We start from the raw sequence: 110667 nt of genomic DNA on the forward strand, positions 1-110667 counted from the left end.
AGCCTTGACCGTGTTTCAGGTGGTGCTGTGCGCCGTAGGTCGCCAAGTAGGGGTCGTTGTTGGAGTCCCAGACGGTGGCAAACAGCTTGACCCACGTGTTCGGGCCGACTCGGCTACGTAGCGGTCCGAGACTCGGAGAAGTAGACGCCGATATAGCCACCGAGTGCACCGAGACCGACGGTGTAAAGACCAACGAGTAACAGCAGGACGAACCCCATGATGCCGAACCCGACGAGCGGGCCGACGATGCTGTTCCCCTGGGTGACGACAACCGGCGTCAGGAACGTGACCAGGAACATCACGACTGCGACGACCGGGATTGCTGCGAAGAGTCCCGCGAGTGCGCCGACCTTCACGCCGTCATGCTTGTGGAGATAGCCAGCTGCTGCACCACCCAAAACGGGCGAGAGTGGGATGAACGAAAGGACGAACATCAACACCGCACCGATGAGCGCGTGGAGAAGGATGCCGTCGCGTTGCTGTGATGAGGACTGTACCACTGTTGTTTCTACCATAGGATAATATACGTCTGCTGAGGAGATACACCTATCTCCGCCGGTTCGTTCGGTCTCGTCGGAGTGCTTCCGTCCGCATCTCGTCGTGCGTGTGCCACGTCCGCGGGCGAATCGCGATGAAGATGAGGCCGAGGAAGAACAGGCCGACGAACATGGACACCATCGTGCCGGGAAGTTGGCCGATGGCGGCGCTCTCGGGCCACGGCTGGTCGCCGAACACGACGACGCGGGCGGTCCACGCGCCGAGGATGACGCCGAACAACGGCAGGTAGACGCGCCGGAGGCGGTGAGCGAGCGCCTCCTCCATGGTGATTTTGAGTGTCGGCGTTCGGTAGTCCTGGCTCAGGTCCTGTCGCCAGTTGGGATTCACGGGGTCGGTCGTCGGGTCGAGTCCCGGGGCGAAGACGTTTCGTTGGAGACAGCGAACCCGGGAGCGCCAGATGTCGTAGCCGCGATAGCGTCTGGCCTCGATGGTGAGGAAGATACTGAGCGCTGCGATACCAGCGAGAATCACGTAGTGGGGGTTCTCCTGGCTCGAAAACGACCACGTCAACACGGCGGCCATGACGATGACCGACCAGTTGGTCGTGCGGTCTAAGCGCTCGCGCCAGAGTTTCATCCGGTGGACTTCGCCACGGTAGAGATGTGCGAGTGCGGAACTCGGCCCCATCTGCTCGTCCAGGAGTCCCTTCCCGATGTCAGTAAACAGGGTGTCTTCCGACTCCGTCTGCGGCGATTCGTCCGCCATAGTTGTTCATAGATTGGGCAATACTGTGGATATCTCTTTCGGATATTGATGGGTTTCGTGGGCACCGGTAGAGCATCTCACGCGCACAAATGTGACAGTTTTGCCGGTATCTACGTGCCACCATCCGGTGGCCGGGTGACCGCCGAAAACAGAGATAACTCGTTTCGAGCGGAGGACCACCAGTTTCCGCACGTGTGGGCCGAGAAATTTGGCAGTTCAGTCGAATCGGTCGCGAGGGAGGCGTCGTAGGTACCTGCAGCGGACGCAGGATGCGTGAGTATTACCCGGATAGACGAGGTAACACGGGCAACTCATGGCTACCCCCTTCCGCTCGCTGTGGCATCGCTATCGAACCGTCCCGCTCATCTATCGCATCTTCGCGGCGTTCCTGCTTGGGTCGCTCGCCGGGCTTGTCTTCGGCGAGGAGATGGCCGTCGTCCGTCCGCTTGGCGACCTGTTCATCCGGCTACTCAACATGCTGGTGCTCCCCATCATCGTGTTCACCCTGCTGACCGGGATTCGCCAGCTTTCGCCCGCTCGCCTCGGCAAACTCGGCGGCGCGACGGTGTTCCTCTACGCGGTGACGACGACCATCGCGGGCATTATCGGCCTCGCCGTGGCGAACCTGCTCCAGCCGGGACTCGGCGCAGACCTCGCGGCCGGGCAGGCACCCGAATCCCAGTCGCCACCCGCGCTCATGGACGTCATCCTCAACATCGTTCCGGCGAACCCGGTCGCGGCCATGGCGGAGGGCAACCTGCTCGCGACGGTGTTCGTCGTCATCGTCTTCGGAACGGCGCTCACCTTCGTCCGCGCCCAGCAAGATGACCTCGCAGAGAAGGTAGATTCGGTGTTCGAGGCGTTCGAAGTCGCGACCGAAGCGATGTTCGTCGTGGTTCGCGGCGTGCTCGAATACGGCGTCATCGGCGTGTTCGCGCTGATGGCCGCCGGCATCGGGGCCGAAGGAATCGGTGTGTTCTCGGACCTCGGAATGCTCGTCGTCGCCGTCGCCATCGCGGTGGCAATCCACATCGTCTTTACCTATCTCGTCGTGCTGATGGGGCTGGTCGCCCGCGTCTCGCCGCTCTCGTTCCTCAGCGGTGCGAAAGACGCCATGCTGACGGCGTTCGCCACCCGGTCATCGAGCGGGACGCTCCCCATCACGATGTCGAACGCAGAGGAGAACCTCAAAATCGAGGAGTCGGTCTACTCGTTCGCGCTCCCTGTCGGCGCGACGGCCAACATGGACGGGGCGGCCATCCGACAGGCGATTACCGTCATGTTCGTCGCCAACGTCGCCGGCCAGCCACTCGCCTTCGGCGAGCAGGCGATGGTGCTGCTCGTCGCCGTCCTCATCAGCATCGGGACAGCGGGCGTGCCGGGCGCGGGCATCATCATGCTCACGGTCATCCTGAGCCAGGTCGGCCTCCCGCTCGAACTCGTCGGCCTCGTCGCGGGCGTCGACCCGATTCTTGGGCGCATCGCGACGATGAACAACGTCACTGGCGACCTCGCCGTCTCCACCGTCGTCGCGAAGTGGAACGACGCCATCGACTTCGACAGCGGCGTCTGGAGTCGGGCGTCTGCGGCATCCGGGCAGTTCGTGCCTGGCGGCGACTGACGGGCCTGCTTCGCTCGTTCCGAAAGGTATGGTAGGCTATCACATATTTTTTTGAGTCATCAAGTTGAATCCATACCTGCGATGAGTACCCAGAAAGTCACCCGCAAACAGGCCGGAACGGTCGGTGAGAACCCGGTCCGCCTGGATACGGACAAAGCAGAACAGATCGTCGACGCGCTCAACACTGACCTCGCCGACGCGTACGTGTTGTACCACCAGTTGCACAAGCACCACTGGAACGTCGAAGGCGCAGAACACCTGCCGATTCACCGGTTCTTGCAGGAAGCCTACGAGGCGGTCGAAATGGCCGCAGACGAACTCGCAGAGCGACTCCAGGCCATTGGCGGGGTTCCCCACGCGAGCATGAAGGCCCTCTCGGAGGCGGCCACTGTCGAACCCGAAGACGAGGACGTTTACGACATTCGCACGTCGCTTACCCACGACCTCGAGATGTACGGCGACATTATCGAGAGCTACCGCGAACACATCGAATTATCGGAGGGACTCGGCGACTACGCGACGGGCCAGATTCTGCGCGGGCACATCGTCGAACTCGAAGAACACGCCCACGTCATCGACCACTACCTCGAAGACGACACGCTCGTCCTCGAATCGGCGACGAAATAGGCTGCTTATTCGACGCTCGGGGCGGACTCGTCGGTGCGCCCCGGAATTTCCAGTTCGATTTCGAGTTCGGGGCCGTCCATCCCGTCGAAATCGATTTCTAGTTCGATTGGCTCACCGAAGGCAAAGGGGAGTTCCCACTCGTCGGTCGAAATCGTGAGTTCGTCGCCGTCGCGCAACTGCTCGCCGAGTTTGATGAGGAATTCACCCACCTCGCTCGCGTCGAGGCGGAAAGTGTGTTCGAAATTGCGGCCAGCACGAATCGTGGTGCGTTTGCTGTCGGGTGTAGGTTCGTCGTTTGCCATGGGGTTACTCCAGTACCGGTACCGTCACGTCGCTCGAAATCCACCCGTCCGTGTTGCCCGACTCGAGGAAGACATTTCGCCCGGGACAGGTCTCACAGACGACGATATCGGGAGCTCGCTCGACGGTAGAGGGGTGTTCGACGCGCAGTTCGGGGCTCACAGCCATCAGCGAGGTTTAGGCAGACCTAAAATAAAAAGGGAGCGGTTCGTCTCGGCACGCTCACGGAGGGCGAGGATCTTTTGAGATTGCCCGTGAGAAGGTGAGAGTCACGCTGAGTCGAACGCATTTGGCCTTCGACAGGAGTTTGCACTCAGCCGTCAATTTGATACGCGAGCGACGTGTCGAGGAACCGTTCGAGGTCGGTGAGTTCGGCTCGCAGGAGTCGTTCCTCGGGAGTCGAAAGCGCAGAAAACGGCGAAACCTCGACTGTTGGCTGCACCCGAGACCGGTCGAGTTTCCACGTCGCGATGGCCCGACCGTCGGAAATCACGGTCGGTCGAATGAGACCACCGCCCGGCCAGATGTAGTGTTCGTCCTCGGCGCTGACAGCGTGTGCGCGGTTTTCATAGCCGAGCAGGTAGGTGTCGTAGGCCGGAAGCAGGCGGAGCGTGGGTTCAGCTTCGGGCAGCGATTCGGAAGCTACGTCACCGAGTATCGACAGTTCTCGTCCATCGACGTCGACTGCTGTCGTCTCCGTCTCGATTGCCTCCCAGCCCTGTCGCACGTCGGCCATCGGCAGTCCGGACCACGCAGCAAAGTCGGCGAGGGTTGCGGGTTGGTACGCCGCGAGATATCGCTGGGCCAGCATCGCCAGACAGGTCGTCCGGTCAGGCGGGGATTCGAGCGGGACCCACTCGTTGAGTAAGTGGTACGCCTCCTGGCCCGCCTCCGGAGCGACTTTACAGAGGACACCGAAGAGCACGGCGCGGCGAAGTAAGTGAAACGTCGCCTGCCCCTTCGGGTCGAATTCGAATCCCGCTCGCTGGAGCGTCTCCGTGAGTTCGAGACGGGTGAGTGGGCCGCGAGCGACGAGCGCATCTCGCAGCACGCCTGTCGCGGATTCTGCATCCGCATCGACGAATCCGAGGTCGGCCAGTCGCGTCCGTCCGCGAGCGACGAAGACCGGGCCGAAAACCGCGAGTAACCACGGCACATCCTCGGTGGCGACCAGGTGGAGTGTCCCACGCATACACCACGTTCGGACGAGCGTGCGGTCGTCGAACAGCGCGTGCTGGATGTCGACAGCGGTCACGTCCTGCGTCCGAACCCGAACGCCGAGGGCAGCGGCGGCGGCGTCCTGTGCCTGCAACCCGCAGACGGTGGCGACGGCATCGGTTGCGTCAGTCAGGACGGGAGCTGAGAGGCGCTGGGCACGAAGTCGAAGGCGCCTGCAATCGGTAGTAGCGAGGGTGGCGGTCATGGAAATCGAAGCGGATAGCGCCCTAGACGCCAGAGTGGAGGGTAAGCACTTCGCCGGAGTTACTGACGGAGTTAGCAGAAGGGCAGGCGGGGACTTAGGGCCAGAGGCCGCGCGAGGCGTGCGATTCCGCGATGCGAGAGAGCGCGACGATGTAGGCGGCATCGCGCCAGGTCACACCGCGGGCATCGACTTCCGAACGGACGTCGGCCCACGCCGTCTGCATCTCCGATTCGAGTTCTTCGTTCACCTGTTCGAGCGACCAGGCACGGCGATTGATGTCCTGGAGCCACTCGAAGTAGGAGACAGTGACGCCGCCTGCGTTCGCGAGGATGTCGGGAATCACGGGAATCTCGCGTTCGTCGAGAATCGCGTCGCCGCCAGAGGTCGTCGGGCCGTTTGCACCCTCGACGACGATGTCGGCCCGAATGGCGTCGGCGTTCTCCTCGGTGATGACGTTGCCAACGGCGGCCGGGATGAGCACGTCCACGTCGAGTTCGAGCAGGTCCTCGTTCGAGAGCACGTCGGCCGCGTCTCGCGTGACGGCTTCCGGCTCCTCGTCGTGGGAGGGGATTTCAGCGACAGCGAGGCCGTCGGGGTCGTAGATTGCTCCGTTTACGTCGCTCACCGCGACCACGTTCGCACCCCACGAATCGAGCAAGCGCGCCGCGTTCGCGCCAACAGACCCGAAGCCCTGAATCGCGACGGTCGTATCGTGGAGCGGGCGGTCGTAGTAGTCGCACGCGAGGCGCGTGATGATGGCGACGGAGCGACCGGGAGCCTCCTCACGACCGTACGAGCCACCGACGATTGGAGGTTTTCCGGTGACGACGCCCGGCGTCGTCTCGCCGACTTGCATGGAGTAGGCGTCCATGATCCACGCCATCGTCTCGGCGTCGGTTCCCATGTCCGGGGCAGGGATGTCACGATTGGGGCCAATCGCATTCCGCATCTCCTGGGTGAACCGCCGGGTCAGGCGCTCTCGTTCGGCGGCGCTCAGGTCCTTCGGATTGACCACGATGCCGCCTTTCGCGCCACCGAATGGGATATCCATGACGGCACACTTCCAGGTCATCCACATCGACAGGCCGACACACTCGTCGCGGGTGACGCTCGGGTGGTACCGAAGGCCGCCCTTGTACGGCCCTCTGACGCTGTCGTGTTGGGCTCTGTAGCCCGTGAACACCTCGACGGTTCCGTCGTCTCGCTTTATCGGGACGGTGACCTCGTGGATTTTTGCGGGGTACTTCAGTCGCTCGACGATGTTCTCGTCGATGTCGAGCAGGCTCGCCGCGCGGGCGAGTTGTCGGCGGGCGGTCTGGAGGGCCGATTCGAACTCGGCCGGTTCACCCTCGGCCTGCGCTGTGGCTGTGTGCGTCGCCATCACTCGAGTGGGGTGTTTCGGCTGCGCATCTCGTTGCCGCAGTCAGAACACGGACCGGGATTCGATTCTGCACGCTCGATGGTCCCACACGCGAAGCACTCGTAGGCGGATTTCTCCGACGGGTCGTAGGTAATATCTCTCATTCGGCGAGCGAACCTACGGAGCGCGCAAAAATGACCGAAGTAGTTGAATAGAGAACCGTGTCGAATCGGAAAGGTTTGTTATTGAACCACCGTACTCGCTCAGGTCGATGGCGCGGTGGGCACGCCAATGTCCTCGAACAGTGTCGTGAAGAGTTTCCGCTGGACGACGCGGGCGTGCTTGTAGAACGCGGGCGGGGAGATGCCGAGCGTTGCTGCAATCTCCTCGCCAGTCCGCTCGCGCGGCGATTCGAAGAATCCGCTGTAGTAGGCCGTCTGTATCACTTCGAGTTGCCGGTCGGTGAGTTGGCCGAGGAACTTCGCGTATAGGTTCTGGGTGTCCTCTCGGGCGACGGTCTTCTTCGAGCGCAACTCGATAGTCGCGAACGAGTCGGCGACGAGGCTCGTGATGTGTCGAACGTCCACGCTGTCGGGAACGTCGATGACCACGTTGGCCGCTTCCGGACTGCTCGACGCGCTCCGGAGCACCGCCCCGTGGTCGGCCAGTTCGAGCGCGAGAAACGGCTGTGAGAGGCGCAGGCGAAGGACACCCTCCGACCCGCTCGCGCTGATTCGCTGGACGTCATCGATAGCGACCAGTCGGTTTGCCGCCGCCTCAACCGCCTCCACGTCGGCCCCCTCGACCGTGACAAACACGTAGGCTCCCGCGTCCGTCTGCTGGACGCCGCCCTGGAACGTAATCGTACAGCCCACGTCCCGCGCCAGCCGCGAGAGCACGAACGAGGGGTCGGCCACATCGAATTCGAGGCGTGTGACCGACGTGGTGAGCAGGGCGTTCTTTCGCTCGATGGCACTCGTCGCGGAGGCGATGGTCTCGCCGAGTTCCGCGAGCACGGCCTGTGACGTTTCGTCGAAGGCGTTCTGCGAGGTGGCGTAGACGGTGAGGACGCCGTAGGTGAACTCGTCGTACGCGAGTGGGACGCTAATCACAGAGAGGTACTCCCGGGAGAGCGCCTCCTTTCGCCAGGGTTCGGCTCTGAGCCTGTCGGCGACGTTTCTGACCATCGTGACCTCCCGCGTGGCGGCGGTTCTGCCGGCCGGTTCAACGGACGCGTCCGTGACCGAGAACGGCACGCTGTCGAGGTAACCCTGCTCTGCACCCGCCCAGGCCCGCGGTTCGAGGGTGTCGGTAATCGAATCGGCGACCCCAATCCAGGCGAACGAGAAGCGGTCGGCGGCGGTGAGCAGGTCGCACACTGCGTGGTCGATTTCTGCGCGCGTCTCAGCCTGTACGAGCGCCTGGTCGATTTCGCGGATGATTTCGTTGATGCGGTTGAGTGCGGTGAGTTGGCTGTTCCGTCGCTGGAGTTCGCGGTCCTGTTCGCGCAACCGACTCTCGCGGGAAACTCGGTCGAGGGCGGCTTCGGCCGTGGCGGCGAGCAGGTCTGCGAGTTCTCGCGTCACGGCATCGAACCGGCCGACAGTGGGCGACCCACAGAAGAACACGCCGTGGTCGCCAAGCGGAATGTAGGCTGCGCTGCGAAGTTCGGTGGCCGGATTTTCGAGCGCGTCGGCGTCGTGAACGTCGTCGAAAAACAGGGACTCGGCTTCGAGGAAGCTGTAACTCACCAGGCCAGACCCGTCCGCGCCGACGCTCGTGAGTGTGCCGTGGAGTCGTTCGAGCGAGTCTGCGAAGGCGATTGGCGTGAGTTCGGTTTCGACTGCGTCGAACAGGTAGACGGCGCTCGCGTCCATGTCGAGAACGCCCGCCGTGTCCTCAACGACGTGGTGGGCGATTTCGTGGTGCGTTTCGGCGTACAGGAAGTCACGCGCCAGTTCCTGCAAGGTCGCGAGCGCCTCCTCTCGCTGTTTTCGCTTCGTGATGTCGCGACAACTGTAGAGAATCGTCCCGTCCTGAATCGACACCTCGCGGACGTTGACCAACAGCGTGTGTTCCCGGCCACGCTTGTCGGAGGCTGTGCACTCGATGTTCTTCAACACGCCCTCTGCCGCGAGTTCCTCGCGGTCGAACAGGTCCGCGCCGAGCAAGTCGTCGATGGTTCCCAACTCGCGAATCTCGTCGTCCGTGTAGCCGAAGATGAAATGGACGTTCGGACAGACGTAGGTGTACTCACCGTTCTCGTCGGTCATGAGGACGGTGTCGGTCATGTTGTTGAGCGTGACGCGGTGGAGTTCCTCGGAGCGACGCAAGTCGCGTTCGAGGCCGACGCGCTCACTGATATCGACACCCTCGACCACGATGGAAGCCAGGTCGCCCCGCGCGGAGAACACCGGTCGCGCCGAGAGGTCCACGACCGACTCGTCGGTGGCGGTGGTGCGCGTAATCACAGCGTTCGAGAAGGTTCCCTCGCGCGCCGTTTCGACGATTTGCTCGACGTCCGCCCGCGTCGTGGCATCGTCTGCCCACCACGCGAGCGACCAGAACGGCTGGCCGACCAGTTCGGAGACCGGTTGGTCGGTCGTAGCACGGGCGGTTTCGTTCGCCCGGACGACCGCTCCCTCCGTATCGAGCACCCAGGTTGCCGTCCGGTCGTCGTGGAAAATCGCGTCGAACTGTCGCGCCCGGTCGCGCTGGGTCACGGTTCGGCGTGCCTCACGGATGCGCCCTTCGATGCGCGCCACGAGGTCGTCGAAGCGTTCGGAAACGTCGCCGTCGAGCGGGACGTACTCCGTGACGCCGGCCGCAATCGCCTCGCTCGCGAGCGACTCTGAGCCGTCTGCGGTACAGAGAAACACGGGGAGTGTCGCGGTGCGCTCGCGAATTTCGCGGAGGAGGGCCAACCCAGACTCGGCTTCGAGGGCGTGTTCACAGAGGAGACAATCGACCGTGCTGTCTTCGAGAGCGTCGAGGGCACCCGTCGCGTCGGGAACGTTCGAAACTGTGGCGTCGCTGTGGCGCTCCAGCCACGAGGCGAAACTGGACACCCACTCGATTTCACCGACGAGCAAGAGGTGCGGAGAACGGAGCCGATTAGGGGAAGCCGCCATGACGCGGTGATTGCGCGCCCGGATGGAAGAACGTACCGCCCCCTCGGCTGGTTCGAAGCGCGCCCGTCAGGTGTCGCGTGGCCCAATCGTCACGTCGTTGTAGGTGTGTTTCGAGAAGCCCGCAGCCCCCGTCTTCGGGAGCGAGAGCCAGGGATAGTAAAAGCCCTCGCCGAGTGGCTGGTACTTCGGCAGCACCGTGACGTCCTGCCAGTTTGCCTCTTCCATTTGCCGGTAGGCGGCCGCGCGAATCTCCTGGTCCTCCGCGGACCGTGTCGAGTGTTCGGTAATCTGCTCCCACGCCTCGCTCGCCTGTGCTGCGGCCTCTGTCCCGCCCCAGTTCGTGAACACCGGGTTGTCGGTGCCGGGGACGAGGATGCTGAGGAAACTCTCTGCGGCCGGATAGTCCATCGCCCACGCCCACGAGAACATCTCGAGCGTTCCGTTCTGCCCGCGCGAGTACATCGTCCCGAACTCCGCCTGTTCGATGTCGATGTTGACGTGGACGCTTTTCAGTTGATTCTGGAGAATTTGTGCGCTCTGTCTCCAGGTGCTGTTCTGGTAGACGGTGAACGTGACGTCGGCGGGGTTCGACTCGCTGTACCCGGCGGCTTCCATCACCTCGCGGGCAGCTTCGAGGTCAGAAGTGTCGAGGCCGTAGGGATACGCCGAGTCGGCGTGTTCGGTGCGGGCCTCACGGTCATCGAAAAGCAACGGCGGCGGCGTGACGTGTGCGGAGAGTGCACCGCGACCCTTGTGGACCTGTTCGAGGTGCGCTTGCTGGTTCATCGCGTAAGCGACGGCTTGCCTGACCGGTTTTGCGACCGATTGCGTGTTGAACCCGATGAAGTACATCCACAGCAGCGGCACGCCGAGGTAGTTCGCGGTGATACCGTTTTCGGGCAGGGGACCGTAGGTCCCGACCAGCCGACCCTGTTCGTCTACGTGGTCTACGTCGAGCAACGACCGGTCGAATCGGGCGTCGGGCACCCAGAAGGCGTCCGCGTCGAGGCCCATCGCGTAGTCGTAGGCCGTATCCGACTCGATGACCGCCCAGTCGATGCCCGCGATGTTCGGACCATCGCCGTGGTAGTCCTCACGAGCGCGAACTCGATAGTGGTCGCCCTGTGACCACGATTCGAGGGTGAACGGTCCGGTTCCGTACGACGACTGCGTGGCGAACGTCTCGTATTCGACAGACCCCTCGTATCCCTCAATGTCGCCGACGAGTCCTTCGGGAACGACGGCGAAGGCGGGGTGGGCGAGCAGTTCGAGGCCGTTGTGGGTCGCCTGCTGAAGTTCGATTGCGACGGTCGAATCGTCCACCGCGGTCACGCCGAGACTTCCAGGCACGTACTCGTCCCCTTCCATCTCGTGGACGACGCCGAGCATCGAGAGGAGGTAGCTTCGCCAACTCGAATTCGTGGACTGGGCAACGCGCTCGAACGAGTAGGCGACGTCGGCGGCAGTGAGTCCGTCGCCGGTCGAAAACTCGACAGTCGGGTCGAGCGAGAACGTGTAGGTCAGTCCGTCGTCGGAGACGGACACATCGTCTGCGAGCAGCAGTTCGGGGTCCGGGTTGCCCTTCGGGAAGTGAAGGAGCCCCTCGTAGAGCTGGGTGAGCACCTTCACTGAGTTTTCGTCTGCGGCTTTCGCCGGGTCGAGCGTACGAATGGGGCCGCCGATGAGGGCGAGCGTTCGCGACCGAGAACCCGGGTCCGTCGTCGTCGCTGCCGTGGTGTCACCGGTGGGTTGTGACTGACACCCGGCGAGCGCGCTGGTGGCGACGAGACCGCCCGAGAGTCGGAGAAGGTGGCGTCTAGAGAATCCGTCGGTCATACCGTGCCCTCCCGACGGACGGGACGTGCGTGCATACGTGTGGGTCGAAGGAATGGAGATATATAAAATTCGGAGGCACGTCATTCGTGTCAGTAATTCGTCAGAGCTGTGGTGTGCGGCCCCAGCCATTATTGTTCATCGATGAGCAGGCCTAAATAATGGTGCAAACCACGACGCGGAGACGACTGCTTCAGTCGAGTGGCCTCCTGTTCGTCGCGGCTACGGCGGGGTGTACCGGCGGGGGTTCCGACGATGGTGGGGGTGACGGGGCACCGGCAGCTTCGTTCACGTTGGGCGGGGAGACGAGTGGCTGGCAGGGTCAGTCGCCCGACGAGATAGCAGAAACGACGAACCCGACGCTCCAACTCACCGCCGGCGAGACGTACGAGCTCACCTGGGAGAACCTCGATGGGATGGAACACGAACTCATCATCGAGGACGGAAGTAGAAGCGAACTAGAGGCGACCGAATCGAACGACGAGAAAGGCGCGACCGAATCGATAACCTTCGAAGCGACGAGTGAGATGGCGTCGTACTACTGTGAGTACCATCCCGAGCAGATGCGAGGAAGCGTCGAAGTCAGCGAGGAGTAGCGTTACGCCGGTGTGGGGAGTGAAGTTCCAGAAGAGTTAGCATCTGTCATGCCGAAGCCGTCGCTATGAGTACGTCATCGAGCGAATCGACCGTCCTCCCCGAGTGGGTCTGGCGGCGTCACGCGAACCCGTGGAGTGGCTGGAGCCGGGCGGCCACGACGCCCGTGCTGGTGTACGCGCTCTATCACCGCAAGTGGCGACTGGTCGCGACCGCGCTCGTCTGGCTGGTCGTCAATCCCGCAGCGTTTCCCGTGCCCGAAACGACCGACGCGTGGATGACCCGCGGAGTGCTGGCAGAGCGCGAGTGGCTCCGCGACGGTAACGGAACCGTCGGCCTGTCGTGGCCGAACCTCCTCAACCTCCTCAATGCTCCCGTGACGGCTTACGTCGGGTGGGCCACGCTCAAGCGCAGGCCTGTCCACGCAGTCGTCGCGACGGCGCTACTCATGGCGCTCAAGTTGCTGTGGATTCGTGAGATTATCGGACTGACGGGCGTCAAACCCGGTGAGAAATTCCCCGAGGAGTGAGCGGTCAGTCGTCCATCGGAGCCGCATCGGGGCGATAGGAGCGACTAATCTCCTTCCACTTGCCGGTCGTAAACCGGTAGTAGGTGATGAACGCGGGCACGAGCGTCTCGCCGAAGAAGGCGAGGTAGATTCCCCAGATGCCGAGTGCCGTCGTCGCACCGAGGTACATGAACGGGATGGCGACGCCGAACATCCCGATGACGAAGGCGTAGAACGGCCAGCGCGTGTCCCCCGTCGAGTCGAGCGCCCCCGAGACAGTGCTCGTGACCCCCTGGAAGATAACCGCGACGGCGGAGACGTAGACCATATCGACGGCGACCGGAATCGTCGGATCGCCCGAACTGCCGACGAACAGTTCGACGATGGGCCGGGCGAAGGTGACGACGACGACTGCGGCGACGACGTAGGTCGCCACCGAGAACCGGACGATTTCCCGCCCGTAGGACTCTGCGTTCTGTTCGTTGTTCTTGCCGAGTTCCTGGCCCACGAGGCTGCTCGCGGCGAGACCGAATCCCCAGCCGGGAGTGTTGATGAGCCCCCAGATACGCCGGGCGATGATGTACGCGGCGGCGACCGGTGGGCCGAACATACCGACGATTGCGAGTGCGGGGAACCGGGCGACGGTCCAGACGGAATTACGCCCCACGACGGGCGTCCCGATGGTCGCGACGTCGCGCATCGTTTCGCGGTCGAGAAACCGACCCGTCGGCGAGACGGTGACTGGGAGCGCGCCGACACCGGGCAGCGACCCCCGCGAGAGGCCGACGACGAACGCGGCCGTCACGATGACGTTCGAGACGACGGTCCCGATGGCCGCGCCGACGACCCCCATCCCGAGGCCGAAGATGAGCACCGCGTTGATGACGATGTTCAACACCGCGCCGGTCGCGCGGAGGACCATCGGCGTCCAGGCGTCGTCCGCGCCGATGAGCGCGCGACTCCCGATGAGGTTGAGCGCGCCGAAGGGGACGCCGAAGGCGACGATTCTGAGGTAGTCAGCACCGTAGGCGACCACCTGCGCGTCCGAGGAGAGCAGCGAGATGAGTTCGACCGGGAACAGAAAGTAGAGCGCAGCGACGGGAATCGTCACGAGAACGACGAGCGCGGCACTGGCGCGGATTGCCTGTCCGAGCTGGTCGAAGCGTTCTGCGCCGAATCGCTGGGAGACGAGGGCGATGGTCCCCGCGGCGAGCCCACCACCGATGCTGAACACCATCCCCCAGAAGGGACCGGCGAAACCGACGCCCGTGATGGCAGTCGACCCGAGCGCGACGCCGACCATCGCCACGTCGGCCGCGTTCTTCGACATCCGCGCGAGGCCGGTGACGATGCGGGGCCACGCGAGGTCAGCGGTGTGGCGCGCTCGCTCCTCGGCGATGAGGCCGAATCGGGAGAGCAGAAGGCCGATGCTGAGAAGGAGGGCGCTCAGCGGGTTCGGAATACGGGGCACTTGGCTACGCTTCGACGTCGAGGCCAAAAGCCGTTCGTTTGCCGGAGAGGATATCTGCTATTTCGCGGGGTTTGGTAGCCCGAGCCGTGCTTATCGCTCGTCGCTGGACTCGCGATTACGGTTGGTCTCGTGACCGAGTTTTTCGAGGACGGACTGCATCATCGAGCGCACCTTGTTCGAACCGTTCGGCAGGCTCGAACCCTCCCCGTCACTCTCGCTCACCGCGTCGTCAGCTGTGTCGCGGGCCATGTGCTCGGTCGAAGGTCGTCGTTGGTCTGTCATAACTGTAGGGGCCTCACAGGAGCGCCACCCCGAGACTCACACCGGTCACCACGACGCCGAGGATGAACGCGTTCTGGGCGTAGGCGAACAGCGTCGAGAGGTTGTCGAGTTCCACCTCGTTCCACCGCACCCACGCCTTATAATCTCCGAGGAGGCGTTCGAGCCATTGACGCTCGCCGAGTTCACGCTCGGTGAGCGAGTTCGCGTGTCGGGCTGCCACTCCGGCTCGCATGTCCGGGTACTGCTGGACGCTCACCCCGAGGACGAACGAGACGAGGAGTAAGCCGGTCCCAAGGACGATGCCCGCGTTCAGCGGGAACTGCTGGGGGAAGATGCCAACGCCGGAGGCGATGACCCCCATGATGACGAGGACGAACCGCGAGAGTTTGGCCGAGGTCTGTTCTACGTCTTCGGCCTGCGAGAGTTGGTCGTTCACCACGCGCCGGAACTCCTCGCGCTCGACGCGAAGGCTCTCGACGTAGCCGTCACCTGTCTGGGACGTGGTGACGCTGGTGCTCACGGTGGGCCTCCCGAGCGCGAGGCGTGGGCCATTGTATGGGATAGGTCAGTGAACTAACGTAATAATTTCGGGAATCGAGAGTATGGGATTAATCGACGCGCATCCGTTCGCGAATCTGCCCGTTACAATCTCCAGAGTACATGAGAGATACTCGATTCGTAGATTCAGCGATGATACTCACGAAGGTGCAATCAGACGGTGCGACTGCAGAAACGTCCATCACTTCCGGTTGCGCGCTCCCATCGAGGTAGGCTTTTATCAGAAATTCCCCTGGCTCTTTCGGCAGGTCGTCAGTGAAGTCAACAGCTGGAGCGACGTTGTTTCGCATCTTCTCGAATTCGTGGACTTCGTCGTAGGCCACTTCGCCGTTGAATTCGACGACAACTCTGATGGTATGGCCGCGCTCTGAATCACGATTTCCGACAGCGGCTTCGCCGATTCGGACTTGGTTGGCTGGGAAATACTGGGTGCAGCCGGCGAGACCTGCGCTTCCGAATGCTACGCCCAATTGGAGGATTTTTCTTCGGTTCATCGTCGTCGCCGTGGGGCTTCTGTAGAAAAGTCAGCCAAACAATATATAGATGGTCGCAAAAAGGTACGGATCGATTGTGCCTACTCGTCAGCGGAGTCCGCGGGTGAGAAGTGCAGAATCGTCTCCGAGGCTGTCTCGCTCAATCGTGTGACGTCGTAGTCACCGGGTGCGACCCAATCAGCACCCAGCGTTATCTCGGTTCCCTCCGACGATTGTTCGACCGTCGCTTCGGTGGTGGGCCATTTGCCGTCGCCGTCACCGTTGGGTGGCTTCTTTCCGACCGTTGCCCCGTAATCGACCAATCCAGCCCCGTCTTTCGGCTGGTCTTTGATGTCGCGGGCGTGTTCCTCGAACACCTGCATAATCTGTTTGGGCTTTACTTTCGGGTTCTTGGTGCGGTACTTCGCGACCATCCCGGCGACTTCCGGAGAGGAAAACGACGTGCCGGAGGCCTTCACCCATGGCCCCGAGAGTTGCTCGCCCATCGTCGTTCCCTTCGCCTGCGCGAGGCGGTTGTCCTTGCCGATGGCGGTCACGTCCGGGTTGTCGAGTTCGGGGTTGTACGAGGAGAACTCGGCCATCTTGCCCGCCTCGGTGCAGGCCCCGACGCTAAAGGCGCGTTCTGCGGTTGCGGGACTCCCGCTCTTGCCGCCGGAGTTCCCAGCGGCGACTACGTCGCGGACGCCCTTCTCGACAAGTTTGTTGTGGACGCGGTCGATCTGCTCGGAGGGCTGGCTCGCGCCCCACGACATGTTCACCACGTCGTACTCGTCGGTGTGGTTGTGCAGCCACTCGTAGGCGCGCATGATGACGTTCGTCTTGGTCTTGCCCTGGTCGCCGAAGATTCGCAGGGAGATGAGTTCCGATTCGGGTGCGAGGCGGGTAATCTGGCCGAGGACGGCGGTTCCGTGACCCACTTCGTCGCCCTTGCCGCTGCCGGTCACGTCTACCTGTTTAATCGAGTCGTCGCTGAACACCGGGTGGCTCGGGTCGACGCCCGAGTCCATCGCGACGACGGTCTGCCCCTTGCCCGACGCGCTGTCGGTGGGGACGTTGTGGAGTTTGCGCACGTCTTCGATGGTGGCTGTCTCCTGTTTCGCTTCGCTCGTGGCTTCCGGTGCGGTGGGAATGCCGATGTCGAGGTTCTCCTCGACGCTCTTGATGCGCTCGTCCCACGTCTTTATGCTCGCGTGGGAGTCGTCGGTCCGGACGTAGGCCGCCGCGCCCACGTCGTCGCCGAAGTTGTAGGTTTCGAGGACGGTGCAACTGCAATCGTACAGGAATTCCGGGCGTCCTGTGGTAAATAGCATCAGGTCTGTCATGGCGGGGAGTGCGCGGACGTCAGGGCGGGCGACGACACCGTGAACGGTTGCCGTGCCTGACAGTCACGTACAAGTAAATTTCACGCTACCCTGTGGTAAAACATGCGGCCAGTGCAACGGGGCAGGCGGGGCTGCGAGGGACGTTGCAGATGCAGGCAGCGCGCCTAACATCCTTCCCACCTATTTTTGAACTGCACGACAATGACTGTAACAAACCTGCGTGACTTCTTCGTACACAACGTAGAGGACATCTACTACGCCGAAAAGCAACTTCTCGACGCGCTCCAGCAGTTCGAAGACCAGACCGAAGACGAGGACATCGCCCAGGAGTTCAGCGACCACCGCGAGGAGACCGAGGAGCACATCGAGCGCCTCGAGAAGGTGTTCGAGAAACTCGACAAAGAGCCAGAAAAAGAGGAGTGTGAGGCCATCGAAGGCCTGCTCGAAGAGCACAAGGGCTTCGCGGACAAGGACCCCGACCAGCGGCTCCTCGACCTGCACAACCTCGTCGCCGCACAGAAAGTCGAGCACTACGAGATTGCCTCCTACGGCAACCTCGCGCTGCTCGCAGACCGACTCGACATGGACGAGGCAGGCGACCTCCTCCACAAGAACCTCGAAGACGAAGAGGAGGCCCTCGACACCCTCTCGTCGTTCGTCGACGACTACGACTACGAAGAAATCGTCGAAGCGTCCGCCGACTAGACGCATACGGGCAGGTCCGGTCTCCAGGTCAGTGACGGCGTGACGACCCTGCATCCGAATCGCCGTCTCGCTTTTCTCGCTGCCGTTCCTACAGCACGCGTGAGTGCAATCGCCGCGACGCTGTTCGACTTAGACGGAACGCTGTGTCAGAGCGATCAGGACGCAATGACCCTCTATCGCGGGTCGTTCGACGTTGCGGGCATCGACCCCTTCGGCGAGCCGGGTGACCTCTGGCGGGCGCTCGACGGCCCACCCGACCCTGGCGACGAACTCGGCTATCTGACCGCCGGGTTCAGCGCGGTGGCCGCCCAGTACGGCCGGTTGGAAGCGGACGCCAGCGCGCTCGCTCGTGGCTTCATCGAAACGCTCGATCTGACGGCCGTCTCGTTCCATCCTGGAGCAGAGGAAGCCCTGGAATTGGCGGGCGACCACGGTCTCGTCGGGCTGGTGACCAACGGCCCTGCCCGACGACAGGCGGTGAAAGTAGACGCCCTCGGCATCGCGAATGCGTTCGACGTTATCATCTACGCGGGCGACTTGCCGCGACGAAAACCCCACGCGGACCCGTTCGACCGGGCGCTCGCGGCGCTCGGCGTCGACCCGGACCGCGTCCTTCACGTCGGTGACTCACTTGAATACGACGTCGCCGGTGCGCAGGCCGCCGGCCTGCTTGCAGCGTGGTATCCCCACAAATCGAACCCGGACCCGCGGGAGTACACACCCGATTTCATCCTCACCCACCTCTCCGAACTCGAAGTTGTCCTCACGGCCCCGGCTGACTAGTGAGGAACTGGGCCTTTATCCCGCGCCATCGAACCTTCGGTGATGGCCTCGGTCCGTGAAATCGTCGCCCGCGAGTTTCCCGAGCGTGCCGTGGCGACGGTCGCTCCCTCAGCACGCGGCAACCGCAAGCGAACCACCTTCGTCACCTTCGAAGATGGGGGCGGGGTCGTCGTCCAACAAGCCGCAAATCGAGCGGCGCTCCGAACGGAGGCGCAACTCGCGAGTAGACTACAGGCAGAGACCGTCCTGCCGATTCCAGCCGTCCTCGCAGACGGAATCCGCGAAGCAGACGCCTACGTCGTGGTCGAACGCGCCCCGGGCGAGGACCTGCACGAACGGTTCGCGAGCCTCGACACCACGCACCAGCAATCCCTCGCTTCGACATTCGGGCGCTACCTCGCGACCCTCCACGAACTGACCGCTTTCGACGCCTTTGGTCAGGTGACGTGGACGGACGGACGTTTCGTCGCTCGCGGGACGGTCGACTGGCGCGCGTGGTTCGACGACTACCTGCACGCGGGTCTCGACGCGCTCACTGCCGATTTCGACGACGTTCGAGCGCAGGTTCGTAAGTTCGCGACGATGGCGACGCTCCCCGAGCGCCCGGAATCACGACTGTATCCGTGGGACGTTCGCCCGGGGAATGCGCTGGTTTCTGACGGACGGCTCACCGCAATTCTCGACTGGGGCGACCCGCTCGCCGCCGACCCGGGCGTGGCCGTCGCGAAGGCAGAACATCTCGTCTGCGACTGGTACGTCGCGGATGGGGGCCACCTTCGTGAGGCATTTCGGTCGGGTTACGAGCGGGTGCGAGCGTACCCAACGGTACGACCTGTCTACCGGGTTGCCGCCGTCGTTCACTCGGCGGTGGACTCGAACGGCATCGTCACGAGACCCGGCTTCCCGGAACGGACGGGGGGCGCGGCGGTGGCGTTCCACCGCGAGCGATTACGCGCCGCGATGGCGAACTGACCCGTCTGTACCTGTGGCTCCCTCCAGAACGGGACCCCTCTGGGAGGGGATCGCGATTGAGGAGGGAGTGGGCGTGAGTGTGTGGGATGGGTGTCTCCAGACCGTCCGCCAAGATACATTGGAGAGACAATACTTCCCCCGACCACAGCGAGCGACAGCTAGACCACCGACGGTTGCGTCCGAGAAACGTCAGACAACTACTGCCAATGTCTATCAATTTTGATGATAAATCACCAGACGTCGTCCGGGTGGTTCGTGATACCATCCATCCGCCCCCCAATTGTTTAGGGACAGCGAGTATCCCTCTGGTGACTGTATGACCACGAGTTGAGATGGTGACGAAGGACCAGCCCCAACGTTCGCTGTTGCAGGCGATACTATATCGCCTCAGTGGCATGTTCGGGGTTGAATTAGATGACGAAGCAGGAGGCAACGCGACGGGTGAATCTGCGTCAGTGCGGGGGCAAACCGGATCTGAGACGGTTGCGACGAACGATTTCGTCGAATATACCTATGAGCACTCGAAGGCGGATTTCGTCGTCGAGACGGGCTTGACGCCAGAAGAATTGGTGTTGGAACTCGTCGAAGAAAACGACGGACGAATGCCCCAAAAGGAGGTGGTCTCGCTCGTTGGCTGGTCGGATGCGACAGTGAGCAGACTTCTGCAGGACATGGAGAAGTCTAAACTGCTCAATAGATTCAGACTGGGACGTGAGAAGATCATCTGCAAACCTGAGCTCTCGCCAGGTGGGTTCGACAGCCGACTCAAAAGCGAGACGCCACAGGGTCCACCGAGAGTCCAAGAGGACGCGAAGGTAGAATCCGACTGAACGCAGTCAGTCCGCCGTTGGACTCCCTTCGAACAGCGCCGCCAGTAGCTTTCGCTGGGCGCGACGCAGGTGTTCGTGGAACGTTGCCGGTGACACGTCGAGCGACTCAGCCACGTCTGTCCCCGCGCTTTCTCGCGGCCAGTCGAAGAAACCGGCGTAGTATGCGGACTTGAGCGCCGTTCGCTGGCGGTCTGTAAGCTGTCCGATGAGACTTTCTGCGAGCTCTTCGGGCATGGCGACTTGCCGATTGACCGTGTTTCGCGAGACGAGGTCGATGTCCGGGTAGTGCTCGCGGACGGCGTCACTAACCTGCCGTACGTCGACGGTCTCGGGGAGTTCGGCCTCGATTTCGACTCGTCCCGGCGCGAACGTGACTGTGTGCAGTCGCCCGCCGTAGGTTGCGAGAATCGACCCGGCGGTCGGTTCTTCGATGAGAATTTCGAGTCGCGTCACCGTTTCGGAGGTGGTAATCGTCCGAACCTCACGCACGCTCGGGTCGTCGGCGATTGCCGCTTCGTAGGCCGCAGCGTTCATTTTACGGACGGTATGGTACTGCAACACCGTCCCGTTGTTGAGCGGAACGGCCCGGTCGATGGTCACCTCGCCGAGGTCGTCGCCAAGTGCGGCGAGCGTCTCGGGGAGCGTGCCAGACCGGAAGGTGACTTCAGTGATGCGGTCTGCCATCAGTGCCGCCTTTCGCTCCATCGCGTTTATCGCGTGGCCGATGACGTCGCCGACCTGCGAGAGAATCTTGCGTTCGTTCTCGCCGAAGGCGTCGGGCCGGGCCGAGTGGAGCGTCAAGACGCCGTACTGGAGGTTCTGATAACCGATAGGAATCGCCGCCACAGAGTGATAGCCCCGCTCGCGAGCGTCGTCGTGCCAGTGTTCGTAGGCCTCGTCTTCGAGGATGTTCCGGCTGAACACGGCAGTTCGCTCCTGGAGGGCCCGACCGGTCGGGCCGAAATCCGTGGCTTGCGCTGTTGGGTCGCCCGACCACTCCTCCAGGTAGCCAGAGACGCCGGCTTCCGCGATTGGTTCGAGCGTCGAGTCGTCTGACTCCGTGGCCAGCCACGCGAACTCGTAGGAATCTGCGGCGGCGAACCGCTCACAGACGAGGCGTTCTACGTCCTCTCGTGCGGTGGATTCGACGATGGCGTGAGTGATTTCCCGGACCACTTCGTTCAGTTCGTTCAGCGTCTCGACCTGCCGCTCCCAGGCCTTTCGCTCCGTGATGTCCCGGACGACGCCCGCGCGACCGTCCACTTCGTCGGAGTAGGGGTACGGTCCGAGGCGCGCCTCTGCGGGAATCGAGGTGCCGTCCTTTTTCGTCAAATCGAACTCAAGCGTCGCCATCTCTCGATAGCCGCTGCGTATCTCGGAGGCGAGTTCGTTCGCCTGCTGGCGAACCGTTTCGTTGTGGGCGAGGTTTGCGTGATTGCCGAGCAGTTCTTCGCGGTCGTACCCGGTCATCTCACAGAGCGCATCGTTCACCATCACGAAATTCTCGTTCGGGTCGAGGGCGTACACGCCGTCCCAGATGGTTTCGACGATGGTTTCGTAGCGCTCTAACTCGCGTTCGCGTTCCGTCCGCGAAATAGCCGCGGCGAGAATGTTCGCCACGTTGCGGACGAAAGAGACGTCCTGCTCGGTGAACTCCCTCGTGGTCTTCGTGTGAGCGCCGAAGACGCCCCACGGGTCGTCTGGTGGGCCGATGACAACGCTGACGCCGCTCACGACATCGTGGTCTACGAGGAGGTCTGGCCCGCTAAAGCGCGTCTCTGCGTCGAGGTTGGTGACGACGACCGGTTCCGCCGAGAGCAGCGTATAGCCGGCCTGTGAGGTCTGCTCGGTTCCGACGGTGGCGGTTCCGACGAGGCCGTCCCGCCAGCCGACACCGGCCCTGAGACGGAGGTGTGACTGCGTTTCGTCAAGGTCGAGTACTTTTGTCAATTCGATGTTGAGCGTCGATGAGACAAGGTCTGTGGCCGTCTCGAACAACCCGTCTAAGTCGCGGTCGGTGAGCGCCTGCTGACCGAAGTCTGCGAGTGCCCGCTGTTGGCGTACCTGCCGTTCGAGGCTGTCGACGCGTTCGGTCCGACTTTCGAGATTTCTGACGACGCCAACCGTTCCTTTGAATGAACCGTCGTCGCTGGGGAGGAGCGCAAAGCGAGTCTCTGCCGCGACCTCCTCGCCGTCTGCCCGCTCGAGCGTGATGTCGACTGCGCCACCCTCGCGCTCCCCGTCACGCATCGCTGCGCGCAGTCGATGACCCTGTTTGATGACCTCGTCGTCGACGACGGTCGAAACGTGCTCGCCGATGAGCTCCTCACGGTCGTAGCCCACCATCGAAGCGTACCCGGCGTTGACCATCTCGAACTCGTCGTCTTCGTTGGTGATGTACACGCCATCGTGGATGGTCTCGACGATGGTCTTGTAGCGTTCCAGGTCTGCTGTCGGCTGTTGGGAATCCGATTCCGGTTCTGGAGGTTCGTCTTCGGGCGTCGGTTTGACGACCACGAGTATCGTCCCCGATGCCGCGTCGTCTCCAAGTCGCTGTAACCAGAGGTCGCAGTGGACAGGGTGCCCATCGGCCTGCAATATCGTGGTGGACAGGCGCGCCGGGTCTGCGTCGCTCCGGTCCAGTTGGCCCCGGACGCTGTCTATCACCGCCGTTTCGGTTGGGAGGAATGAAGTGAACAGTCGGCCGTGAAGGTGGTCTGCTGGCTGGCCGACCAACTCACAGAACCGGTCGTTTGTGGCAACGATGGTTCCGGAGTCATCAAGTTTGATGGTGCCAACATCTGTCGCCTCGACAACTGCGCTGAAGGCGCGTCCCGCCTCTTTGGAGTTGTCGGTCAACGGGGATGTGGGAGGCTCCCCGCCGGAAGCACGGGTCATCTCATCGCCGCCTTACGAGGCGTCCCAAATAAGTCCAATGGCTGAAATCAAACATATCAATAATATTATAATATCGGTAATTGTCCAGAAAATAGGGCGATTTTCAAAATATTCAAACTAAAAAACCAATATTTCTTTCCCAAATTGTTGGATGTGCATCGGAATCTGTTTGCGACCTGTGGGCAAAATATGTCATGTCCTACCACGAATGTGACGTCCCGACAGCCCCCGAATTCCAAACGACGTTTCTAGTACCTGTAGCGGGTGAAATAACACAATTTATTAACTCTGAGGCCTGTTCTAATAACAGAATGCAACGATTTTCACGGCGTGCGCTCCTCCAGTGTGGAGGGGGTGCGCTCGCAGTATCGCTCGCAGGCTGCCTCGGCGATTCCTCTGGTGAGGCGGGACAATCGACGGCGACGGCGTCGTTTTTCGTGCTCTCGGATTTCGCCGAGCAGATCGTCGGTGACGGGCTTACTATCGAAAATCTGGTTCCCGTCGGCCAGCACGGCCACGGCTGGGAACCCGGGCCAAACGTTCAGCGGTCGGTCCTTCAGTCACTCGCCTTCCTCTACGTGGGCCACGGATTCCAGCCGTGGGCCGACAACATCGTGTCGAACCTCGCCGCGGACGCCCCCGAAGTCGTCGTCGTCGAAGCATGGGAGGACATAGACCTGCTTGCTGCAACCGGTCACGACCAGGGGGAAGAAGACGGAGGTCACAAAGAAGACGAAGACCACGACGAGACCGGTGTCGATCCCCACTTCTGGCTCAACCCCCAGCGTGCCGCCCAGGCAGTCGAGACCATCGCCGCCGGCCTCGGTGCCGCGGATGCAGACCGCGCCCAGCAGTATCGCGACGGAGCGGCAGCCTACACGGAGGTACTCTCCGACCTCGACACCGAGTTCGAAAATGCACTCTCCACGCGCACGCGAGAGGCGGTACTGGTCGCCGGTCACGACGCCTTCCAGTACCTCGCCACTCGATACGGCTTCGAGGTGCACGCCCTCTCGTCGCTCTCGCCGGACGACGAGCCGACGCCACAGGACGTGCGACACGCCCAGGAAATCATCGAAGAACACGACATCGAGTACGTCCTCGCGCCGGTGTTCGAATCTGACCGCGCGGCGCGACAACTCGTCGAAGAGACGGATGCCACTGGCCTCCTTCCCATCACGTCGATTCCCTCGATTTCCGAGGAGTGGCGCGATAAGGGATGGAGCTACGAAGACATCATGCGCGAGGTCAATCTCGCGTCGCTCACGGAGGCGCTCGGAGCGTGACGGCAGTCATCGACGTCGACCACGTCACCTTCGGCTACGGTCCCACCCCGGTCGTCGAAGACGTGTCGCTCACCGTCGAAGAAGGCGAGTTCCTCGGCCTCGTCGGACCAAACGGATCGGGAAAGAGTACGCTCTTGCAGCTCATGCTCGGGTTGCTCGAACCCGACGAGGGGCGTGTCGCGCTGTTTGGCGAACCGGCGAGCGAGTTCAGCCACGGCGAACGACTCGGATACGTCCCCCAGCAGGTAACCAACTCGACGGTCGGGATGCCCGTCACCGTCCACGAAGTAGTGACGATGGGGCGCTATCCGCGGGTCCGATTCGGCCGACTGTCTAGCGAAGACCGCGACATCGTCGCCGACGCCATGGAGACAGTGGGCATCACGCACCTCGCCAAACGGCGCATCGCCAACCTCTCCGGGGGCCAGCGCCAGCGGGTGTTCATCGCCCGAGCGCTCGCGGCTGAGGCCGACCTGCTCGCGCTCGACGAACCGGCCGTTGGCGTCGATGCCGAGTCTCGCGAACGGTTCTACGACTTGCTCAACCAGCTCAACGGCGAGGGGATGACCATCATCCTCATCGAACACGACATCGGCGTCGTCACCGAACACGCGACGAAGATTGCCTGTATCAATCGTCGCCTGTTCTTCCACGGTGCGTCTGCCGGATTCACTGAGAGCGACGCGCTCGCCGAAGCCTACGGCGCGAACCAGCGCGTGTTGCACCACGACCACTCCCACGGCCACGATTCGGACGGTGACCGTCCGTGAGCGTCCGGCCGCTGGTCGTCCTCGCCCTCGTGACCGAGTGGTTGAACGCACTCCTCGACGGCGTCGGTGCCGGGATGTGTGCGCTGACCGCCCCGCTCGGCATCGAAATGCTGTGTTTTCCCTTCATGCAGCGGGCGTTCGTCGCAGGCGTCGCAATCGGCGTCGTCGGGCCGCTCATCGGGTCGTTCCTCGTCCACCGACAACTGTCACTCATCGGCGAAACGCTCGCCCACACCGCCTTCTCGGGCGTGGCTATCGGCCTGTTTTTGAGTTCTACGTTCGCGTTCGTCGTCTCGCCGTATCTCACCGCACTCGTCGTCGCCGTCGTCGCTGCGCTCCTCATCCAGGCTATTTCCGAGTACACCAATGCCTACGGCGACGTGTCGATGGCAATCGTTCTCGCCGGCGGGTTCGCCCTCGGGACGGTCATCATCAGCGCGTCGGGCGGCATCGCCGTCTCCGTAAACCAGTACCTGTTCGGTAGTCTCTCGACGATTACCCGCGAAAACACCGGGATACTCGTCCTGCTCAGCCTGTTCGTCACGAGCGTCGTCGCGCTCACCTACCGCCAACTCCTGTTCATCACCTTCGACGAGACGGCCGCGCGGGTGGCGAGTCTGAACGTCGAGGGCTACAATCGCCTCCTCGTCGTGCTCACCGCGCTGGTCGTCGTCGCGGCGATGCAACTCATGGGCGTCATCCTCGTCGCGGCCCTGCTCGTCGTGCCGGTGGCGGCGGCCGCACAGGTTGCGGGAAGTTTCAAACGCTCGCTCTGGTACTCGATTGCCTTCGCAGAACTCTCGGTCGTCGTCGGCCTCACCATCTCGTACGCTTACGGTCTCGCGACGGGTGGAACCATCGTACTCGTCGCAATCGCTGTCTACGCGGGTGCGGTGGTCGTTGGAAAAGTTCGTACCAGAACAGTGGTAGCCGAGCGAACGGTAGATGCGGAGTGACTATTCGACGCTTGCGAACGTGCCGAACTCGTCTACCGGGATGACCGAGTAATCGACGGTCAGGATGTCCTTCGTGGCGCGAATCTTCCCGACGAAGGTCGAGATGTTTTCGAGCGACCCTTCGAGGATGAACAGTTCCATGCAGTAGTGGTCGCCGACGTGGCTGTGGAAGTTAGAAGCGACGAGGTCTTCGTGTTCGTGGCGCAGGTGCATCATCTTCTCTTCGACGCTCGTCGTCTGGAACTTGAACAGGACGGTGACGACGCCCATTAGGTCGCGGTCCTCGAGGCGTTTGTCCTCGAACTCGCCGAGGAGGTTGCGACTCGCTTCGCGAATCACTTCACTGCGACCCGTGTAGCCGTGTTCGGAAGAGAAGGCGTCGATTCGTTCGAGCAGTTCGTCTGGCATGGAGACGCTGACGACGGTCATGTATTAACTCAGGGGCACTTCGATATTAAAGATTGAGTAACGACCCGGGGTGTCCGTCACCGAGACACACCTTTTCACGCCCACGTCTCGACTAGGAACCATGGCACTCTCGGTCAGCACGAACGAGCGCGTGGAGCTGGTGGATATCTCAGACCGCGTCGCCGGTGAACTTCCGTCCGACGCGACTGGTATCTGTACGGTTTTCTGCACCCACACGTCGGCGGGCCTCCTGATACAGGAGAACGAATCGCGGCTGAAACGCGACTTGCTCGGGCTGTTAGAACGCGTGGTTCCGGAAGCCGGCGGGTACGAACACGACGAGATAGACGACAACGCAGACGCCCACCTCCGCGCCACGCTGCTCGACAGTAGCCTCTCGATTCCCGTCAAGAATGGCGCGCTCCAGCTGGGGACGTGGCAGACGATTTTTCTCGTGGAATGTGACGAGCCTCGCACGCGCAAGATTATTGTTACTGTCACTTAGAGCGCGAGGACGAGGTCTTCACCGTCGCGCTCAAACTCGGTGTCGAACGGGGCAGAGCGGTCCCGCATGGTCTCACGGCACCATGTGGCGGCCTCCGGGCGCGCGATGTGGACCGAAAAGTCGTAGATTTCGGTAGGGCTGCAGCGCAGTTGTGAGAGCCCCTCCGGGGTGAGCGTCACCTCGAAGATGAACCCGTGGTCGTTGTGGAGGTGAGAGTCAACCGCGTAGTCGTCCACGAAGTCGCCCGTGTCGTACAGAATGAGCCCGTCCTCGTACACCTCGACGCCGTGAAAGAGGTGTGCGGAATGCCCATAAACGATGTCCACGCCCTCGTCGACGAGCCAGTGGGCGAAGGCGACGAAGTGGTCAGGCGGACTCGTCGTCATGTTCGGCCCCCAGTGGAGGGCGGCGACGAGCAACTGTGGATTCCACTGGCGGGCGCGAGCGAGAACCTCACGAACCCTGATTCGCGTCGGGCCGTGGCGAGGATCTACCTCGATGAGGGCCGTCCCGTACTTGTCGTGGTCTGCGGCGTACTCCGGCGTGTTGTCGGTGAACGACACCATCGCCACGCGAACCCCGTTCAGCGCGAACACGGCGGGGTCGAGCGCGGTATCGAGGTTCCGGCCCGCACCAGCGTGGGCGATTCGCGCCGCGTCGAGGTGGTCTAGCGTGTCGCCGAGGGCGGTCGGGCCGAAGTCCATGACGTGGTTATTTGCGAGACTCACCGCAGACACTCCGGCCGCGGTGAGCGCGGGAATCGCCCACATCGGGTCCGCCCGGAAGTGAAACGGTCGGTAGGTTTTCGTCCAGGGCATTCCGTTCGTCGAGAGACAACACTCCAGATTACAGACGAGGCCGTCAAGGTCCGTGAGGCGGGAACGGCAGTCTCCCCAGACCGTCTCCGGGGGGAGCCAGCGCTGGCGCTCGTCTACGAGTCGCCCGAGCATCACGTCACCTAAAAGCCCCAGCCGACGAGTCGGTGCCATTCACAGAGATACGACGGCGAGCGAGAAAACGTCATCACACCCATACAGGTTTTCTCCGGGCGAAGCGAAAGTTCATTGAGGCGATTTACCGTGGAAGTAGCCTGGACTCGCCGGTCGTACCTCGCAGTGTCACTGGTAACACTGTCTGGTATCACTGGCTGTGCGCAGGTGAGCGACCCGGCGCCGGGTGGGGACGAGACGATGGCAGACTTGCAACTCAGGAGTGAGGCGTTCGACGACGGCGCACTGATTCCGCGAACATACGGCTACAAAAACGAGAACGTGAATCCACCACTCTCGATTTCGGGGGTTCCGGCGGACGCACAGTCACTCGCGCTGGTGATGGACGACCCCGACGCGGTAAAACCCGCGGGCAAGGTGTGGGACCACTGGGTCGTGTGGAACGTCGACCCGGAGACGACCGAGATTCCCGAGAACTGGGACCAGATGGAGGCGACGGTGGGGACGAACAGTTTCGGCGAGTTGGGCTACGGCGGGCCGAGTCCACCCGACGCAGAACACACCTACCGGTTCTTCGTCTACGCCCTCGACACGACGCTCGACCTCGATGCGGGCGCGACGAAGGCCGACCTGCAGGCGGCGATGGAGGGCCACGTTCTCGCAGAGGTACTGCTCACGGGAACCTACGCACCCTGAGTGCCGGTAGTCGGTCGTGAGGAGGGGAACTGATTACGCCTGAGTGCTTACGTCTCGCCATGTACCTCTCCCGTCCCGTCCGCGCCATCATCGACGACCCCCACCGCGGCGAGACCGTCACGCTCATCCTCCGCTTGCCGGATGGGTGGACCGACGCCGACATAGACCGCGTCACGACGGCTGTCGAAACCGCCGGTGGCGACGTGGTAAAACGACTCTCGACCGGGGGCCTCAAAGTCGCCGCCGACCACGAGGACGTGGCCGCGATTACCGCCATCGACGGACTCGACGCCGTGGAGACCGACGACACCCTGCGCATGGCACTCGACGGCGCGGGCGAGGACGTGGAGTACCCCAGCGAGACGCGCTGACCGAGGGGCGAATCCGGGGCGTACACAGTTTTAGGGCGGTGGCGACCAATCTGCCGCCATGGAGTTCAGCGTCGTACAGGGCGACATCGCCGCACAGACCGCAGATTGTCTCGTGAACGCCGCGAACACCGGCTTGCGAATGGGGTCGGGCGTCGCAGGGGCGCTCAAGGCGAAAGGCGGAGACGCACTCGACGAGGCCGCCGTCTCGAAAGGCCCAATCGACCTCGGCGACGTGGCGGTCACCGACGGCTACGGCCTCGACGCAGACTACGTGGTTCACGCCGCCGCGATGCCACCGGGCGGGCAGTCCTCGGCCCGGAGCATTCGGCTCGCGACCCGACGAACCCTGGAAGTGGCCGACGCCCTCGGTTGTGCGTCGCTGGTCCTCCCGGCGATTGGCTGTGGCATCGCCGGATTCGACTTCCGCGAGGGGGTGGAGATTATCTGTGAGGAACTGGCCGTATTTAGGCCCCGTTCGCTTGCTGACGTGCGTCTCATCGCCTACAGCGACGAGGAGGTCGAGACGATGCGAGCGGTCGCCGAGAAATGAGCGTAAACGTTCACGGATTGCAGAACGACTCGATTTTTTACCAGTTCGGACCGAACAGCCATCTATGCCCGAGGAATCCCTGCTCTCGAACACCGGCGTGACGTTCACGGAGGACGACCCGGCTGCCGAGGCTACCATCTCGCCGCAGGTGGCCGCGTTGCTCGTCCCCAATCAGGACCGGGCGGACGCCATCGGCGCGGATCTCCTGCGGATGGCTGACGACCGTTTCAAAATCGTGTTCGGCCCCGCACTCGACGGGTTGCGAGCGGCCGCCTGCGAACTCCCCGAGGGACCGGCCGTCTACGTCGTCGGCGTCGAACTCGACATGCGCAAGGTCGGAACTGAGACGAACCTCCACGAGGACGCTCCCGGAATCATTCACAATGCGCGCTTGCTGTTCGCCTACGTCCCGAATGAGGCGGGGACGGGCGCGACGTTCGCCCACCTGACCGAGGATTTAGACGGCGTGGACGACCTCCTGCTCGCCCTCGGCGACAGCGAACGCATCTCGGGCGCTGAGACGACGCTCGAAGCGTTCCGGCGTGAGCTCGCAGGCCAGCAAGCCCGCCGCATCAGCTTGCTGGCGGAAGATCCGGAGGCGGCGAAGGCGCAGTTCCAGTCTGTGTTCGCCGCTCCGCTGTACGCCTTCGAACAACGCAATTCGTGACCGCTCATTGCTCGGTAAGAATAGTTACCTAGACACACATACTGCCGAAATATTATTTACATATTACTTATGTTTCTGGCGTTGCTACGGACTAGCAGATGGAACACACCGTGGGAAAGGTGGGGTTGTTCGTACTGACTGCTGCGATGGCACTGGCGATGGCAATCGCGCTGAGCCTGCTGTACGTGAGCCTCACGCCCTGAGTCGAAGAACCGAGCGACGGGGTGCGTGTAAGCCCCGAGTAACGATTCGGAAAGACGGGCGTACAACCTGGCAGGTGGCAGATAACTATCGTGGCTTTTTGCGACTGTCCGGTATGAACCACATCTTAGAAGACGTCGGCATCATCCTCCTCGTGTTGTTCGTCGTCATCGGCTACTGGCTCTTCCTGGCGATGGCCTACCAGCAGTTCGTCTGACCCCGACGGTGGCACACCTATTTGCACGACGGCAACGTAGTGTGGACCATGGGTACTCAGGATAGTCCACAGATAGACGTGCTCTACGTCGGGCACGGAGATTCTGCGGACACGGTCACGGCGGCGTTCGGCCGGGCAGGCGTGAACGCGACCGTCGTGTCCAGCGTAGCAGACGTTGCGTCGGCACTTTCCCCCGAAATCGACTGTGTCGTGACGGAGGCGACGTTCGACGCAGGCGACGCAAAATCGGTCGTCCAGACGGTAAACGAATTCGACCTGGACCTCCCGCTCATCGTCTACTCTCACGGCGCGAGCGAGGCGCTGGCGAGCAAAGTCACCGCACTCGGAATCACCTTCTACCGACTCGTCGCGGAGACCGACGCAGACGAGTTGACCGCAGACGTGTTGGCCGCGGTGCGGGCCCACCGGTCGCGGCTCGAAACACCGGTTGACGAACTCAGGCTGAAACAGCGGGCGATGAACGAAGCACCCGTGGGTATCGCCATCTCAGATGCGACACAGCCTGACAACCCGCTCACCTACGTGAACGACTCGTTCGTGGAGATGACGGGCTACACCGAGACGGAAATTATTGGCCGAAACTGCCGATTCTTACAGGGCGAGGACTCGGACCCCGCCGCGGTCACCGCCATGCGCCAGGCAATCGCCGCGGAAGAGGAGGTCGCCGTCGTGGTGAAAAATTACCGAAAGGACGGCGAGATGTTCTGGAATCGCGTGAACATCGCGCCGATTCGCGACGCAGACGGTGAGGTTCGTCACTTCGTGGGCTTCCAGAACGACGTGACCGCCCGCAAGGAGGCGGAACTCGCACTGGCCGAAGAACGCGAGCAATTGGCCTACCTGCTCGACCGGATTCAGGGGCTCATCCAGGACGTGACCCAGACGCTCGTCCGGTCGGTGAATAGAGAGGAGATAGAGGAGACGGTGTGCACGCAGTTGGCAAACGCAGACCCCTACGTCTACGCGTGGGTCGGCGAGGTGGACGTGGCCGCGAACGAAGTCGTCCCGACGCAGTGGTCCGGCGAGGCGCTCGTCTCGGTGGGCGACATCGGCGTGAGCCTCTCGGACCCCGATTCGGCGAACAATCCCGTCGCCCGGGCGGTGAAGACCGGAACCATGCAGACAGCGCGTGTCGGTGTTCGCGGCTTCGGGCGGGGCTACCCGAAGCGCGTCGTCGAGGTCGCGGCCGTCCCACTCGTGTACGAAGACGTGACCTACGGCGTGCTCACGGTGTGTGCCGACCGCGAAGACGTGTTCAACAGCCGCGAGCGCGTCATCCTCGAATCGGTGGGACGCGCCGTCGCGAGCGGCATCAACTCGCTCGAGAGCAAGAAGATAATCACCGCAGACAACATCGTCGAAGTCGAACTGGAGTTCGAATCGACCGCGCTGTTCTTCGTCGATATCGCCTCGAAGACCGGTGCCGAACTCGAATTCAAACAGGCGATGTACCAACCGGACGATTCGCTGGTACTGTTTTTCACTGCGACAGGAGCAGACCCGGAGGTGGTCGAGGCGGCCGCACGCGAATGTGGCGAGATCGCGAACGTACAACTGGTCGCGACGGGCGACGACGAGAGCCTCTTCGAACTCACGCTCGCGAGAGAGTCTATCGTGACCGACCTCGCGAACTACGGCGCGAAGACGCAGGCAATCACCGCACACGACCGGGTCGGGCGCATGAAAATCGAGCTCCCTCAGGAGGCGAACGTCCGCCAGCTCGTCGAACTCGTGAAAAAGGAGTATCCCGGTACCGAACTCGTAAGCTACCGCGAACACGACCGGCGACCGACGACGAAACAGGAGTTCGTCATGGCGCTGCGAGAACGACTTACCGAACGCCAGCTTTCGACGCTCCAGCGAGCGTACGTCGCCGGCTTCTTCGACTGGCCACGGCCCGTGAATGGCGACGACCTGGCGGCGACGATGGGCGTCTCACGTTCGACGTTCCACGAACACCTGCGCGCCGCGGAACGGAAACTCTGTGCGGAGTTGTTCGAGCGGCCAGCGGAACCCCCACTAGTGAGGGAATGAGAATTAGTCACTAACTGGCGTCCATTTATGTAGGTGCGAGGCACGAAGCGATTCGATGCAATCACCTCACTAAAACAATGCCAACCTGCACGAACTGCAACGCACACGTCTCGAAACGATTCGCCCAGGTATTCTCGGACGCACAGGGTCGGATACTCGCCTGTCCGGAGTGCTCCGCGAATGCTGGAATCGCAGAGGCTGCACGGATTCGTGGTCAACAGGTCTGAGGACCCTGGACCACTCTTCGGCGCGCACCGAAGACGAGTATTCCAGTGGTTTCCATACGGGACCTCACTCGTCGCCTGTCAGAAAGCTCGCAACCGGGCAATTTCACCACCCATCAGCAGTCACACGGAATCCCAGACCCATCCGTGTCCTATTTTGACGAATCGCAATACGACGGCCGCGTCGCGTAGTCGATGGGGTCTGTGACGCCGATTTCTTCGAACGCTCTGAGCCGGATGGCACAGGCATCACACACGCCGCACGCGGGCGCTTCCTCGGAGTAACAACTCCACGTGTGCTCGAACGGCACGTCGAGGGAGACGCCGTGAGCGGCGATTTCCGTCTTCGACCAGTCGACGAACGGCGCTTCCAATGAAATTTCCGTCTCCGGTTTCGTCCCCAGGTCGGCCACGGCCTGAAATGCCTCGAAAAACTCGGGGCGACAGTCCGGATAGCCGGAGTAGTCCTCGCTGTGTGCACCGATGAACACGGCGTCACACTCTTTTGCCTCTGCGTAGGAGACGGCCATCGCGAGCAAGTTCGCGTTTCGAAACGGAACGTAGGTGTCCGGAATCTCCTCGCTGTCTAAGTCAGCGGCGGCCACGTCGATGCTGTCGTCGGTGAGCGCGGACGCCCCAATCTGGGCGAGATGGCTGGTTTCGATGTGCAGGAAGTCGTTCGCCTCGAAATCCTCGGCGAGCTGTCGAGCGCACTCGTACTCCTTGCCTTCGGTGCGCTGGCCGTAGGAGGTGTGCAGAAAGTAGAGGTCGTAGCCGCGGTCGCTCGCCTCGGCGGCGGCGGTGGCGCTGTCCATCCCACCAGAGACGAGGACGACCGCTCGTTCGTCGCTCATCGCTCCGCCTCCGCACGGTCTGTGGCGCTCCTGAACTGCGTGCGCTCTTCTGCGGTCGGTTCACCGACGGTGACGGTCGTTCGCGTTTCCGTCTCGGTTTCGACGCCGCGCATCGCCTCGCACATGTGGGTCGCAGCAATCTCGACCATCACGGCCTCAGCGTCAAGTTCGTCTGCGAGTCCTTCGGCGATTTCCCGGGTCAGTCGCTCTTGCATGGAGAGTTTACGAGACTGCCAGCGGACGTAGCGCGTGAGTTTCGAGAGCCCCACCACCTCGTCACCCGGACGGTAAGCGACGTGCGCGATACCGTAGAAGGGCAGCAAGTGGTGTTCGCACATGCTGTAGACCGGGATGCTCGTCTTGATGACGAGCCCCGAGCCTTCGGCGGGGAAGGTTCGCATGGTAGGTTTCTCCGTCTCACGAAAGCCCTCTGTCAACGTGCGAAATGCGTCTGGGACGCGCCGTTCCCACGTCTCGACGAGGCCATCGCGGTCGGGGTCCGTGCCGACGGCTTCCAGCAGCATTCGAACCGCCCGTTTTGCCTTCTCGTGGTCGTACGTCGATTCGTCGTCGTGAATGAGGGTAGCGTCAGTCATTTCAGGTGCCGGGAGCGTCGTTCCAGAGGTCGACGTGGAGTCGGGGGGTGTAGCGAAAACCGTACTCCATCGCCAGGTCAGCCGTTCGTATGCGCGTCTCGTCTAAAGCCTCACGGGTTTGCCCTTCTGGCATGAGCAACACGTCGTGGTCGTGGAGGGGCGTCGCGGCCTTCGCCCGGATACGCGAGACGATGTCCGCCACCTCGGGCATGTCGTCGGGGCCGGTGACGACGAACTTGAGTTGCGTATCGTAGGCATCGACGAACTGCGCGAGGACGTCGACGTCGATGCGAGCACGTTCGTGTCGCGCTTCCCATTCGCCCTGACCCTTCGGGTCGCGTTCGGGCGTTGGGGTGCTGGATGCGAGTTTGGGGCTCACGCTCGCGAGGTCGATAGGGGCGTCACGGAAGATGGTTCCGTTGGTTTCGACGGTGGTGTGATAGCTTGCATCTGCAAGTCGTTCGAGCAGTGCCACCGAATCGTCGTGGATGAGCGGTTCACCACCCGTGAGCACGACGTGTTCGGCTTGCTCGTACTCGGCGACGGCCGCCACGATGTCGTCTACGGTCATCCACGCGTGTTTCGGTTCCCACGAAGTGTGATACGAGTCGCAGAACCAGCATCGCAGGTTACAGCCGCTCGTGCGAACGAACACGGACGGGACGCCAGCGAGGACACCCTCGCCCTGCAGCGAGTAGAACAGTTCGTTGATGGGCAGAGCCTCCCTGTCTGCCGGTCGCTCACTCACTGTTCCTTCGGCGTTGACCGGCATTAGCAGGTCACGCCACAGAGTTCGCTCGTTTCGCGAACCATCACCGAGACGGCTTCGACGTTATCGGGGAGTTCGGCGAGCAACCGCTGTTCTAAGATGATGCCCATGACTTCGGCAGTCGGCGGGTGTTCGAGGACGACGAGCGCGTCGCCGTCACCGGCGGCCTCGAACGCCTCGATAAGCGGGTCGCCCTCCTGGAGCAGGAATCGGTGGTCCCAGTCGTCGATGACGTCAGTGACGTCGCCCTTGTCGACGACCCATCCCTCGTTCGTCAGGTTGCCGCGAATCGTGACCGAAATCTCGTAGTTGTGGCCGTGCGGGCGAGCACACTTGCCGTCGTGGTGCAGCAAGCGGTGCCCACTACTGATGCGAATCGGGCTGTCGTGGCCGATTCGCAGTTCGTGAACGCGCTCTGTGAGCGCAACCTCGTCGCGCATCGAGGTTCTTGAGAGCATACTGTGAGATTATTGAGAGAGTATATAGATGTTTCCACTTTGCGGACTATCAGAAAAATAGTTAGCAAAAGGGACGCTCTCAGTCCGTGTGCGCGTGTTTTTTGGACGAATAATGATGAGACGTACCCGGCGATGCGTTGGGGGTTACAGGGGTCGTCTGGATATTCGAATCAACTGTGACGTGGGCCGAAAATCGGCCGCTCAGGCGGACTCTTCGGCCGGTGGCATGAGATGTTCCTGGCCCCAGTCGTGCATCGCCATGATGAGTGGTTCGAGAGATTTGCCGCGGGCAGTGAGCGAGTACTCGACGCGGAACGGTTTCTCGCTCACGACTGCCCGGTTGACCAGGCCGAACTCCTCTAAGTTTTCGAGGCTATCGGAGAGCACCTTCGAGGAGATGCCGTCTACGGCCGCTTTGAGCGCGTTGAACCCCGAAGGCCCGTGTTTCAGCAGGCGGTGGATGATGACGGGATGCCACTTCTTCCCGAGAATCGTCGCCGTCGAGGTGATGGGACACCAATCCTCGCCCACACACGGGATTTCGAGCGGTTCCGTACCGTCGTCCATGACGGCAGTACAACGCCCGCCGATAAAAGGTTACCCGCGACTACCGGATTACCGGGAGTAACTCACTTGCGGAGCACAACCTGCCCTTCGTCGGTGACATAGTCAATACCCAACCTTCGCCTGCGAGCGGCTTGAGTATGAGTCACGCCACAGCGGCGACAGGGTTTACGGCGCTCGTAGCGAGTATTCAGACGTATGGAAACCGCCGAATCCACGCATACATGCGAGGCCTGTGGCCGGGAATTTGAGACCGAAGCAGACCTCGAAGCCCACATCAACGCCGTCGGACTCGCCGAATAACGCACCCCCTATCAGCTGAGACGACTGGTATCATTTTTGTCAGACAATAGTATGACACATTGTAGCAAGGGTTATGACTCGTGGGTTGGTACCGTGGTATGTAGCGTACCAAAACACATCGCTACCTACCCCAAATGACCCCCACATCAGATCCGAAGCGTCGGGACGAACCCCCTACCGACGACTACCTCGAGTACGCACAACTCGAACTCGCAACGGGCGAGATCGTGATCTACGACCGAACGAACCCGGAAGCATGGATTCAGACAGACGAAGCCGTAATAATCGCGGCTAATGCCTGATTTTTTCGTTACCAGTTACTGACAAACAGGGATCAGAACCCTCCCTGAGTCGTCAGGCCGAAACGAGTTGCGTGACGCCTACCGTTCGAGTGTCTGGCGGAGTTTCCTTCGTTCCGAAGTTTCGTGTAGTCACGAAACTCGGGGATTGAACTGTCGATAGCTGAGAAGGTTGGCGTGAACAGTAGTTATTTACCGATTCTCAACAGCCATACGTAACGAATGAACTTGCGAGCGTGTCAACCGAACCGGACACACGAACGACGCCCAGCTGTAATCATATATGCCGATTCGGTGCGTCATTCGGCGGTCGCGAGGAGGCGGGGGCGGTGATCTTCGTCGAGGTGCAACTGGACACGCCAGTCTTGCAGGCGGCCCTCACGGCCAGGACAGATGTGGTGGTCACCGTCGAAGAAAAACGCGCCCTCCCGTCCGGCGTGGTCCGGTTCCTCTTTTGGGCCTGTACTGAAGATTTCGACACCTTCGAGACGGCTCTCGCCGACGACCCGACGGTCAAGGCACCGTCGGTGTTACACGAAGTCGAGGACAAACGCCTCTACCGCGTCGAACTCACTGAGGAAGGGAAGGCGACGACCGTCCACCAGGCTTACGTAGAACTCGACGCAGTCCTCCTCGAAGGGAAAGGAACCCGAGACGGGTGGTTCCTCCAGATGCGGTTTCCAGACCACGCGACGTTCAAGGAGTTTCGACAACGCTGTGACGACGTGGGCGTCGAAGTCGACCTTTACACCATCTACAACCAGACCGAATCGTCGTCGGGAGACCCAATCTACAACCTCACCGAATGCCAACAAGATGCACTGGTTGCAGCCTACGACATGGGGTATTTCGAAATACCGCGGAACACCTCGCTTGCCGACCTCGCGAGTGAACTCGGCGTCTCCAGTCAGGCCACCTCTGAACGACTCCGGCGCGGAACCGAACGACTCGTTCGCCACTCACTCGCCGAGCAGGCCAGCCACCGTAGCGGATGACAGTTCAAGGCCACCACGATGGATGACGTTTCCCGCTCCTCGCAGTGCGTTCGAAAACAGTTATCAATGGCCCGTTCGTGTCATTCGAGTATGGTTTTAGAGGCCGAGTGCAAACGCGCGTGTGCTCGGAGCGATGCGTGGGGGAGGTCTGTCGAAATCCAATGTGGGCCGTCACGGGACGACAGCACCTTGCCGACCGGAAAGCCAGCCCACCGGAACGGGATAGCGAACCGATGATTCTGGTCGAGTGTAAACTCGAAACACCGATACTCGCAGCGACGCTCGCCGAGAATTCCGCGTTCACGCTCACGTATGAAGACGAGCGATTGCTTCCCGACGGGCGAATCAGATTCCTGTTCTGGGCCAGTGGCGGGGAGTTCGACGACTTCGACGACGGCCTCGACGCAGACCCGACGGTGGAGAACCGGGCCGTCCTCGGCGTGGACGGCTCGAAGCGTCTGTATCGCGTAGAACTGGCCGACCCCGTAGACGAGATGACGGTGTATCAGGCCTACACGGAGGTCGATGCCGTGCCCATCGACGCGACGGGGACGGTAGACGGCTGGAACGTAAAGATGCAGTTCCCCGGTCGAGCGAATTTCAAGCAGTTCAGGCGGCAGTTGCTCGAAAGCGGCGTGAGCGTCGAACTGTTCACCATCTTCACGACGCGCCCGAACGACCAGAACACACCCCGTTCGCTCACCCAGTGTCAGGAGGACGCACTCGTCACCGCACTCGAAGACGGCTACTTCTCGATTCCGCGGGAAACCTCACTCGCCGACCTCGCGAGCGAACTCGGCGTCTCCAGCCAGGCCGCCTCGGAGCGACTTCGGCGCGGAACGGAGCAGTTAGTACGACACACACTCACAGACCAGCCGTAGTGACGATGCCGACCGACGAGATTCACACGCGAACAGCCCTTCTCGAACGAGCGAGTGCGCACGCGGAGACGGTCCCGCTCAACGTGAATCTGGAGACGGTGTCGTGGGAGATTTCAGCACGCGCTCGGCGTCGCGCTGGGCAGTGTCGGTATGACGAGCAAACCGGAGAGGTGACGATTCAATTGACGTGGGCGGCGTTCGAGGCCTACGGCTGGGAGCAGTTTTCTGGTGTCGTCCGCCACGAACTCGTCCACGCCTGGGAGTTCCAACAGTTCGGCGAATCGAGCCACGGCCCGCGATTTCGCGCGAAAGCGGGTGAGGTGGATGCACCGCGAAGGTGTGAACCCTTCACCGACGGGCGGCTCGTACTCACGTGTGTGGACGACCGGTGTGATTGGCGAGCAGAGCGCCACCGCGCCTCCGCGGTGGTGACCAAACCGACGCGCTACCGGTGTGGAGCCTGTCGGAGCAAACTGGTCGTCACCCACGTCCAGACGGCCGAATCCTGGCGGACGAACGACGGCTACGAGGACGCTCGCGCCCGAATCGGGGCCGAGTGGTGATGGACAGATGATTAATCATTATACACCTAATACGGATATGCAGAATTTAACATGAACGACCATTAACTTTATCTGCATCTTCCGTCTCGAACAGGATGCAACATGACACCCGCCCAGTACACAGACGGCGAGAACACCGGCGCACCAATCGTCCCGCTGGTCACAGATACCGACATTGCTGCCGACGGCGGCCCGGACACCACGCTCGAATATCTCCGCGAGATGGTCTGGAGTCACCGAGCAGAAGAGTAATGTGCCCGCCACCAACCACACACGCCCACCCTGTACGGGGGCTGGCCCCGAATAGTTTACATAAATCGACCCGTGAATAGCGTTTATTTTTAATAAATTTCGCCGAATTAGATTCAAGTCAATGGACTAACAGACGTGGGTCTGTAGGCATGACGGACGAGAACGAACCAAGTAGTCGATCCGACCAGTCGGGACTGTCCCGTCGTACCGTCCTGAAAAACACGGCACTCGCCGCTGGCCTCAGCGCGGTCAGCCTCACAGAGGGAACCCACGTCGCGAAAGCCACGGAACGCGACGGCGACCAGTACGTCTCCGGGAACGTCGTCGAGGCGGCAGGTGGCATGGTCTCCTCGCTGCACCCCCGCGCCTCCGAGATTGGCGCGAAGGTCCTGAACGACGGGGGCAACGCCGTCGACGCGGCCGTCGCGACCCACTACGCGCTCAACGTCGCCGCCCCGCCGACCTGCGGAATCGGTGGCGGTGGCTTCATGATAATTTACTCAGCTGACGACGACGAGTTCACGCTCGTCGATAGCCGTGAGGCCGCTCCTGCAGGGGCGGAACCGGACATGTTCCTCGGCGACGACGGAGCGCCGATTCCGTTCGACGACCGCCACACGCACGGGCGTGCCGTCGGCGTCCCCGGCACCGCGATGGGCCTCCAGAAGGCGCTCGACCTCCACGGAACGCGCCCGCTCGCCCAGCTCATCACGCCCGCGATGAACCTCGCGAAAAACGGCGTCGAGGTTGGCGAGGTACTCGCAGAAGAAATCGCGAACAACTGGTGGAAACTCAACGACGCCGCCCGCGAGGTGTTCTCAGACGAATGTGGCGACCCACTCGAAGCGGGCGATCTCCTCGTCCAGCCGGAACTCGCAGAGACGCTTCGCCTCATCAAAACCCAGGGCACGGAAGCAGTGTTCGAGGGTGAAATCGCCGAGGGAATCGCACAGACGGTCCAGGAAAACGGCGGCACGATGACTGTCGAAGATCTGGCCGAATACGAGGTCACGCTCGACGAACCGACCCGCGCGGAGTACAAGGACCTCGAAGTGGTCTCCCAGCCGCCGCCGAGTTCGGGCGGCCTGATGGTCTCCGAGATTCTGAAAATCGCAGAGGAGCGGGCCGTCGGCGAACACGACATCCGGGACGCAGAGAAGTACCACATCCTCGCAGAGGCAATGGGGCTCTCCTACGCCGACCGCGAGGCCCACGTCGGCGACCCCGAGTTCGTGGACGTTCCGCGTGAGGGCTTCCTCGCCGACGGCTACATCGAAGAACGCGCCGCAAACATCTCGATGGACGCGACGCTCGCAGATTACGAGGCCGACGAGTGCGTCGAAGCTGGCAACCCGTGGGCGTATCAGGAGGGTGACGGCGAACCCGCCGCGGAGGAAACCGCGTCGAGTACCGGCGGGCAGACGAGTCACTTCACCGTTGCCGACGCGGAAGGGAACCTCGTCAGTTACACGACCACCATCGAGCAGTTCTTCGGGACGGGTCTGATGGTGCCCGAGTACGGCTTCATGCTCAACAACGAACTCACGGACTTTAACGCGATTCCGGGCGGCCCGAATCAGGTCGAAGCCGGCAAGCGCCCGATGAGCTCGATGAGTCCGACCGTCGTCATGCGCGATGGCGAACCGGACCTGACGGTTGGCTCACCGGGTGGCTCGACCATCATCTGTTCGGTCGTCCAGACGATTCTTCACCACTACGAGTACGGCCTCTCGGTGTACGAGGCCATCAACGAACCCGCGTTCTACACCGACGAATGCCCGCCAATTTATTGGGAACCAGACTTCCCCCAGGAGGCGAAAGCGGACCTCGAATCACTCGGCCACGTCTTCCGCGACGAGTCGATGGTCCTCGGGAACGTGAATTGTATCGAGGTTCTCGAAGACGCCTACCGCGGCATCGCGGACCCGGCCCGCGACAGCGAGGCCGTCGGCGTCACAGCTCGCGGCGAGAGCGACGACTAGGCGCCAACTGCGGCTATTTTGTTTGAACTCGGCAAAATGGATTTTCGGCGGTCAGAACAGCGGGTCGAGCGACTCGTCCGTGTCCATCAGGTCAGCGAGTGCGCCCGGGGCAAGTTCCGCGCGGTCTGCGATGTTGCGCTGGGCTTCGATGGCGACCTGCTGGAGTTCCTTGATGCGCGGCACGTCGTACACCCCAGAGAGCAGGACGACGGCCCCGAGGTGGTCGGTCTTCGCGATGGGATAGTCTCCGCCGCGAACCTCCATGCTTCCGGTCTCGGCTTCGAGCCACCTGCGGGCGCGTTCAATGCCCTTGCGGTCAAGGTGCCGCGGCTTGCCCGCGACGACGACGAGCGCCCGTTCCGCACTCTTTACGTTACACGGGAGGCTGAGCCGACCGAGCGTCGCCCGGCGCACCACCGACAGGACGCGATTGGTCGCGTTGTCGTCTGGCGTCTCCGCGTGGCCGTTGCGGAAGCGCGCGAGCAATCCCGGTGGCTGGTGTTCGACCGCCGCCGAGGCATACCCGATGGTCGAGACACCGCCAGAGGCGAGCGTGTTGATGAGTTCACTCGCGTCCACGACGCTCTCTGCGACTTCACCTTCGGCGGGTTCGCCGGCACTGAGCAGGAGGCCGATGTGGCGCGCGATTTCGCGGTTCATCTCGGTGTACCCACCCTGCAAACTCTCTCCGCCTTTCCGCCAGGCGTCGTTGTCGAAGACGATGAGGTTGTCCACCTCGCGGACGAACGTGAGGAACGACCGCGCGGCGTTCAGCGTGTAGATGCCACCTTCCTCTGGACTCGGCAGCAGGCCGAGGCCGTAGACCGGTTCCGTGTAGAGACGCTTCAGTTCGCGGGCGATGACCGGTGCGCCCCCGCTGCCCGTCCCACCGCCGAGTCCGGCGACGAGAAAGAACGCGTCTACGTGGTTCATCGCGATGTCGTCGATGGCCGCGAGCACCTCGCCGATGTCCTCAGACGCGACGGTCGTCCCGAGTTCGTTGTCCGCGCCGACGCCGTGGCCCTTCACGTGGTACTGCCCGATGAGCACGCGGTTCTCCTCTGGGATGTGTCTGAGTCCCAGCAAGTCTGCCCGCGCTGTGTTCACCGCGATGGCGGCGGCGATGAAGTTCACTCGCGACTGTAATTCGTAGTCGATGAGCGCTTCTACGACCTTTCCCCCTGCCTGTCCGATTCCGATAAGTGCTACTTTCATCCGTAGTCCCCCCAGACTGGACGATAAAACGCGCTGAGAGGAGAAAAAGACGACTGTGAGCCAGGTCGTTTCGGGGCTGAAACCAGCGAAGAATTTCGATTCTGTGTCCCGTTCACCCGTCGCCAACCCATAAACCCATCCCCGAGGGAGACGAACCTGTTCCAGATGCTCACGGTCGATGGCAGTGACGGTGGCGGTCAGATTCTCCGGACAGCATTGAGCCTGAGCACCTGTTTCGGGCGGCCGGTCGAGGTGACGAACATCCGGGGTGCACGACCGAACCCCGGACTTCGAAATCAACACCTGACCGTCGTGGAGACGCTCGCGGAAATTTGCGATGCCACGGTGAGCGACGTGGCCGTCGGCACTGAGGAACTCACCTTCGACCCCGGGCCGCCCGCGGGCAGTCACGTCAGCGTGGACGTGGGCACGGCGGGGAGTCTGACACTCTTGTTCGACGCACTCCTCCCGCTCGCGACGACACTTACAGAACCGCTCACAGTCACCGCAACCGGCGGAACCGACGTGAAGTGGGCACCGACAGCGGCGTGGTACGAGCAGGTGAAACTCCCCCTGCTCGCACGATTCGGCCTCGATGCGCGTCTCACCGTCGACCGCAGCGGCTTTTACCCAGTCGGGGGCGGCGAAGCGACCCTCCGACTTCGTCCGTCGGAGATAACGCCCCTCACGCTGGGGACTCGGGGCAATCTCGAATCGCTCGCGGTCACCTCCATCGAATCGAACCATCTGTCGAACGCCGACGTCGCAGCGCGCCAGGCCACGGAGGCGCGTCGCCTGCTCGACGCCGCCGGCCACGAGGTGGCCCGCGAAACCGTCAACACGGTCGAGAGCGCGTCCCCGGGTTCCACGATACTCGTTCGGGCCGCCTACGAACACTCGCTCGTGGGGTTCGACGCACTCGGTGAGAAGGGGAAACCCGCAGAGAAAGTCGCTGCGGACGCCGTCAACGCTTTTCGAGCCTTCCATCAGTCCGGGGCCACCGTCGATTCGTTCCTCGCGGACCAACTGCTCGTCTGGCTGGCGCTCGGGGGCGGAGAGTTTCTCGCACCCAGACGCACGTCCCACCTCGAAACGAACCGGCGAGTCCTCGACGCCTTCGGCTACGCAATCGAGGTCGAAGAAGCGAACGATGGACTCATTCGGTGTTCCGCGCTGTCGTCGTGACGTAGATGCCGGCGAGGACGACAGCCCCGCCAGCGATGGTGAGCGGCGTCGGAACTTCCGCGAGCAGCACGAGCGCGAGTAGCGTGCTGCCCACGGGTTCGCCGAGTAGCGAGACGCTCACGACGCTCGATTCGACGTGCGCGAGCGCCCAGTTGATGACCGTGTGACCGAAGATGCCGGGACCGATAGCCATCCCGAGAAACAGCAGCCACTCCTCTGTAGGGTACCCGGTGAGCGGTTCGCCCTCCGCGAGCGAGAGCACGAGGAGGACCACCGCACAGACGACGTAGACGACGGTGACGTAGGGGATGAGCGAGATGCGCTGGCGAAGCGACCGCCCGGCGAGGACGTAGGCCGCGGCGGTGATGGCTCCGACGACGGCGAGGGCGTTTCCGAGCAGTGGATTCGCTCCCGTTACCGCGCCCCCGGTGAGGAAGTCGCCGAGCGACATGACGGCCATTCCGGTGAGGGCAACGGTGATGCCCGCGACGGTTCTGCGGGTGACGCGCTCTGAGAGCAGGAAGAACGCGCCGAGCGCGACGAACAGAGGCTGTGACTGAACGAGCGTGACGGAGGCGGCGACGCTCGTCCAGTTCAGGCTCTCGAACCACGTCGCGAAGTGGAGCGCGAGGGCGATACCCGAGAGCGAGGCGAAACCGAGGTCACGCCCCGAGATGGCCCGAAGGTCTGCCCGGTAGCGCGTAACCGCCACGGGTGCGAGCAGGAGGATCGTAAACAGCACCCGGTAGAACGCTTTGATGAGACTCGGCGCGTCGCTCCAGCGGACGAGAATGGCGCTCGTGCTCACCGCGACGATGGCGACGGCGAGCGCGGCCATCGGCGGGACGCGGGCCTCGAATCCTGACAGGTCAGCCACAGCGAAGGTTCGCGCCCGACCCGACTTACGTGTATGGGTCCCGGCGGATTGGTTCGGGAACCGACTCATCTTTGTAGCTTCCCCGTGGGTGCCAATGTATGGAATCCGACCGTCTCGGCGTGGGGCTGATTTTCGTCTCAGCCGTCGGATTCGGCACGCTCGGCATCTTCGGGAAACTCGGAGCGAACGCCGGCCTCTCGAACGCGACGATGCTCGTCTTTCGGTTCGTCATCGCCACCGCCGTCGCGTGGGCGTATCTGCTCACCACTGGGTCGCTGCGCCCGCTTCGTGGCCGAAACTTGCTCGTCGGCCTCGGCCTCGGCGCGCTCGGCTACGCCACGATGAGCGGCCTCTACTTCCTCGGGCTCGAGTTCATGTCCGCGGGCCTCGTCGCCATCATCCTCTACACCTACCCCGCGTTCGTCGTGCTCCTGTCGGTGGCCTTCCTCGACGAGCGCGTAACGTGGAAAACCATCCTCGCCCTCGGGTTGGCCCTCGGCGGCGTCGCGCTCATCACGGGAGCGAACCCGGCCAACGCCGACCCAGTTGGAGTGGGGATTCTCCTGTTCGCCGCGCTCGTCTACGCCTCCTACATCACCGTGAGTCGGGCGACGCTCGCGGACGTCGAGTCCTCGACACTGACCGCCCACGTCATGCCTGCTGCCGGGGTGAGCCTCGCCGTCCTCGGCACGATGCAGGGCACGCTCTCGGTGCCGTCGGGGGTAACAGAATGGAGCATCATCGTCGGCCTCGGCCTCGTCGCTACGGCGCTCCCCATCTTCACCTTCTTCGCCGGTCTCTCGCGGATTCAGGCCAGTCGGGCGAGCATCGTGAGCACCGTCGAACCCGTCTTCACCGTCGCGCTCGGCGCGCTCCTCCTCGACGAAGTGGTCACGCTCACGACCGTCGTCGGCGGGGCGATCGTTCTCTCGGGCGTCATCCTGCTCCAGCGCGGGTGACTATTCAGCGTCCTCGGGCGTGTCGAAATCGTGGAACGGTTTGCCCTGCTCTTTCGAGAGGATGTCGAGTGCGGCGGCCGCCCCACCGCCGACGGAAATCGCGGCCTGAATCTTGTCCTTGCGGGCGGCCCATCCGGCGGCGTAGACGTTCTCGACGGAGGTTTCGTTGTCCGCATCGACGGCCACGGTTTTGTCGTCGTTCATGTCACAGTCGAGGTCCTTCGCCACGTCGCGGGACTGCCCCGTCGCGAGGACGACGTATCTCGCGTCGTACTCTCCGTCCCCGGTCGTGACCTGAAAACCGTCGTCCGTTTGCTCGACGGCGGTCACTTTCTCGTCGCGGCGGTCTGCGCCCTGTTTCGAGACTTGCTCGCGGCCGATGCGCAGGAACTCGTCGCCGTCGATGCTCTTGATGCCGAGGTAGTTGAACAGGTGGGCGTAGTGCAGGGAGGTCTTGTCCGTGTCGAAAACGATGGTGTCGAGACCGTTTTTCGCCGTGAACAGCGCGGCGCTCAGTCCGGCCGGGCCACCGCCGACGATTGCTACGTCTGTCATGGCGTGTCATACGGACGACGCGACCAAAAGGGTGTGGCCGGTGGGCGTCGCTTACTCCAATTCGCGTTTCGTCGCCCGGTGGCGGCCCGCGAACATGGGTTCGAACCCGATGCGCGAGGCGGGCGAGACGGCCTTTCCGAGGTCGCCGCCGGGGAGTTCGTACTCGACCCGGTCGTGGAGGATGGTCTCCTCGCCGTCGCGGGAAAACGAGTGGGTGTGGACCCACCGCGGGAACGGCCCACGCTCCATGATGTCCTCGAACATTGCCTCGCCGTCTGCCTCCTTTCGCTTCGTGATGACGGAGGTCCAGCGTTGTTTCGGACCGATGCCGAACGGCTGGAGCGACATCTCGATGCGCGTGCCGGTGTCGAGAATTTCGGGGTCGGCCTCGCCGTCCGGTCCCGTCACCGATTCGATGGTGAGGTGCATCCAGTCGGGCGTGACCGCCTCCAGTCCCTCGACTCGCGAGTGAAAGTCCCACACCTTCTCGAAGGGCGCGCGAATCCGCGTTTCACGCTCGAATACGGGCATGGCTGACAGTACGCTCGTGAGACGTAAATCTCCGATGGTGAGAGCGACGAAGAAAGCGGAGTCGTCGGGATTACTTCAACCGCTCTTGTAGGAACGACGGGTGCGCGGCGGTAACGCCTTCGATAGAGAGAATGTCGTCGGAGATGACCTTGCCAACCGAGTCACCGTCGGAGGCACGAACCTCGGCCATCAGCATGTGGTCGCCACTCGACGAGTAGAGTTCCTCGACGGCGTCGAGTTCCTTCAGCGCCCGGGTCGCTTCGACGTAGCGTTCTGAGGCCACCTCGATGCCGACGATGGCGATGGTCTGACTCGTGAGTTTCTTCGGGTCCACGTCGGCGGAGTAGCCCACGATGACGCCCTCTGCTTCGAGTTTCGAGATGTACTTGCGGACCGTCGGCTTCGAGACGCCCGCCAACTCGGCGATTTCGGCGTACGACGCCTGCGCGTCCTGCTCCAGAACCGCAAGAATGCGATTGGCCGTAGACTCCGCGCTCATGGCAGGAGGTTTTCCGTCCGCGAAAAAATATCTTCCGTTAAAGAAAACTCCGTGATGGAGTTGGAAAGTTACTTGTGGCGGTCGAGCAGCGAGTCGGCGACGCGCTCCCACTGGTAGTCTTCGTCGAAGTAGCGCTCTGCGAGCGGTTCCTCCGGCATCTCGCCGGTGGCCTGCTTTTCTTGCTGGTAGGATGGGCGCTCGTCGTCGACGTAGAAGCGACCGGTGAGGACCTGGCCCTCGTGGAGGGCGTTCTCGGCTTCGAACATCATGTCCGCGGCTTCGCGGCGGTCGTGGGTGTCGAAGTCGTAGTCGTCAGAGTCCTGGATGTCCACGTACGGGACGTACTGCCGGGCGTCCTTGTTCCACGTCGGACACTGGGTCAGGAAGTCGATGTGGGCGAAGCCGTCGTGCTCGATGGCTTCCTTGATGATTTCCTTCGCCTGGTTCGGGTTGACCGCGGCGGTGCGAGCGATGTAGGACGCACCGGAGGCGAGTGCCAGCGACAGTGGACGGACGGGGTCCTTCGCGCTGCCGGATGGCTGGGTCTTCGACTTGTGACCCTTCGGGCTCGTCGGCGAGGTCTGGCCCTTCGTGAGGCCGAAAATCTCGTTGTTGAACACGATGTAGGTCATGTCGTGGTTCTCGCGGGCGGTGTGCATGAAGTGGTTGCCACCAATCCCGTAGCCGTCACCGTCACCGCCGGCGGCGATGACTTCGAGGCCGGGGTTCGCGAGTTTCGCCGCGCGGGCGATGGGCAGACTGCGGCCGTGGAGGGTGTGGAACCCGTAGCTCTCGAAGTACGAGGAGAGCTTCCCGGAACAGCCGATACCAGTAACCATCAGCACCTCATCTGGGGTGCGCCCGACGTCGGGCATGGCCTGTTTCAGTGCCTTGAGGACACCGAAGTCACCGCACCCTGGACACCAGGTCGCCTGTGGTTCGATGCCGGGCGTGAACTCGTTGCTGTCTATCTCGCGCTCTTCACCGATTGCGCTGAATGCACTCATTGGGTAACACCTGCTTCTGGAAGGAACTTCGTGTGTTCGTTCGAAACGTCGTCCTTACCTTCGACGATAGTCTCTTCGAACGCTTCGACGATGTTACGCGGGATGAACGGGTTGCCGTCGAACCGCAGCAGGCTCGACATCTTCTCGCCGTAGAGGCCGAGTTCCTTGCGGGCGAGGCCGCGGAACTGGCCGGTCGCGTTCATCTCGACGACGATCGCCTTGTCCACGCTCTCTAAGAACGCGGCGAGGTCTTTCTTCGGGAACGGCATCAGGTCGCTCACGCCGAGGCCCTTGACCGAGTGGCCGGCGTCGTTGAGTTCGGAGACGGCGTCCATGACGGCGCCCTGCTGGGAGCCCCACGTGATGATGCCGTACTCTGCGTCTTCCGGACCGAACGTGGTCTGGTGGCTCCCGTCCTGGGAGTCCAGGTCGTCGCGGATGGCTTCGAGCTTCTGTGCCCGACGGGCCATCTGCTTGATGCGGTTGACTGGGTCTTCGCTGATGTGACCCTCCTCGCTGTGTTCGTTACCGGCAGCGAGGAATCGACCGCCCTTCTGACCCGGAATCGTGCGTGGGCTCACGCCGTTTTCCGTGTCGTGGAGGAAGCGTTTGAACTTGCCCGACTCGTGGTGGGCCGCCTCGGCGATTTCCTCTTCGGAGAGGACGGTGCCAAGCGATGGGTTCGGTTCGCGGTCGAAGAACGATTCGTCCACGTTCACCATCTCGCCAGAAATTTTCTGGTCGATGACGATGATGGACGGAATCTGGTAGTCGTAGGCGATGCGGAACGCCTGTCGCGTCTGGTCGTACGCCTCTGCGGCGTTACCGGGCGCGAAGACGATGCGGTTCGAGTCACCCTGACTGGAGTACAGGATGGACTCTAAGTCGGATTGCTCCGGCTTGGTTGGCATCCCGGTGGATGGACCGGCGCGCATCGCCTCGATGAGGACGACGGGCGTCTCGGTCATCTCCGCGAGGCCGAGTGGCTCGCCCATCAGGGCGAAGCCGCCACCGGACGACCCGCTCATTGCCTTGACGCCAGCGTGGCTGGCACCGATGGCGAGAGCCGCGGCGGCGATTTCGTCCTCCACCTGCTCCGAGATGCCGCCGAATTTCGGCAGGTTCTGGGACATGATGGTGAACACTTCGGTCCACGGCGTCATCGGGTAGCCCGAGATGAACCGACAGCCCTCGTCGAGTGCGGCGTACGCGATACACGCACTCGCCGAGATGAGCAGCTGGTCCTCGTCGTGGTCGCCCGTCGGGACGCGAAGGTCGTGGGTAAACTCCTCTTCGGAGACGATGTCGTAGGCCTCCTGGAGGATGGCCAGGTTGGCTTCGAGCACGTCGCCGCGCATTGCGCTGCGCATGAGGTCCTCGATGTACTCGAGTTCGATGTCGAGGAGTGCGGCGGTGACACCGACACCGGCGGTGTTGCGCATGACCTCGCGCCCGTGTTCGCGGGCGAGCGAGCGCAAGTCCATCGGGTAGACGTGCCAGTTATTTTCTTCTACGCGCTCCTCGAAGTTCGGCACTTCCGAGATGTCAACGAGCCCCTCGTCGTAGACGATGATGCCGCCTTCGTTGAGCTCGTTTAAGTTCTCGGTGAGCGGCTTGATTTCCTCGTTGCCGTAGATGGCGTTCTCCTTCGGGTTGCGAGCGAAGGAGTCACCGAGGGCAAGCAGGAAGTTGTATCCGTTACCACGCGAGTTGACGGGATCTGCGCTCGCGCGAACTTCGACGTACGTGTGGCCGCCGCGAATGCGCGACGGGTAGTGGCGATGCGTGAATACGTGCAGGCCTGCACGCATCAGGGCCTTTGCGAAGTTCTGGCTGGTCGAGTCGATCCCGTCACCCGAACCTCCAGCGATTCGCCAGACAAGGTCCTTAGTCATTGAGAAATCACGGCGTCTGTGTGGGCCATACATTCACATAAGCCCTTGTGATTAAAGAATTTGCCATCCAATGGCACAGATTAATTATGAGAGATTGGTATATATTCACACGAAAGATAACGTAGAACGGAACCGCACTATTCTGCCGTTAGCCTTCCCCACGGGTAGGTCTTGTGTACGCTCCCTCGACACAGGTGGCTAGATATCGCCTCGGCGTGTACATCCGTGGAGGGCATGTCGCTCGTAGAAATCATCGCGGGAGTGGAAGCACACGAGAAACTGCTGACGGTGTTCAACCCACAGGCAGACCAGTCGCTCGTTCCGCAGCTCCGCGACGCGCTCAAAGACAGAAACGTTCGGGTCGAACTGGAGACCACGAAAGACGGCGCACCGTACGATTTCGCCGTGTTGAGTCGTGACGGCGAGTTCGAGACAGCGTTTCCGCTCTCGACGCTGGAGGCCATCACGAACCCTACCCCCGGCGACGACGACCTGGGGTGGAACGACGAGGCCTACCGGCCCATCCTCCAGCACTTAGACGAGACGATGTTTACGTCTCGGAGCATCAAAGAGATGGTCCAGGCTTCTCGTGAAATCGAAGATAGGGCCTGGCGTCTCGGGCGGGGGAGACTCCACGCGGGATTCCAGTACCTCTCTACGCTCAGCGGTGAACTTCACGTGTACGAGAAATTGGGCACGAAGGACATCGAGGTCCACGCGTACGCGACTCCCGACACGGACGTGCCCGACCACGAAGGGTTCATCCTTCACCTCGAACGGGCTTCGGAAATCGAAAAGACGTGGTTCGTCATCTTTGACGGAGCGGGCAACGACATCGACAAGTGTGCGCTGCTCGCGGAGGAACGCGCTCCCCGCGAGTTCTACGGGTTCTGGACCTACGACCCGAAAACGGTCGACTGGATACTCGACTACCTCGACGAAACCTACGGCATCGTGGAACTATCATAGATAAAATAAAACTATACTTTAGTTTATAATCGTTCATGCTATCTTATACGTGAGCGATACTACATTATCGTCATGCAAACACTGGCGGCACCCAGCGCAGTCAGGGGGCAGAGATGAGAGGGGCCATCGCAGTAATTTTCGTACTTCTGGTCGCGGCGGTCACACCGGGCGTCGTGGCGGCGCAGGTCAGAGGTTCTCCCGACCTCGAACTATATCTCTCTGACAATCGCGTGACGCCAGGGGAGGAGACCGAGCTCTCCCTTTCGATTCTGAACACGGGCGACATCGACACCGGCGGCAACCCGGCGAACGAAGCGCGGGTGACGACGGCGCGCGGGACGACCCTCGAAGTCCGCGAGGGTGACGCCCCAATCTCGGTGAAGACCGGGAAAATCGCGGTCGGGTCGGTTCCTGAAGGGACGACCGGACCGATTCCGTTCTCCGTCGTCGTAGATGAAGACGCCGAACCGGGGACGTATACCATACCGGTTCGCGTTTCCTACACGCACACGAGTCAGATTTCCGAGCGCGAACCGTTCGTCCAGCAAGAGCGCAGCGTCAGCGAGACGCTCGAAGTCACCCTCGTGGTCGAAGACGAATCACGCTTTGAAATCCTCGGCACGTCGAGCGACGTGGCCGTCGGTGACTCCGGAACTGTCACTATGCAGGTCCGAAACACCGGCAATGCACCCGCGAGCGACGCGACGATTTCCGTCCAATCGCCCAATTCCGACGTGACACTCGGTGCGGGTGCGCAGGCCGCAGAATCGTACGTCGGGTCGTGGGCCGCAGGCGAGACAAAGGAAGTTACCTACCGGGTGAACGTCGCAGAGGAAGCCGAACGCCGGACCTACTCGTTACAGGCGACCATCGGCTACGACAACGAAGAAGGCCAGGCCCGTGAGGCCGGTCCGCTCGCGACTGGGTTCGTTCCGAGTGGGGCACAGGAGTTCGAAATCGGGAACGTAGAGAGTACCCTGCGGGTCGATTCTGAGGGCACCATCAGCGGAAAGGTCGCGAACACGGGTGACGTGGTCGCGGAGAACGCTGTGCTCGTCCTCGAAACGCAGACGCAGAACCTGAACCCCGTCGAAACGGAAGTGGCTCTCGGCACGCTCGAACCCGGTCAGGGGGCCGACTTCGCCTTCGACGTGGAAGTCGGCTCAGAGGCGAGTGCGGGTCCACGCCAGTTCACCTTCCGCCTCGAGTACCGCAACGAAGAGGGAGAAAAGCGCCAGAGCGACCCGCTCGACACCCAGGTAACCGTCGGTGAGAAACAGAAGGAGTTCACCGTCCAACCGGTGAACGCGACAGTCGAAGCAGGCAGTGGGACGACGCTCGAAGTCACCGTGACCAACGACGGCGACGAACCGCTCACCGACATCTCCGCGAAACTGTTCGCAGACAGTCCCCTCTCGACGAGCGATGACGAAGCGTTCATCCAGTCGCTCGGCCCCGGCGAGTCGGCGACCATCAAGTTCGCCGTGAGCGCCGATGGTGCTGCCCTCGAAAAGGACTACCCTGTCTCCATGGACTTCCAGTACGACAACGCACGGGGCGACACGCTCCTCTCTGACACCTACCAGGTGGCGGTGCAGGTGGAAGAGCCCGAAGACGGCGGCCTCCCGGTCATCCCAATCGCCGCGGGCGCAATTCTGGTCGCCCTCATCGGATTGTACATCCTCTATCGCAGACAATAATGGACACGAGTCGCTTCCTCGACTGGGCCGACCACCTCATCGTCGACCGGTCGTTACAGGTCGTGTTTGCCTTCCTCGTCATGACGGCGATATTCGCCGTCGGACTCGGTAACGTAGAGACGGAAGCGGGCACCGAGCAGTTCGCAGAGGAGGTTCCGGCCCAGGAAGCACTCGAATCGATCAACACGGAATTCTCACCGACGTTTTCGACGGGCGGCGGGAGTACGCAACTCATCCAAACGGGCGAGAACGTCGTCTCGAAACAGGGGATGTTGCGGATGCTTCGCGCCCAAGAGCAGATGAGCGAGCGCGAGTCGCTGCGTGTCGCCCAGACGTCGAGCGCCGCGGCCATCGTCGCTCAGACGATAAACCCGAACGCGACGACGCTCGAAGCCCAGATTCGGACGATAGAACGCGCGACGCCCAGTGAGATTCGAACCGCCGTGCGAACCGCGACGGAGCGTCCCGGCTTTACCGGGCTGTTGAGCAACGACTTCAATCCGAGCCAGCCCTCCGCCTCCGCGACCATCGCCGTCGTCCAGCACAACCTGCCTATCGAGTTCAGTCAGGGAGCGGGGACCGGCGGTGCCGACCCGCTCACGAACATCCAACTCCAGATGCAGCGCATCGCAGACCAGCAAGGCGGTGACATCCGCGTGTTCGGCAGCGGCATCATCTCGGACGAGTTCTCCTCGGTCATCTTCGACTCGCTCATCATCGTCATCCCCGCCGCCGTCGTGTTCATCGTCTTCTTCCTCATCTTCGCCTACCGCGACCTCGCGGACCTGCTGCTCGGGGTGGTTTCGCTCGGAATGGCCATCGTCTGGACGTTCGGATTCATGGGTCTCGCCGGCATCTCATTCAACCAGATTCTCATCGCCGTCCCGCCGCTGTTGCTCGCCGTAGGTATCGACTTCGGGATTCACGCGGTGAACCGCTATCGTGAGGAACGCGTGGAGGGCAAGGAGATAGACGAGTCGATGTTGCTCACGACCGACCAGTTGCTGGTGGCGTTCTTCATCGTCACGACGACGACGGTCATCGGTTTCATGTCGAACCTGACGAGCCAGCTGCTCCCCATCCGCGACTTCGGCATCGTGGCGAGCGTGGGTATCATCTTCACGTTCTTCGTGTTCGGCATCTTCCTTCCGGCGGCGAAGGTGTCGCTCGACCGCGCCCGAAAGAAATACCCGATTCCGACGTTCAGCCAGACGCCGCTCGGGCAGGAAGGGTCGCGTCTCGGCCGAGTGCTGTCGGGTGGGGTGTTCATCGCGCGGCGTGCGCCGCGAGCGTTCCTCGTCCTCATGGTGCTGCTCAGCCTGGGGTCTGCCTACTACGCCACCGGCATCGATACCTCGTTCACACAGGAAGAGTTCCTGCCGCCGGAGGAGACGCCAGTCTACCTGTCGAGTCTGCCAGAACCGTTCAAGCCAAGCGACTACACCATCGTCGGGACGCTCAACTTCTTAGAAGACAACTTCGAGGCGAGTCAGGACAGTTCTGTGACCATATACATCGAGGGGGCGATGGAGAGAGACATCGCCCTCGAAATGATACACCGTGGGGCGGTTGACCCGCCCGACGCCTTCATTCGCGATGGCCGACGGGCGGAGGGGACGAGCATCGTCACCATCGTCCAGCAACGCGCCCAGAGTGACCCCGACTTCGCCGCGCTGGTCGCCCGCAACGACCGCGACGGCAACGGCATCCCCGACGACAACGTGGACGAGATTTACGACTACCTGCTCTCCTCCTCGTCACGTGCGGAGACGCTTCGCTACCTGAGTGAGGACCGCCGGAGCGCGCGGGCCGTTTACTCGGTGAAGTCGAGCGCCTCACAGGAAGAAATCGCTGCCGACGGCGAAGCGCTCGCGACCCAGTTCCGCTACACCGCGACGGCGACGGGCGGAACCATCGTGTTCCAGGCAATCTCCGACCTCATCTTGCAGTCGGCCATCGTGAGCCTCGCCGTCGCCCTCGGGGGGACGGTCATCTTCCTGATGTTCATCTTCTGGTTGTTAGAAGGCCGGGCCTCCCTCGGCATCGCGAATGTCGTGCCCATCGTCATCACCGTCGCCATGTTGGCGGGGACGATGCGCTATCTCGGCATCTCGTTTAACGCCTTCACCGCGACCATCCTCGCGATTACCATCGGGCTGGGTATCGACTACTCCGTCCACGTCGTCCACCGCTTCGTTGACGAACTCGAAGAGCAGGGCGCGACCATGCCCGCACTCGAACGGACGGTCCGCGGGACGGGCGGGGCGCTCACCGGCAGCATGTTCACCACCGTCTTCGGGATTGGGGTGCTGTTCCTCTCTGTGTTCCCGGCCATCGGCCAGTTCGGGACGCTCACGGCGCTCTCCGTCGTGTACTCGTTCATCGCGTCGATGGTCATTCTGCCCTCGACGCTCGTCGTCTGGGACCGCTACTTCAACCGGGGGATGCCGACCGAAGCAACAGCTCCGAAAGGCGTGCCGGCAGACGATTAAGTGTCGAGCAACGGGGAGAGACCCCACACCGCGGCGATTGTCGAGGGAACGAACGCGAAAATTGCCGCCGCCATCTCTATTGGCTTGAGAAACTGGTCAGTCATGAACGGCCCACGGAGGAGTAGCCACGAGGCGTAGAGGGCGATACCGAGGGCAACCGACCCGACCAGCAATCGATAATACTGGGTTTTCATCGTCGTTTGCTCGTTTGGAAATTCCGACAGTTACCAGTACTGTCGGGAGAGTTGGTAATGAACTTTGTCCCACCTATCTCCAGCGTTTCTGCAAGTCGTGGAATTGCGAGAGGTCGTGGCCGAACAGGACCGTGGCGTCGTGCTGGCGTTCGAGTTCGCGCACCCGGTAGAGACTCTCCTGCCACGCCTGATTGCTCCAGAGAAGACTCGTCGCCATTGGCCAGGCCTGCTCGTAGTTCTCCCGGAGATACACCTCGTCGCCCGCGACGATGACTGACTCGTCGGCTGTGTGGACGAGCGCCCCGAGCAGGCCGGGCGTGTGGCCGGGCAGATGGTGGAGTTCGACGCCGTCGAACAGGGTGTGGCGGTGGCCTCGGACGATTTTCCAGTTCAGATCGTGGTCGAAGTCGCTCGCGAGGTAGGCCACCGAGCCCTCCTGGGTCTTCGCGCTGAAGTAGGCGAAGGGAATCTCGTCGCGGTGGACGTAGATTGGCGTCTCGCTTCCAGCGAAGTGGTGGAGGCCGCCTGCGTGGTCCAGGTGGAGGTGGCTCATCACGACGGCGTCGATGTCTTCGATACCGTAACCGGCGGCGTCCAAGTCGTCGTCGAGTCGGTGGTTCGCCGGGTCGTCGGGTTTGAACGCCTGATAGAGCGGCGGCGGCCAGTAGCCCGCTGCGGCGTCGTGGTGGGGGCCAGTGTCCCAGAGAATCGTGGCTTCGGGGTGGTCGATGACGAGATTCCAGACCGCGAAGTCGTCGTAGGCGAGTTCGGGGTTCGGTTCGTCCGCTGTTCCCACGACGTAGCCGTCTAAAACGAAGTTGAGGTCCGCACTGATGGTGCCGCGGTCGACGAGGGTGAGCGAGGGTGCTCCCATGGCTCCCCTTAGGGCGCAGACAGGAAAAACTCAGCCCTGACGGTAGATGAGGTTTCGCTGGACGGCGTTCGCCCCCTCGTAGATGACCGGAATCCGCACGTCTCGGTAGACGCGGGCGATGCGACGCTCTGAGAGCACCGAGCGGCCGCCGTGTAGTTGCATGGCGCGTTCTGCGACCTCGACTGCGGTCTCGGTCGATTTCGTCTTGGCCATCGCCGCCCAGAGGCCGGGGCGCTCTCCCTCCGCGACCTTGTCAGCGGCGCGCCAGTTGAGCGAGCGGGCCGCCTCGAACTCCATTCGCATGTTCGCGAGGTCGTGCTGGACGGCCTGGAACTCGCTGATGTCGCGGCCGAACGCGCGACGGTCGTGGACGAAGTCCCACGCCTCCTCGATGGCGGCGGCGGCGAGGCCGAGGCCGTGGCCGCCGACGATGATGCGGCCGTGGTTGAAGAACTCGGCAAGCATGTAGAAGCCAGCGCCCTCGAAGCCCACGAGGTGGTCCTCGGGGATGCGGCAGTCGTCGAGAACGATGTGGCCCTGCTTCGAGGCCCGCATGCCCATCTTCTCGGGGATGTGCTCTGCCTCGTAGCCGGGTGCGTCGGTTGGCACGATAAACAGCGAGTAGTTGCCGTAGCGGTCCTCCCCGTCGCCGGTTTTCGCGTACAGGGTGAGCCAGTCGCCTTCGACGGCGTTGCCGACCCAGTATTTCTCACCGTTCAGCACCCACTCGTCACCGTCTTTTTCGGCGGACGTGGTCATCCCGGCGAGATCGCTTCCGGTGTCGGGTTCGGAGACCGCAAGGCCGGAGATTTGCTCGCCTTCGGCGACGGGACGGATGAACTCCTCTTTCTGTTCTTCGCTGCCGTATTCGTAGACGAGTTCGCAGCCGAAACTCGCCAGTTGGAGGGTGAGTGCGATGCCGGCGTCGGCTTTGAAGAACTCCTCGCCGATGGCGAGCATTTCGTGGAGCGACAGGCCGCGACCGCCGTACTCCTCGGGAATGTCCTGGGCGACCAGGTTCGCCTCTTGGCCAGCCGTGAGGATTTCCCACGGATACTCGCCGCGTTCGAAAGCCTCCGCAGCGTTCGGTTCGATGTACTCTTCTGCGAAGGCGCGAGCTTCCTCCTTCACACCGCGGGCGTGCTCGGGGACAATTCGGGCATCGAGTAAATCCATACGCCCTCTTGGGATGCCATCCTATTATATTCAGTCCCGGCCTTGTTTGGCGTTACATTCATCCAGTCACCGGTCCGAGTTAGCATATGGCACTGGCTACGCCAGTGGCGCAGATTCGAGGAGGCGTAAAATGACTCCCGTGGGGTGGGACAGGAACGACATGCCCGGGATGGGCGAAAAGACCGTCGTGGTGACTGGCGCGAACAGCGGCCTCGGCTTCGAGGCGCCGCGAGCGGTGCGCACGTCGTCCTCGCGTGTCGAAGCCGCGACCGTGGGGAGGAGGCAATCGCCCGAATTCGAGCGGGATAGCCAGAGGCCTCGCTCGAACTGCTGGAACTCGACCTCGCGGACCTCTCTTCGATTCACGGGTTCGCAGAGAAACTCACGACCGCCCACGACAGACTCGACATCCTCGTCAACAACGCGGGCGTGATGCACCCACCTCGGCGCACCACGGCGAACGGGTTCGAACTCCAGTTCGGGGTGAACCACCTCGGACACTTCGCGCTGACTGGCCTCCTGTTGCCCCTGCTCTCGAACGCGCCCGGTACCGCACGCGTGGTGACAGTATCCAGTCGGTACGCTTGGAGTGGGGACATCGACTTTGCCGACCTTCAGAGCGAGGACTCTTACGACCGCTACGCCGCCTACGCACAGAGCAAACTCGCGAACGTCCTGTTCGCCGTCGAACTGCACAGCCGTCTGGAGGCGGCTGGCATCGACGTCGAAAGCGTGGCCGTCCATCCGGGATGGGCGGAGACGAACCTGTTCGACTCGCTGGCCACGCCCGCGTCGGTCGCCGAGTTCGGGTATCAGGCGATGCTCGACGGGAAGGTGGTAGCTGTGCCGCGCGGCCAGCGCCGCGTTCCCCTCGCCGCTCGTTTCCTCCCCCGGTCTACGTTGCTGAAACTCTCTCGTGACCCGATGGAGACAGAATAGTTGACAAATCGACACGACCGGGTGATTCATTTGAATGGAGCAGCAAGCCAGTCATATGGCAAGCCGTAGCATACGAAACGCCATCCTGTTCGGGCTGGCCTTCGGCTATTTCGCCGCATTTGCCCTGAGCGGGGTCGTGTGGTCCGTGGTTCCGAACCCGCTCTCCTTCTACGTCGTTTACGCGGTCGTGTTCGTGTGCAGCGTCGTCGCCGCGCTCTGCGTCCAACGTGACGGGAAGGAATCGAACAAAGACGACGTGTGGGATGCCATTCCCGACTGGCAGTACAGCGGTCGGCACGCCGAGTCGGGTGGCATCTCGCGGAGCGAACAGGAACGAGCGATTCGAGACATCGAGCGACAGGCCAGTGAGCGCGAGCAACGCTGACAGAGTTCTCACGCGCACGAAAGAGAGTACTAGTTTGTTGCCTCAGCGACGTGCCAGGAGGCCCTCGTAGATTGCCGCCGCGGGCGCGGGCGGGTCGAGCGCCGCGAGTTCAGCCTCGAAATCGAGTGCCGTGAGTGCCTCGTGGCCGGGCTTGTTCGCGTAGATGAGCGCGTAGTAGAGGTAGTTCGCCCTGAGCAACCAGACCGCGCGGTCCGCACCTGCCGCGTCAGTGACGTAGAACGTCGTCCAGCCGGCGTCCGGAAACAGATGGTGGGGGCCGGTGAGGCGTGCTTCGACGAGGGCGTCTCGGAGGCGCTTTGGGTACGGAATGTCGGTCATGCCGTTTCGGTGGATGTGACCGATTTCTCGACCAGCGAGCTGGAATTCGACGCCGCCAAAGCGGTGGGATTCAGCGGTGACACCGGGCCACCCGGTGACGGTTTCGAGGATGGACGCGAGCGGCCCATCGAGGTGGGGGCTGGAGGTTGCCATGAGTATAGAGAGGCGCGCTATGGCATTAACGGCGCGTGGGGTTGCAGCCGCGATACGTTTTTCATTAATCGTGGTGAATATACACTGACACGCGTGGGGTACCCACGTCGTGGGGGATTTACCATGGCAGACAAACCGCACCAGAACCTGGCCGTCATCGGCCACGTCGACCACGGAAAAAGCACGCTCGTCGGACGCCTCCTCTACGAGACGGGGAGCGTCCCAGATCACGTCATCGAACAGTACCGCGAGGAAGCCGCATCGAAGGGGAAGACAGGATTCGAATTCGCCTACGTGATGGACAATCTCGCCGAAGAGCGCGAACGCGGTGTCACCATCGACATCGCCCACCAGCGGTTCGACACGGACAAGTACTACTTCACCATCGTGGACACGCCGGGCCACCGCGACTTCGTCAAGAACATGATTACCGGCGCCTCGCAGGCCGATAACGCGATTCTCGTCGTCGCCGCAGACGACGGTGTCGCGCCCCAGACCCGCGAGCACGTGTTCCTCGCCCGCACCCTCGGGATTGAAGAACTCATCATCGCCGTCAACAAGATGGACGTCGTCGATTACTCGGAAGACACCTATCGAGAAGTCGTAGACGAAGTGAAGAAACTGTTACAGCAGGTGCGGTTCCGCTCCGAGGACGCGACGTTCATTCCGACCTCGGCGTTCGAGGGCGACAACGTCTCCTCGCAAAGCGACAACACGCCGTGGTACGACGGCCCGACGATTCTGGAGGCGCTGAACGCGCTCCCAGAACCGCAACCGCCCACCGACGCTCCGCTTCGCGTCCCAATCCAGGACGTGTACACCATTTCCGGCATCGGTACGGTCCCCGTCGGCCGTGTCGAGACGGGGATCCTCAAAGTCGGCGAGAGCGTGACGTTCATGCCCTCCGATGCGACTGGTGAAGTGAAGTCCATCGAGATGCACCACGAGGAAGTTCCCGAGGCCCGCCCCGGCGACAACGTCGGGTTCAACGTCCGAGGAATTGGGAAGGACGACATCCGCCGCGGTGACGTGGCCGGGCCGTCTTCCGACCCACCGAAGGTCGCAGAGACCTTCCAAGCGCAAATCGTCGTCATGCAACACCCGTCGGTGATTACCGCCGGATACACGCCGGTTCTGCACGCCCACACCGCGCAGGTCGCCTGCACAGTCGAATCTATCGACCAGAAAATCGATCCCGCAAGCGGCGAGGTCGCAGAGGAGAACCCGGACTTCATCAAGGCCGGTGACGCCGCCGTCGTGACGATGCGACCGCAGAAACCGCTCGTCGTCGAGCCGTCCTCGGAGATTCCCGAACTCGGCTCGTTCGCGCTGCGCGACATGGGCCAGACCATCGCGGCCGGCAAAGTGCTCAAAGTCAACGAGCGCTGAGTCTTTCGTTTTTGCGGCGAATCACCACGACAGCGAGAGGGTAGCGTGCGGTTCGAGCACCGACTGCCGAAGGGACCCCGGTATTTGCTAGCAAAAGGTATAGGCGTCGAACACCATACCTCTCCCGTGGGAAAGGACGACTTCAGTTCGATACTCAACCTGCCAGACGACTTCGGGCTCGGCGAAGACCTCGCTCGAAGTGAACAGCAACTCCGCATTCGCACGGAGAGCAGACGCTACGGCAAGCCCGTCACCATCATCGAGGGCTTCGATTCGGCGATAAACCTGAAAGAACTCGCCTCGACGCTCAAGAAGAAACTCGGAACGGGCGGCACGGTCGAGGACGGCACCATCGAACTCCAGGGCGACCACCGCGACCGCCTCCCCTCCCTGTTAGAAAACGAGGGCTTCACCGTCCTCAAGTGAACAGGGGGTCGTGAGCGGACGCGCCGGAACGCGTCGATTTTTTCGTGTGACAGTCCCCCATTGGAGGAGCGGACGCGCCTGCGGTGTGGCAACCAATGGGCCTAGCGCGTGTTAATATAACATAAGGTCATTAATATTATGTACTGGCGCTCGTAAGGGGGTAATCAATGGTGTGAAACCCCGGGGCGACCGCCACCTTCTTCGGCAGTTGCCCGTGGGTCCCCCACGCCGGGCAAGATGCGCCTCCCAGCGTAGTACGAGTCATGTCCACGACACTACCCAAAGACCAAGAGGAGACTGACGAAGTGACAGACCAAGAACCAGAAACGGCGCTCGCCACCGCACGACGCCAGCTCAAGCAAGCGGCAGCACACCTCGACATCGACGAGAACATCGTCGAGCGGTTGAACCATCCAGCCCGCGTCCACCGCGTGGCCGTTCCCCTGGAGCGCGACGACGGCAGCCTCGAGGTATTCACTGGCTACCGCTCCCAGCACGACGCCGTTCGCGGCCCGTACAAAGGTGGGCTCCGCTTCCACCCGCACGTCACCGAAGACGAGTGTATCGGCCTGTCGATGTGGATGACCTGGAAGTGCGCCGTGATGGACCTCCCGTTTGGCGGTGCCAAAGGTGGCGTCGTCGTGAACCCGAAGGAACTCTCCGACGACGAAAAGGAGCGCCTGACCCGGCGGTTCACCCAGGAACTGCGCGACTCAATCGGCCCGATGCAGGACATCCCTGCCCCGGACATGGGTACGGACGCCCAGACGATGGCGTGGATCATGGACGCCTACTCCATGCAGGAAGGCGAAACGACGCCCGGCGTCGTCACCGGCAAGCCGCCGGTCATCGGCGGGTCCTACGGTCGTGAGGAGGCTCCCGGTCGCTCCGTCGCCATCATCACGCGCCTCGCGTGTGACTACTACGACATGCCCCTCTCCGACACGACGGTCGCCGTGCAAGGCTTCGGGTCTGTTGGCGCGAACGCGGCGCGCCTCCTCGACTCGTGGGGTGCGAACGTGGTCGCGGTGAGCGACGTCAACGGCGCAATCTACGACCCCGACGGCCTCGACACCCACGACGTGCCGACCCACGAGGAAGAACCGGAAGCGGTCATGAAGTACGACACGCCACAGAAACTCGAGAATCACGAACTGCTCGAACTCAACGTGGACGTGCTCATCCCCGCCGCCATCGGTAACGTCCTCACCGAGGAGAACGCAGACAGGGTGAAAGCCGACCTCGTCATCGAGGGGGCAAACGGCCCAACCACGACCGGTGCCGACCGGATTTTCGAAACGAAGGGTATCCAGGTCATCCCCGACATCCTCGCGAACGCGGGCGGTGTCACCGTCTCCTACTTCGAGTGGCTCCAGGACATCAACCGCCGTCGCTGGTCGTTAGACCGCGTAAATGAGGAGCTAGAGACGGAGATGAACACGGCGTGGGAAAGTGTGCGAGAAGAGTTCGATTCGCGCGACGTGTCGTGGCGCGACGCTGCCTACATCGTTGGACTCAAGCGGATTGCTGAGGCGCATCAGGCACGCGGTGTGTGGCCGTAACGCCGGGTTCCACGACTCGAATCCGATAGAACGCGGTGAATTTTACGAATTCTCGTTCTTCGAGGTCGCCGATGAGCTTCGGCGCCAAATCTGTTCCCCGCGCTTCCCCCTCGAGCAACCGCGGCAAGACACGCTGTTCCGCCTCTGACAGCTGGTCGTAATCGCAGACGGTTGCGTCGACGGGGAGGTTCTCCCGACGTTCGATGACGATTTTCAACGACATAGTACGTATGCTACTCGTTAACAGTCTACATACTCGTATATAATGATTGCGGCTAGAAAATATCTGAAAAGCGGTGGGAATCCCTACTCCGGGGCGGCGTCCTCGGGCGTCGAGCCGTCGAACACGGACGAGTCTGCGTACTCGTCGCGCAGCACCTTCTTGTCGAACTTCCCGGTCGCCGTCTTCGGAACCTCGTCGATGAACATGACGTCGTCTGGGACCCACCACTTCGGATACTCGTCCTCGATGAGCGCGAGCAAGTCGGCTTTCAGCGACTCCTTGTCAACGCCCTTCGCTGGGACGACGAACGCAACCGGGCGTTCCTGCCAGCGCTCGTGGGGAACGCCAATGACGGTGGCCTCTGCAACGTCATCGTTGGCCATCAGCGTGTTTTCCAGTTCGACCGAGGAAATCCACTCGCCACCGCTCTTGATGACGTCCTTCGCGCGGTCGACGATCTTCATGTAGCCGTCTTCGTCGATAGTGACCACGTCGCCCGTCTTCAGATAGCCGTCCTCGAAGTCCTCCTCGTTGGCGTCGGGCCGCTTGAAGTACTCCTGGGTCACGGTCGGGCCACGAACCCAGAGTTCGCCGAAGTCTTCGCCGTTCCACGGCACCTCGTCGCCGTCGTCGCCGACGACTCTGAACTCGATGCCGGGGACCATCAGGCCCTGCGTCTTGCGCTTTGCCATGTACGTCTCGTCGTCTGCGTCTTCGAGTCCGGCTTTCATGTGGGCGACCGAGCCAATCGGCGACATCTCGGTCATCCCCCACGCGTGGAGCACCTCGATGCCTTGGTCTTCGAAGTAGCGAATCATCGCTTCGGGGGCCGCAGAGCCACCGATGATGACCTGGTCGAGCGACGAAATGTCTGCGTCGTTCTCTTTGAGGTAGTCCATCAGGCCGAGCCACACCGTCGGCACGCCGGCGGTGATGGTGACGCCCTCTGCTTCGATGAGTTTCGCGAGGTCTTCCGGGCTTGGCGATGGGCCGGGATAGACGTGTTTCGCGCCCGCGGCCGTCGTCGAGAAGGGAAGCCCCCACGCGTTGACGTGGAACATCGGGACGACGGGCATCAACACGTCCGAGTCGTCCATGCCGAGGCCCTGCGGCGTGAGCGACATCAGCGTGTGCGCCCAGAGCATCTTCTGTGTGTACTCGACGCCCTTTGGCTTGCCCGTCGTCCCCGAGGTGTAACACATGCCCGCTGGCTGGTCTTCTGAGAGAACCGGCCAGTCGTACTCCGTGTCGTGGCCCTCGATGAACGACTCGTAGTCGACGACGTTGTCCAGATTCGTGTCCGGGACTTCCGAGTCCATGACGATGAACTGAGAGACGCCGTCGAACTCACTCGCGCCCGTCGCTGCACCTTCGAGCTTCGGGAGCAGGGAGGCGTCGACGAAAATCAACTGGTCGTCTGCGTTCTCGACGATGTACTGGATGTGTTCGTCGGGGAGCAGTGGGTTGATGGTGTGGAGTTGGGCACCGACGGTCGGAATCCCGAAGTACGTCTCGAAGTGCCGGTGGTGATTCCAACAGAAGGTGGCGACGCGGTCTCCTTGCTCGATGCCCGCCGCTTCCATCGCATGAGCAAGTTGCGCGGTCCGCCCGGCGAACTCAGTGTACGTGTAGCGCTCGATACCGCGATTCGTCCGGGAGACTATTTCCCGGTCGGGATACATCTTTTCTGCGCGCCACAGGAACGGTCGAAGGGTCATGTCTGTTCCGCCTGGCATACGTCATCAACAGTGCCGCCTCCTTATGATTCTTGTTACCACGACACCAGTGCCATCGCGGCGCAAGACATTAATATTCTAACACATAGTCCCACCACTAAGAATATCAAGACCTGCGACATATGTGATTTGTATGGACAGGAGAATGTTTCTCGGAATTACAGCAGGTGTCGGACTCGCGTCCCTCGCAGGGTGTGGGTCCGTCCTCGCGTCGGTCCCCGCCCCGGAAGTATCAAAGGACAAACTCGAAGCGGGCGGGTGGGAACTCATTGACGAACGCGATGGCAATCTGTTCACCGAACGCTACAGCGGGGCGACGGTTTCTGCGGCCGCGCACACGCTCACTTTCGAGGACCGGGCACTCGCAGACACGTTGGCAGAGCGAACGCTCGACACCGTCGACGCCCAGATGGCGGTGTTCTTCGCCGGTCGCGTCGACTTCTCCCCTGACCTGGACGACCTCCCGGCTGCTGTCGGGCGAAAGGAAGTCATGGAGCAGGTGAAACAGAACGCGAAAGCCGACTTCGAAACGCGCCTCGAGGACGCCGGCCTCACCGATATCTCGGAGGGCGAAGCCACGACGTTCACCCCCGACACCGGTGAAACTGGCGAACTCGTCGAGTACACCGCACGCTTCCCGTTCGAGGGGTTCACCTTCGACGTGACGACGGAGAAATCGGTCGCTATCTCGGGCGGCGACATCGCGATTACCGGTTGGCTCGCAATCTGGCACCACGGCGATTCGACGCTCGTCGCGGGTGGCGCGGCTCCAGCCGAAAACTACGCTGAATCTCTGACCGAAGAACTCTCCTCGGGTGTGAGCGTCACCGTGGACATCGACCTCGGACTGGAACCAGACGCCTACCGCGAGGAAATCTTCGCGCTCATGCGCTCGGTCAGATAGTTCGATAGCTCACGGCGATGCCCTCACCGACCGGCATCACCGCCGTCTCGAACGCCGGGTCCGTTCGAACCGTTTCGAGGTAGTCCGCGATTCCCTTCGTCTCTGCGTTCATCTCTGGGTCGCCGCCTTCCGCCCACGCGAGCAGTTTGTCGAAGTCCTGGACGCCCGAGGTCATCGCGTTGTCCGCGACGACCACGCCGCCGGGTGCGACCTTGTCTCGAACCGCCGCGAACGCCTCTGCGTACCGGTCTTTTTCGTTATCGATGAGCACCACGTCGAACGGGCCGTCGTAGTCGTCTACGATGTCGATGGCGTCGCCGTGCTCGAATCGAGCGCGAGTGGCGAAGCCGCGGCGGTCGAAGTACTCCCGGGCCCGGTCGAGTTCGCCCTCGTCGATTTCGGTGAGGACGAGTTCGCCCGTCTCGGGTAGCGCGCGGGCGAACCAGTACGCCGAGTACCCGAATCCCGACCCGAACTCGAAGACGCGTTCTGCGCCCACCATGGTGGCGAGCACCTGAAGCCAGCCGCCGACTTCGGGGCCGACGGTCGGAAAGCCGATTTCCTCGCCGTAGGTGTCCATCTCGACGAGGATGTCGTCGGGTTCGGGGCCGAGCGCGCGGACGAAGCGGGCCGTCTCATCGGGGACGAGTTCCGTCATGGACAGAAGTTCACCCTCCAGCGTGAAAACGCTTCTAGCGGTTCCGTCCGACCGGGAACTTGATGCGCTCTGGGTGTTCGTTGAACGCGACGAGGATGCGCTTGTAGAGTTCGTTTTTCACCCGCTGGCCCTGGCGAGGATGGGTGAGGTAGCGCAGGCGGAGGTCCACCCACGATTCCTGCTGGCGGATGTTGACCGTTGGGCGGTCCCTGACTTCGAGTTCGACCGGCGTTTCCGCGAGTTTCCGTCGGTAGTTCGCGATGTGTTCTGCCATCTCGTCGCCAAGGTAGTCGTCTGCGACCTCGGTGAGCAGCGATTCCGCGAAGTCCATGTCCGTCTCGAAGGCGACCTGCACCGAGAGTTCGTTCCAGACGTGGGGAAACCCTTCCCACGAGTAGTTGTGGACGTGCGAGGACAGCACCACGCTGTTAGGCAGGGTGATGATTCGCCCAGAGGGTTGGTTCGAGGAGACGAGTTCGCCGTTTATCTCCCAGAGCGTTGTGATGAAGAAGTCCACCGCGACCACGTCGCCTTTCGACCCCTCGATTTCCACCCGGTCGCCCACCTGATAGGGTCGTTTGACCATGATGTAGAACCAGCCGATGAAGGAAAACAGCGGTTGCTGGAGGGCGAACGTGATGGCGAACCCGACCACGCCGAGCGAGACGAGCAGACCGACCCACTGCTCGGTGATGATGGCAAACGCGGAGACGAGCGCGAACAGGATGAACGCGAGTCGCACCACGTTGCGAATGTCGTGTTGCCGTCTGCGGTCTGCGAAGCGGGCGACGACGAACCGACTCGTGAACAGGTAGAGGCCGTAGGCGAGAAAGGCGATGGCCAGCGCAGAAAGCGTCTTTGCGACGACGACGGTCACCTGGAAGCCGCTCAGGACGAACTCGTCTGCCGGCAAACTGTTTACGAACGCCGCGAGGAACGAAAAGAGCCCCGTCAACAGGAACGACGCGAGTACGAGCGGACGTTTCACGCTCAGACAGTGTCACCCCGACAGTAAAATCATTGTCCACCCGTGTCACGCACGATTTTCCATGAGACGACGACCCTAGACAACCACTACCATAATTATCAATTCTGCGATAGGTTTATCACTGGCCGCGTATTTGGCATCCAGCACAGACAATGGAAGCACTCGAAACACTCTCCACGGTGTCGCTCCTCGGCGTGGCCCTCGCGGTCATCGGGGAATTCGCGGGAATGCAGTTTGCGACGGTTACAGGGCTTGCGGCGTTCGCGCTCGCCCTCGTCGCTTTGTTCGCAGTCATGACGTTCCACCTCGCTCGTGCGACGGCAAACTGGGGACAGACTGGAGACCACCTGGTCGACCCGCTGTTCAAGTAAATAGTCCAGATTTTTGATTGATACTCGACGTTCACGAGCGACAGCTCACTTCTCCCCGGCGTCGATTTTCATCCCGGCCGCGACGAGCGCATTTTCGAACGAGCCGAACGTCCGATGGTACTGGTAGAGCGCGAACGTTCCGCGTGCGGTCACATCCGCTTCAGCCGGCACGCGCCCGAGGCGGTCAGCGAGCCCAGTGAGGGCGGCGAGGAGTTTCGGCTCCTCGACCTGCCAGTCCGTCGCCCCGACTGTTATCGACCGGTCGAACGCCGACTCGACATGGACGCCGTGTTCGTTGCTGGTGAGGCGAGTCCGCATCGCCGTGACGTGTCGCTCCATCGGGGTGAGGTCTGCCCGGATGAGGTCGAGTTGCGACTGGTGGTCTGCGAGACACCCCGCACACAGCACGATGTCCTCGAACCCAGTTTTCGCGAGCGCCTTCGACCCGGGCGACTGACAGGCCACACAGGTTGCAGCCCGGGTCACGGCCGTCGGTTCTTCTGCGTCTTCGATTCCCATCCGAACGCGGTCGAGCGTCGTCTCTGCTTCACGGTAGGTCCGCAGTGCCTCGCGGTAGTTGCTCCGCGAGAACTGGTGGTCCGCCGCTTCGACGAGCGTCGCCGCGTTCTCGATGCCGTGTCTGAGCCGTCTTCGCATCGCGTCGAGCGCGAGTACGGCGCGTTCGTGGTCCAATTGCCCGACCAGCGTCGCGAGCGCATCTGCGAGGTGCCCATCCTCGACGACCGCCCGAGCGTCGAGAAACCAGTGTTTCGCCCGTTTCAGTTCCTCACCGGCGGCAAGCGGCGCACCCTCGGTCCGACGCTCGTCCGCCCGGGCGACGTGCTTGCGTCCGGCTTCGACGTACGCACCCATCTCCGTGGCGCAGGCCGTTTCGAGCGTTTCGTGGCGTTGAGAAAGGGCGGCGATTCGCGCGTCGAATTCTCCTGCCGCGGTGCCCTCGGCGCGTTCTGCGAGGCGTTTTGCCCGTCGGTAGTGACGGAGCGCCGCCGTGAATTCGTCGCGGGCGGTGGCGAACTCGCCACGTGAGAGTGACGCAGTCGCCGTCGCTGCATGGCGCTCTGCTCGCTGTCGCAGGCGGTCGAGGTCGGTTTCACTCCCCGGGTCCACTCGCTCTCGCCCCATCCGAACGTATTGGAAGTCTTACAGTGTTAATCTTTCCCACACTACAGGAACGACCGCTCGCGGAAGTAGACGACGAGGAGGAGCGTCATGAGGAACATCCCGAACAGGACGGCGGGATAGGCGTAGGGCCACGCGAGTTCGGGCATGTTGAGGTCGCTCCCGGTGATGTTCATCCCGTACAGTCCCGTCACGAGCGTGAGTGGCAGGACGATGGTGGCGACGACGGTGAGCGTCTTCATCACGTCGTTGGTCGATTGTGACAGGACGTTGAGATAGATGTCGCGCGCGCCGCTCGCGAGGTCGCGGTAGGTCTCGATGAGGTCGACCACCTGAACGATGTGGTCGTACACGTCGCGGTAGTACTTCTCCGTCGGTTGTTGAATCTGCTTTGGGTCGCCCCGGGCGAGCAGACCAATGGCCTCCCGAGAGGGCCAGGCGAGCTTTCGAAACGAGAGCAGGTCGCGGCGAACCGCGTTGATGGCTTCGAGCGTGTCGATGTTCGTAGAGGACGTCACCTCGTCTTCGATAGCCTCGATCTGGTCTTCGAGTTGGTCGAGCACGTCGAAGTAGCCGTCCACGATGCCGTCGATGACGCGGTAGGCGGTGAAGTCCGGGCCCTGCTGGAGGAGGCGTTCGTCCTCGCGGAGGACGGCCTCCCACGTGTTGTCGATGGCCTTGATTTTCCCCGTCGAGAGCGTCACCACCCAGTCGTCGCCCATGTAGACGCCGACTGGAATGTCCCGAATCTCCTCGCTGAACGTCGTCTCTCCTTTCCGGAGTCGAGCCGTCTTCACGAGGACGAAGGTGTATTTGCGAAACTCCTCGGTCTTCGGGCGCACGTCGTTGATGAGGTCCTCGACGGTCAGGGGATGTATCTCGAAGGCCGCTGTCACCGACAGCATCTCCTGTTCGTCTGCCTCCGTTGCCCGCACCCACGTCGTGCCGTGTGCGGCTTTCGCTTCCTCGATGTCGTCGTGGTGGGTGATTTCGCTGTCTGCGAAGACGATGGCTTCGACGGTCATGTGTTCACCCCGTCTATCCAGCTAATCGAAAGCAGGGTGATGCCGACCATCACGCCCGTGAGTGAGAGTTCGCGCCCGGGATAGGGGGCGAGGACCCCGATGGCGTACCCAACGAGGCTGAGAGCGGTAATCGCGAACCCAGCCCCCAGTACGGTGTTCATATACTCCGTGACACAGGCCCACAGGAAAAGGGTTACCGCGCAGGACAGCCGCGGTGCCAGCCCGGTTCAGTGCTGGATGCCCGAAATCAACTGGTCGACGCGCTCCTGTTCGCCGTCGATTTGTTGTGGGTAGACGGCGAGGCCGATGACGAAGTCCTCGCCGTCTGCGACGGGTTCGGTGACGTGGATGAATACGTCCACGCTCTCGCCGCCTTGCACCTCGGCTTTGGCGCTGAACTTCGTCACGGTTCGCGACTGGCCGAGCATCTGGACGGAGCGTTCGCCCTCCTCCTGTACGTCGTTCAGGCCGTCGTAGGCCGACTGGAGTTGCATGACGAACTCACGGGCGGTCCACTCGCCGACCGGATTGAACGTCTTGCCAGCGATGTCAACCTGCGGCGTCGAGAGGACGATGAATCGCGCGAGTTCCTGTTCGCCGAGCACCGGGAGACTCACGCTGCGTTTGTACTCCTGGATGTGGTTGGTCACGATGACCTCTCGCTCCTGGCCCGCAACCGAGAACGTTCGCTCGATTTCCTGTTCACCCGACGCGTCCGGAGCCTTCTCGTAGCCTGACTCCTCCAGTGATGCCTCGGAGACGGTCGCCGTCTCGGCAGAAAACTCGAGTGCTTCCGACCCTGTCAAAAATCCAATACAACCACTGAGCGCACCAACTGCCCCCATGGACAGCATGGCAAGTGCTCTACGTCTACGTATCATACGTTGTGGGCGTCTACCCCCTTCTGACATATAAGTCCCGTGGCCGACCAATCAGAAACCCTAGAAGCGGTAGGTCGGACCGTCGTCTGAATCTTCGATGGTCACGCCGAGGGCTTCGAGTTCGTCGCGGAGTTCGTCCGCTCGCTCGTAGTTGCCCGCCTCGCGCTCCTGTTCGCGCACTCGGAGCACGAGGTCCACCACGTCACCGGCGAGCGAAACGTCGCTCTCGGGTTCCCCGCCGAACGTGAAGCCGAGGACGTCGCCGCCCAACTCCTCGAACAGGTCGACCGCCTCGGTGAGTCCCCGATAGTCGTAGGTTTCGGCCTCGTCGGTGTGGCGGTTGACCGCGGAGACGAGTTCGAGCAGCGCGGCGAGTGCCTCGCGGGTGTTGAAGTCGTCGTTCATCGCGTCGGTGAACGATTCGCGGGTCTCCGCGACTGCCGTACGGAGGTCCGCGTCCTCGGCCTTGCCGGAGGCGTCCACACTGTCGCAGGCTTCGACGGCGCGTTCGTAGCCCCGCGAGAGCGTCTCCCAGCGTTTCTTCGCCTCGTCGAAGGTCGCGTCGTTGAACAACTGTTTGCGGTTGTACGCCGCGGACATGAGGAACATGCGAACGACGTCGGCCCCGAACTCCTCGACGAGGTCCTTGGCCGTAGAGAAGTTCCCGAGACTCGTGGACATCTTCTCGCCCTCCGTTTCGAGCAGACGGACGTGGAGCCAGTAGCGGGCGAACGGTTTGCCCGTCGCCGCCTCGCTCTGGGCGACTTCGTTTTCGTGATGCGGGAAGACGAGGTCCTGGCCCCCGACGTGGATGTCGATGGTCTCCCCGAGGTGGGTCATCGACATCGCAGAGCACTCGATGTGCCAGCCGGGTCGCCCCTCGCCCCACGGCGACTCCCAGACGTCGCCGCCCGCTGGCGCGTCGTCAGGATGGGCCTCACCCGCCTTCCAGAGCGCGAAGTCGGCCGGGTTGCGCTTGTCCGAGCGTTCGTCCGGGTCGCCCTGCGATTCTAATTCCTCTATCGACTGATTCGAGAGTTTGCCGTAATCCGGGAACTTCGTCACGTCGAAGTAGACCGAACCGTTCGACTCGTAGGCGTAGCCCTTCTCCGCGAGTTTCTCGATGAGGGCGACGATTTCGGGGATGTGCTCTGAGACGCGGGGATAAATCTCCGCGCGTTTCAGATTGAGCGAGCGCATGTCGGCGAGCGTCTGCTGGATGAAGTGGCGGGCAACCGCCGCCTCGTCGTCACCGAGGTCGTCGTCACCGATTCGCGCGACGATTTTCTCGTTTACGTCAGTGAAGTTCTCGACATGGTGGACGTCGTACCCGAGGTGTGAAAGCCACCGGTGCATCACGTCGACGTGAACCCACGAACGGGCGTGGCCGAGGTGTGCGAAGTCGGAGACGGTCAAGCCACAGTAATAGAGAAGAACGGAATCGGGGTTCTGTGGCGTGAACGCCTCGCGCTCACCAGTGAGCGTGTTCGTCACGTGTAGCGTCATTACGAATTGATACTGAGCAAACCCGTTTGAATCCGTCGGTGGACGGTCAGGCCGTCGGGTCGATTGGCACGAGCGAGACGAAAAACGTCGCCCCGCCAATGTCGTTGTCCTCAATCCACACGTCGCCGCCGAAACTTCGGACGACGGTATCGACGAAGTAGAGTCCGAGCCCCGAACCTTCGCTTTCGAGCCCCTTCACATCGCGCTGGAAGATGGATTCCTTGCGGTCGTCGGGGACGCCCCCGCCGTTGTCCGCGATGGCGACGACGACTTCGTCCGCGTACACTACACATGAAACGTCGATGGCGGGGGCAGCCGAGGAGTTGTGGGTCACCGCGTTGCCGAGCAGGTTGTCGAACACTTGCGAGAGCACGTCGTTCGCCCGGACGACGACGCCTCCGGGGATGCTCGTCGTGAGCGTGAGGCGTTCGTGGGCGTCACCGAGCTTCGCCGTCGAAGCCGAGAGGATTTCTGAGAGGGTGACCGGTTCGACCGCCTTCCCCGCGGAGTTGCTCATCGTCTCGACGATGAGCCGCATCTGCTTGGTCATCGAGACGATGTCGTCACACCACGCGTCAATGGTCTCCAGATACCGTTCGCCGGCGTCGTCGGTGTGTTCGTCCAGCATCTCCGCCCGCGACTGGATGACGAACATGCTATTCAACACGTCGTGGCGAAGGATGTGGTTGAGAAAGTCGAGCCGCCGGTTCTGGAGTTCGAGTTCCTCCTCATGTTCGAGGCGATCGAGGGCGGCCGTCGCGCTACCGGCAAGAATCTCGACGAAGTCAGCGTCGTTGTTGGTAAAGGCATCACACTCGCGTGCGCCGATGCCGAAGACCCCGTGGTCGCCGAGGGGGACCATGATTGCGCTGTGAATCGGCGTCTCGGGGATGACGAGGTCCTGGCTGTGGATGTCGTCGAAGACGTAGGTTCGACCCGCCCGATACACCGGCCAGACCAGCCCCCTGTTCGGACGGATTTCGTCGTAGAGGCTGAGTTCGGCGAGCGAGTCAGTCTGCGCCGTGAGACGCATCACGTCGCGGTCGTCGGCTTTCATCCAGACCGCAGAGAGCGACTCGCCGAGGACGTCCTCCGCGACAGCGACCATCGCCGCTGCGACGTCGTGACTGGAGTGGGTCGTGACCAGTTGGTTGCTCGCTTCTCTGAGCGCAGACAGCGTCTCCTCGCGTTCGACCCGCGTCGACACGTCCCGAGTATTGACGATGAACCCCTCGATGTGCGGGTCGTCGAACCAGTTTCGACCCCGCGATTCGAGCGTCATGTACGAGCCGTCTGCGTGTCTAAATCGGTGTTCGATGGTCGGAATGTACCCGGGGTTCTCCATCGCCCGGAAGAACTCCTGGAGCATCTCGTCTCTGTCGGCGGGGTGGACGTAGTCGAACGCGTTGTCCTCGAGGATGTCGCCGGGTTCGTAGCCGAGAATACGCGTGACCGACGGGCTCTGATAGACGATGGTTCCGTCTGTATCGAGAATGGTGATGATGTCGGAAGAACCCTCGATGAGCGCCTGAAACTGTGTTGCGCTCGTTATCGTATCGCCCATTCTACCTCTCAGTCGTCCGTTATTACTGATGAATATTACCTTTATTAATTTTACATGTTCGGAGTGGATGAAAGTGACGCTTCGACGACACGCAGCGCGGTGGGGGCGTCTCGCCGTTCGACGACGAACACGTGGAACTCGGCCGTCCCCGCACAGGCGAGTGGTTCGATGTCTGCGGCAGCGAGACGGGAGAGGGTGTGCGCGAGTGCTGTCACGTCGAAGTCTCCAGCGGCGCTGATGGCGGTCAAACGTCCGTTGCCAGGGGCGAAGTGTTTGTCTCCAATCGTGACCAACGCCTCCGCGGCAGGTCCCTCACCGAGGCCGCTCTGCATCGAGACGCGTGGCCGTCCGTCCGCCGTATCGAAGTCGGGGAGGTCCGCCGCGAAACGACGTAACGCCGCCGTCACGGCTTCCGTGTCGCCGATGTCGAGAAACCGTGCGGCGGCGGTGTAGTTCACCACGCCTGCGGCGAGCGCAGCGCGAAGAAAGGGATGGTCGCGGACGGCGGTTCGCGTCTCCGCTGCGAGTGACGACATACCGCTCTCTCACCGTCGTGCGAAAAAAGTGGTTCGGTGACACCAGTGCAAACACTCATATGCAGCGGCGTGTGACCACAGCACATGCTTCGGGCAACGCTCTATCTGGACTTGCAGTGTGACTGCGTCCTGAGCAAGATAACGAGTGAGGGTGACGAGGCGTTCACGGTGACGCAGGAGGAGGTGTTAGACGACGAGAACATCACGTTCCTCATCGAGGCGGGCGAGCGAAGCGACCGGTTCGAATCACGACTCCGCGCAGACGAGATGGTGAATTCCGTAGAGCGCGTCGGCACCTCTGGCCTGCTCGTCACCAAACAGTCCTGTGGCGCACTCCCCATCATTCGTAAGAATCACGGAATGCTCCAGGGGTTAGACCGCGTCAACGGGAACGAACGAGTGTTCGACGTCATCGTGTTCCGCAGAGAGGACCTGAAGGCAATCGTCGCCGACCTCCGCGAAATCGGCACCGTGAGGCTCCGGCGGTTGACGCCCGTCGGCGACACCACCGGGTCGCTGTCGCCGAGACAGGAGGAAGTAGTCAGAACCGCGCTCGAACAGGGATACTTCGACTGGCCACGGAAGATCGACGCCGAAACTCTCGCCACACAGCTCGATATCACCCATACGACGCTCTTAGAACACCTGCGCAAAGCGGAGAAGAAACTGCTCGCCGAAGCCCTCCATCGGTCGCCAAGCCAGGTGGCCGTCGGAAATCCCCCAATCGCCCACGGGCGGTCGGATTGACGTCGATTTTCCGGACGGTTCACATAAAACCCCTTCATATGTAGGGTAAAATCGTTACTCACGGACTATGCTAGTCCACGTCATGGCACAAGGGACAGGTAATCCAACTAGACGCAACACGACCCGACGACGATTTCTCCAGGGGACAGGAGCCACCGCATCGGCCCTCGCTCTCGCTGGCTGTCTCGGCGGTGGTGGAGACGGAAACGGCGGCGGTGGCGGAGGCGGTGGTGGCGGCAATACCGTTCGCTACCTCTCAGACCGCGGCGATTCGAAGGAGGTCATGGACGCCATCATCGCCGAGTTCGAGGACGAGACTGACTACACCGTCGAAGTGACCTACACCTCGAAAGGCACCTCGACGGACCAAGAGATGCAGAAGATGGTGGCGGCGGGCAACCCACCGGACATCCTGTTCGACACCTCGACAGACGCCTACCGCCTCCAGCGCGACGGCGTCCTCGCACCGCTCACCGACGCGGTTTCGAACAACGACCTGCCGGACCCGGTAAACGTCGACGGCGAATCCTACTTTGCCGCCGCGATGGTCGAACCGTTGATGGGGTGGTATCGAAACGACATCTACGACGGCAACCCCGAGACCTGGGAGAACTGGCAGGCAGAAGCAAAGCGCGTCTCCGAAGAGGAGGACATGAAGGGGTACATCGTCCAGTCAGGCCAGACGAACAACGCCGACACGCAGATGACCCAGTATCTCTGGCAGAACGACGTCGAGATTTACTCCGGCCCCTCTGACAACATCGAGGTGACGCTGGACAACGGCGACAACCGCGCCGCCGCCATCGAGACGTTCGAGTGGGTCCAACAGATGGCCGAGTACTCCCCGAACGGCAGCGGCTGGGAGTGGGGTGACGCCATCGGCGCACTCCAGCAGGAAAACGCCGCCGCAGGCGTCTCTGTCGGTGGACTGCCCATCCTCATCATGTCGAGCAACCGCCCGGACCTCGTCGAGAAATTCAGTCCGATGCCGTTCCCGGTTCCACAGGGCAAAGCACAGGACAAGTGGTGGGCCTACATGGAAGGGCACCTCGTGCGAAACGACGGGCAGGCGACGGAGGGCGCCCAGGAGTTCGTGAAGTTCTTCAACCAGTCCGAGAAGTTCTTCGACTTCGTGCTCTCTGCGCCGCTGTTCCAGTTCCCCCCGAGTCGCGAACAACTGGACAGCGAGGCCGTCAAGAACAACGAGATGCTGAACCAGTACCCGGAGGTCCTGCAACTCGTCAAGGACAACTGGGACGTGTTCACCTCCGTGCTCGCGACGGGCGACGAGGGCGCACCGAACCTGCTCGCTGCAGACGGCTACGGCAACCAGGTGTTCGGACAGGCCGCAGACCAACTGCTCGTCGGCGGGAAATCTCCCGAAGAGACCGTCGATTGGCTCGCAGAAAAACTCCGTAGTCTCAAGCGATGAGCGTCGGCCTGCGAGAGCGGTTTTCCCCCCGCGAGTTGGACGGAAGTGCGTGGCTCCTGCTCGTCTCGTTCGTCCCACTGGTGGCGTTTTTCGTCGTCGTGTGGGTCGTTCCGATAGCCTACGCCCTCGGGATGAGTCTGTTCGAGAATCCAGTGCGAAATCCGGTGTTCGTCGGCCTCGGCAACTACGTCTCGTTGCTCACCGAACCCTCCTTCTGGGGGTTCCTCTGGAACAGCGTCGTCTACGCCGTGGCGACGACGGGTCTGAGCCTCGTGCTCGGTCTCGGCCTCGCACTCGTCGTGAACCAGAAGATTCGCGGCGGCGGGGCCCTGCGGACGCTGATGATTTTCCCGTACCTGCTGCCCACGCTCGTGGTCATCTTCATGTGGAAGTTCATTCTGGACCCGAACATCGGCATCCTGAATCAGGTGCTCGAAAACGCGGGACTCATCGACGAGCCAATCGCCTTCTTCTCGACGCTGACCTGGGCGATGCCCGCCGTCGTCATCACGAGCGTCTGGAAGTTCGCCTCCTTCGCCTTCTTCATCCTGCTCGCCCGGTTGCAGGCAATCGACCCCGACCTGTACGAACGAGCGCGCGTCGAAGGCGCGACGACGTGGCAGGCGTTCCGCGACATCACGATGCCCCACCTCCGGGGAGCCATCCTCATCATCCTCCTCGTCCGGGGCATCTGGATGTTTAACAAGTTCGACATCATCTACCTGACCACGCGCGGGGGGCCGCTGCAAGAGACGACCACCTTGCCAATCCGCGTGTTCCAGATTGCGTTCAACGAGGTTGACTTCGGTCGGGCCACCGCGCTCGCGGGCATCATGTTCTTCCTGCTCGCGGGGGCCGCCGTCGTCTACTTCCGCACGTTCGCCCCCGAGGCGGAGGTGAGCCACTGATGGCGACCGCCGATTCGAGTTGGTTCGACCACCGGACTCAGCAACGACTCCAGCGCGTGGCACTCTACATCACGGCGTTGCTCATCACGACGTTCGTCATCGTGCCCGTCTACCTGATGGTAGTCATCGCGTTGCAGTCACCTGCGGCTACCTTCGCGGGCGGCCAGGTGAACCTGATTCCAAAGGAGATTACGGCACGGAACTTCCTCGTGCTTCTCGAGACGACAGAGACGGTTCGCTACTTCACGAACAGCCTCATCGTCACGGCGAGTTCGACCCTCCTCTCGACGGCAATCGCCATCGCGGCGGGCTACGGCCTCACGCGATTCGAGTTCCGTGGAAAGTCCATCGCGGCGCGGGCAGTGCTGTTCAGTTACATGTTCAGCCCAATCGTGCTCGCGATTCCGCTGTACGTCATCTTCTTCAGCCTCGGACTGTTGAACAGCTACTTCGCACTCACGCTCGCGCTCACGGCCATCTCCGCGCCGTTCACCATCTGGCTCATGTGGCAGTACTTCCAGACGGTACCGCTCTCGCTCGAAGAGGCGGCGTGGGTTCGCGGCGCGAGTCGCTTCCGGACGGTCTGGGACGTGGTATTGCCGGTCGCCAGACCGGGCTACATCTCGGCGGCCATCTTCGCGTTCGCCGTCGCGTGGAACGATTTCACCATGGCGCGTATCGTCATGAGCAACGACGACATGTACACCATCAACGTGGGCGCGAGTCTGTTCTTAGACCGCGTCACCATCGGCTGGGGTGAGACGATGGCCGTCTCGCTGCTCATCTCTATCCCCCCATTCCTCATCGCGCTGTTCCTCCAGCGATACCTGCTGCAGGGGTTCAGTGTGGGAGGCCTCGAATAACTATGGCACAATCCATTCGACTCGACACGGTTCGCAAAGAGTTCAAAACGCTCGGGCAGACGCACGTCGCCGTCGATGACGTGTCGCTCGAAATTCCCGCCGGGTCGTTTACGACGCTCGTCGGCCCCTCCGGCTGTGGGAAGACAACCACCCTGCGGATGCTCGCCGGGCTCGAAACCCCCACGTCGGGGCGCATCCACTTCGGTGACGACGACGTGACCGACCTGCCACCCCAGAAGCGCAACGTCTCGATGGTGTTCCAGTCCATCGCGCTCTACCCCCACATGAGCGTCCGCGAGAACATCGGCTATGGCCTCAAGATTCACGGCGTCCCAAAGGCAGAACGCGACGAGAAAATCGAGGAGGCCGCCCGCGTGCTCCAAATCGAGGAACAACTCGAAAAGATGCCCGCGGAACTCTCCGGCGGGCAACAACAGCGCGTGGCCCTCGGCGGTGCGTTCGTCCAGGACCCCGAAGTGCTGCTGCTCGACGAACCGATGAGCGACCTGGACGCGAAACTGAAGTCGGAACTCCGCGTCGAGATTCAGCGACTCCACCAGGAACTCGACACCACCATCGTCTACGTCACCCACGACCAGACGGAGGCGATGACGATGTCGGACCGCGTCGTGTTGCTCCGCGAGGGCCACGTCGCACAGTTCGACCCGCCGCGGACCCTGTTCCACCGGCCGCAATCTGCGTACGTCGCCAGTTTCATCGGCACGCCATCGACCAACTTGCTCACGTGCTCGGTGACGAGCGTCGACGGCGTCCCGACCATCGAGGGCCACGGCATTCGGATGCCCGCGGGCGAGGCGCTCTCCGCACACGTGGGTAACTCGGTCACGCTCGGCATCCGTCCGCAGTACCTCCGCCCGAGCGGCGGCGAAATCCGCTTCGAAGTGACCGCCGAAGTCGTCGAACCGCTCGGCACGGAATCGGTGGTACACGCGAAAACCGCCGATGGAACCCGAGTTGACGTGGTCTCGCCGGAGGTAGACGACGCACGACCGGGCGACAGCATCATCGTGGGATTCGACCGCGACGATTGCTACGTGTTCGCCGCCGACGGCGAGACCATCTGCTTTGGCGACGATCTCGAAGCGAATCCGACCCAACTCCCATGACCGACCGACCACTCGCAGACGTGACGGTGCTCGAACTCGGCCACATCATCGCCGGGCCGTTTTGCTCGCTGTTACTCGCCGACCTTGGCGCACGCGTCATCAAGATAGAACACCCCGAGGGCGGTGACATCGTTCGCGACTCCTCGCCGCTCGGCAACAGTTCGTTCAACTACGTAAATCGGGACAAAGAGAGCATCACGCTCGACCTGAAGACCGCCGGTGGCCGCGAAATCTTCCACAGTCTCGTCGGAGAGGCGGACGTCGTCGTCGAGAACTTCAAGCCGGGCACCGCAGAACGCCTCGGCGTCGGTTACGACGCACTCAGTGAGGAGTTCCCGTCACTCGTCTACTGCTCGATAAAGGGCTTCAACGAAGGGCCGTACGAGGACCACCCCGCTCTCGACCCGGTTGCGGAAGCACTCTCCGGGCTGATGAGCGTGACCGGCCATCCCGGCCAACCGCCAGTGCGCTCGGGGACCAGTGTGGCCGACATGGCCGCCTCGTTGTACGGGGCGATTGGCGTCCTCGCCGCCCTGCGCCAGCGCGACCAGACCGGCGAAGGTCAGAAAGTGTCCGCGCCGCTGTTCGAGAGCACCGTCGCCCTCATGGGCTACTGGCTCTCGTTCACGCAGGCCTACGACGACGTGCCAGAGCCGCTCGGGGCGGGGCACCCGAACTGGGCACCCTACGACGTGTTCCGCACGGCGGACGAGAAGTGGGTGTTCGTCGGGCCGTCGGGCGAACGCCAGTGGCGGGCATTCTGTGAGGCACTCGACCTCTCGCTTCACGAAGACGACCGCTTCGAGACGCTCGCCGACCGCCGGGAGAACGTCTCGCTGCTCACCGACCTGCTCGCCGTCGAGCTCAGGCAGTTCGACCGGGTTGAAATCGTCGAGCGACTTCGCGAAGCGAGCGTGCCGGTGGCTCCGGTCAACAACATCCGAGAGGTGTGCAACGACCCACACCTCGCGGCGACGGACGCGCTCACGTCGGTCGCGGTCGCAGAGGGCGCAGGCGACACGGTTGCCGTACCCCGGTCGCCGATTCGCTCCTCCGCGTTCTCCCGTGTCGAGTCGCGCCCACCACCGCACCTCGGTCAGCACACGGCGTCGATTCTCGAGTCACTCGGCTACTCGACGGCTGAAATCGACGCACTGCGCGAAACCGGCGCTATTTGACCCGGCGGGCGAGCGAGAGCGCCTCGTTCAAATCTACTTCTTCCCGGTTTGCCAACGCATCGAGGAGCGTCGCAACCCGTTCGTCGGTGGGTTCGATACCGGCGCGTTCGAACAGTCTGCGGGCCGCTCCTCGCCCCGTGTCCGGGCCGAACAGCAGGCGTCGCTCGCCCCCGAAGCGGGCGGGGTCGAACGGTTCGAACAGCGCAGGGTCGTCGAGCATCGCGGCGGTGTGCAGGCCCGATTCGTGGGCGAACACCTGGTCGCCGAGCAGCGGTTTCCACGCCGAGACGTCCTCACCGAGGGCGGCGAGCACGGCCCGCGAGTGAGTGAGCAGGTCCGACTCGTCGATTTTCGAATCGACCGCTTCCTCGCCGAGGAGGCCCGCGACGACGAACTCTTCGAGCGGGACGTTCCCGGCGCGTTCGCCGATGCCGGCCACAGAGACGTCAACTCGCCCGACGCCCATGTCTGCGGCGGTGAGGGCGTTTGCCGTGGCGACGCCGATATCGTCGTGGAAATGGACGCCGACGCCGGAGAGGTCTGCGTCGAGGGCGGTGAGCGTTTCAGTGACGCCTTTGGGAGTTCGACTGCCGACGGTGTCCGCGATGGTCACGAACGCCGCTTCGACCTGTTCGACGACTTCGTTCAGAAACGCGAGTTCGGTCCGAAAGCCGTCCATCGCGGTGAAGTGGACTTCGAGGCCGGTGTCGTGGGCCGCGTCAAGAGCGTCGTGGACGGTTTCGAGCAGTTCCTCGCGGGAGGTGCCGAGCATGAACTCGCGCTGGGCGTCGCTCGTCGGGGCGAACAGGTCGATGACGTCCACGCCAGCTTCGACGGCGGCGTCAATGTCGCTCTGGATGGCGCGAGCGATTCCTGTCGTCTTCGCGTCGCCGTCGTACTGTTCGCAGACCCGGCGCGTTCGGTCGTCTGCGACGGGAAAGCCGAGCTGGATGTAATCGACGCCGAGGGCGTCTAAGTGGCTCGCGGCTTCGACCTTCTGGTCGACCGAGAAGCGTCGGCCGGGTCGTTGCTCGCCCTCCCGAAGCGTCACGTCGAGCAGTTTCATGGCTGGACAGAGGAAGCGGAGGACCAAACGGCTTCGCCCTGCATGTGTGGGCTTCCGCGGGCGAAGCCGCTAAGGCCGACCTGTCCTAAGAAGTGACAACGATGAAGGCGCTCGTGATAGCCGCACATGGCTCGCACCTGAACGCGGAGTCCAGCACCCCGACGTTCTCACACGCCGACACGATTCGGGCGACCGGCGTGTTCGACGAGGTGCGCGAAGCGTTCTGGAAAGAAGAACCGTCGTTCCGGGAGGTCATCCGCACTCTGGAGAGCGACGAAGTGTACGTCGTCCCGCTGTTCATCAGCGAGGGCTACTTCACCGAACAGGTGATTCCCCGCGAACTCAGACTCGCCGGGTGGGACGTGGCCGACTGGAACTCGGACGGCCTGAGCGCGACCCACGTCACGCTCGAAAGCGAAGATACGGGCAAGACAGTCCACTACTGTGGGCCGGTCGGCACCCACGAATCGATGACCGACGTCATCATCCGCCGGGCGGAGTCGGTGACGGGCGACCCCGACGTGGGGCCGGGCTTTGGCCTCGCCGTCGTTGGTCACGGGACGGAGCGAAACGCGAACTCGGCGAAGGCGATTCACTATCACGCAGACCGCATCCGGGAGTCCGGTCGGTTCGACGAGGTAGCGGCGCTGTTCATGGACGAAGAACCCGAGGTGGACGACGTGACCGACTACTTCGAGGCCGAGGACATCGTGGTGGTTCCGCTGTTCATCGCGGACGGCTTTCACACCCAGGAAGACATTCCCGAGGACATGGGCCTCACCGACGACTACCGCAAGGGATACGACGTGCCTGCCGTCGTCGACGGCCACCGCATCTGGTACTCGGGGGCCGTGGGGACGGAGCGACTCATGGCCGACGTCATCCTCGAACGCGCCGCCGACGCGGGCGTAGACGTTGGAGACACCCTCGAAACGGTCCGTGAAGCGACGCGGGCGGCCGGAGGCGCACGATGACCGAGCTTCAGCGCGTCACCCTGCGCCGGGCGGCCCCCAACGGTGTGGAATGCGACGGCCTCGTGGTGTCCCACGACCGAAGCGGGTACACCTTCGAGACGCCCGCGACCCGCCACGAGCAACTGGACGCGGAGGCGTTCGACGACGTGGCCGCAGACCACCCGTGGCTGGTGTCGAACTGGCACTACTGGCACCAGTTTGCAGAGCCGTCGCGACGCGACTTCCTGCGCTGGGTCGAGGGCGCGGACGACCGGAGCGTCGCAGACCGATACGACGCCCTCCCCGAGGGCCTCTCCCGGGAGTGGGGGCAACTCCACATCACCGCCGAACTGGCCGGTGCGGGTGAGCGGCGGTATCACCTCCGACACGTCGCCGACGCGGGTGCGGAAGTCGATTCGCTCGACACCTACACCGACCCACTGGACGCCCGCGACCTGGCGAAACACGACGACGCAGGGCGGTATCGGCCACTCAAGACCGCGCCCACGCTCGTCGATGGCTGGGCGTTCGTGGACCTGACCGGACGCGAACTGCTCCAGACGGTCGACTTCTTCTATCCGGCGACGGTGGCGAACTGGTATCGCGAGCAGGAAGGCGAACTCGACGTGACCCACTTCCGCGAGACGGCAGAACGCCAGACCGGCATCTACGACGTGATAGACGAACTGCCACAAGAGGCGGTCGAGTGGGTGGCCGAAGCCTGCTGTGTGGACTCCCAGTGTCTGAAGCGCCGCGAGTGGGACGAGGATGTAGAGACGCCCCTCGACGTACCCCGTGGTGACGGCGAATTCCCGTGCCGTGAACCGTGTTCACTCGTCGTCGCGGCGGCGCGAAAGTGGACGAAGTTAGAGCAAGAGGAGGAGCAGACCTACGAGGTGACGATGACCGAGAGCGAACTGGCACAGTTGGCCGACCTCGTGGATGCCGTGGCAGAGGGGCGCACCGACGAAATTCGCGAGGCGGACGTGTACGACGGCGCGAACCGCTATCGGGCGCGCTACCTGCGGGCGAAGCGAATGGACGACGCGGGCCGATTCGAGAACGTCACCGAGCGCTAGCGCAATCGCCGGTACAGCGGCCAGAACGGCAACACGAGCGTCACGGCCACGGCGATGATGAGCGGCATGAAGCTGATGCCGGTGACGGTGGTTCGACTATCGACGACGAGCAATGCGACGAGGCAGGCGAAGAGGTACAGCCACGCGAGTACCGCCTTCGACTCCAAACGGTCCGCAAGCGGAATTCGCCACGCACCAAACATAGCTACTCAGTACCACAGTTGAGGTTATAAATTTCAGTCAGACAGACGTAGGACAGTTAAAAACTCTCGAACACCTGAGTGTTCACGAGCGCAAGAAGGCCACCGCGACGAGAACGCCCGCGAGCAACGTGAGCACGCCGAGTAAGAACACCATACTGTCGGCGATAACCAGTGCGACGAGCGCGAGGACGAGCGCCGCGAACCCGAGCAGCAATACGGCGATGTCGCCGCCTTCGAAGGAGAGATTCTCCATCAGCCCGGGGGCCGGGTCAGGCTGTGGAACCGGCTTGCCGAGCGATTCGTCTACCTCGACCGGTTGTTTCTCGACGGTGGGTTCTGCCACCTTCACGTCCACGAACTTCGTCTCCGCGCCGTAAGCCGAGACGACCTTGAGTTTCCCGCGGACGGGACGTTTGCCCTCCCGCACGGAGATGCGAACCGGGCGGCTCGAATCGGATTTCACGTGGTGGTTTCCGGCCTCCATCTCCGCGACCTCGGAGAGCGCGTCGTCTAAGTGCAGGTGAACGTGGACCGCCTCGCCGTGGTTCACGAGATTGACGGTGAACGTGCCACCGGTCTCGAAGGAGTCCGGTGTCTCGAGTGCGTGGAGTCGGCCACGGTTGACGTGCACGGGAAGCGTATCGGACACGTCACTCAAAATGAAGCGCCAGTAGAAAAAGGTTCAGGCTGCGACGTCCTCCCGCATGTCCGGCGGGAGGAGATTCGGAATGCCGTCCTCGATGGGGAACTGCTCGCCACACTCGGTGCAGACGAGTGTTCCACTGAGAACTTCGTCGTCGTCACGTTCGTCGACCTCGAGTTCGAGGTCGCTCTTGTCCATCGGACAGCAGAGAATGTCCATCAGCGATTCCTTCATCGAAGCTCACCCTCGGTCATAGTGAAAGTGTAGGAAGGTATCGCTAAAAGCGTGACGGGTCGCAGTGGCGCGACCGCGTTATTCGAGCGGGTTCTCTAAGATGACCGTCTGGTCGCGGTCTGGACCCATGCCGACGGCGAAGATGTCGGTGTCGAGTTCCTCGCTGATGTATTCGAGGTAGGTCTGGGCGTTATCTGGAATCGCGTTCCAGCCTTCCTCTGCGACAGCGCTCCAGTCTACGTCCTCCCAGCCGTCGAACTCCTTGTAGTTCGGTTCACACCGCGCCCACTGCTCGGTGGTCGGTGGGACGGTGAAAATCTCCTCGCCATCGAGAGTGTAGGAATGGCCCACTTTGAGGTCGCCAAGGCCGGCGAGCACGTCGATGTGATTGATTGCGAGGCCGGTAAAGCCACTTGCGCGTTCTGCGTGGCGGAGCATCGGCATGTCGAGCCAGCCGATGCGGCGTGGGCGACCGGTGACGGTGCCGAACTCGCCACCTTTCTCGCGAATCTCGTCTGCGAGGTCCTCCATGTCGCCGGTGAGTTCGGTCGGGAGCGGTCCCGTGCCGACCCGCGAGAGGTAGGACTTCACGATGCCGACGACGTCGCCTTTGCCGACGATGGTCGGGGCGACACCCGTGCCGACGGCTGCGCCGCCGGAGGTCGGGTTCGAGGAGGTGACGTACGGGTAGATGCCGTGGTCGATGTCGATGGAGGTGCCCTGTGCGCCCTCGAACATGACGTTCTTGCCGTCTTTGATGGCGTTCGTGAGGAACTCACCCGCGTTGACGGTCATGTTGCCCTCGGCGAGGCGCTCGCCGTATTCTTTGTACTGTTCGAACAGTGCGTCTACGTCGAACTCTTCGCCCGTTTCGACGCCGAAGACGTCCTCCGCGAGGGCGCGTTTCTGCGGGACGACGTATTCGAGGCGCTCGCGGAGCACCTCGGGGTTGAGCAGGTCGCCGATGCGGATGCCGCGACGGCCGGCCTTGTCCTCGTAGGTCGGGCCGATGCCCCGGCCCGTGGTTCCGGCGTCTAAGTCGGAGTCGGACTTCGCCGTCTCCTCGATGCCGTCCAGCACTTTGTGGTACGGGAGGATGACGTGGGCGCGTTCTGCGACGCGGACGTCGGGGGTGAGGCCGCGCTCTGCGAGCGCGTCGATCTCAGAGAAGAGCGTTTCGGGATTCACGACACAGCCGTTGCCGAGGATGCCGATTTTGCCCCGGACGGCCCCGCTCGGAACGAGCGAGAGTTTGTATTTTTCGCCGTCGTGGACGACGGTGTGGCCGGCGTTGTCGCCACCCTGGTAACGAGCGACGATGTCGGCGTTGTCGCCCCAGAGGTCGACGACGCCGCCTTTGCCCTCGTCGCCGAGTTGCGAACCGACGATGGTTACGGTCATACGCGGGAGTTCCTGTTACCGGGGTAAACCGATTACGGAATTGGCGACCGGATAAACTCACGACGAGTGTCATGTTTTGTCTCGAGCCGAAGCGTTAATAAATCACACACCCGAAGTCGGAATCTACGATTTTGTTTGGCCTCCGACGACAGCAACCTTTAAAGGCTTCAAACACAAGTTAACAAATGCCATGATAGACCGACTTGAGAAGGAAGTCGACATGCTGGAACGTCACCTTCAAGTCCTGAAGATGGTCATCGAAAACGAACCAATTGGGATCGTGAAGATGTCCAACGAAACCGGGTACCCGCACCACAAGGTCCGCTACTCTCTCCGCGTGCTCGAAGAGGAGAACCTCATCGAGCCGTCGAGCCAGGGCGCTATCACGACCGACCGCACGAAGGAGTTCGTCTCCGACTTAGACGGGAAGGTCGACCAGATTATCGAAAAGCTCGAAGGAATGAAAATCGAAGGCGCGACCGAACTCGCGTAACCGTTCTTCGCTCGCTGTTGAAACTCCGTCTGCACTGCGCAGACTCCTCTCTTTAGCCCGGGCAGTCGATTCTCTGCCCCGCTACAGTTCGGGGAGGTTCATGTAGAACTCCCCGCCCCGTGCTTCGACGAGACAGAGGTGGTAGCCCTGCTTGCGCGATAACTTCACGTAGCTCTTGCGCTTGTCACGACTGAGCAGGCCGCCACCCGTCGCGTCGGCCGCCGTTTCGAGCGCCTCCGGGTCGTAGAAACTCGACGTGACGAAGAACGCAGCGCTCAGACTGTCTGCGGTCTCTGCGACGCGACTGCCCTCCGTAATCAGCGAGGCGAGCATCGATTCGGTCGCCGGGTCGCGCGAGTCGTTGAAGTCCGCGACGACGAGCGGATTACCCATCCGGTCGCGCAGGACGACGTCGAAGGTAAGTTGCTCTCTGTGTTCTTCGCCATCCTGCTGGTACCTGATGCTCACCTTCGCGTTGAGTTCGGCGCGGTCGATTTTCGGTATCGCGGCGAACAGTTCGCGCACTGCCTCCTCGTTGCCCGTATCGCGTATCTCGAACAACAACGAGCGCGTGAGCCACTCGACGAATCGATACTGCACCGTCTCCGTGAGGAACGCCTCGAACTGCTGGCCATCGACCGACACGTCCGCGGCGTCGAACTGCGTGTGATACTCGATGCGGAGGTTCTCGACAATGTCCATCGCTTCCGCCTCGCCTTCGAGAACGGATTGCAGGGTCGTCTTGGACTTCGAGTTGTACCGGACGAACAGATTGGTTCCCGAAAGCGCCTCTGCGGGCGTCATGCGCTCGTCGCGTCCGACGGCCGTGCCGTTTTCCCGTGCCTCGTCTAAGAGCGTTTCGAGCCGAGCAACCTCGGCTTCGAGGCGGGAGACTTCGGCTTCGAGTTCCTCGCGCTCTGCTTGCAACACTTCCCGGTCGTCGGTCACCGATTCGAGTTGCGTTTCGAGGCGCGCGACCTCATTTTTCTGGTTCTGGAGTGCAGCACGCAAGTCCTCGACTTCGGAATCCGGTTGCGGTGACTGCGGTGGGTCCTGTTTCGGCGGGGCGTTGGGCGTGCCGGTCGGCCGCCGGGAACTGGACTCGCGGACGAGCGACTGCTCCGTGCGCTCCGGTCGGTTGGCCGTATCGATGCGCCCGCCGGCCCCCTCGTCGGTCTTCGCCGGGTCGAGCGACGGAATCGACCGAGTTTCGAGCGCCCGTGTACTCAACCCCGACGCCGGAGCACGGCTGACTTCGGCTGGTTCGCGGTCGTCGGGCAACGGACTGTCCGGAGGCGTCTCAGACGGGTCTGCGAGCGGGTCTGGTGGGGATGTCGGCTCTGCGTCGTCGGACGCGGCGTCGGCGTTATCGACTGTCGTACCCGGGCTCTCCGTCCCCACGTCAATCTCCTCATCCTCGGCCGCTGCGTCGGCCTCCTCACTGGCGGCAGCCGCCGACTCGGTGGGCTCCCGTGCGTCGGTACCCGGCGCGGTCGGCGTTTCCTCGGTGGTCGGCGGTGCCTCGCCTGCGGTCGCTCCCGCGTCGTCCGCTGGTTCGACTGTGCTGTCCGCGCCGTCCGGCGAATCCGACGTGGATTGCGCTGGTGCTTCGTCGGTATCGACGACGGTGGCCGAGGCCGAGTCGGGTTCCGCCACGTCAGGGATGTCGAGGATGTCCACGTCCACCGCTTTGACGGCGTAGATGCCGACTTCGTCCGCTGCCCGGTCGAACGCTTCGTCGTCGGTCAACATTCGACCGCTGTTGCCCACGAACGCGACGGCCTTCGAGCGCCCGGCGTAGTAGACGAGATAGTAGTCACCGGAGAGGACGTTGTCCGAGAGTTCGACGTAGCCACTGAAGTTGCCGCTCGTCAGTTGGTCGTCCACCTCGCGAAGCGGCGTGTCGTTTGTGTAGTACTTTGCGCGCGTCTCGCCGCCCTCGTGTTGCATGAAATAGAGCAGCGGGAGCGACGAGTGCGGCGCGGCGTACGCTGTGCCGCTCGCGTCCTCGAACGCCGAGAGTGCCCCGTCCGCGATGCCGACGACGCGTCCATTCTGCATGAAGAGCCACGCGCTGCCCGCCACAACCGCGCCCGTGAACTGGTCGTCCGCGAGCGCGTGCAGGCCACGATAGCCGCCTTCGAACGACCGAGCCTCCCAGTCTCTGATTCGTTCGACGGTCGTTTGGTCCATAGTCTCACAACCAAGAATAACGGCAAATAGTTACCGCACGACTGGTCAGCGTTTGGGGAGGACGGCGCGGGGAGAACGGGTCAGTTTACAGCTTCGATTCCGCATCTTTCGCGAGTTCAGCCATCCGCTTTCCGATGCGGCCGGCGTTCGAGAACTCGTCTTCGCTCATCGCGTTGGCGAGCGCGTTGCCGAGGACGAACACGGCGTGTTTGTGTTCGCTTTTCGACTTGTGAACGTCGTCCGGCGTGACGTCTAACTGGTAGTACGGGTCGAAGACGCTCGCGTCGACGCCCGACATCTCGGCGTAGTTCTCCATGATGGTCACCATCTGCTCGTGCAGCTGGAGCAGTTCGTCTTTGTGCATTAGCGGGTGTTTGGCGAGTACGCCGCTTAAGAATTTCTGACAATCAGTACCACAAACCGCCAAAACGTGTTAGAAGACGTACTCGTCTTCGTGGCCCATCATCCCGTCGTCTTCGAAGCCGCCGACGGGTTCGTCCTCTACGTGACCACTCGTTTTGTACGCCTTCAGCCCGGCTGAGATGAGTTGCTGAACCGCCTCTTCGCGGTTCATGAATTCGCCCTGTTCTACCATCTGGGTAATCTGCATCTCGAGGTGTTCCGGGATTGTGAGCTCAACTTTAGGCATCGGAATAGTCGCCGCTTCGTGGGAGCCGTATTTAACTCTGACGGGGAGGTGATTCGTATTACGTGAACCGTGCTGACTGTTTTGCGAACAATTATCTTGAACGCAGGCGCTAAAACCCCGTCCTGAAGGACGGGGATACAGCGTCCCCAGAACGCTTTGCGTTCTGGTGTCTCGGTATCCGCTGGATTCCGACGAGTCCGCAGGACCTGTGGTCCTGCGAGATGCGAACGAGACGCGTTGCGTCTCGTCAACGCCGTCTGTGTGTGGAAAAGAGTGACATTGATTCCCACCGTCCACCATCCGTCGGCCCGAAGGTTATGACCCCTTCGGTGCCCGATGGCCCGAAACTGGCGGTTCGAGTGTCCGCCCACCCCGGCAACGGGATGCGCCCCTCGTGGGAACCAAAAACCAAGCATCGGGCTTCGGAACGCGGTCGAAGTAACTCCGAGTCCGCTGACGGCCCAACCGAACCCGTCGGAACCGAAACGGCGGGTTCGGGCGGGAGTGAGGAGAGGAGTACCGGCGGTGTGGCACCGCCAGCAGTCCACCAGTACCCTCACGGGACTGCGCTCGGAGATTCGGACTCCGACTGCGGTAGTGGAGTGCAAACCTGCAACCACCCAAACCAGCACGCCTTCGCGTGTGGGAAGCCCCGTCGTTTACGACGGAGAGGATGTCACTTCGACGCCCACACGAGTCGGTGGGTCAGGCGGAACTCCCCATCGCTGGCGGTGAGTACCGGTGCTATCGACAACTCTTACGGCTATCCGACACGTATCTCGGTGTATGAGCGCGCGAGACGTTACGAACCTCTATCAGGAGTTCGGCGAGAAACGATTACCACCGGGACAGCGAGAGACCTCCCGGTTCCCCGTCCTGTCGAAAGGCGGGACGCCGAAGTGGAACCGCGAGACGTGGAAATTCGAGGTGTGGGGCGCGGTGGACAACCCCCTCACGCTCTCGTGGGAGGAGTTTACCGACCTGCCGAGCGAGACGCAGTTACAGGACTTCCACTGCGTCACGGGCTGGAGCAAACTCGACTGTACGTGGACGGGCGTCACCTTCCCAACGCTCGCAGAGGTGGCGCAGGTGCGCGACGACGCCACCCACGTCATGTTCTACGGGATGGACGACTACTCGACTGACCTGCCCCTCTCTGAGTGCATGCGCGACGAGGTACTGTTTACGTGGGCGTTCGACGACGAACCACTCGAACCCGACCACGGTGGCCCGCTGCGCGTCGTGACGCCCCACCGCTACGCCTACAAGGGGGCAAAGTGGGTGAACGGCGTCGAGTTCCTCACCGAGTCAGAGCGGGGCTACTGGGAGAAACGCGGGTATTCGCAGAGTGCGAACCCGTGGAACGAGGAACGGTATAGTTAGGCTAAATAGTCGCCAGCCCTGAATGCCGGTAATGGAACCCCTGCGCAGCGACGAGACGGTGGCGCACGCGTCGGGTGACGCCACCCTCGAAAGCCGGGTGTGTGAAATCGAGCGGCTTTCCCTCCACCGACTGCTCGATGCCGCCGACGCGCCGCGCATCGCGTGGAGTACTCCCGACGGACCGACGATCGTCGCCTTCGGCGCAGCAGACGTCCTGACCGCCGAGGGCACCGCCCGCTTCGACGACATTCGCTCGCAGGCGGAGACGCTGTTCGCCCGCAGTTCGAACGCCACAAGCCTCCCCGAGGCGGCCCGCCCCCGCCTGTTCGGCGGCTTTTCGTTCAACGAAGGCCCGACCACCGACGAGCACTCTGCGTGGGCGGGCTTCCCCGATGCCCAGTTCATTCTCCCGCGAGTACAGGTATCCCAGACAGCCGAGAAGACGTATCTCACGGTCACGCTCGCGGGACCGGGAGCAACCCCGGAAGCGGCCAATGCACTGCTCGAACAGGAACGCGAGTCGCTCGCAAACCTCCCGACAGAGCCGCCGACCGCGGCAAAACCCGGCGTCGCCTCGCTCGAACTGACCACCCCACGCGAGACGTGGACCGAGCAAGTAGAGGCCGCCCTCGCTCGCATCGAACGCGGCGAACTCACGAAGGTCGTCCTCGCGCAGGCACTCACCGCGACGCTCGAAGACGACCTCTCCGTGCCGGGGGCACTCACGCGACTGGCGGAGGCGTACCCGGACTGTCACCGATTCCTCGTCGCCCCAGACGAACACGGCACCTTCTTTGGCGCGACGCCAGAGGGCCTCGTCTCGTTGCGCGGACGCACCGTCTCCACCGTGGCACTTGCCGGGTCCACCGGCCGCGGGGAGACGCCTGAGGAAGACGAGTGGCTCGGCGCGGAACTCCTCGCGAGCGAAAAGGACCGCCACGAACACGACGTGGTCGCAGAGACCATCCGCGAGCAACTGTGTCCGTTCGCCTCGAGCGTCTCGCTCGGCGAGCGCGGCCTTCGACGACTGGCCACAGTCCAGCACCTCCAGACGCCCATCACGGCCGAACTCAAGCGTGACGAACACGTCCTCTCGCTCGTCGAGGCGCTCCACCCGACGCCGGCCGTCGGTGGCCTCCCGCCAGAGCGGGCGAAACGCACGATTCGCGAGACAGAGACGTTCGACCGGGGGTGGTACGCCGCACCCGTCGGCTGGTTCGACGCGGCCGGAAACGGGTCGTTCGTCGTCGCAATTCGTTCGGCGATTGCCCGCGGTGACGAAGCGACCCTGTTCGCCGGGGCGGGTATCGTCGCCGACTCGGACCCCGACGGCGAGTGGGACGAGATACAACTGAAGTACCGACCGATGTTAGACGAACTCGAATGACTGCCCCGAACCGAAATACACTCTGGGCGCGGGTCATCGCGGACGAGTTCTCGAAGGCCGGCGTCGACGCCGTCTGCATCGCTCCCGGCAGTCGTTCGACACCGCTCACCGTCGCCTTCGACCGCCACCCTGAGATTCGCGTCTTCTCGCACCTCGACGAACGCGCTGCCGCCTTCTTCGCCCTCGGCAGGGCCAAGCGCACGGGCCGACCGACGCCGCTCATCTGCACCTCGGGCACCGCGGCGGCGAACTTTCATCCTGCCGTCATCGAGGCATCACAGGCTCGCGTCCCGCTCGTCGTCATGACCGCAGACCGCCCGCCCGAACTCAGAGACAGCGGCGCGAACCAGACGATAGACCAGGAAAAGTTGTACGGCAGTGCGGTCCGGTGGTATCGAGACCTCCCCGAACCGGCCGTCGAGGACCGCAAACTGCGGTCGCTCCGCACCGACTGCGCCAGAGCGGTCACGACGGCGAGCGGTCCCCATCCCGGCCCGGTTCACCTGAACGTCCCGTTTCGCAAACCGCTCGACCCCGTCGAAGTGCCGGGCGACGTCCCCGAGGGGTTCGCTGCCAAATTCCCGCTCGCGGCGGAAGGGCGAACCGGCCCCTTCGTATCGGTACAGCAGGGAACGACGCATGCCGACGAATCCACGCTCTCTGAACTGGCAGACGCACTCGACACGGCAGCCCGCCCGCTCGTCGTCGTCGGCCCGGACGACCACGGTCCGGCCCCGGCGGCCATCGCAGCCCTCGCCGACGCGACGGGTGCGCCGGTGCTCGCCGACCCACTCTCGCGGGTTCGATTCGGGCCGCACGTCGCTGAGCGGCCGATCTGCGGCGGCTACGATTCGTACCTCGCGGGCGAGTGGCCCGCCCCGGACGTCGTCTTGCGCTTTGGCGCGTCGCCAACCTCGAAGGTGCTCCGAACCTACCTCGAAGAGTCAGGGGCCACGCAGTTCGTCGTGGACCCCGCAGGCGAGTGGCGCGAAGCCACGTTCACTGCGACAGCCCTGGTGGTCGCTGACCCGACACCGTTCGCAGCGGCGCTCGCAGACCGCTGTTCGCGTTCCGCAGACGACTGGACTGCCCGTTTCGAAGCCGCCGAAACTCGCTACTGGGAGTTGGTCGGATCGGCCCACGACGAGCAGTTCTTCGAAGGCTCCGTCCTCGGCGACGTAGTCGAACTCGCGCCCGACCCGACGACGCTGTTCGTCTCGAATTCGATGCCAGTGCGTGACCTGGACCGCTTTGGACAGCCCCGAGAGGCGGCGATTACCGCCCTTGCAAACCGGGGGGCGAGTGGCATCGATGGCGTCACCAGTTCGGCTCTCGGTGCGGGGAGTGCAACCGACGACCCGCTGGTGCTCGTGACCGGCGACCTCGCGTACTACCACGACATGAACGGCCTGCTCGCGCTCTCTCGCTGTGGAGTGGACGCGACCATCGTTCTCGTCAATAACGACGGCGGCGGCATCTTCCACATGCTCCCGATAGAGGAGTTCGACCCGCCGTTCACCCGCCAGTTTAAGACGCCACACGGACTCGATTTCGAGGCGACGAGCGACCTCTATGACCTCGACTTCGTGCGCGCAGCGGACCGCACCGCGTTCCGCGAGGCGTTCGCGGCGTCGGTTGGCGAGTCCGGCACGCGCGTCATCGAAGTTCAGACGGACGCGGCGACCAGCCACCGGTTCCGCGAGCGCCTGCACGGGCGGGTCTGCGACACGGTTGGGCGACCCGAGTGACGCGACGTAAGACGGCCGCGACGGCGGACGACAGCGACCCGGACGTGGCTTCCGGAGTCGATTTTTCACCTGTTGCACCGAGTCCGCCCGACCAACCGACCGGTTTTCGAGTCGTCGAAAACCGAGAGACTGCGGCGCGTAAGACAGTTGGAGTCTCGTCGATTGACACGACGGGTGTGGGTTTTCGCCCGCCCCTGTCAGACCGACTCCGTGTGAACGTCTCACAGACATTTATGAGGGGTGCGGTCGATGGAAGGTGTACCTGCGGTCACGCCGTGGGTGGGAAACGGGACCGGTGCAGGAACAGTCATTCAGGAGTGGACACGCTGTGGCTGCCACCGACCCGGAGCACATCATGAATCATCACGAGTCGAACACACCCGTCGAAACGGTCGCGTCAGGCACAGACCAGTCCACGCTGAGTGGTTCGATTTTCGACGACCTCCTCCGTGGGAATCGGCTGTTCTGCGACCGCGACAAGCTCCGCCCGACCTACACGCCGGCCAGCCTCCCACACCGCACCGAAGAGGTGGCCGCGCTCGCTCGCCTCCTGGCAGGAACCCTCAAAGGCGAATCAACGCCGAACGTCTTCCTCTATGGCAAGACGGGCACGGGAAAGACGGCGTGTGTCCGCTCGGTCACGCGAGAACTCGAACGTGCCGGGACGCGCCGCGACGTGCAGGTGGACGTGGTGCACCTGAACTGTGAAGTTACGGACACGCAGTATCAGGTGCTCGCCCACCTCACGAACGCGCTCGTGGAATCAAACCGCGAGGTGGGCGGTGCGGACGCCGGCCCGTCACCGGTCCCGATGACCGGTCTGCCAACCGAAGTCGTCTACGGCACGCTCGTCGAAGCCGCAGACTGCGTCGAACGCTCGCTGCTCGTCGTTCTCGACGAAGTGGACCGACTGGCGACGAAGGGCGGGTCGAGCGCGCTCTACAACCTCACCCAACTCGCCGCCGTCCTCGAACGCTCGCGGGCGACCGTCGTGGGCATCAGCAACGACCTCACGTTCACCGACACGCTCGACCCACGGATTCGCTCGCGGCTCGGGAGCGACGAACTCGTCTTCCCGCCGTACGACGCGACGCAACTCCGTGACATCATCGCAGAACGGGCGGCCGTCGCCTTCGAGGATGGCGTTCTCGAAGACGGCGTGTGTGCGCTCGTCGCCGCTCTGGCTGCACAGGAACACGGCGATGCCCGCCGGGCGCTCGACCTGCTTCGGGTGGCTGGTGAACTCGCAGAGCGGGCAGACGAGGGGCGAGTCATGGAAGCACACGTCCGCCAGGCGCAGGCCCGCGTCGAGTTCGACCATACGGCTGACCTGGTCGAGTCGCTCCCCCAACAGGCGCGACTGGCCCTTGCCGCCGTCGCCTCGTTCGACGCGTTCGCCCCGGTCGAAGCCGTCCACGAACGCGGGCTGGAACTGGCGACGAACCTCGACTGTACCTGCCCCGGCCGTGCCCAGTTTTCGAGCGCCCTCGGGGACCTCGACGCGCTCGGACTGGTGACACTCGTCTCCCGAACCCGCCCGCGAAGTCGACAGGTTCGGCTTTCGATGCGACGCCGCGACTTGGCCCGCATCCTCGCGGACACGGACCTCGCCGGTGTCGTCGGCTGAGTCGCAGAATCTTTTTGCGCCGCCCGTCCCGAGTGGACGTATGGTTTCAGACATCTTCGACCCCGACCGCTGGGACGCGATTTCTGGCTTCGACTTTCGCGACATCACCTACCACCGGGCGAAAGACCACGGCACGGTCCGCATCGCTTTCGACCGCCCGGAGGTCAGAAACGCCTTCCGCCCCGGCACGGTTGACGAACTCTACACCGCGCTCGACCACGCTCGCCGCCAGACGGATGTCGGCTGTGTTCTCCTGACCGGTAACGGCCCCTCCCCGAAAGACGGCGGCTGGGCCTTCTGTTCTGGCGGCGACCAGACCATCCGCGGCGACGACGGCTACCAGTACGAAGGTGACGAGGAAGGCGCATCCGAGACCGGTCGCCTGCACATCCTCGAAGTCCAGCGCCTCATTCGCTTCATGCCCAAACCCGTCATCGCCGTGACCCCCGGCTGGGCCGTCGGCGGCGGTCACAGCCTCCACGTCGTCTGCGACATGACTCTCGCCTCGGAGAAGGCCATCTTCAAACAAACCGACCCGGACGTGGCGAGTTTCGACGCCGGCTTTGGCTCTGCGTATCTCGCCCATCAGGTCGGCCAGAAGAAAGCCCGCGAAATCTTCTTCCTCGGCAAGGACTACTCCGCCGAGGAAGCAGCAGAGATGGGCATGGTCAACGACGTGGTCCCCCACGAGGAACTGGAGGACGTGGCCCTGGAGTGGGCCGCAGAAATCAACTCGAAATCGCCGACAGCCATGCGGATGCTCAAATTCGCCTTCAACCTCGATACCGACGGCCTCGTCGGCCAGCAGGTGTTCGCCGGCGAAGCCACCCGCCTCGGCTACATGACCGACGAGGCAAAAGAGGGCCGCGAGGCCTTCGTCGAGAAGCGCGACCCCGACTTCTCGCGGTTCCCGTGGCACTACTGAAGCGCACCTTTTTGCTCGGCGGACCGCTCCGAGCAAAAAGGTGCCCGAAAAGGCCGATTGCGCTGTTGGCGCAATCGGTTCTGGTAGCTGACTTCCTCCCACGACTGCAGTCGTGGGGTTCCAGTCACAGACTGGGGTTCCACGACGGAGAGGTTCCCACCTCACCGATGGGTGGGTTGTGGGCCGAGTCAGTACGGCCCCCGACCGAGATAGTGGGCTTCATTTACCCCCTCGGTGGGATGCATATCCTTACCTCAGACTCGGTAGCACAACCTATGAAACGCTCCGATATGGCTGTTTCGGGAACTGTCGGATGCATCCCACGACTGAAGTCGTGGGCTTTCTCCTCGAATCTCTGTAACTTCGCCGCTTCCGCCACCGCATCGCCTCCGCACGGCAACTCCACAACAGGTCCGTACGGCAACCGTACGCCTCCACTACCGCACCGCCTCCGCCTTCGCACCGCAACCACAGGCGCTATGCCCACGCCATCCTAACTGCCAACTGAATGACTGACACCGCGACCATCTCGCCGACGAAGGCGTGGGTCATGGCCGCCCGTCCCCAGACACTTCCCGCGGCGGCCGCCCCCGTCATCGTCGGCACCGGGCTCGCCGTACACGACGGTGTCTTTTCGGCGCTCCCCGCACTCGCCGCGCTCCTCGGCGCACTTCTCATCCAGATCGGGACGAACTTCGCGAACGACTACTACGACGCCGTGAAGGGCGCGGACACGGACGAGCGACAGGGCTTCACCCGGGTCACGCAAGCCGGCATCATCGCCCCCGAAGACGTCAAACGGGCGATGGCGCTCACTTTCGCCATCGCCATCGTCTCCGGAACGTACCTCGTCTCCGTCGGCGGATTGCCAATCGTCGTCATCGGCCTCGCGAGCGTCGCAAGTGGGATTGCCTACACGGGTGGCCCGTACCCCCTCGGCTACCACGGCCTCGGCGACCTGTTCGTGTTCACCTTCTTCGGTCTCGTCGCCGTCACGGGAACCTACTACGTACAGGCCGTGGACGCGGTTGCGGGCATCCCGCTCACCGTTCCGCCGGGCACGATTCCCCTCGCCGCCATCGTAGCGAGTCTCGCTCCCGCCGCCCTCTCGACGGCGATTCTCGTCGTGAACAACATCCGCGACAAGGAGACGGACGCCAAGACTGGAAAGCGCACGCTCGCCGTGCGACTCGGCTACCGCTGGAGTCGCGTCGAGTACCTTCTCATGCTCGCGGTGGCCTACGCCGTCCCCGCCGTGTTCGCACTCGACCCCACCTACTCGCAGTTCGCACTCCTGCCACTGCTTTCGCTTCCCATTGCAGTGCGCGTGGCGCGGACGGTCCTCACCAGAACTGACGGCGCGGCACTCAACCCCGCGCTCGAACAGACCGGGCAACTGCTCGCGATTCACTCGCTCCTGTTCGGCCTCGGCCTCGCCGCCCCCGCCTTACTCTAATGGACCTCATCCCCTTCTCACTCGACCTCGAATCGCCCCTCTCGACCGCTGCCGGCGACATCACCGCCCGCCGGGGCTTCCTCGTCCGCGTGTTCGTAGACGGCCACACCGGCCTCGGCGAGGCGACGCCGCTTCCCGGCTGGACCGAATCCCTCGACGCCTGCGAAACGGCGCTGAACGCGGTAGCCGAGCGAGTCGAAACCGGCGCGTACGACGCGGCGACAGCAGCACTTTCGAAGAATCCGGCCGCCAAACACGGCCTCGCGCTCGCCATCGCTGACGCCCGCGCTCGCGCCGCCGGTGTTCCGCTCTATCGCCATCTCGGCGGCGAGAAGCGAGTCGAGCGCGTCCCGGTGAATGCTACCATCGGCGCAGGGTCCCTCGAAACGACCGTCGATGCAGCGGAGCGGGCGGTCGCTTCGGGTTTTCGAACGCTCAAGCTCAAAGTCGGAACCGCCGACGTGGCGGCGGACGTCGCGCGTGTGGCCGCCGTCAGAGACGCCGTCGGCCCGGACATCGAACTCCGAGCGGACGCGAACGGGGCGTGGGACCGGCGGACGGCCCGAAGCGCGCTCGACGGCTTCGCTGACGCGGATTTCGCGCTGGTCGAACAGCCACTCGCGCCAGCCGACATCACCGGACACGCGACGCTCCGTGGCGGTTTCGTGAAAATCGGCCTCGACGAATCGCTCGCGGAACGAAGCATCGAGGAAGTACTCGCGGCCGAGGCGGCAGACGTGCTGGTGCTCAAGCCGATGGCCCTTGGCGGCCCCCAACGGACTCGTGCGGTGGCGATGCAGGCGAAAGCCGCAGGCGTCGAACCCGTCGTGACGACGACCATCGACGCAGCTGTCGCGCGGACCGCCGCCGTGCACGTCGCCGCGAGCATTCCCGACATCGGCGCGTGCGGACTCGCAACCGCCGACCTGCTCGCGTCCGACGTCCTCGATGAGGACCCCGCTCCCGTCGTCGACGGTGCGGTTCGCGTCCCGCAGGGAAAAGGAAATACGGGCACGGCATCGATGGAGGAGTAATGTACGACTGGTTGCGCCATCGTGCGAGCGTTTCGGCTGACGCGACGGCACTCGTCGCGGCGGATTCGGAGGCGACGTGGACCTACCGGGAACTCGACGACGCCGTCTCCCGGACTGCGGCCCACCTCGTCGGCGCGGGAGTCGGCCGCGGCGACCACGTCGGCACGCTTCTCGATACCAGCGTCGAGTTCGTGAAATTGATTCACGCGACGGCGCGACTTGGAGCCGTGTTGGTCCCGCTCAACACGCGGTTGACGTCGGCAGAACTCCGGCCGCAAATCGAACGGGCCGACCTTACCGCGCTCGTCTGTAGTGTGGCCACCGCCGAGAAAGCCGTGTCCGCGTGCGAATCAGCAGACACCACACTGCTCTCTGTGTCGCGGCGGGATGCGGGGAGCGTCCCCGAACTCGCCGCCCAGCCACTCGGGTCGGTCACGCCGGCGACGTGGGACGAAGACGACCCGCAGGTCATCATGTTCACCTCGGGGACGACCGGCGAACCAAAAGCGGTCGTGCTCACGCACGGCAACCTCGCGGCGAGCGCCGAGGCCTCCGCCTACCGCCTCGGAACCCTGCCGGGCGACCGATGGCTGGTCTGTCTCTCGCTCTATCACATGGGCGGACTCGCGCCGATTCTCCGCGCCACGCGCTACGGTTCGACGGTCGTGTTCGTCTCCGAATTCGACCCGGAACGAGTCGGCCGCGCGATCGAGGAGTACGAACCGACTGGCATCTCACTGGTACCGGTCATGCTCTCGCGCCTGCTCGACGCCGGCGTGTCGTTCAATTCGTTTCGCTTCGTCCTCCTCGGCGGTGCGCCCGCGAGAGACGACCTCATCGCCCGCTGTGAGCGCGAGGGCGTCCCCGTCTACCCGACCTATGGCATGACGGAGACGGCCTCGCAAATCGCAACCGCGACGCCCACCGAAGCGTTTGCCCATCAGGGAACGGTGGGCAAACCACTCCTGTTCACGGAGGTGACCGTCGTGGGCGTAGACGGCGAACCAGTCGAGCATGGGGAACACGGCGAACTCGTGGTGCGCGGCCCGACCGTGATGAAGGAGTACTACGGCGACTACGAGGCGACTGTCGAGGCATTTTCAGAGTACGGCCTCCACACGGGCGACGTCGGCTATCGCGACGAGGCTGGTCGGCTGTGGGTGCTGAACCGTCGGAGCGACCGCATCATCTCCGGGGGCGAGAACGTGGACCCCGGCGAGGTTGCCGCCGTCCTTCTCTCGCACCCGGCCGTCGCCGACGTCGCCGTCGTCGGCGTCCCCGACGAGGAGTGGGGCGAGCGCGTGGGGGCGCTCGTCGTGCCGGAACCGGATGCGACGCCGTCCCGCGACGAACTCGACGCCCACTGCCGGGAGTTCCTCGCGGGCTTCAAGTGCCCGCGGCTGGTCGCGTTCGCAGCCGAACTGCCGCGAACGGCGTCGGGAACGGTGGCCCGCGAGGCGGTCAGAGACCTCCTTCGAGCGACCGAGTGACGCCAAGGGTAGCGTACCTGTTCTTGAAAAAAGGAGCAAACAGGCGTGATTGGAACAATATCACATCCAAATCATTAAGTGGTCTTCGACCGCACAGAGTCTCGTCGCATACGGCTCACACACGGTCTACACGAACGTTCAGGAGCCTCATGTGACAGGCCAATACACACTAGCCAGCCGTTCCGCTGGTGTGCGTGCTTTGATGACGCGTCCTGCACGTTGCTGGTGCCGGGAACGAAACTTGAAAGACCACTGAGTCGCCCGGTGCGTCCCACGAGAAGCACGAAAATAGATAGTAGTAACACGGTGAGGCCCAGCCACCTTCGGTACTCAGTTGTACCGTTTGCTACCGAAAATAGGAACGGTTTAGAAGCGATGGCAGCCTAGAGGAACTCGTGTGTACGCTCACCCTCGCGTGGCAGGTGTTCGACGACACGCCAATCGTCGTCGCCGCCAACCGTGACGAACGATTAGACCGCCCCTCGACGCCGCCGACGACGTGGGACGGCGACCCGATCATCGTTGCCCCTGGCGACAGCGAAGCGGGCGGTACCTGGATTGGCTACAACGAACACGGCGTGTTCGTCGCCATCACCAACCGCTGGGTGGACGGCGAACTCGTTCCCGAACGCTCCCGCGGATTGCTCGTCAGAGACGCGCTTCGCTACGAGACTGCAGAGGAGGCCACCCGGTTCGTCGAGCGCGAACTGGACGCCCGCGAGTACGACGGCTTCAACCTCGTGCTCGCCGACGCGAACGCCGCGCTGTTGGTCGAGTGGGATGGCAGTCGCACGATTCGAAACTTCGACCCGGGCATCCACGTCGTCGTGAACGTCGGCGTTGACGGCGAATTCTTCGAGCCACCCCGCTTCCCAGACGCTGGCGAAATCCAGTCGCAGAACGCGATTCGGCTCCTCGAAACGCTCGAACCGAAACCAGCAGAGACCGCAGAGGCCTGGCTCAGACGGGCACAGACGGTCATCGCGGACCACGACTACGGCGTCTGCATCCACGAGGATGGCTACGGGACGCGCTCGTCGTCGCTCATCACGATTGGCCGCGATGGCGACGCGACCTACGACTTTGCCGCCGGGTCGCCGTGTACGACCGAGTACGAACCGGTCGAAGGTCAGATTTAACCTGCTCGGGGGAATTTGTTCAAGCCATGAGTACGGCAGAAGCGGAGGCTGAACTCTCCGAGGACGAGCGCGCAGGACTCGAACTCATCCGCGAGTCGGGTGGCGTCTACCAGAGCGACTTCTGGAAGGAACTCGACGTGAACTCTCGCAAGGGGAGTCGCATCATCGAATCGCTGCTCGAAAAAGACTTCATTCGCCGCGAAGAGGCCGTCTACAACGGTCACACGACCTACTTCGTCACGCCCGCCCCGAAGGACCTCGACTTCTCGCTGTTGATGGCCGGCGACCTGCTCTCGCCGTTCATCGGAGAGGAAGACATCGACCCGCGCAGTGACGCCCTGAGTCACTGGATTATGAACCTCGCCTACAACGGATAGGCCCGGCTCGGTCACTCGCTGCTTTTTCGCTGCTTGGCTGTACCGAGCGCCGCGCCCAGTGCGATACCGACGCCGAGACCGACTGCGACGTTGTCTATCGCCACGCCGATGGCCGCGCCGAGGGCGGTTCCGATAGCAATCCACACGCCTATCGATTGTGAAGACTGGCTAGCCATAGCTCACGGTTGTCGGCAGCGATAAAAGCGGTTGTCGTGACTCAGGCCAGCACGCTGCCGGCGCGAATGATGGTCTCCTCGCCGAAGGCCGGACCGATTAGCTGGAGGCCGACCGGAAGTCCATCAGTCTCGCCCGCCGGGACGGAGATGGCCGGCAGGTTCGCGAGGTTGATGGGAACAGTGTTCGCGTCTGCGAGGTACATCTGAAGTGGGTCAGAAAGGCTCTCGCCGAGTTTGAACGGCGGCGTCGGCATCGTCGGACTCGCGAGCACGTCTACGTCCTCGAAGGCGCTGTCGAAGTCCTGTTTGATCCACTCGCGGGCGTCCTGTGCCTTTTTGTAGTAGCGGTCGTGGTACCCCGCAGAGAGGGCGTAGGTGCCGAGCAGGATGCGGCGTTTCACTTCGTCGCCGAAGCCTTCCTCACGGGAGCGAGCGTAGGCGTCGTTCCAGTTGCCCTCGAAGCCACCGGAGATGCCGTAGCGCACGCCGTCGAACCGGGCGAGATTCGAGGAGGCCTCTGACATCGCGATGACGTAGTACGCTTGGACGGCGTGTTCGACGGAGGGAAGCGTGACTTTTTCGATGGTCGCGCCTTCGGCTTCGAGTTCCGAGAGCGCGTCGTAGAACGTCTCGACGACGCCTTCGTCTGCACCCTCGACGAGTTCGGTGGGGACGCCGATGGTGAGCCCATCCACGTCGCCGGTCGCGGCGTCTGCGTAGGTCACGTCCGGTTTCTCCCGAGTCGTTGCGTCGCGGGGGTCCTGCCCGCTGATAACGTCCAAGAGACCCGCGGCGTCTTCGACCGACGAGGCGATTGGGCCAATCTGTTCTAAGGAGTTCGCGTAGGCGACGAGGCCGTAGCGCGAGACGAGGCCATAGGTCGGTTTGATGCCAACGACGCCACAGAACGCGGCGGGACACCGAATCGACCCGCCCGTGTCGGAACCGAGCGCGAGGTCTGCGTCACCGGCGGCGACGGCGGCGGCGCTGCCACCCGATGAGCCGCCGGGAACGCGGTCTTCGTCGAGTGGGTTGAGAGTCGGTCCGTAGGCGGACGTTTCGGTCGTCGTCCCCATCCCGAACTCGTCCATGTTGGTCTTGCCGACGATGGTCGCACCGGCCGCTTTGAGGCGGGTGACGACGGTGGCGTCGTACGGTGGGACGTAGTCTTCGAGCATCGCAGAGCCACAGGTCGTGCGAACGCCCTTCGTGGAGATGTTGTCCTTCACCGCGATGGTCTTGCCCGCGAGCGGGCCGTCGCCGTCGCCGTCGATGGTTTCCTCGGTGACGAAGATGTTGAGAGACTTCGTCATGAGACGCGCGGCCCCTTGAAGTAGCCGTCCTCCGTCTCCGGAGCGTTCTGCAGTGCCTCTTCCTGCGTGAGTCCGTCGCGGACCTCGTCTGGGCGCATCACGTTGACCAGGTCTGCCTCCTGTTCGACCTCGGGCACCTCGTCGAGCGCACCGAAGTAGTCGAGGATGTCACCGAACTGCGCTGCGAACAGGTCGACCTCCTCGTCGTCTAAGTCGATGCGCGCCAGGTCCGCGATGTGACGGACCTCGTCTGCGTCGACAACCGTATCGCTCATGGGTCAAACCACACGCGGACTGTCGGTAAGGGTTTCGATACTCGGGTTGACCCGAGGTGAATTTGAATTCAGTTAATCTGGCAAAATCGAGCGACAGAAGCCGCGAAACGCCCGAAGCATTTAAGTCGCCCGAGATACAACAAAACGGTGTATCGACGCCGTCTCTGCTAGTTCTCTTTGCAGTTTGATACACCAGACAATGACTGATACGAGTATTCGAACCCGAACCGATGAGCGGACGAGCGAGCGAGAAGAGCCCGAGCGAACACGAGAGGAGGAGCTGGTCTGCCCCGAGTGCAGTGGTAACCTCGTCGCGGATACGGAACACGGCGAGACGGTCTGTCAGGACTGTGGCCTCGTCGTAGACGAAGGTACCATCGACCGCGGCCCGGAGTGGCGCGCCTTCGACTCCTCTGAACGCGACGAAAAGTCCCGCGTCGGAGCTCCCACCACGCAGATGATGCACGACAAGGGGCTCTCGACGAACATCAGCTGGCAGAACAAGGACGCCTACGGGAAGTCCCTCGGCAGCCGCCAGCGCGCGAAGATGCAGCGCCTTCGCAAGTGGAACGAGCGCTTCCGCACGCGTGACAGCAAGGAGCGCAACCTCAAACAGGCGCTCGGTGAAATCGACCGCATGGCCTCGGCGCTCGGCCTTCCAAAGGACGTGCGCGAGACGGCGTCGGTCATCTACCGTCGCGCGCTCTCCGAGAATCTCCTTCCCGGCCGCTCCATCGAAGGCGTCGCGACGGCGGCGCTCTATGCCGCTGCCCGGCAGGCGAACATGCCCCGAAGCTTAGACGAGATAACGAACGTCTCGCGGGTAGACAAGAGTGAGATTGCCCGCACGTACCGCTACGTGGCCCGCGAACTCAAACTCGAGGTACGTCCGGCGGACCCCGAAAGCTACGTACCGCGGTTTGCGTCCTCGCTCGACCTCTCCGACGAAGTCGAGATGCGTGCCCGCCAACTCCTGAAAACCGCCAAGGAGCAGGGTGTCCACAGCGGCAAGTCGCCGGTCGGCCTCGCCGCCGCCGCCGTCTACGCCGCCGCGCTGCTCTCGAACGAGAAGGTCACCCAGAGCGAGGTCTCCGACATCGCGAACATCAGCGAGGTCACCATCCGAAACCGCTATCACGAACTGCTCGAAGCAGAAGAGCAAGTTCTCTAAGCGAAACACTGACCGTTTTTCCGGCGTTTTTCGACCCATGGAAACGACGCGTCACTACACTGCAACCGTCTACATCGTCAACGACGGAGCCACCGCCCTCCACGACCACAAGCGCCTCGACATGTGGCTCCCGCCCGGTGGCCACATCGACCGCGACGAACTCCCCCACGAGGCAGCCATCCGCGAGGTCAGCGAGGAGACAGGTCTCGACGTGACACTGCTCGCAGCGCGAACCGGCGCGTCCTCTGCAACCGTCGAACCGCTACCCGAACCCGCCCACCTTCAGCTCGCGGACGTGAACGTCTGCGACGGCCACGTCGGCCACCAACACATCGACTTCGTCTACTTCGGGTCGGTCGAACACCGCGACATCCAGCCAGAAGACGGCGAAATCGAGACGTGGCACTGGTTCACCGCAGCGGAGTTGCGCGAGGACGGCGACCACCTCGACTCGGACGTCATCGCCCACGGCATCGAGGCAATCAAGGCGGTCGAGAACGACCGGTAGTTACAGAGCTCCGAGCGTGTCCATCCCGAGTTGCTGGAGCATCCTGAGAATGTCGAAGTTCGCCCACCGTTCTGCGATTTTCCCGTCTTTGAGTCGCACCGCGCCGATACCCATGATGTCGATTCGCTTCCCGGTCGGTTCCAGACCCATGAATGGTCCCTCGTGGGTGCCAGTCACCCGTCCCCAGAACGCGACGTGGTCGCCTTCTTCTATCATGTGGGAAACGTCTTAGCACAGGTCGGGAAACGCTTCGCGGTAGCGTCGGATGAACGTCGCAAACTCTGAAGGTTCCCCCTCGCCTGACCCGGCGGGGTCGTGAAACACCTGCTGAGGAGTCAAAATTTCGGGCAGCGCGTCCACGTTCCCCTCGCTCCAGATTTCTTTCGTGTAGCGACGGACGACGGCCTTCGAAGTGGATTGAACGGCCATACGAAGGGATACGCCGTCCCACGAGAAAACGTATCCCGGCCTACAGCAGTGATTCGACGTACTGCCCGACGTGGTCGTCCATGCGCTTTTTGAAGCCCGCCTGTCGGGCGAGGCGGTCGAGTTCGCGGGCGACGAGACTGCCGTACTGAACCGCCTTCTTCTCGCGGAACGCGATGGGGTCGGGCGTCCACTCCCGGACGGCCAGCCTGAACGCGAATTTTCGCTCGCCACGCGGACTCACGAGCAGGTCGCCGGGCAGACGCAGACTCGCCTCGACGACGTCGTCGTGGAGCAGTGGAGCGATGGGTTCGACGCTCGCCGCCCGAATCGCGAGCACGTCACGGGCCAACTGGTCGGGAAGCGTGGCGATGACTTCGTGGGCCGCGCCTCTGACGGTGGTCGCTTCGACGCGGTGGTCTGCGCGGATTACCTTCTCGTAGCCACCGAACAGTTCGTCTGCCCCCTGCCCGACGGCGAGGGTATCGTAGCCGTCAGCGGCGGCGCGCTTCGCGGTGAGATAGAGCGGGAGCGCGATACCAACGTCCATCGGGTTAGTCCGGCCAATCGCGCGGGCAACCGCTGGAATCGCGGCTTCGAGGCGCTCGTGAGTGATTTCGACGACCGTCAGGTCTTTGCCGAGGATACGTGCGGCCGAACGGGCCGCCGCCACGTCGTGACTTTCCGGGAACCCCGTAACGTAGAGCGGTCCGTCAAGGGACGCGCCGAGGGCCGCAGAATCCACGCCACCGGAGAACGCGACGGGCGTCTCTTCAGGGAGTGCGGCGAGACGGGTTTCGACGGCCGTTCCGACCGCCGAAACCGCTTCCGGGCCGGATTCGAACAGCGGAGGTTCGGGGAGCGTCCAGACCTGCTCGTCGCCGTCGGCGGTGCGCTTGCATCCGGCGGGCACGAAGTCGGGCGAATCGAGGTCGCGGTGGTCGAAACTCCACGTCATCGGGTCGTCCGCTTCTGAGAAGATTGGATAGCGGCCGAGCACGTCGCGGACGAGCGCGCCGTCGAGTTCGCCCGCGAACCCGCCGGTTCCGGGAAGCGGTTGCTTCGAGTCGAGCGCCCGACGGACCGTGGTTGGGTCCGAGCCCTCCATCAGTCGATTATCGAGAGAAAGCGGTTTTTCACGCGGCGTTTCGCGCCCCCTGCGGCCTGTGCGAAACTGATACGCCACGGGGTGCGCTGGCCGACGACGCTCGTCCGGCCTTCACGGATGGCGTCGAGGATTGCTTCGACACTCCGGTCGTCGGCGTCGATTTCGGTGACTGCCTGCCCGACCATCTCACTGATGTGGGCGTCACTGCCAGCGGTCATCGGGAGGCCACGGGCTCTGGCGAAGCGTTCTGCCTTGCGGTTTGCCCGCCCCGTGAGCAGTCGCGAGTTGTACACCTCGATGGCGTCTGCGCTCGCGAGTTGATCCATGGTGATGTGCGGGGCGACGCCGCTGCGGGACTTCTGGAACGGGTGGGGAACGACCGCGAGGCCACCTTGCTCGCGGATGCGGTCGAGCGTCTCGTCGAACGGACGGTAAGCCGGAATCTTTTCCTGGATACCGAATGCGAGGACGTGTCCGGCGGCGCTCGTGACTTCCATGCCCGGAATGCCGACGAGGCCGTAGTCTGGCGCCTTCCGCGCGGCTTCGAGACTGGCGTCTAGTTCGTCGTGGTCTGTGATGGCCAGTGCGTCGAGTCCGACGGCGGCGGCCTGTTCTAACAGGAGGTCGACCGGGTCGCGTCCGTCGAACGAAAGCGCAGAGTGGGTGTGGAGCTCGACCGACAGCACAAGCGGAGGTTACGCGGCGGTCCTGAAAAGCACCTCGGAACTGGGCCGCCGTTGTGCCGGGCCGACACGCCACAGCCCGAAAGTAATCACGTTCGTGCATATGAAAAGGACTTTACCCCGACTATCTCAACAGAAGGATGAATGAGTCTTGCCGAGTCGGACAAGGAACTCGTGGTTGCGGAGTTGGGCCGAGAACCCACCGACGCAGAGGAGGTCCTGTTCGAGAACCTCTGGAGCGAACACTGCGCCTATCGCTCGTCGCGCCCCCTGCTCAGCGCCTTCGAGAGCGAGGGCGACCAGGTCGTCATCGGGCCAGGCGACGACGCGGCCGTGGTCAAACTGACCGACGACGTGTACATCACGATGGGTATCGAGAGTCACAACCACCCCTCGTACGTGGACCCCTACGACGGGGCGGCGACGGGCGTCGGCGGCATCGTCCGCGACACCCTCTCGATGGGAGCCTACCCCATCGCCCTGGCGGACAGCCTCTACTTCGGTGGCTTCGACCGGGAGCACTCTCGCTACCTGTTCGAGGGCGTCGTCGAGGGAATCAGCGACTACGGCAACTCCATCGGCGTGCCGACGGTGGCCGGAAGCGTCGCCTTCCACGACGACTATGTGGGCAACCCGCTCGTGAACGTCGCGTGCGTGGGCCTCCTGCCCGCAGACCGCATGGTCACGGCGGAAGCACAGTCGGTCGGAAACAAACTCGTCCTCGTCGGTAATTCGACCGGGCGCGACGGCCTCGGCGGCGCGTCGTTCGCCTCCGAAGACCTCGCAGAGGACGCGGAGACCGAAGACCGACCTGCCGTGCAAGTCGGCGACCCGTACACGGAAAAGCTCCTCATCGAATGCAACGAAGCCCTGCTCGACGAGAACCTCGTCGAGGCGGCCCGTGACCTCGGTGCGGCGGGCCTCGGCGGCGCGTCGAGCGAACTCATCGCGAAAGGACGGAAGGGCGCGATTCTCGAACTCGAACGCGTCCACCAGCGCGAACCGAACATGGTTCCCCTTGAGATTCTGCTCGCAGAGTCCCAGGAGCGCATGGTGTACGAGGTCATCCCCGAAAACGTCGCTCGCGTCGAGGAGCTCGCAGAACGCTACGACCTCGGCTGTTCGGTCATCGGCGAAGTGACCGACTCCGGACGCTACGTCTGTACCTTCGAGGGCGAGTCCGTCGTGGACGTGCCCGTCCAGTTCCTCTGTGAGGGCGCACCGATGAACGACCTCGCGACCGAAGCGCCGGCAAGCGTCGAACGCGATCTGCCTGCGGTCGACCTCGCGGACGCCTTCGAGGCAGTCGTCGGCAGCCCGAACACCGCGAGCAAGCGGTGGGTCTACCGCCAGTACGACCACGAAGTCGGAACCCGCACGGCGGTCGGGCCGGGCCAGGACGGCGCGGTCCTCGCCATCCGCGAAGCGAACAAGGGCCTCGCCTTTACCGCGGGTGCGGACCCGAACTGGACGAGCGCGAACCCCTACGAGGGCGCGCGGGCGGTCGCCCTCGAAAACGCGACGAATCTCGCCGTGAAGGGTGCGACGCCGCTCGCCGCCGTGGACTGTCTGAACGGCGGCAACCCGGAGAAACCGGACGTGTACCACGGCTTCAAGGCTATCGTGGACGGCCTCGCCGCCATGTGCGCCGACCTCTCGGTTCCCGTCGTCGGCGGGAACGTCTCGCTCTACAACGACTCCCAGTCCGGCCCGATTCCCCCGACGCCGACGCTCGCAATGGTGGGCACGAAGGATACCTACGCTGCCCCGCCCGCCTTCTTCGCCGGTGAGGGAACGGTCCTGCTCGTCGGCGACGCGGTGCTCGCGGGCGACGACGCGGGCCTCGGTGGGTCTGAATACCTCGCGCAGTTTGGCGGCGCAGACGACTTCCCGGCGCTCCCCGAGAACGCACCGGCGTTCGTCGAAGCACTCGCCGCTGTCGTCAACCAGGACGCGACGCTCGCCGCCCACGACGCCAGCCACGGCGGCCTCGCGGTGACGCTCGCGGAGATGGTCACAGCAGAGACGGGCGCGGACCTGCCCATAGAGGGCGACGCCACCGCCGCAGAGCTGCTGTTCCACGAGCAACCCGGTCGCGCTGTCATCGAGACGACCAACCCGGACGCCGTGAAGGCCGCATTCGACGGCATCGCACCGGTGTCCGAACTCGGCACGGCGACCACAGACGGGTCGCTCTCGCTTTCGGTCAACGGCGAATCCCTCGCCGCCTCGGCTGACGCAATCGCCGACCTGCGGGCGATTATCGAACGCGAACTCGAGTAACCGAGAGCCGAACGCTTTTCACGCGCCACGTCAACTCGAACCATGGACGCAGTAGTCGTCGGTGGCGGCGTCGTCGGCCTCGCCTGTGCACACTATCTCACGGAGCGCGGAGCGGCCGTCACCGTCCTCGAAAAGGGAAGTCTCGGCGGTGGTTCGACAGGACGCTCTGCTGGCGGAATCCGGGCGCAGTTCTCGACGCCCGTAAACGTAGACCTCTCGGTGGCGAGCATGGCCGTGTGGGACACCTTCGAAGCCGAGTTCGGCGTGGACATCGCCCATCGCAAATCCGGCTATCTCTTTCTGGCCCGCGAGGCGGACACCGCGGACGCCTTCCGCGAAAACGTCGCCATGCAAAATGAGCGCGGCGTTCCGAGCGAAGTACTTTCGCCGACGGAAGCAGAGGTCCACTGCCCCGGGCTTCGCACCGAGGAGTTCGTACTCGCGACGTACTCGCCGACCGACGGCTTCGCCGACCCGAATTTGGCAGTTCAGGGATTCGCCCAGGCCGTGACCGAGGCCGGCGGCGAGATTCGGACGAAAACGCCCGTCACAGACGTACTCGTCGAGGACGGAGTGGTGGTCGGCGTCGAGACGCCAGACGGCGAACTGACCGCTGACGTGGTCGTGAACGCGGCGGGGGCGTGGGCCGGCGACCTGGCCGCGATGGCCGGCCTCGACCTGCCAATCGCACCTCGACGCCGGCAGATTGCGATTGTCCAACCCGAGACTCCCCTCACTGATGACCACCCGCTCACCATCGACCTCGACACCGGGTCGTACTTTCGCCCG

114 protein-coding genes and 2 pseudogenes (2 of these 116 cut by a window edge) are annotated in these 110667 nt (G+C 62.9%); 58 read left to right on the forward strand and 58 right to left on the reverse strand.

Annotation, left to right across the window (positions count from 1 at the left end; all coding sequences use genetic code 11):
* The 3 genes in view from P1M51_RS07505 to P1M51_RS07515 are tightly spaced (at most 31 nt apart) and all read right to left on the reverse strand, a layout consistent with a single transcriptional unit that may run on beyond the window.
* Positions 1-160, reverse strand: partial view of a peptidoglycan-binding protein gene (locus P1M51_RS07505; RefSeq protein WP_276247586.1) — the 5' portion only. Its footprint begins 131 nt before the window's first position; only the first 160 of its 291 coding nucleotides appear in the window; it begins with the start codon at positions 158-160; its stop codon lies off the left edge, out of view.
* Complete coding sequence (locus P1M51_RS07510) at positions 114-515, reverse strand: DUF5518 domain-containing protein (RefSeq protein ID WP_276247587.1); 402 nt, start codon at positions 513-515, stop codon at positions 114-116. The genes P1M51_RS07505 and P1M51_RS07510 overlap by 47 nt, the downstream gene beginning before the upstream one ends.
* A gap of 31 nt (positions 516-546) precedes the next feature.
* A complete protein-coding gene (locus tag P1M51_RS07515; RefSeq protein WP_276247588.1) occupies positions 547-1263 on the reverse strand; it encodes a DUF2270 domain-containing protein in 717 nt (238 codons plus the stop codon).
* A gap of 313 nt (positions 1264-1576) precedes the next feature.
* On the opposite strand from P1M51_RS07515, the gene P1M51_RS07520 reads away from it, so the two are divergent.
* Both P1M51_RS07520 and dpsA read left to right on the forward strand, forming a co-directional pair.
* On the forward strand, positions 1577-2884 hold the full coding sequence (locus P1M51_RS07520; RefSeq protein WP_276247589.1) for a dicarboxylate/amino acid:cation symporter: 1308 nt from the start codon (positions 1577-1579) through the stop codon (positions 2882-2884).
* A gap of 81 nt (positions 2885-2965) precedes the next feature.
* Positions 2966-3511, forward strand: coding sequence for a DNA starvation/stationary phase protection protein DpsA (gene dpsA, locus P1M51_RS07525; RefSeq protein ID WP_276247590.1), 546 nt, complete (start codon positions 2966-2968; stop codon positions 3509-3511).
* Between the two features lie 5 nt (positions 3512-3516).
* On the opposite strand, the gene P1M51_RS07530 is transcribed toward dpsA, so the two are convergent.
* From P1M51_RS07530 to P1M51_RS07560, 7 genes are all read right to left on the reverse strand, one after another.
* A complete protein-coding gene (locus P1M51_RS07530; protein ID WP_276247591.1) occupies positions 3517-3813 on the reverse strand; it encodes an amphi-Trp domain-containing protein in 297 nt (98 codons plus the stop codon).
* A gap of 4 nt (positions 3814-3817) precedes the next feature.
* Positions 3818-3979 carry a hypothetical protein gene (locus P1M51_RS07535; RefSeq protein WP_276247592.1) on the reverse strand — a complete coding sequence of 54 codons (162 nt, stop codon included), beginning with the start codon at positions 3977-3979 and terminating at the stop codon, positions 3818-3820.
* A gap of 145 nt (positions 3980-4124) precedes the next feature.
* A complete protein-coding gene (locus P1M51_RS07540; protein WP_276274963.1) occupies positions 4125-5234 on the reverse strand; it encodes a winged helix DNA-binding domain-containing protein in 1110 nt (369 codons plus the stop codon).
* 94 nt (positions 5235-5328) lie between these two features.
* Entirely contained in the window at positions 5329-6615 is a 1287-nt protein-coding gene (gene gdhB / locus P1M51_RS07545) for a glutamate dehydrogenase GdhB (RefSeq protein ID WP_276247594.1), read from the reverse strand.
* Positions 6615-6758 (reverse strand): rubrerythrin-like domain-containing protein, encoded by a 144-nt coding sequence (locus P1M51_RS07550; protein WP_276247595.1) that lies wholly within the window; start codon positions 6756-6758, stop codon positions 6615-6617. Before P1M51_RS07550 ends, gdhB (P1M51_RS07545) begins: the two co-directional genes overlap by 1 nt.
* Before the next feature lie 99 nt (positions 6759-6857).
* Positions 6858-9725 carry a bacterio-opsin activator domain-containing protein gene (locus P1M51_RS07555; protein ID WP_276274964.1) on the reverse strand — a complete coding sequence of 956 codons (2868 nt, stop codon included), beginning with the start codon at positions 9723-9725 and terminating at the stop codon, positions 6858-6860.
* A 66-nt stretch (positions 9726-9791) separates the two neighbouring features.
* Complete coding sequence (locus P1M51_RS07560; protein ID WP_276247597.1) at positions 9792-11561, reverse strand: ABC transporter substrate-binding protein; 1770 nt, start codon at positions 11559-11561, stop codon at positions 9792-9794.
* A 158-nt stretch (positions 11562-11719) separates the two neighbouring features.
* Here P1M51_RS07560 and P1M51_RS07565 point away from each other — a divergent pair, with 158 nt between their 5' ends.
* Positions 11720-12154, forward strand: a complete 435-nt coding sequence (locus P1M51_RS07565) for a plastocyanin/azurin family copper-binding protein (RefSeq protein WP_276247598.1) — start codon at positions 11720-11722, stop codon at positions 12152-12154.
* 65 nt (positions 12155-12219) lie between these two features.
* On the forward strand, positions 12220-12681 hold the full coding sequence (locus tag P1M51_RS07570) for a DUF6653 family protein (RefSeq protein ID WP_276247599.1): 462 nt from the start codon (positions 12220-12222) through the stop codon (positions 12679-12681).
* 4 nt (positions 12682-12685) lie between these two features.
* On the opposite strand, the gene P1M51_RS07575 is transcribed toward P1M51_RS07570, so the two are convergent.
* The 5 genes from P1M51_RS07575 to P1M51_RS07595 form a co-directional block, all read right to left on the reverse strand.
* Positions 12686-14131, reverse strand: coding sequence for an MATE family efflux transporter (locus P1M51_RS07575; RefSeq protein WP_276247600.1), 1446 nt, complete (start codon positions 14129-14131; stop codon positions 12686-12688).
* 90 nt (positions 14132-14221) lie between these two features.
* Positions 14222-14413 carry a hypothetical protein gene (locus tag P1M51_RS07580; RefSeq protein WP_276274965.1) on the reverse strand — a complete coding sequence of 64 codons (192 nt, stop codon included), beginning with the start codon at positions 14411-14413 and terminating at the stop codon, positions 14222-14224.
* A gap of 13 nt (positions 14414-14426) precedes the next feature.
* Entirely contained in the window at positions 14427-14933 is a 507-nt protein-coding gene (locus tag P1M51_RS07585; RefSeq protein ID WP_276247602.1) for a hypothetical protein, read from the reverse strand.
* Positions 14934-15021: 88 nt separating this feature from the next.
* Complete coding sequence (locus tag P1M51_RS07590) at positions 15022-15465, reverse strand: hypothetical protein (RefSeq protein ID WP_276247603.1); 444 nt, start codon at positions 15463-15465, stop codon at positions 15022-15024.
* A gap of 80 nt (positions 15466-15545) precedes the next feature.
* Positions 15546-16787, reverse strand: coding sequence for a S8 family serine peptidase (locus P1M51_RS07595; RefSeq protein ID WP_276247604.1), 1242 nt, complete (start codon positions 16785-16787; stop codon positions 15546-15548).
* Positions 16788-16988: 201 nt separating this feature from the next.
* On the opposite strand from P1M51_RS07595, the gene P1M51_RS07600 reads away from it, so the two are divergent.
* The 4 genes from P1M51_RS07600 to P1M51_RS07615 all read left to right on the forward strand — a co-directional run bounded on the left by P1M51_RS07600 (position 16989) and on the right by P1M51_RS07615 (position 20077).
* Positions 16989-17492 carry a ferritin-like domain-containing protein gene (locus P1M51_RS07600; RefSeq protein ID WP_276247605.1) on the forward strand — a complete coding sequence of 168 codons (504 nt, stop codon included), beginning with the start codon at positions 16989-16991 and terminating at the stop codon, positions 17490-17492.
* A 99-nt stretch (positions 17493-17591) separates the two neighbouring features.
* Entirely contained in the window at positions 17592-18275 is a 684-nt protein-coding gene (locus P1M51_RS07605; protein ID WP_276274966.1) for an HAD family hydrolase, read from the forward strand.
* A gap of 42 nt (positions 18276-18317) precedes the next feature.
* Entirely contained in the window at positions 18318-19247 is a 930-nt protein-coding gene (locus P1M51_RS07610; RefSeq protein ID WP_276247607.1) for a phosphotransferase family protein, read from the forward strand.
* A gap of 395 nt (positions 19248-19642) precedes the next feature.
* A complete protein-coding gene (locus P1M51_RS07615; protein ID WP_276247608.1) occupies positions 19643-20077 on the forward strand; it encodes a helix-turn-helix domain-containing protein in 435 nt (144 codons plus the stop codon).
* A gap of 6 nt (positions 20078-20083) precedes the next feature.
* Here the strand turns inward: P1M51_RS07615 and P1M51_RS07620 are convergent, their stop codons facing one another.
* Positions 20084-22975, reverse strand: a complete 2892-nt coding sequence (locus P1M51_RS07620; RefSeq protein WP_276274967.1) for a PAS domain S-box protein — start codon at positions 22973-22975, stop codon at positions 20084-20086.
* Between the two features lie 311 nt (positions 22976-23286).
* On the opposite strand from P1M51_RS07620, the gene P1M51_RS07625 reads away from it, so the two are divergent.
* From P1M51_RS07625 to P1M51_RS07635, 3 genes are all read left to right on the forward strand, one after another.
* On the forward strand, positions 23287-24261 hold the full coding sequence (locus P1M51_RS07625; protein ID WP_276247610.1) for a metal ABC transporter solute-binding protein, Zn/Mn family: 975 nt from the start codon (positions 23287-23289) through the stop codon (positions 24259-24261).
* Positions 24258-25031 carry a metal ABC transporter ATP-binding protein gene (locus tag P1M51_RS07630; protein WP_276247611.1) on the forward strand — a complete coding sequence of 258 codons (774 nt, stop codon included), beginning with the start codon at positions 24258-24260 and terminating at the stop codon, positions 25029-25031. The genes P1M51_RS07625 and P1M51_RS07630 overlap by 4 nt, the downstream gene beginning before the upstream one ends.
* 74 nt (positions 25032-25105) lie before the next feature.
* Entirely contained in the window at positions 25106-25987 is an 882-nt protein-coding gene (locus P1M51_RS07635) for a metal ABC transporter permease (RefSeq protein WP_276274994.1), read from the forward strand.
* Here P1M51_RS07635 and nikR read toward each other — a convergent pair whose 3' ends face one another.
* Positions 25988-26416 carry a nickel-responsive transcriptional regulator NikR gene (gene nikR, locus P1M51_RS07640; protein ID WP_276247612.1) on the reverse strand — a complete coding sequence of 143 codons (429 nt, stop codon included), beginning with the start codon at positions 26414-26416 and terminating at the stop codon, positions 25988-25990.
* Positions 26417-26516: 100 nt separating this feature from the next.
* Between nikR and P1M51_RS07645 the strand changes: the two genes are divergently transcribed.
* The gene (locus P1M51_RS07645) at positions 26517-26900 is read left to right on the forward strand and encodes a secondary thiamine-phosphate synthase enzyme YjbQ (protein WP_276274968.1); all 384 of its coding nucleotides are present in this window, start codon (positions 26517-26519) and stop codon (positions 26898-26900) included.
* Here P1M51_RS07645 and P1M51_RS07650 read toward each other — a convergent pair.
* A complete protein-coding gene (locus P1M51_RS07650; protein ID WP_276274969.1) occupies positions 26897-27889 on the reverse strand; it encodes a CapA family protein in 993 nt (330 codons plus the stop codon). The genes P1M51_RS07645 and P1M51_RS07650 overlap by 4 nt on opposite strands.
* Positions 27890-28090: 201 nt before the next feature.
* Here P1M51_RS07650 and P1M51_RS07655 point away from each other — a divergent pair, with 201 nt between their 5' ends.
* From P1M51_RS07655 to P1M51_RS07675, 5 genes are all read left to right on the forward strand, one after another.
* Entirely contained in the window at positions 28091-28546 is a 456-nt protein-coding gene (locus P1M51_RS07655; protein ID WP_369685125.1) for a YbhB/YbcL family Raf kinase inhibitor-like protein, read from the forward strand.
* Between the two features lie 59 nt (positions 28547-28605).
* Complete coding sequence (locus P1M51_RS07660; RefSeq protein WP_276247616.1) at positions 28606-28917, forward strand: hypothetical protein; 312 nt, start codon at positions 28606-28608, stop codon at positions 28915-28917.
* A gap of 58 nt (positions 28918-28975) precedes the next feature.
* Entirely contained in the window at positions 28976-29467 is a 492-nt protein-coding gene (locus P1M51_RS07665; RefSeq protein WP_276247617.1) for a macro domain-containing protein, read from the forward strand.
* Positions 29468-29531: 64 nt separating this feature from the next.
* Complete coding sequence (locus P1M51_RS07670) at positions 29532-30134, forward strand: hypothetical protein (RefSeq protein WP_276247618.1); 603 nt, start codon at positions 29532-29534, stop codon at positions 30132-30134.
* A 466-nt stretch (positions 30135-30600) separates the two neighbouring features.
* Complete coding sequence (locus P1M51_RS07675; protein ID WP_276274970.1) at positions 30601-32607, forward strand: bacterio-opsin activator domain-containing protein; 2007 nt, start codon at positions 30601-30603, stop codon at positions 32605-32607.
* A 376-nt stretch (positions 32608-32983) separates the two neighbouring features.
* On the opposite strand, the gene queC is transcribed toward P1M51_RS07675, so the two are convergent.
* The 5 genes from queC to P1M51_RS07700 form a co-directional block, all read right to left on the reverse strand.
* Positions 32984-33685: a 7-cyano-7-deazaguanine synthase QueC gene (queC, locus tag P1M51_RS07680; protein ID WP_276247620.1), complete on the reverse strand. Its 702-nt coding sequence runs from the start codon at positions 33683-33685 to the stop codon at positions 32984-32986.
* On the reverse strand, positions 33682-34281 hold the full coding sequence (gene folE, locus P1M51_RS07685) for a GTP cyclohydrolase I (protein ID WP_276247621.1): 600 nt from the start codon (positions 34279-34281) through the stop codon (positions 33682-33684). Before folE ends, queC begins: the two co-directional genes overlap by 4 nt.
* 1 nt (position 34282) lies before the next feature.
* Positions 34283-35053, reverse strand: a complete 771-nt coding sequence (locus P1M51_RS07690; protein WP_276247622.1) for a 7-carboxy-7-deazaguanine synthase QueE — start codon at positions 35051-35053, stop codon at positions 34283-34285.
* On the reverse strand, positions 35053-35508 hold the full coding sequence (locus P1M51_RS07695) for a 6-pyruvoyl tetrahydropterin synthase family protein (RefSeq protein ID WP_276247623.1): 456 nt from the start codon (positions 35506-35508) through the stop codon (positions 35053-35055). Before P1M51_RS07695 ends, P1M51_RS07690 begins: the two co-directional genes overlap by 1 nt.
* A gap of 201 nt (positions 35509-35709) precedes the next feature.
* Entirely contained in the window at positions 35710-36075 is a 366-nt protein-coding gene (locus tag P1M51_RS07700; RefSeq protein WP_276247624.1) for a helix-turn-helix domain-containing protein, read from the reverse strand.
* A 434-nt stretch (positions 36076-36509) separates the two neighbouring features.
* On the opposite strand from P1M51_RS07700, the gene P1M51_RS07710 reads away from it, so the two are divergent.
* The 6 genes from P1M51_RS07710 (at position 36510) to ggt (ending at position 41347) form a co-directional block, all read left to right on the forward strand.
* Complete coding sequence (locus tag P1M51_RS07710) at positions 36510-36677, forward strand: hypothetical protein (RefSeq protein WP_276247626.1); 168 nt, start codon at positions 36510-36512, stop codon at positions 36675-36677.
* Between the two features lie 326 nt (positions 36678-37003).
* Positions 37004-37669: a helix-turn-helix domain-containing protein gene (locus P1M51_RS07715; protein ID WP_276274971.1), complete on the forward strand. Its 666-nt coding sequence runs from the start codon at positions 37004-37006 to the stop codon at positions 37667-37669.
* 161 nt (positions 37670-37830) lie between these two features.
* Positions 37831-38550 carry a helix-turn-helix domain-containing protein gene (locus P1M51_RS07720; protein WP_276247628.1) on the forward strand — a complete coding sequence of 240 codons (720 nt, stop codon included), beginning with the start codon at positions 37831-37833 and terminating at the stop codon, positions 38548-38550.
* Positions 38551-38555: 5 nt separating this feature from the next.
* Positions 38556-39113 (forward strand): SprT-like domain-containing protein, encoded by a 558-nt coding sequence (locus P1M51_RS07725; RefSeq protein WP_276274995.1) that lies wholly within the window; start codon positions 38556-38558, stop codon positions 39111-39113.
* 102 nt (positions 39114-39215) lie between these two features.
* Entirely contained in the window at positions 39216-39365 is a 150-nt protein-coding gene (locus tag P1M51_RS07730; RefSeq protein ID WP_276247629.1) for a hypothetical protein, read from the forward strand.
* A gap of 149 nt (positions 39366-39514) precedes the next feature.
* Positions 39515-41347 (forward strand): gamma-glutamyltransferase, encoded by a 1833-nt coding sequence (ggt, locus tag P1M51_RS07735; RefSeq protein ID WP_276247630.1) that lies wholly within the window; start codon positions 39515-39517, stop codon positions 41345-41347.
* A 51-nt stretch (positions 41348-41398) separates the two neighbouring features.
* Here ggt and P1M51_RS07740 read toward each other — a convergent pair whose 3' ends face one another.
* Positions 41399-42562, reverse strand: coding sequence for a tubulin/FtsZ family protein (locus tag P1M51_RS07740; RefSeq protein WP_276247631.1), 1164 nt, complete (start codon positions 42560-42562; stop codon positions 41399-41401).
* A 165-nt stretch (positions 42563-42727) separates the two neighbouring features.
* Between P1M51_RS07740 and rtcA the strand changes: the two genes are divergently transcribed.
* On the forward strand, positions 42728-43747 hold the full coding sequence (rtcA, locus tag P1M51_RS07745) for an RNA 3'-terminal phosphate cyclase (RefSeq protein ID WP_276274972.1): 1020 nt from the start codon (positions 42728-42730) through the stop codon (positions 43745-43747).
* Here the strand turns inward: rtcA and P1M51_RS07750 are convergent.
* Positions 43719-44585, reverse strand: a complete 867-nt coding sequence (locus P1M51_RS07750) for a DMT family transporter (RefSeq protein ID WP_276248483.1) — start codon at positions 44583-44585, stop codon at positions 43719-43721. The two genes, rtcA and P1M51_RS07750, sit on opposite strands and share 29 nt — an antisense overlap.
* A 137-nt stretch (positions 44586-44722) precedes the next feature.
* Here P1M51_RS07750 and P1M51_RS07755 point away from each other — a divergent pair, with 137 nt between their 5' ends.
* Entirely contained in the window at positions 44723-45583 is an 861-nt protein-coding gene (locus P1M51_RS07755; protein ID WP_276274973.1) for a DMT family transporter, read from the forward strand.
* Here the strand turns inward: P1M51_RS07755 and P1M51_RS07760 are convergent, their stop codons facing one another.
* The 5 genes from P1M51_RS07760 to P1M51_RS07780 all read right to left on the reverse strand — a co-directional run bounded on the left by P1M51_RS07760 (position 45584) and on the right by P1M51_RS07780 (position 50070).
* A complete protein-coding gene (locus P1M51_RS07760) occupies positions 45584-46138 on the reverse strand; it encodes an NAD(P)/FAD-dependent oxidoreductase (protein WP_276247634.1) in 555 nt (184 codons plus the stop codon). It lies immediately after the preceding gene.
* Positions 46139-46189: 51 nt separating this feature from the next.
* Complete coding sequence (locus tag P1M51_RS07765; protein WP_276274974.1) at positions 46190-46669, reverse strand: SRPBCC family protein; 480 nt, start codon at positions 46667-46669, stop codon at positions 46190-46192.
* Between the two features lie 70 nt (positions 46670-46739).
* The gene (gene lrpA1 / locus P1M51_RS07770; RefSeq protein WP_276247636.1) at positions 46740-47168 is read right to left on the reverse strand and encodes an HTH-type transcriptional regulator LrpA1; all 429 of its coding nucleotides are present in this window, start codon (positions 47166-47168) and stop codon (positions 46740-46742) included.
* 68 nt (positions 47169-47236) lie between these two features.
* Positions 47237-48175 carry a thiamine pyrophosphate-dependent enzyme gene (locus P1M51_RS07775; RefSeq protein WP_276247637.1) on the reverse strand — a complete coding sequence of 313 codons (939 nt, stop codon included), beginning with the start codon at positions 48173-48175 and terminating at the stop codon, positions 47237-47239.
* On the reverse strand, positions 48172-50070 hold the full coding sequence (locus tag P1M51_RS07780) for a 2-oxoacid:acceptor oxidoreductase subunit alpha (RefSeq protein WP_276247638.1): 1899 nt from the start codon (positions 50068-50070) through the stop codon (positions 48172-48174). Before P1M51_RS07780 ends, P1M51_RS07775 begins: the two co-directional genes overlap by 4 nt.
* Before the next feature lie 234 nt (positions 50071-50304).
* On the opposite strand from P1M51_RS07780, the gene P1M51_RS07785 reads away from it, so the two are divergent.
* From P1M51_RS07785 to P1M51_RS07795, 3 genes are all read left to right on the forward strand, one after another.
* Positions 50305-51039, forward strand: coding sequence for a DICT sensory domain-containing protein (locus tag P1M51_RS07785; protein WP_276247639.1), 735 nt, complete (start codon positions 50305-50307; stop codon positions 51037-51039).
* A gap of 113 nt (positions 51040-51152) precedes the next feature.
* Complete coding sequence (locus P1M51_RS07790) at positions 51153-52739, forward strand: COG1361 S-layer family protein (RefSeq protein ID WP_276247640.1); 1587 nt, start codon at positions 51153-51155, stop codon at positions 52737-52739.
* A complete protein-coding gene (locus P1M51_RS07795; RefSeq protein WP_276247641.1) occupies positions 52739-55231 on the forward strand; it encodes an RND family transporter in 2493 nt (830 codons plus the stop codon). Before P1M51_RS07790 ends, P1M51_RS07795 begins: the two co-directional genes overlap by 1 nt.
* Here the strand turns inward: P1M51_RS07795 and P1M51_RS07800 are convergent.
* The 3 genes from P1M51_RS07800 to P1M51_RS07810 all read right to left on the reverse strand — a co-directional run bounded on the left by P1M51_RS07800 (position 55228) and on the right by P1M51_RS07810 (position 57475).
* Positions 55228-55425: a hypothetical protein gene (locus tag P1M51_RS07800; protein ID WP_276247642.1), complete on the reverse strand. Its 198-nt coding sequence runs from the start codon at positions 55423-55425 to the stop codon at positions 55228-55230. The genes P1M51_RS07795 and P1M51_RS07800 overlap by 4 nt on opposite strands.
* Positions 55426-55498: 73 nt before the next feature.
* Positions 55499-56299: an N-acyl homoserine lactonase family protein gene (locus P1M51_RS07805; protein ID WP_276247643.1), complete on the reverse strand. Its 801-nt coding sequence runs from the start codon at positions 56297-56299 to the stop codon at positions 55499-55501.
* A 30-nt stretch (positions 56300-56329) separates the two neighbouring features.
* A complete protein-coding gene (locus P1M51_RS07810; RefSeq protein WP_276247644.1) occupies positions 56330-57475 on the reverse strand; it encodes an acyl-CoA dehydrogenase family protein in 1146 nt (381 codons plus the stop codon).
* 130 nt (positions 57476-57605) lie between these two features.
* On the opposite strand from P1M51_RS07810, the pseudogene P1M51_RS07815 reads away from it, so the two are divergent.
* Together P1M51_RS07815 and P1M51_RS07820 are read left to right on the forward strand one after the other, a co-directional pair.
* Positions 57606-58243, forward strand: a pseudogene (locus tag P1M51_RS07815) (SDR family NAD(P)-dependent oxidoreductase); the annotation flags it as partial.
* 226 nt (positions 58244-58469) lie between these two features.
* Positions 58470-58799 carry a hypothetical protein gene (locus P1M51_RS07820; protein WP_276247645.1) on the forward strand — a complete coding sequence of 110 codons (330 nt, stop codon included), beginning with the start codon at positions 58470-58472 and terminating at the stop codon, positions 58797-58799.
* A 42-nt stretch (positions 58800-58841) separates the two neighbouring features.
* On the opposite strand, the gene P1M51_RS07825 is transcribed toward P1M51_RS07820, so the two are convergent.
* Complete coding sequence (locus P1M51_RS07825) at positions 58842-59291, reverse strand: luciferase family protein (protein ID WP_276247646.1); 450 nt, start codon at positions 59289-59291, stop codon at positions 58842-58844.
* Positions 59292-59414: 123 nt separating this feature from the next.
* Between P1M51_RS07825 and tuf the strand changes: the two genes are divergently transcribed.
* The 3 genes from tuf (at position 59415) to gdhB (P1M51_RS07840) (ending at position 62668) form a co-directional block, all read left to right on the forward strand.
* Positions 59415-60680: a translation elongation factor EF-1 subunit alpha gene (gene tuf, locus P1M51_RS07830; protein WP_276247647.1), complete on the forward strand. Its 1266-nt coding sequence runs from the start codon at positions 59415-59417 to the stop codon at positions 60678-60680.
* A gap of 126 nt (positions 60681-60806) precedes the next feature.
* The gene (gene yciH, locus P1M51_RS07835) at positions 60807-61106 is read left to right on the forward strand and encodes a stress response translation initiation inhibitor YciH (RefSeq protein WP_369685093.1); all 300 of its coding nucleotides are present in this window, start codon (positions 60807-60809) and stop codon (positions 61104-61106) included.
* A gap of 263 nt (positions 61107-61369) precedes the next feature.
* The gene (gene gdhB, locus P1M51_RS07840; RefSeq protein WP_276247648.1) at positions 61370-62668 is read left to right on the forward strand and encodes a glutamate dehydrogenase GdhB; all 1299 of its coding nucleotides are present in this window, start codon (positions 61370-61372) and stop codon (positions 62666-62668) included.
* Positions 62669-62974: 306 nt separating this feature from the next.
* On the opposite strand, the gene P1M51_RS07845 is transcribed toward gdhB (P1M51_RS07840), so the two are convergent.
* Positions 62975-64627, reverse strand: a complete 1653-nt coding sequence (locus P1M51_RS07845; RefSeq protein ID WP_276247649.1) for a long-chain fatty acid--CoA ligase — start codon at positions 64625-64627, stop codon at positions 62975-62977.
* Positions 64628-64760: 133 nt separating this feature from the next.
* Between P1M51_RS07845 and P1M51_RS07850 the strand changes: the two genes are divergently transcribed.
* Complete coding sequence (locus P1M51_RS07850; RefSeq protein ID WP_276247650.1) at positions 64761-65531, forward strand: hypothetical protein; 771 nt, start codon at positions 64761-64763, stop codon at positions 65529-65531.
* On the opposite strand, the gene P1M51_RS07855 is transcribed toward P1M51_RS07850, so the two are convergent.
* Complete coding sequence (locus P1M51_RS07855; protein ID WP_276247651.1) at positions 65524-66189, reverse strand: O-methyltransferase; 666 nt, start codon at positions 66187-66189, stop codon at positions 65524-65526. The genes P1M51_RS07850 and P1M51_RS07855 overlap by 8 nt on opposite strands.
* Positions 66190-66223: 34 nt before the next feature.
* The gene (locus P1M51_RS07860; protein WP_276247652.1) at positions 66224-67177 is read right to left on the reverse strand and encodes a mechanosensitive ion channel family protein; all 954 of its coding nucleotides are present in this window, start codon (positions 67175-67177) and stop codon (positions 66224-66226) included.
* Between the two features lie 152 nt (positions 67178-67329).
* On the opposite strand from P1M51_RS07860, the gene P1M51_RS07865 reads away from it, so the two are divergent.
* A complete protein-coding gene (locus tag P1M51_RS07865; RefSeq protein ID WP_276247653.1) occupies positions 67330-67548 on the forward strand; it encodes a hypothetical protein in 219 nt (72 codons plus the stop codon).
* Between the two features lie 45 nt (positions 67549-67593).
* Here P1M51_RS07865 and P1M51_RS07870 read toward each other — a convergent pair whose 3' ends face one another.
* From P1M51_RS07870 to P1M51_RS07900, 7 genes are all read right to left on the reverse strand, one after another.
* Positions 67594-68691 (reverse strand): homing endonuclease associated repeat-containing protein, encoded by a 1098-nt coding sequence (locus P1M51_RS07870; RefSeq protein WP_276274975.1) that lies wholly within the window; start codon positions 68689-68691, stop codon positions 67594-67596.
* 41 nt (positions 68692-68732) lie between these two features.
* Entirely contained in the window at positions 68733-69713 is a 981-nt protein-coding gene (gene corA / locus P1M51_RS07875) for a magnesium/cobalt transporter CorA (RefSeq protein ID WP_276247655.1), read from the reverse strand.
* Positions 69710-69874, reverse strand: a complete 165-nt coding sequence (locus P1M51_RS07880) for a hypothetical protein (RefSeq protein ID WP_276247656.1) — start codon at positions 69872-69874, stop codon at positions 69710-69712. Before P1M51_RS07880 ends, corA begins: the two co-directional genes overlap by 4 nt.
* Positions 69875-69940: 66 nt before the next feature.
* A complete protein-coding gene (locus P1M51_RS07885) occupies positions 69941-70519 on the reverse strand; it encodes a DUF6517 family protein (RefSeq protein ID WP_369685094.1) in 579 nt (192 codons plus the stop codon).
* Between the two features lie 135 nt (positions 70520-70654).
* A complete protein-coding gene (gene cysS / locus P1M51_RS07890) occupies positions 70655-72100 on the reverse strand; it encodes a cysteine--tRNA ligase (RefSeq protein WP_276247657.1) in 1446 nt (481 codons plus the stop codon).
* A 46-nt stretch (positions 72101-72146) separates the two neighbouring features.
* Positions 72147-73664 carry a PAS domain S-box protein gene (locus P1M51_RS07895; protein ID WP_276247658.1) on the reverse strand — a complete coding sequence of 506 codons (1518 nt, stop codon included), beginning with the start codon at positions 73662-73664 and terminating at the stop codon, positions 72147-72149.
* Positions 73665-73714: 50 nt separating this feature from the next.
* Positions 73715-74200: a hypothetical protein gene (locus tag P1M51_RS07900; protein ID WP_276247659.1), complete on the reverse strand. Its 486-nt coding sequence runs from the start codon at positions 74198-74200 to the stop codon at positions 73715-73717.
* Between the two features lie 84 nt (positions 74201-74284).
* Here P1M51_RS07900 and P1M51_RS07905 point away from each other — a divergent pair, with 84 nt between their 5' ends.
* From P1M51_RS07905 to P1M51_RS07930, 6 genes are all read left to right on the forward strand, one after another.
* Positions 74285-74947 carry a helix-turn-helix domain-containing protein gene (locus tag P1M51_RS07905; RefSeq protein WP_276247660.1) on the forward strand — a complete coding sequence of 221 codons (663 nt, stop codon included), beginning with the start codon at positions 74285-74287 and terminating at the stop codon, positions 74945-74947.
* A gap of 82 nt (positions 74948-75029) precedes the next feature.
* Positions 75030-76379: an ABC transporter substrate-binding protein gene (locus P1M51_RS07910; RefSeq protein ID WP_276247661.1), complete on the forward strand. Its 1350-nt coding sequence runs from the start codon at positions 75030-75032 to the stop codon at positions 76377-76379.
* Positions 76376-77287 carry a carbohydrate ABC transporter permease gene (locus tag P1M51_RS07915; protein WP_276247662.1) on the forward strand — a complete coding sequence of 304 codons (912 nt, stop codon included), beginning with the start codon at positions 76376-76378 and terminating at the stop codon, positions 77285-77287. The genes P1M51_RS07910 and P1M51_RS07915 overlap by 4 nt, the downstream gene beginning before the upstream one ends.
* Positions 77287-78150: a carbohydrate ABC transporter permease gene (locus P1M51_RS07920; protein WP_276247663.1), complete on the forward strand. Its 864-nt coding sequence runs from the start codon at positions 77287-77289 to the stop codon at positions 78148-78150. The genes P1M51_RS07915 and P1M51_RS07920 overlap by 1 nt, the downstream gene beginning before the upstream one ends.
* Before the next feature lie 2 nt (positions 78151-78152).
* Entirely contained in the window at positions 78153-79277 is a 1125-nt protein-coding gene (locus tag P1M51_RS07925) for an ABC transporter ATP-binding protein (RefSeq protein WP_276247664.1), read from the forward strand.
* Entirely contained in the window at positions 79274-80455 is a 1182-nt protein-coding gene (locus P1M51_RS07930; protein ID WP_276247665.1) for a CaiB/BaiF CoA-transferase family protein, read from the forward strand. The genes P1M51_RS07925 and P1M51_RS07930 overlap by 4 nt, the downstream gene beginning before the upstream one ends.
* On the opposite strand, the gene P1M51_RS07935 is transcribed toward P1M51_RS07930, so the two are convergent.
* On the reverse strand, positions 80448-81521 hold the full coding sequence (locus P1M51_RS07935; protein WP_276247666.1) for a LeuA family protein: 1074 nt from the start codon (positions 81519-81521) through the stop codon (positions 80448-80450). The two genes, P1M51_RS07930 and P1M51_RS07935, sit on opposite strands and share 8 nt — an antisense overlap.
* A gap of 101 nt (positions 81522-81622) precedes the next feature.
* On the opposite strand from P1M51_RS07935, the gene P1M51_RS07940 reads away from it, so the two are divergent.
* Both P1M51_RS07940 and P1M51_RS07945 read left to right on the forward strand, forming a co-directional pair.
* A complete protein-coding gene (locus P1M51_RS07940; RefSeq protein ID WP_276247667.1) occupies positions 81623-82495 on the forward strand; it encodes a CbiX/SirB N-terminal domain-containing protein in 873 nt (290 codons plus the stop codon).
* Positions 82492-83553 (forward strand): DR2241 family protein, encoded by a 1062-nt coding sequence (locus tag P1M51_RS07945; RefSeq protein ID WP_276247668.1) that lies wholly within the window; start codon positions 82492-82494, stop codon positions 83551-83553. The genes P1M51_RS07940 and P1M51_RS07945 overlap by 4 nt, the downstream gene beginning before the upstream one ends.
* Here the strand turns inward: P1M51_RS07945 and P1M51_RS07950 are convergent.
* The 4 genes from P1M51_RS07950 to P1M51_RS07965 form a co-directional block, all read right to left on the reverse strand.
* The gene (locus P1M51_RS07950) at positions 83550-83756 is read right to left on the reverse strand and encodes a hypothetical protein (protein WP_276247669.1); all 207 of its coding nucleotides are present in this window, start codon (positions 83754-83756) and stop codon (positions 83550-83552) included. The genes P1M51_RS07945 and P1M51_RS07950 overlap by 4 nt on opposite strands.
* 82 nt (positions 83757-83838) lie before the next feature.
* Positions 83839-84405, reverse strand: a complete 567-nt coding sequence (locus P1M51_RS07955; protein ID WP_276247670.1) for a hypothetical protein — start codon at positions 84403-84405, stop codon at positions 83839-83841.
* A gap of 33 nt (positions 84406-84438) precedes the next feature.
* A complete protein-coding gene (locus P1M51_RS07960) occupies positions 84439-84633 on the reverse strand; it encodes a methytransferase partner Trm112 (protein ID WP_276247671.1) in 195 nt (64 codons plus the stop codon).
* Between the two features lie 78 nt (positions 84634-84711).
* Complete coding sequence (locus tag P1M51_RS07965) at positions 84712-86034, reverse strand: adenylosuccinate synthase (protein ID WP_276247672.1); 1323 nt, start codon at positions 86032-86034, stop codon at positions 84712-84714.
* A 190-nt stretch (positions 86035-86224) separates the two neighbouring features.
* Here P1M51_RS07965 and P1M51_RS07970 point away from each other — a divergent pair, with 190 nt between their 5' ends.
* Positions 86225-86527, forward strand: coding sequence for a hypothetical protein (locus P1M51_RS07970; protein ID WP_276247673.1), 303 nt, complete (start codon positions 86225-86227; stop codon positions 86525-86527).
* An 81-nt stretch (positions 86528-86608) separates the two neighbouring features.
* Here P1M51_RS07970 and P1M51_RS07975 read toward each other — a convergent pair whose 3' ends face one another.
* From P1M51_RS07975 to P1M51_RS07985, 3 genes are all read right to left on the reverse strand, one after another.
* Positions 86609-88720 (reverse strand): hypothetical protein, encoded by a 2112-nt coding sequence (locus tag P1M51_RS07975; RefSeq protein ID WP_276274976.1) that lies wholly within the window; start codon positions 88718-88720, stop codon positions 86609-86611.
* Between the two features lie 85 nt (positions 88721-88805).
* On the reverse strand, positions 88806-89084 hold the full coding sequence (locus tag P1M51_RS07980; protein ID WP_276247675.1) for a UPF0058 family protein: 279 nt from the start codon (positions 89082-89084) through the stop codon (positions 88806-88808).
* Positions 89085-89153: 69 nt separating this feature from the next.
* Positions 89154-89369: a ribbon-helix-helix domain-containing protein gene (locus P1M51_RS07985; RefSeq protein WP_276247676.1), complete on the reverse strand. Its 216-nt coding sequence runs from the start codon at positions 89367-89369 to the stop codon at positions 89154-89156.
* Between the two features lie 786 nt (positions 89370-90155).
* On the opposite strand from P1M51_RS07985, the gene P1M51_RS07990 reads away from it, so the two are divergent.
* The 10 genes from P1M51_RS07990 to P1M51_RS08035 all read left to right on the forward strand — a co-directional run bounded on the left by P1M51_RS07990 (position 90156) and on the right by P1M51_RS08035 (position 101935).
* Entirely contained in the window at positions 90156-90752 is a 597-nt protein-coding gene (locus P1M51_RS07990; protein WP_276247677.1) for a sulfite oxidase-like oxidoreductase, read from the forward strand.
* Positions 90753-90783: 31 nt separating this feature from the next.
* Positions 90784-92139 carry an isochorismate synthase MenF gene (locus tag P1M51_RS07995; RefSeq protein WP_276247678.1) on the forward strand — a complete coding sequence of 452 codons (1356 nt, stop codon included), beginning with the start codon at positions 90784-90786 and terminating at the stop codon, positions 92137-92139.
* Complete coding sequence (gene menD, locus P1M51_RS08000; protein WP_276247679.1) at positions 92136-93887, forward strand: 2-succinyl-5-enolpyruvyl-6-hydroxy-3-cyclohexene-1-carboxylic-acid synthase; 1752 nt, start codon at positions 92136-92138, stop codon at positions 93885-93887. Before P1M51_RS07995 ends, menD begins: the two co-directional genes overlap by 4 nt.
* A gap of 328 nt (positions 93888-94215) precedes the next feature.
* A complete protein-coding gene (locus P1M51_RS08005; RefSeq protein WP_276247680.1) occupies positions 94216-95514 on the forward strand; it encodes a Cdc6/Cdc18 family protein in 1299 nt (432 codons plus the stop codon).
* A gap of 40 nt (positions 95515-95554) precedes the next feature.
* Positions 95555-96439, forward strand: coding sequence for a 1,4-dihydroxy-2-naphthoyl-CoA synthase (locus P1M51_RS08010; protein WP_276247681.1), 885 nt, complete (start codon positions 95555-95557; stop codon positions 96437-96439).
* A 508-nt stretch (positions 96440-96947) separates the two neighbouring features.
* Entirely contained in the window at positions 96948-97895 is a 948-nt protein-coding gene (locus tag P1M51_RS08015; RefSeq protein ID WP_276247682.1) for a 1,4-dihydroxy-2-naphthoate polyprenyltransferase, read from the forward strand.
* The gene (locus P1M51_RS08020; RefSeq protein ID WP_276247683.1) at positions 97895-98929 is read left to right on the forward strand and encodes a mandelate racemase/muconate lactonizing enzyme family protein; all 1035 of its coding nucleotides are present in this window, start codon (positions 97895-97897) and stop codon (positions 98927-98929) included. Before P1M51_RS08015 ends, P1M51_RS08020 begins: the two co-directional genes overlap by 1 nt.
* Complete coding sequence (gene menE / locus P1M51_RS08025; RefSeq protein WP_276247684.1) at positions 98929-100419, forward strand: o-succinylbenzoate--CoA ligase; 1491 nt, start codon at positions 98929-98931, stop codon at positions 100417-100419. The genes P1M51_RS08020 and menE overlap by 1 nt, the downstream gene beginning before the upstream one ends.
* A gap of 395 nt (positions 100420-100814) precedes the next feature.
* A complete protein-coding gene (locus P1M51_RS08030) occupies positions 100815-101558 on the forward strand; it encodes an NRDE family protein (protein WP_276247685.1) in 744 nt (247 codons plus the stop codon).
* 26 nt (positions 101559-101584) lie between these two features.
* On the forward strand, positions 101585-101935 hold the full coding sequence (locus P1M51_RS08035; RefSeq protein ID WP_276247686.1) for a MarR family transcriptional regulator: 351 nt from the start codon (positions 101585-101587) through the stop codon (positions 101933-101935).
* Between the two features lie 11 nt (positions 101936-101946).
* Here the strand turns inward: P1M51_RS08035 and P1M51_RS08040 are convergent, their stop codons facing one another.
* From P1M51_RS08040 to gatC, 3 genes are read right to left on the reverse strand one after another with little or no spacing between them, the layout of a single operon-like run.
* Complete coding sequence (locus tag P1M51_RS08040) at positions 101947-102111, reverse strand: hypothetical protein (RefSeq protein ID WP_276247687.1); 165 nt, start codon at positions 102109-102111, stop codon at positions 101947-101949.
* A 41-nt stretch (positions 102112-102152) separates the two neighbouring features.
* Positions 102153-103424 carry an Asp-tRNA(Asn)/Glu-tRNA(Gln) amidotransferase subunit GatA gene (gatA, locus tag P1M51_RS08045; protein WP_276247688.1) on the reverse strand — a complete coding sequence of 424 codons (1272 nt, stop codon included), beginning with the start codon at positions 103422-103424 and terminating at the stop codon, positions 102153-102155.
* Positions 103421-103699 (reverse strand): Asp-tRNA(Asn)/Glu-tRNA(Gln) amidotransferase subunit GatC, encoded by a 279-nt coding sequence (gene gatC / locus P1M51_RS08050; protein ID WP_276247689.1) that lies wholly within the window; start codon positions 103697-103699, stop codon positions 103421-103423. The genes gatA and gatC overlap by 4 nt, the downstream gene beginning before the upstream one ends.
* A gap of 199 nt (positions 103700-103898) precedes the next feature.
* On the opposite strand from gatC, the gene P1M51_RS08055 reads away from it, so the two are divergent.
* Positions 103899-104870: a transcription initiation factor IIB family protein gene (locus P1M51_RS08055; RefSeq protein WP_276247690.1), complete on the forward strand. Its 972-nt coding sequence runs from the start codon at positions 103899-103901 to the stop codon at positions 104868-104870.
* A gap of 37 nt (positions 104871-104907) precedes the next feature.
* The gene (locus P1M51_RS08060) at positions 104908-105378 is read left to right on the forward strand and encodes an NUDIX hydrolase (protein ID WP_276247691.1); all 471 of its coding nucleotides are present in this window, start codon (positions 104908-104910) and stop codon (positions 105376-105378) included.
* On the opposite strand, the pseudogene P1M51_RS08065 reads toward P1M51_RS08060, so the two are convergent.
* The 3 genes and pseudogenes from P1M51_RS08065 to P1M51_RS08075 form a co-directional block, all read right to left on the reverse strand.
* A pseudogene (locus P1M51_RS08065) lies at positions 105379-105807 on the reverse strand (ester cyclase).
* 40 nt (positions 105808-105847) lie between these two features.
* A complete protein-coding gene (locus P1M51_RS08070; RefSeq protein WP_276247692.1) occupies positions 105848-106912 on the reverse strand; it encodes an asparagine synthase C-terminal domain-containing protein in 1065 nt (354 codons plus the stop codon).
* Positions 106912-107598, reverse strand: coding sequence for a PHP domain-containing protein (locus tag P1M51_RS08075; RefSeq protein ID WP_276247693.1), 687 nt, complete (start codon positions 107596-107598; stop codon positions 106912-106914). Before P1M51_RS08075 ends, P1M51_RS08070 begins: the two co-directional genes overlap by 1 nt.
* A gap of 141 nt (positions 107599-107739) precedes the next feature.
* Between P1M51_RS08075 and purL the strand changes: the two genes are divergently transcribed.
* The gene (gene purL / locus P1M51_RS08080; protein ID WP_276247694.1) at positions 107740-109878 is read left to right on the forward strand and encodes a phosphoribosylformylglycinamidine synthase subunit PurL; all 2139 of its coding nucleotides are present in this window, start codon (positions 107740-107742) and stop codon (positions 109876-109878) included.
* A 42-nt stretch (positions 109879-109920) separates the two neighbouring features.
* A protein-coding gene (locus P1M51_RS08085; protein ID WP_276247695.1) for an FAD-binding oxidoreductase crosses the window boundary here: on the forward strand, positions 109921-110667 show its 5' portion. It continues 402 nt past the right edge of the window; only the first 747 of its 1149 coding nucleotides appear in the window; the start codon lies at positions 109921-109923; the stop codon falls past the right edge of the window.

Origin of the sequence: Haladaptatus sp. QDMS2 (genome assembly GCF_029338295.1) — an archaeon.
Taxonomy (GTDB): domain Archaea; phylum Halobacteriota; class Halobacteria; order Halobacteriales; family Halococcaceae; genus QDMS2.

Excerpts from the sequence above, each read along its gene's own strand:
- P1M51_RS07510 (WP_276247587.1), bottom strand. The coding sequence starts at position 515 with ATGGTAGAAACAACAGTGGTACAGTCCTCATCACAGCAACGCGACGGC.
- P1M51_RS07515 (WP_276247588.1), bottom strand. The coding sequence starts at position 1,263 with ATGGCGGACGAATCGCCGCAGACGGAGTCGGAAGACACCCTGTTTACT.
- P1M51_RS07520 (WP_276247589.1), top strand. The coding sequence starts at position 1,577 with ATGGCTACCCCCTTCCGCTCGCTGTGGCATCGCTATCGAACCGTCCCG.
- dpsA (WP_276247590.1), top strand. The coding sequence starts at position 2,966 with ATGAGTACCCAGAAAGTCACCCGCAAACAGGCCGGAACGGTCGGTGAG.
- P1M51_RS07530 (WP_276247591.1), bottom strand. The coding sequence starts at position 3,813 with ATGGCAAACGACGAACCTACACCCGACAGCAAACGCACCACGATTCGT.
- P1M51_RS07535 (WP_276247592.1), bottom strand. The coding sequence starts at position 3,979 with ATGGCTGTGAGCCCCGAACTGCGCGTCGAACACCCCTCTACCGTCGAG.
- P1M51_RS07540 (WP_276274963.1), bottom strand. The coding sequence starts at position 5,234 with ATGACCGCCACCCTCGCTACTACCGATTGCAGGCGCCTTCGACTTCGT.
- gdhB (WP_276247594.1), bottom strand. The coding sequence starts at position 6,615 with ATGGCGACGCACACAGCCACAGCGCAGGCCGAGGGTGAACCGGCCGAG.
- P1M51_RS07550 (WP_276247595.1), bottom strand. The coding sequence starts at position 6,758 with ATGAGAGATATTACCTACGACCCGTCGGAGAAATCCGCCTACGAGTGC.
- P1M51_RS07555 (WP_276274964.1), bottom strand. The coding sequence starts at position 9,725 with ATGGCGGCTTCCCCTAATCGGCTCCGTTCTCCGCACCTCTTGCTCGTC.
- P1M51_RS07560 (WP_276247597.1), bottom strand. The coding sequence starts at position 11,561 with ATGACCGACGGATTCTCTAGACGCCACCTTCTCCGACTCTCGGGCGGT.
- P1M51_RS07565 (WP_276247598.1), top strand. The coding sequence starts at position 11,720 with ATGGTGCAAACCACGACGCGGAGACGACTGCTTCAGTCGAGTGGCCTC.
- P1M51_RS07570 (WP_276247599.1), top strand. The coding sequence starts at position 12,220 with ATGAGTACGTCATCGAGCGAATCGACCGTCCTCCCCGAGTGGGTCTGG.
- P1M51_RS07580 (WP_276274965.1), bottom strand. The coding sequence starts at position 14,413 with ATGACAGACCAACGACGACCTTCGACCGAGCACATGGCCCGCGACACA.
- P1M51_RS07590 (WP_276247603.1), bottom strand. The coding sequence starts at position 15,465 with ATGAACCGAAGAAAAATCCTCCAATTGGGCGTAGCATTCGGAAGCGCA.
- P1M51_RS07595 (WP_276247604.1), bottom strand. The coding sequence starts at position 16,787 with ATGACAGACCTGATGCTATTTACCACAGGACGCCCGGAATTCCTGTAC.
- P1M51_RS07600 (WP_276247605.1), top strand. The coding sequence starts at position 16,989 with ATGACTGTAACAAACCTGCGTGACTTCTTCGTACACAACGTAGAGGAC.
- P1M51_RS07610 (WP_276247607.1), top strand. The coding sequence starts at position 18,318 with ATGGCCTCGGTCCGTGAAATCGTCGCCCGCGAGTTTCCCGAGCGTGCC.
- P1M51_RS07615 (WP_276247608.1), top strand. The coding sequence starts at position 19,643 with ATGTTCGGGGTTGAATTAGATGACGAAGCAGGAGGCAACGCGACGGGT.
- P1M51_RS07620 (WP_276274967.1), bottom strand. The coding sequence starts at position 22,975 with ATGACCCGTGCTTCCGGCGGGGAGCCTCCCACATCCCCGTTGACCGAC.
- P1M51_RS07625 (WP_276247610.1), top strand. The coding sequence starts at position 23,287 with ATGCAACGATTTTCACGGCGTGCGCTCCTCCAGTGTGGAGGGGGTGCG.
- P1M51_RS07635 (WP_276274994.1), top strand. The coding sequence starts at position 25,106 with ATGTGTGCGCTGACCGCCCCGCTCGGCATCGAAATGCTGTGTTTTCCC.
- nikR (WP_276247612.1), bottom strand. The coding sequence starts at position 26,416 with ATGACCGTCGTCAGCGTCTCCATGCCAGACGAACTGCTCGAACGAATC.
- P1M51_RS07645 (WP_276274968.1), top strand. The coding sequence starts at position 26,517 with ATGGCACTCTCGGTCAGCACGAACGAGCGCGTGGAGCTGGTGGATATC.
- P1M51_RS07650 (WP_276274969.1), bottom strand. The coding sequence starts at position 27,889 with ATGGCACCGACTCGTCGGCTGGGGCTTTTAGGTGACGTGATGCTCGGG.
- P1M51_RS07655 (WP_369685125.1), top strand. The coding sequence starts at position 28,091 with ATGGCAGACTTGCAACTCAGGAGTGAGGCGTTCGACGACGGCGCACTG.
- P1M51_RS07660 (WP_276247616.1), top strand. The coding sequence starts at position 28,606 with ATGTACCTCTCCCGTCCCGTCCGCGCCATCATCGACGACCCCCACCGC.
- P1M51_RS07665 (WP_276247617.1), top strand. The coding sequence starts at position 28,976 with ATGGAGTTCAGCGTCGTACAGGGCGACATCGCCGCACAGACCGCAGAT.
- P1M51_RS07670 (WP_276247618.1), top strand. The coding sequence starts at position 29,532 with ATGCCCGAGGAATCCCTGCTCTCGAACACCGGCGTGACGTTCACGGAG.
- P1M51_RS07675 (WP_276274970.1), top strand. The coding sequence starts at position 30,601 with ATGGGTACTCAGGATAGTCCACAGATAGACGTGCTCTACGTCGGGCAC.
- queC (WP_276247620.1), bottom strand. The coding sequence starts at position 33,685 with ATGAGCGACGAACGAGCGGTCGTCCTCGTCTCTGGTGGGATGGACAGC.
- folE (WP_276247621.1), bottom strand. The coding sequence starts at position 34,281 with ATGACTGACGCTACCCTCATTCACGACGACGAATCGACGTACGACCAC.
- P1M51_RS07690 (WP_276247622.1), bottom strand. The coding sequence starts at position 35,053 with ATGCCGGTCAACGCCGAAGGAACAGTGAGTGAGCGACCGGCAGACAGG.
- P1M51_RS07695 (WP_276247623.1), bottom strand. The coding sequence starts at position 35,508 with ATGCTCTCAAGAACCTCGATGCGCGACGAGGTTGCGCTCACAGAGCGC.
- P1M51_RS07700 (WP_276247624.1), bottom strand. The coding sequence starts at position 36,075 with ATGGACGACGGTACGGAACCGCTCGAAATCCCGTGTGTGGGCGAGGAT.
- P1M51_RS07710 (WP_276247626.1), top strand. The coding sequence starts at position 36,510 with ATGACCCCCACATCAGATCCGAAGCGTCGGGACGAACCCCCTACCGAC.
- P1M51_RS07720 (WP_276247628.1), top strand. The coding sequence starts at position 37,831 with ATGTGGGCCGTCACGGGACGACAGCACCTTGCCGACCGGAAAGCCAGC.
- P1M51_RS07725 (WP_276274995.1), top strand. The coding sequence starts at position 38,556 with ATGCCGACCGACGAGATTCACACGCGAACAGCCCTTCTCGAACGAGCG.
- P1M51_RS07730 (WP_276247629.1), top strand. The coding sequence starts at position 39,216 with ATGACACCCGCCCAGTACACAGACGGCGAGAACACCGGCGCACCAATC.
- ggt (WP_276247630.1), top strand. The coding sequence starts at position 39,515 with ATGACGGACGAGAACGAACCAAGTAGTCGATCCGACCAGTCGGGACTG.
- P1M51_RS07740 (WP_276247631.1), bottom strand. The coding sequence starts at position 42,562 with ATGAAAGTAGCACTTATCGGAATCGGACAGGCAGGGGGAAAGGTCGTA.
- rtcA (WP_276274972.1), top strand. The coding sequence starts at position 42,728 with ATGCTCACGGTCGATGGCAGTGACGGTGGCGGTCAGATTCTCCGGACA.
- P1M51_RS07750 (WP_276248483.1), bottom strand. The coding sequence starts at position 44,585 with ATGGCCGCGCTCGCCGTCGCCATCGTCGCGGTGAGCACGAGCGCCATT.
- P1M51_RS07755 (WP_276274973.1), top strand. The coding sequence starts at position 44,723 with ATGGAATCCGACCGTCTCGGCGTGGGGCTGATTTTCGTCTCAGCCGTC.
- P1M51_RS07760 (WP_276247634.1), bottom strand. The coding sequence starts at position 46,138 with ATGACAGACGTAGCAATCGTCGGCGGTGGCCCGGCCGGACTGAGCGCC.
- P1M51_RS07765 (WP_276274974.1), bottom strand. The coding sequence starts at position 46,669 with ATGCCCGTATTCGAGCGTGAAACGCGGATTCGCGCGCCCTTCGAGAAG.
- lrpA1 (WP_276247636.1), bottom strand. The coding sequence starts at position 47,168 with ATGAGCGCGGAGTCTACGGCCAATCGCATTCTTGCGGTTCTGGAGCAG.
- P1M51_RS07775 (WP_276247637.1), bottom strand. The coding sequence starts at position 48,175 with ATGAGTGCATTCAGCGCAATCGGTGAAGAGCGCGAGATAGACAGCAAC.
- P1M51_RS07780 (WP_276247638.1), bottom strand. The coding sequence starts at position 50,070 with ATGACTAAGGACCTTGTCTGGCGAATCGCTGGAGGTTCGGGTGACGGG.
- P1M51_RS07785 (WP_276247639.1), top strand. The coding sequence starts at position 50,305 with ATGTCGCTCGTAGAAATCATCGCGGGAGTGGAAGCACACGAGAAACTG.
- P1M51_RS07790 (WP_276247640.1), top strand. The coding sequence starts at position 51,153 with ATGAGAGGGGCCATCGCAGTAATTTTCGTACTTCTGGTCGCGGCGGTC.
- P1M51_RS07795 (WP_276247641.1), top strand. The coding sequence starts at position 52,739 with ATGGACACGAGTCGCTTCCTCGACTGGGCCGACCACCTCATCGTCGAC.
- P1M51_RS07800 (WP_276247642.1), bottom strand. The coding sequence starts at position 55,425 with ATGAAAACCCAGTATTATCGATTGCTGGTCGGGTCGGTTGCCCTCGGT.
- P1M51_RS07805 (WP_276247643.1), bottom strand. The coding sequence starts at position 56,299 with ATGGGAGCACCCTCGCTCACCCTCGTCGACCGCGGCACCATCAGTGCG.
- P1M51_RS07810 (WP_276247644.1), bottom strand. The coding sequence starts at position 57,475 with ATGGATTTACTCGATGCCCGAATTGTCCCCGAGCACGCCCGCGGTGTG.
- P1M51_RS07820 (WP_276247645.1), top strand. The coding sequence starts at position 58,470 with ATGGCAAGCCGTAGCATACGAAACGCCATCCTGTTCGGGCTGGCCTTC.
- P1M51_RS07825 (WP_276247646.1), bottom strand. The coding sequence starts at position 59,291 with ATGGCAACCTCCAGCCCCCACCTCGATGGGCCGCTCGCGTCCATCCTC.
- tuf (WP_276247647.1), top strand. The coding sequence starts at position 59,415 with ATGGCAGACAAACCGCACCAGAACCTGGCCGTCATCGGCCACGTCGAC.
- gdhB (WP_276247648.1), top strand. The coding sequence starts at position 61,370 with ATGTCCACGACACTACCCAAAGACCAAGAGGAGACTGACGAAGTGACA.
- P1M51_RS07845 (WP_276247649.1), bottom strand. The coding sequence starts at position 64,627 with ATGCCAGGCGGAACAGACATGACCCTTCGACCGTTCCTGTGGCGCGCA.
- P1M51_RS07850 (WP_276247650.1), top strand. The coding sequence starts at position 64,761 with ATGGACAGGAGAATGTTTCTCGGAATTACAGCAGGTGTCGGACTCGCG.
- P1M51_RS07855 (WP_276247651.1), bottom strand. The coding sequence starts at position 66,189 with ATGACGGAACTCGTCCCCGATGAGACGGCCCGCTTCGTCCGCGCGCTC.
- P1M51_RS07865 (WP_276247653.1), top strand. The coding sequence starts at position 67,330 with ATGGAAGCACTCGAAACACTCTCCACGGTGTCGCTCCTCGGCGTGGCC.
- P1M51_RS07870 (WP_276274975.1), bottom strand. The coding sequence starts at position 68,691 with ATGGGGCGAGAGCGAGTGGACCCGGGGAGTGAAACCGACCTCGACCGC.
- corA (WP_276247655.1), bottom strand. The coding sequence starts at position 69,713 with ATGACCGTCGAAGCCATCGTCTTCGCAGACAGCGAAATCACCCACCAC.
- P1M51_RS07880 (WP_276247656.1), bottom strand. The coding sequence starts at position 69,874 with ATGAACACCGTACTGGGGGCTGGGTTCGCGATTACCGCTCTCAGCCTC.
- cysS (WP_276247657.1), bottom strand. The coding sequence starts at position 72,100 with ATGACGCTACACGTGACGAACACGCTCACTGGTGAGCGCGAGGCGTTC.
- P1M51_RS07895 (WP_276247658.1), bottom strand. The coding sequence starts at position 73,664 with ATGGGCGATACGATAACGAGCGCAACACAGTTTCAGGCGCTCATCGAG.
- P1M51_RS07900 (WP_276247659.1), bottom strand. The coding sequence starts at position 74,200 with ATGTCGTCACTCGCAGCGGAGACGCGAACCGCCGTCCGCGACCATCCC.
- P1M51_RS07905 (WP_276247660.1), top strand. The coding sequence starts at position 74,285 with ATGCTTCGGGCAACGCTCTATCTGGACTTGCAGTGTGACTGCGTCCTG.
- P1M51_RS07910 (WP_276247661.1), top strand. The coding sequence starts at position 75,030 with ATGGCACAAGGGACAGGTAATCCAACTAGACGCAACACGACCCGACGA.
- P1M51_RS07915 (WP_276247662.1), top strand. The coding sequence starts at position 76,376 with ATGAGCGTCGGCCTGCGAGAGCGGTTTTCCCCCCGCGAGTTGGACGGA.
- P1M51_RS07920 (WP_276247663.1), top strand. The coding sequence starts at position 77,287 with ATGGCGACCGCCGATTCGAGTTGGTTCGACCACCGGACTCAGCAACGA.
- P1M51_RS07925 (WP_276247664.1), top strand. The coding sequence starts at position 78,153 with ATGGCACAATCCATTCGACTCGACACGGTTCGCAAAGAGTTCAAAACG.
- P1M51_RS07930 (WP_276247665.1), top strand. The coding sequence starts at position 79,274 with ATGACCGACCGACCACTCGCAGACGTGACGGTGCTCGAACTCGGCCAC.
- P1M51_RS07935 (WP_276247666.1), bottom strand. The coding sequence starts at position 81,521 with ATGAAACTGCTCGACGTGACGCTTCGGGAGGGCGAGCAACGACCCGGC.
- P1M51_RS07940 (WP_276247667.1), top strand. The coding sequence starts at position 81,623 with ATGAAGGCGCTCGTGATAGCCGCACATGGCTCGCACCTGAACGCGGAG.
- P1M51_RS07945 (WP_276247668.1), top strand. The coding sequence starts at position 82,492 with ATGACCGAGCTTCAGCGCGTCACCCTGCGCCGGGCGGCCCCCAACGGT.
- P1M51_RS07950 (WP_276247669.1), bottom strand. The coding sequence starts at position 83,756 with ATGTTTGGTGCGTGGCGAATTCCGCTTGCGGACCGTTTGGAGTCGAAG.
- P1M51_RS07960 (WP_276247671.1), bottom strand. The coding sequence starts at position 84,633 with ATGAAGGAATCGCTGATGGACATTCTCTGCTGTCCGATGGACAAGAGC.
- P1M51_RS07965 (WP_276247672.1), bottom strand. The coding sequence starts at position 86,034 with ATGACCGTAACCATCGTCGGTTCGCAACTCGGCGACGAGGGCAAAGGC.
- P1M51_RS07970 (WP_276247673.1), top strand. The coding sequence starts at position 86,225 with ATGATAGACCGACTTGAGAAGGAAGTCGACATGCTGGAACGTCACCTT.
- P1M51_RS07975 (WP_276274976.1), bottom strand. The coding sequence starts at position 88,720 with ATGGACCAAACGACCGTCGAACGAATCAGAGACTGGGAGGCTCGGTCG.
- P1M51_RS07980 (WP_276247675.1), bottom strand. The coding sequence starts at position 89,084 with ATGCACAAAGACGAACTGCTCCAGCTGCACGAGCAGATGGTGACCATC.
- P1M51_RS07985 (WP_276247676.1), bottom strand. The coding sequence starts at position 89,369 with ATGCCTAAAGTTGAGCTCACAATCCCGGAACACCTCGAGATGCAGATT.
- P1M51_RS07990 (WP_276247677.1), top strand. The coding sequence starts at position 90,156 with ATGAGCGCGCGAGACGTTACGAACCTCTATCAGGAGTTCGGCGAGAAA.
- P1M51_RS07995 (WP_276247678.1), top strand. The coding sequence starts at position 90,784 with ATGGAACCCCTGCGCAGCGACGAGACGGTGGCGCACGCGTCGGGTGAC.
- menD (WP_276247679.1), top strand. The coding sequence starts at position 92,136 with ATGACTGCCCCGAACCGAAATACACTCTGGGCGCGGGTCATCGCGGAC.
- P1M51_RS08010 (WP_276247681.1), top strand. The coding sequence starts at position 95,555 with ATGGTTTCAGACATCTTCGACCCCGACCGCTGGGACGCGATTTCTGGC.
- P1M51_RS08015 (WP_276247682.1), top strand. The coding sequence starts at position 96,948 with ATGACTGACACCGCGACCATCTCGCCGACGAAGGCGTGGGTCATGGCC.
- P1M51_RS08020 (WP_276247683.1), top strand. The coding sequence starts at position 97,895 with ATGGACCTCATCCCCTTCTCACTCGACCTCGAATCGCCCCTCTCGACC.
- menE (WP_276247684.1), top strand. The coding sequence starts at position 98,929 with ATGTACGACTGGTTGCGCCATCGTGCGAGCGTTTCGGCTGACGCGACG.
- P1M51_RS08035 (WP_276247686.1), top strand. The coding sequence starts at position 101,585 with ATGAGTACGGCAGAAGCGGAGGCTGAACTCTCCGAGGACGAGCGCGCA.
- P1M51_RS08040 (WP_276247687.1), bottom strand. The coding sequence starts at position 102,111 with ATGGCTAGCCAGTCTTCACAATCGATAGGCGTGTGGATTGCTATCGGA.
- gatA (WP_276247688.1), bottom strand. The coding sequence starts at position 103,424 with ATGACGAAGTCTCTCAACATCTTCGTCACCGAGGAAACCATCGACGGC.
- gatC (WP_276247689.1), bottom strand. The coding sequence starts at position 103,699 with ATGAGCGATACGGTTGTCGACGCAGACGAGGTCCGTCACATCGCGGAC.
- P1M51_RS08055 (WP_276247690.1), top strand. The coding sequence starts at position 103,899 with ATGACTGATACGAGTATTCGAACCCGAACCGATGAGCGGACGAGCGAG.
- P1M51_RS08060 (WP_276247691.1), top strand. The coding sequence starts at position 104,908 with ATGGAAACGACGCGTCACTACACTGCAACCGTCTACATCGTCAACGAC.
- P1M51_RS08070 (WP_276247692.1), bottom strand. The coding sequence starts at position 106,912 with ATGGAGGGCTCGGACCCAACCACGGTCCGTCGGGCGCTCGACTCGAAG.
- purL (WP_276247694.1), top strand. The coding sequence starts at position 107,740 with ATGAGTCTTGCCGAGTCGGACAAGGAACTCGTGGTTGCGGAGTTGGGC.